Source organism: Streptomyces sp. NBC_00078, from assembly GCF_026343335.1.
In the GTDB taxonomy this organism is placed as follows: Bacteria; Actinomycetota; Actinomycetes; order Streptomycetales; family Streptomycetaceae; genus Streptomyces.
Map to the genome: position 1 here is coordinate 7,130,148 of NZ_JAPELX010000001.1, position 115,343 is coordinate 7,245,490.

General features: G+C 70.4%; 85 protein-coding genes and 4 pseudogenes (2 of these 89 cut by a window edge). 41 read left to right on the forward strand and 48 right to left on the reverse strand.

The genetic code is table 11. The features are described from left to right. The 7 genes from OOK07_RS33360 to OOK07_RS33390 all read left to right on the forward strand — a co-directional run. On the forward strand, window positions 1–809 hold the 3' portion of the coding sequence (locus OOK07_RS33360; protein WP_266800163.1) for an aldehyde dehydrogenase. It extends 679 nt beyond the left edge of the window; only the last 809 of its 1,488 coding nucleotides appear in the window; the start codon falls outside the window, past its left edge; it ends in the stop codon at window positions 807–809. After that, the gene (locus OOK07_RS33365; RefSeq protein WP_266800165.1) at window positions 802–1,737 is read left to right on the forward strand and encodes a 3,4-dihydroxyphenylacetate 2,3-dioxygenase; all 936 of its coding nucleotides are present in this window, start codon (window positions 802–804) and stop codon (window positions 1,735–1,737) included. The genes OOK07_RS33360 and OOK07_RS33365 overlap by 8 nt, the downstream gene beginning before the upstream one ends. Before the next feature lie 12 nt (window positions 1,738–1,749). Then, on the forward strand, window positions 1,750–2,595 hold the full coding sequence (locus tag OOK07_RS33370; protein WP_266800166.1) for a fumarylacetoacetate hydrolase family protein: 846 nt from the start codon (window positions 1,750–1,752) through the stop codon (window positions 2,593–2,595). Window positions 2,596–2,724: 129 nt separating this feature from the next. Continuing rightward, window positions 2,725–3,360 (forward strand): TetR/AcrR family transcriptional regulator, encoded by a 636-nt coding sequence (locus tag OOK07_RS33375; protein WP_266800167.1) that lies wholly within the window; start codon window positions 2,725–2,727, stop codon window positions 3,358–3,360. A 212-nt stretch (window positions 3,361–3,572) separates the two neighbouring features. Then, on the forward strand, window positions 3,573–5,030 hold the full coding sequence (locus tag OOK07_RS33380) for an APC family permease (protein WP_406312756.1): 1,458 nt from the start codon (window positions 3,573–3,575) through the stop codon (window positions 5,028–5,030). 510 nt (window positions 5,031–5,540) lie between these two features. Beyond that, the gene (locus tag OOK07_RS33385; RefSeq protein ID WP_266800169.1) at window positions 5,541–7,031 is read left to right on the forward strand and encodes an aldehyde dehydrogenase; all 1,491 of its coding nucleotides are present in this window, start codon (window positions 5,541–5,543) and stop codon (window positions 7,029–7,031) included. Next, window positions 7,028–7,747, forward strand: coding sequence for a gamma-glutamyl-gamma-aminobutyrate hydrolase family protein (locus OOK07_RS33390; RefSeq protein ID WP_266685525.1), 720 nt, complete (start codon window positions 7,028–7,030; stop codon window positions 7,745–7,747). Before OOK07_RS33385 ends, OOK07_RS33390 begins: the two co-directional genes overlap by 4 nt. A gap of 282 nt (window positions 7,748–8,029) precedes the next feature. Here the strand turns inward: OOK07_RS33390 and OOK07_RS33395 are convergent, their stop codons facing one another. Both OOK07_RS33395 and OOK07_RS33400 read right to left on the reverse strand, forming a co-directional pair. Beyond that, window positions 8,030–8,608, reverse strand: coding sequence for a MarR family winged helix-turn-helix transcriptional regulator (locus tag OOK07_RS33395; RefSeq protein ID WP_266685527.1), 579 nt, complete (start codon window positions 8,606–8,608; stop codon window positions 8,030–8,032). Between the two features lie 429 nt (window positions 8,609–9,037). Further along, window positions 9,038–9,637, reverse strand: a complete 600-nt coding sequence (locus tag OOK07_RS33400) for a TetR/AcrR family transcriptional regulator (RefSeq protein WP_189151489.1) — start codon at window positions 9,635–9,637, stop codon at window positions 9,038–9,040. Between the two features lie 423 nt (window positions 9,638–10,060). Between OOK07_RS33400 and OOK07_RS33405 the strand changes: the two genes are divergently transcribed. Next, on the forward strand, window positions 10,061–11,506 hold the full coding sequence (locus OOK07_RS33405; RefSeq protein ID WP_266800171.1) for a pyridoxal phosphate-dependent decarboxylase family protein: 1,446 nt from the start codon (window positions 10,061–10,063) through the stop codon (window positions 11,504–11,506). A gap of 126 nt (window positions 11,507–11,632) precedes the next feature. Here the strand turns inward: OOK07_RS33405 and OOK07_RS33410 are convergent. Next, window positions 11,633–12,391 (reverse strand): annotated as a pseudogene (locus tag OOK07_RS33410) (IS256 family transposase); the annotation flags it as partial. Between the two features lie 52 nt (window positions 12,392–12,443). Between OOK07_RS33410 and OOK07_RS33415 the strand changes: the two are divergent. After that, window positions 12,444–12,713 (forward strand): annotated as a pseudogene (locus tag OOK07_RS33415) (xylosidase); the annotation flags it as partial. Between the two features lie 267 nt (window positions 12,714–12,980). Here OOK07_RS33415 and OOK07_RS33420 read toward each other — a convergent pair. The 3 genes from OOK07_RS33420 to OOK07_RS33430 all read right to left on the reverse strand — a co-directional run bounded on the left by OOK07_RS33420 (window position 12,981) and on the right by OOK07_RS33430 (window position 20,998). Continuing rightward, entirely contained in the window at window positions 12,981–14,624 is a 1,644-nt protein-coding gene (locus OOK07_RS33420; RefSeq protein WP_266800172.1) for a ricin-type beta-trefoil lectin domain protein, read from the reverse strand. Between the two features lie 456 nt (window positions 14,625–15,080). Then, window positions 15,081–17,033, reverse strand: a complete 1,953-nt coding sequence (locus OOK07_RS33425) for an alpha-L-fucosidase (protein WP_266685531.1) — start codon at window positions 17,031–17,033, stop codon at window positions 15,081–15,083. 794 nt (window positions 17,034–17,827) lie between these two features. Further along, window positions 17,828–20,998 carry a right-handed parallel beta-helix repeat-containing protein gene (locus OOK07_RS33430; RefSeq protein WP_266800174.1) on the reverse strand — a complete coding sequence of 1,057 codons (3,171 nt, stop codon included), beginning with the start codon at window positions 20,996–20,998 and terminating at the stop codon, window positions 17,828–17,830. 717 nt (window positions 20,999–21,715) lie between these two features. On the opposite strand from OOK07_RS33430, the gene OOK07_RS33435 reads away from it, so the two are divergent. After that, window positions 21,716–22,423, forward strand: a complete 708-nt coding sequence (locus OOK07_RS33435; RefSeq protein WP_266685534.1) for a glycoside hydrolase family 97 N-terminal domain-containing protein — start codon at window positions 21,716–21,718, stop codon at window positions 22,421–22,423. Between the two features lie 165 nt (window positions 22,424–22,588). After that, on the forward strand, window positions 22,589–25,306 hold the full coding sequence (acnA, locus tag OOK07_RS33440) for an aconitate hydratase AcnA (protein ID WP_323178139.1): 2,718 nt from the start codon (window positions 22,589–22,591) through the stop codon (window positions 25,304–25,306). A 134-nt stretch (window positions 25,307–25,440) separates the two neighbouring features. Here the strand turns inward: acnA and OOK07_RS33445 are convergent, their stop codons facing one another. Further along, a complete protein-coding gene (locus tag OOK07_RS33445) occupies window positions 25,441–26,532 on the reverse strand; it encodes a lytic polysaccharide monooxygenase auxiliary activity family 9 protein (protein ID WP_266685536.1) in 1,092 nt (363 codons plus the stop codon). Window positions 26,533–27,117: 585 nt separating this feature from the next. Here OOK07_RS33445 and OOK07_RS33450 point away from each other — a divergent pair. After that, complete coding sequence (locus OOK07_RS33450; RefSeq protein ID WP_266685538.1) at window positions 27,118–30,390, forward strand: GH92 family glycosyl hydrolase; 3,273 nt, start codon at window positions 27,118–27,120, stop codon at window positions 30,388–30,390. A 53-nt stretch (window positions 30,391–30,443) separates the two neighbouring features. Here OOK07_RS33450 and OOK07_RS33455 read toward each other — a convergent pair whose 3' ends face one another. Further along, on the reverse strand, window positions 30,444–30,932 hold the full coding sequence (locus OOK07_RS33455) for a carboxymuconolactone decarboxylase family protein (RefSeq protein ID WP_266800176.1): 489 nt from the start codon (window positions 30,930–30,932) through the stop codon (window positions 30,444–30,446). A 138-nt stretch (window positions 30,933–31,070) separates the two neighbouring features. Between OOK07_RS33455 and OOK07_RS33460 the strand changes: the two genes are divergently transcribed. Next, window positions 31,071–32,009: an RNA polymerase sigma-70 factor gene (locus OOK07_RS33460; protein WP_405670545.1), complete on the forward strand. Its 939-nt coding sequence runs from the start codon at window positions 31,071–31,073 to the stop codon at window positions 32,007–32,009. A 52-nt stretch (window positions 32,010–32,061) separates the two neighbouring features. On the opposite strand, the gene OOK07_RS33465 is transcribed toward OOK07_RS33460, so the two are convergent. Next, on the reverse strand, window positions 32,062–35,865 hold the full coding sequence (locus tag OOK07_RS33465; RefSeq protein ID WP_266800177.1) for a GH92 family glycosyl hydrolase: 3,804 nt from the start codon (window positions 35,863–35,865) through the stop codon (window positions 32,062–32,064). Between the two features lie 369 nt (window positions 35,866–36,234). Here OOK07_RS33465 and ngcE point away from each other — a divergent pair, with 369 nt between their 5' ends. From ngcE to OOK07_RS33510, 9 genes are all read left to right on the forward strand, one after another. Continuing rightward, window positions 36,235–37,704 carry an N-acetylglucosamine/diacetylchitobiose ABC transporter substrate-binding protein gene (gene ngcE / locus OOK07_RS33470; RefSeq protein ID WP_266800179.1) on the forward strand — a complete coding sequence of 490 codons (1,470 nt, stop codon included), beginning with the start codon at window positions 36,235–36,237 and terminating at the stop codon, window positions 37,702–37,704. 235 nt (window positions 37,705–37,939) lie between these two features. Next, window positions 37,940–38,866 (forward strand): carbohydrate ABC transporter permease, encoded by a 927-nt coding sequence (locus tag OOK07_RS33475; RefSeq protein ID WP_266800180.1) that lies wholly within the window; start codon window positions 37,940–37,942, stop codon window positions 38,864–38,866. A gap of 4 nt (window positions 38,867–38,870) precedes the next feature. Next, window positions 38,871–39,794: a carbohydrate ABC transporter permease gene (locus OOK07_RS33480; RefSeq protein WP_266685545.1), complete on the forward strand. Its 924-nt coding sequence runs from the start codon at window positions 38,871–38,873 to the stop codon at window positions 39,792–39,794. A gap of 182 nt (window positions 39,795–39,976) precedes the next feature. Beyond that, complete coding sequence (rok7B7, locus tag OOK07_RS33485) at window positions 39,977–41,176, forward strand: ROK family transcriptional regulator (protein WP_266685547.1); 1,200 nt, start codon at window positions 39,977–39,979, stop codon at window positions 41,174–41,176. Between the two features lie 133 nt (window positions 41,177–41,309). Then, window positions 41,310–42,401, forward strand: coding sequence for a sugar ABC transporter substrate-binding protein (locus tag OOK07_RS33490; RefSeq protein ID WP_266802113.1), 1,092 nt, complete (start codon window positions 41,310–41,312; stop codon window positions 42,399–42,401). Between the two features lie 250 nt (window positions 42,402–42,651). Further along, window positions 42,652–43,443: an ATP-binding cassette domain-containing protein gene (locus tag OOK07_RS33495; RefSeq protein WP_266685548.1), complete on the forward strand. Its 792-nt coding sequence runs from the start codon at window positions 42,652–42,654 to the stop codon at window positions 43,441–43,443. Continuing rightward, window positions 43,440–44,756, forward strand: a complete 1,317-nt coding sequence (locus tag OOK07_RS33500) for a sugar ABC transporter permease (protein WP_266685549.1) — start codon at window positions 43,440–43,442, stop codon at window positions 44,754–44,756. The genes OOK07_RS33495 and OOK07_RS33500 overlap by 4 nt, the downstream gene beginning before the upstream one ends. Before the next feature lie 236 nt (window positions 44,757–44,992). Next, a complete protein-coding gene (dxs, locus tag OOK07_RS33505) occupies window positions 44,993–46,921 on the forward strand; it encodes a 1-deoxy-D-xylulose-5-phosphate synthase (RefSeq protein ID WP_266685551.1) in 1,929 nt (642 codons plus the stop codon). Window positions 46,922–47,071: 150 nt separating this feature from the next. Further along, complete coding sequence (locus OOK07_RS33510; protein WP_266685552.1) at window positions 47,072–48,571, forward strand: amino acid permease; 1,500 nt, start codon at window positions 47,072–47,074, stop codon at window positions 48,569–48,571. Between the two features lie 87 nt (window positions 48,572–48,658). Here OOK07_RS33510 and OOK07_RS33515 read toward each other — a convergent pair whose 3' ends face one another. Next, a complete protein-coding gene (locus OOK07_RS33515; RefSeq protein ID WP_266685553.1) occupies window positions 48,659–49,033 on the reverse strand; it encodes a PIN domain-containing protein in 375 nt (124 codons plus the stop codon). Between the two features lie 36 nt (window positions 49,034–49,069). Continuing rightward, entirely contained in the window at window positions 49,070–49,960 is an 891-nt protein-coding gene (locus OOK07_RS33520; RefSeq protein WP_266685554.1) for an NAD(P)-dependent oxidoreductase, read from the reverse strand. Between the two features lie 161 nt (window positions 49,961–50,121). On the opposite strand from OOK07_RS33520, the gene OOK07_RS33525 reads away from it, so the two are divergent. Beyond that, complete coding sequence (locus tag OOK07_RS33525) at window positions 50,122–51,138, forward strand: PLL family lectin (protein ID WP_266800184.1); 1,017 nt, start codon at window positions 50,122–50,124, stop codon at window positions 51,136–51,138. Window positions 51,139–51,325: 187 nt separating this feature from the next. Here the strand turns inward: OOK07_RS33525 and OOK07_RS33530 are convergent, their stop codons facing one another. The 3 genes from OOK07_RS33530 to OOK07_RS33540 form a co-directional block, all read right to left on the reverse strand. Next, on the reverse strand, window positions 51,326–52,378 hold the full coding sequence (locus OOK07_RS33530) for a cellulose binding domain-containing protein (protein ID WP_266800185.1): 1,053 nt from the start codon (window positions 52,376–52,378) through the stop codon (window positions 51,326–51,328). A 272-nt stretch (window positions 52,379–52,650) separates the two neighbouring features. Continuing rightward, complete coding sequence (locus OOK07_RS33535; protein ID WP_266800187.1) at window positions 52,651–54,777, reverse strand: 3-hydroxyacyl-CoA dehydrogenase NAD-binding domain-containing protein; 2,127 nt, start codon at window positions 54,775–54,777, stop codon at window positions 52,651–52,653. Beyond that, on the reverse strand, window positions 54,774–56,000 hold the full coding sequence (locus OOK07_RS33540; RefSeq protein ID WP_266685560.1) for a thiolase family protein: 1,227 nt from the start codon (window positions 55,998–56,000) through the stop codon (window positions 54,774–54,776). The genes OOK07_RS33535 and OOK07_RS33540 overlap by 4 nt, the downstream gene beginning before the upstream one ends. A 287-nt stretch (window positions 56,001–56,287) precedes the next feature. On the opposite strand from OOK07_RS33540, the pseudogene OOK07_RS33545 reads away from it, so the two are divergent. Further along, window positions 56,288–56,491: pseudogene (locus OOK07_RS33545) on the forward strand (carbohydrate ABC transporter permease); the annotation flags it as partial. Window positions 56,492–56,508: 17 nt separating this feature from the next. Here OOK07_RS33545 and OOK07_RS33550 read toward each other — a convergent pair. From OOK07_RS33550 to OOK07_RS33560, 3 genes are all read right to left on the reverse strand, one after another. Further along, a complete protein-coding gene (locus OOK07_RS33550) occupies window positions 56,509–57,813 on the reverse strand; it encodes a ribonuclease D (protein WP_266685561.1) in 1,305 nt (434 codons plus the stop codon). A gap of 194 nt (window positions 57,814–58,007) precedes the next feature. Next, the gene (locus OOK07_RS33555; RefSeq protein WP_030939825.1) at window positions 58,008–58,670 is read right to left on the reverse strand and encodes a response regulator transcription factor; all 663 of its coding nucleotides are present in this window, start codon (window positions 58,668–58,670) and stop codon (window positions 58,008–58,010) included. Between the two features lie 223 nt (window positions 58,671–58,893). After that, a complete protein-coding gene (locus OOK07_RS33560) occupies window positions 58,894–59,562 on the reverse strand; it encodes a DUF3000 domain-containing protein (protein ID WP_266685563.1) in 669 nt (222 codons plus the stop codon). A 126-nt stretch (window positions 59,563–59,688) separates the two neighbouring features. Here OOK07_RS33560 and hemE point away from each other — a divergent pair, with 126 nt between their 5' ends. Then, window positions 59,689–60,777 carry a uroporphyrinogen decarboxylase gene (hemE, locus tag OOK07_RS33565; protein ID WP_266800190.1) on the forward strand — a complete coding sequence of 363 codons (1,089 nt, stop codon included), beginning with the start codon at window positions 59,689–59,691 and terminating at the stop codon, window positions 60,775–60,777. Window positions 60,778–60,793: 16 nt separating this feature from the next. On the opposite strand, the gene OOK07_RS33570 is transcribed toward hemE, so the two are convergent. Then, entirely contained in the window at window positions 60,794–61,621 is an 828-nt protein-coding gene (locus OOK07_RS33570) for a rhomboid family intramembrane serine protease (RefSeq protein ID WP_266685565.1), read from the reverse strand. A 125-nt stretch (window positions 61,622–61,746) separates the two neighbouring features. Here OOK07_RS33570 and OOK07_RS33575 point away from each other — a divergent pair, with 125 nt between their 5' ends. After that, window positions 61,747–62,067, forward strand: a complete 321-nt coding sequence (locus tag OOK07_RS33575) for a hypothetical protein (protein ID WP_266685566.1) — start codon at window positions 61,747–61,749, stop codon at window positions 62,065–62,067. Between the two features lie 85 nt (window positions 62,068–62,152). Here the strand turns inward: OOK07_RS33575 and OOK07_RS33580 are convergent, their stop codons facing one another. Further along, window positions 62,153–63,541, reverse strand: a complete 1,389-nt coding sequence (locus tag OOK07_RS33580) for an FAD-dependent oxidoreductase (RefSeq protein ID WP_266800192.1) — start codon at window positions 63,539–63,541, stop codon at window positions 62,153–62,155. 63 nt (window positions 63,542–63,604) lie between these two features. Then, a complete protein-coding gene (locus tag OOK07_RS33585; protein WP_266800194.1) occupies window positions 63,605–64,576 on the reverse strand; it encodes a DUF4349 domain-containing protein in 972 nt (323 codons plus the stop codon). Between the two features lie 169 nt (window positions 64,577–64,745). On the opposite strand from OOK07_RS33585, the gene hemG reads away from it, so the two are divergent. Further along, on the forward strand, window positions 64,746–66,206 hold the full coding sequence (gene hemG, locus OOK07_RS33590) for a protoporphyrinogen oxidase (RefSeq protein ID WP_266800195.1): 1,461 nt from the start codon (window positions 64,746–64,748) through the stop codon (window positions 66,204–66,206). A 4-nt stretch (window positions 66,207–66,210) separates the two neighbouring features. After that, window positions 66,211–66,942, forward strand: a complete 732-nt coding sequence (hemQ, locus tag OOK07_RS33595) for a hydrogen peroxide-dependent heme synthase (protein WP_266685570.1) — start codon at window positions 66,211–66,213, stop codon at window positions 66,940–66,942. Between the two features lie 49 nt (window positions 66,943–66,991). Here hemQ and OOK07_RS33600 read toward each other — a convergent pair whose 3' ends face one another. The 7 genes and pseudogenes from OOK07_RS33600 to OOK07_RS33625 form a co-directional block, all read right to left on the reverse strand. After that, window positions 66,992–68,632, reverse strand: coding sequence for an alpha/beta hydrolase (locus OOK07_RS33600; RefSeq protein WP_266685572.1), 1,641 nt, complete (start codon window positions 68,630–68,632; stop codon window positions 66,992–66,994). 98 nt (window positions 68,633–68,730) lie between these two features. After that, a complete protein-coding gene (locus tag OOK07_RS33605) occupies window positions 68,731–69,531 on the reverse strand; it encodes a TIGR04222 domain-containing membrane protein (RefSeq protein WP_266800198.1) in 801 nt (266 codons plus the stop codon). Between the two features lie 103 nt (window positions 69,532–69,634). Continuing rightward, entirely contained in the window at window positions 69,635–70,411 is a 777-nt protein-coding gene (locus tag OOK07_RS33610; protein ID WP_266685574.1) for a DUF4142 domain-containing protein, read from the reverse strand. A 79-nt stretch (window positions 70,412–70,490) separates the two neighbouring features. After that, entirely contained in the window at window positions 70,491–71,864 is a 1,374-nt protein-coding gene (locus tag OOK07_RS33615; RefSeq protein WP_266800201.1) for an MbnB/TglH/ChrH family RiPP precursor modification enzyme, read from the reverse strand. Between the two features lie 212 nt (window positions 71,865–72,076). Then, window positions 72,077–72,186, reverse strand: a pseudogene (locus tag OOK07_RS43790) (DUF4142 domain-containing protein); the annotation flags it as partial. Window positions 72,187–72,201: 15 nt separating this feature from the next. Continuing rightward, a complete protein-coding gene (locus tag OOK07_RS33620) occupies window positions 72,202–72,813 on the reverse strand; it encodes a TIGR03086 family metal-binding protein (RefSeq protein WP_266800202.1) in 612 nt (203 codons plus the stop codon). Window positions 72,814–72,893: 80 nt separating this feature from the next. Further along, on the reverse strand, window positions 72,894–73,541 hold the full coding sequence (locus OOK07_RS33625) for a TetR/AcrR family transcriptional regulator (protein WP_266800203.1): 648 nt from the start codon (window positions 73,539–73,541) through the stop codon (window positions 72,894–72,896). A gap of 224 nt (window positions 73,542–73,765) precedes the next feature. Between OOK07_RS33625 and OOK07_RS33630 the strand changes: the two genes are divergently transcribed. Continuing rightward, a complete protein-coding gene (locus OOK07_RS33630; RefSeq protein WP_266800205.1) occupies window positions 73,766–74,026 on the forward strand; it encodes a hypothetical protein in 261 nt (86 codons plus the stop codon). An 86-nt stretch (window positions 74,027–74,112) separates the two neighbouring features. Here OOK07_RS33630 and OOK07_RS33635 read toward each other — a convergent pair whose 3' ends face one another. Together OOK07_RS33635 and OOK07_RS33640 are read right to left on the reverse strand one after the other, a co-directional pair. Further along, window positions 74,113–74,967, reverse strand: a complete 855-nt coding sequence (locus OOK07_RS33635; RefSeq protein ID WP_266800207.1) for an alpha/beta fold hydrolase — start codon at window positions 74,965–74,967, stop codon at window positions 74,113–74,115. 5 nt (window positions 74,968–74,972) lie between these two features. Continuing rightward, on the reverse strand, window positions 74,973–75,713 hold the full coding sequence (locus tag OOK07_RS33640; RefSeq protein ID WP_266800208.1) for an aminoacyl-tRNA hydrolase: 741 nt from the start codon (window positions 75,711–75,713) through the stop codon (window positions 74,973–74,975). A gap of 75 nt (window positions 75,714–75,788) precedes the next feature. On the opposite strand from OOK07_RS33640, the gene OOK07_RS33645 reads away from it, so the two are divergent. Both OOK07_RS33645 and OOK07_RS33650 read left to right on the forward strand, forming a co-directional pair. After that, a complete protein-coding gene (locus OOK07_RS33645) occupies window positions 75,789–76,661 on the forward strand; it encodes an ABC transporter ATP-binding protein (protein WP_266800209.1) in 873 nt (290 codons plus the stop codon). Beyond that, complete coding sequence (locus tag OOK07_RS33650) at window positions 76,658–77,329, forward strand: ABC transporter (protein WP_266800210.1); 672 nt, start codon at window positions 76,658–76,660, stop codon at window positions 77,327–77,329. The genes OOK07_RS33645 and OOK07_RS33650 overlap by 4 nt, the downstream gene beginning before the upstream one ends. Before the next feature lie 46 nt (window positions 77,330–77,375). On the opposite strand, the gene OOK07_RS33655 is transcribed toward OOK07_RS33650, so the two are convergent. From OOK07_RS33655 to zapE, 8 genes are all read right to left on the reverse strand, one after another. Next, on the reverse strand, window positions 77,376–77,564 hold the full coding sequence (locus OOK07_RS33655) for a hypothetical protein (protein WP_266800212.1): 189 nt from the start codon (window positions 77,562–77,564) through the stop codon (window positions 77,376–77,378). Between the two features lie 18 nt (window positions 77,565–77,582). Continuing rightward, window positions 77,583–78,449: a polysaccharide deacetylase family protein gene (locus OOK07_RS33660; protein ID WP_266800215.1), complete on the reverse strand. Its 867-nt coding sequence runs from the start codon at window positions 78,447–78,449 to the stop codon at window positions 77,583–77,585. 70 nt (window positions 78,450–78,519) lie between these two features. After that, window positions 78,520–79,410, reverse strand: a complete 891-nt coding sequence (locus OOK07_RS33665; protein WP_266800217.1) for a PPK2 family polyphosphate kinase — start codon at window positions 79,408–79,410, stop codon at window positions 78,520–78,522. Between the two features lie 162 nt (window positions 79,411–79,572). Next, window positions 79,573–80,463 carry a slipin family protein gene (locus OOK07_RS33670; RefSeq protein WP_266800219.1) on the reverse strand — a complete coding sequence of 297 codons (891 nt, stop codon included), beginning with the start codon at window positions 80,461–80,463 and terminating at the stop codon, window positions 79,573–79,575. 103 nt (window positions 80,464–80,566) lie between these two features. Further along, window positions 80,567–82,024, reverse strand: a complete 1,458-nt coding sequence (locus tag OOK07_RS33675; protein WP_266800221.1) for a SulP family inorganic anion transporter — start codon at window positions 82,022–82,024, stop codon at window positions 80,567–80,569. A gap of 5 nt (window positions 82,025–82,029) precedes the next feature. Then, window positions 82,030–82,608: a carbonic anhydrase gene (locus tag OOK07_RS33680; RefSeq protein ID WP_266800224.1), complete on the reverse strand. Its 579-nt coding sequence runs from the start codon at window positions 82,606–82,608 to the stop codon at window positions 82,030–82,032. An 84-nt stretch (window positions 82,609–82,692) separates the two neighbouring features. Then, complete coding sequence (locus OOK07_RS33685; RefSeq protein ID WP_266800227.1) at window positions 82,693–83,085, reverse strand: hypothetical protein; 393 nt, start codon at window positions 83,083–83,085, stop codon at window positions 82,693–82,695. 154 nt (window positions 83,086–83,239) lie between these two features. Beyond that, window positions 83,240–84,346: a cell division protein ZapE gene (gene zapE / locus OOK07_RS33690; protein WP_266800229.1), complete on the reverse strand. Its 1,107-nt coding sequence runs from the start codon at window positions 84,344–84,346 to the stop codon at window positions 83,240–83,242. 37 nt (window positions 84,347–84,383) lie between these two features. On the opposite strand from zapE, the gene OOK07_RS33695 reads away from it, so the two are divergent. From OOK07_RS33695 to msrB, 4 genes are all read left to right on the forward strand, one after another. Further along, entirely contained in the window at window positions 84,384–85,223 is an 840-nt protein-coding gene (locus tag OOK07_RS33695; protein WP_266800231.1) for a pyrimidine reductase family protein, read from the forward strand. A 132-nt stretch (window positions 85,224–85,355) separates the two neighbouring features. Further along, the gene (locus tag OOK07_RS33700) at window positions 85,356–85,829 is read left to right on the forward strand and encodes an indole-3-glycerol phosphate synthase (RefSeq protein WP_266800232.1); all 474 of its coding nucleotides are present in this window, start codon (window positions 85,356–85,358) and stop codon (window positions 85,827–85,829) included. A gap of 144 nt (window positions 85,830–85,973) precedes the next feature. After that, a complete protein-coding gene (gene murC / locus OOK07_RS33705) occupies window positions 85,974–87,362 on the forward strand; it encodes a UDP-N-acetylmuramate--L-alanine ligase (protein WP_266800233.1) in 1,389 nt (462 codons plus the stop codon). Between the two features lie 16 nt (window positions 87,363–87,378). Next, on the forward strand, window positions 87,379–87,786 hold the full coding sequence (gene msrB / locus OOK07_RS33710; RefSeq protein ID WP_266685589.1) for a peptide-methionine (R)-S-oxide reductase MsrB: 408 nt from the start codon (window positions 87,379–87,381) through the stop codon (window positions 87,784–87,786). Here the strand turns inward: msrB and OOK07_RS33715 are convergent. From OOK07_RS33715 to OOK07_RS33725, 3 genes are all read right to left on the reverse strand, one after another. Continuing rightward, window positions 87,746–88,954: a hypothetical protein gene (locus OOK07_RS33715; protein ID WP_266685590.1), complete on the reverse strand. Its 1,209-nt coding sequence runs from the start codon at window positions 88,952–88,954 to the stop codon at window positions 87,746–87,748. The genes msrB and OOK07_RS33715 overlap by 41 nt on opposite strands. A gap of 52 nt (window positions 88,955–89,006) precedes the next feature. After that, on the reverse strand, window positions 89,007–91,868 hold the full coding sequence (locus OOK07_RS33720) for a type 1 periplasmic-binding domain-containing protein (RefSeq protein ID WP_266800235.1): 2,862 nt from the start codon (window positions 91,866–91,868) through the stop codon (window positions 89,007–89,009). A 169-nt stretch (window positions 91,869–92,037) separates the two neighbouring features. Continuing rightward, complete coding sequence (locus OOK07_RS33725; RefSeq protein WP_266800237.1) at window positions 92,038–93,078, reverse strand: lysylphosphatidylglycerol synthase transmembrane domain-containing protein; 1,041 nt, start codon at window positions 93,076–93,078, stop codon at window positions 92,038–92,040. Window positions 93,079–93,382: 304 nt separating this feature from the next. Between OOK07_RS33725 and nagZ the strand changes: the two genes are divergently transcribed. Continuing rightward, the gene (gene nagZ / locus OOK07_RS33730; protein ID WP_266800238.1) at window positions 93,383–94,870 is read left to right on the forward strand and encodes a beta-N-acetylhexosaminidase; all 1,488 of its coding nucleotides are present in this window, start codon (window positions 93,383–93,385) and stop codon (window positions 94,868–94,870) included. A gap of 6 nt (window positions 94,871–94,876) precedes the next feature. Here the strand turns inward: nagZ and OOK07_RS33735 are convergent, their stop codons facing one another. Next, entirely contained in the window at window positions 94,877–96,175 is a 1,299-nt protein-coding gene (locus tag OOK07_RS33735; protein WP_406312776.1) for a glycoside hydrolase 5 family protein, read from the reverse strand. Window positions 96,176–96,190: 15 nt separating this feature from the next. Here OOK07_RS33735 and OOK07_RS33740 point away from each other — a divergent pair, with 15 nt between their 5' ends. Together OOK07_RS33740 and OOK07_RS33745 are read left to right on the forward strand one after the other, a co-directional pair. After that, window positions 96,191–97,300, forward strand: coding sequence for an N-acetylglucosamine kinase (locus OOK07_RS33740; protein ID WP_266800240.1), 1,110 nt, complete (start codon window positions 96,191–96,193; stop codon window positions 97,298–97,300). A 45-nt stretch (window positions 97,301–97,345) separates the two neighbouring features. Then, window positions 97,346–99,658: a glycoside hydrolase family 3 N-terminal domain-containing protein gene (locus OOK07_RS33745; RefSeq protein WP_266800241.1), complete on the forward strand. Its 2,313-nt coding sequence runs from the start codon at window positions 97,346–97,348 to the stop codon at window positions 99,656–99,658. Here the strand turns inward: OOK07_RS33745 and OOK07_RS33750 are convergent. The 6 genes from OOK07_RS33750 to OOK07_RS33775 all read right to left on the reverse strand — a co-directional run bounded on the left by OOK07_RS33750 (window position 99,648) and on the right by OOK07_RS33775 (window position 108,970). Next, on the reverse strand, window positions 99,648–100,526 hold the full coding sequence (locus tag OOK07_RS33750) for a carbohydrate ABC transporter permease (protein ID WP_266685597.1): 879 nt from the start codon (window positions 100,524–100,526) through the stop codon (window positions 99,648–99,650). The two genes, OOK07_RS33745 and OOK07_RS33750, sit on opposite strands and share 11 nt — an antisense overlap. Then, window positions 100,523–101,401 carry a carbohydrate ABC transporter permease gene (locus OOK07_RS33755; protein ID WP_405673751.1) on the reverse strand — a complete coding sequence of 293 codons (879 nt, stop codon included), beginning with the start codon at window positions 101,399–101,401 and terminating at the stop codon, window positions 100,523–100,525. The genes OOK07_RS33750 and OOK07_RS33755 overlap by 4 nt, the downstream gene beginning before the upstream one ends. A gap of 143 nt (window positions 101,402–101,544) precedes the next feature. After that, the gene (locus tag OOK07_RS33760) at window positions 101,545–102,915 is read right to left on the reverse strand and encodes an extracellular solute-binding protein (RefSeq protein ID WP_266800244.1); all 1,371 of its coding nucleotides are present in this window, start codon (window positions 102,913–102,915) and stop codon (window positions 101,545–101,547) included. 129 nt (window positions 102,916–103,044) lie between these two features. Continuing rightward, complete coding sequence (locus tag OOK07_RS33765; RefSeq protein WP_266800245.1) at window positions 103,045–103,746, reverse strand: peptidyl-prolyl cis-trans isomerase; 702 nt, start codon at window positions 103,744–103,746, stop codon at window positions 103,045–103,047. After that, window positions 103,743–107,966, reverse strand: a complete 4,224-nt coding sequence (locus OOK07_RS33770) for a glycoside hydrolase family 38 N-terminal domain-containing protein (RefSeq protein ID WP_266800247.1) — start codon at window positions 107,964–107,966, stop codon at window positions 103,743–103,745. The genes OOK07_RS33765 and OOK07_RS33770 overlap by 4 nt, the downstream gene beginning before the upstream one ends. A gap of 119 nt (window positions 107,967–108,085) precedes the next feature. Further along, window positions 108,086–108,970 carry a MurR/RpiR family transcriptional regulator gene (locus tag OOK07_RS33775; RefSeq protein WP_266685603.1) on the reverse strand — a complete coding sequence of 295 codons (885 nt, stop codon included), beginning with the start codon at window positions 108,968–108,970 and terminating at the stop codon, window positions 108,086–108,088. Between the two features lie 157 nt (window positions 108,971–109,127). Here OOK07_RS33775 and OOK07_RS33780 point away from each other — a divergent pair, with 157 nt between their 5' ends. Beyond that, window positions 109,128–109,892, forward strand: coding sequence for a sugar isomerase domain-containing protein (locus tag OOK07_RS33780; protein ID WP_266800249.1), 765 nt, complete (start codon window positions 109,128–109,130; stop codon window positions 109,890–109,892). 144 nt (window positions 109,893–110,036) lie between these two features. Continuing rightward, window positions 110,037–112,976 (forward strand): SpoIIE family protein phosphatase, encoded by a 2,940-nt coding sequence (locus tag OOK07_RS33785; protein ID WP_266800250.1) that lies wholly within the window; start codon window positions 110,037–110,039, stop codon window positions 112,974–112,976. Between the two features lie 113 nt (window positions 112,977–113,089). On the opposite strand, the gene OOK07_RS33790 is transcribed toward OOK07_RS33785, so the two are convergent. Then, window positions 113,090–114,442: a hypothetical protein gene (locus OOK07_RS33790; protein ID WP_266685608.1), complete on the reverse strand. Its 1,353-nt coding sequence runs from the start codon at window positions 114,440–114,442 to the stop codon at window positions 113,090–113,092. Window positions 114,443–114,555: 113 nt separating this feature from the next. Between OOK07_RS33790 and OOK07_RS33795 the strand changes: the two genes are divergently transcribed. Further along, window positions 114,556–115,343 carry the 5' portion of a molybdopterin-dependent oxidoreductase gene (locus OOK07_RS33795; protein WP_266685610.1) on the forward strand. It continues 445 nt past the right edge of the window, so the window shows 788 of its 1,233 coding nt (coding positions 1–788); its start codon is at window positions 114,556–114,558; its stop codon lies beyond the right edge, outside the window.

A 115,343-nucleotide genomic window follows, 5' to 3' on the forward strand; every position in this document is an offset into this window, starting at 1 on the left:
ACGCTCTCGTCTCGCACCCGGACGTCCGCCGGATCAGCTTCACCGGTTCCGTGCCCACCGCCCGGCACATCGCCCGGGCGGCCGCCGCCAACCTCACCCCTCTCAGCCTCGAACTCGGCGGAAAGTCACCGCTGTTGGTCTTCGCCGACGCGGACCTCGACCTCGCCGTGGACCTGGCGGTGGAGCAGTACGACAACGCCGGACAGGTATGCCTGGCCGCGACCCGCATCCTTGTCGAGGAGACGGTCTCGGACGAGTTCACCCGCCGGTTCGTGGAAAAGGCGAGCCGGCTCAGGCAGGGTGACTCGCGCGACGAGGGCACCGATCTCGGCCCCAGCATCCACCCGCGCCAGCTGGAGAAGATCGACGGTTTCGTGCGTCGCGCGCTCGACGACGGGGCTCGCGCGGTCATCGGCGGCAAGCGCAAGGACCGGCTGTACTACGAGCCGACCCTCCTCACCGACGTCGCCCAGGACTCGGAGATCGTGCAGGAAGAGGTCTTCGGTCCGGTCCTGACGCTCCAGACCTTCGGCGACGAGGAAGAGGCCGTGCGCCTCGCCAACGACACACGCTTCGGTCTGGCCGCCACCCTCGTCACCGGGGACCACCAGCGTGCCGAGCGGGTCACCGCGCGGCTCGTCGCGGGCACGGTCTGGGTCAACTGCTTCTTCGTACGCGACCTCCAGGCTCCCTTCGGCGGCTCCCGCCACTCGGGCGTCGGCCGGGAGGGCGGCACATGGAGCTTCGACTTCTACTGCGACGTCAAGAACACCGTCACCGCGCCGAACGGATGGCAAGACCATGGGTGAAATCGTCGGGGCGGGTCTGCTCGCCCACGTCCCCACCATCGTGCTGCCGGAGGGGGACCGGCTCGAGCTGAACCAGGGCAAGGAGATCACCCTCGTCACCGGCTTGCGACAGCTCCGCGAGGACGTCTTCGACAGTGACGACTACGACACCGTCGTGGTCCTGGACTCGCACTGGGCCACCACCGTCGAGTTCGTCGTCACCGCCCAGCGGCGCAGGGCCGGACTGTTCACCTCCGAGGAACTGCCGCGCGGCATGTGCCGGATGCCGTACGACTTCCCGGGTGATCCCGAACTGGCCCACAACATCGCCCGGTTCGCCGACAAGCACGGCACCTGGGTCACCGCGATCGACGACGAGTACCTCCCGATCTACTACGCCACCATCAACCTGTGGAAGTTCCTCGGCGAGGGGCTGCCGGACAAGCGATGGGTGACCATCGGCGTCTGCCAGACCGGTGACATGGAGGACCACCTGCGGCTCGGCCGCGCCCTGGCGGACGGTATCGCCGCCACGCCTGGCCGCCGCGTGCTGCTGATCGCCTCCGGAGCGCTGTCGCACACCTTCTGGCCGCTGCGCGAGCTTCGCGACCACGAGTCGAGCGACCCCGGCCACATCTTCACGTCCGAGGCCCGCGATGCCGACTACGAGCGCATCGCCTGGTTCAAGGAGGGCCGCCACGGCAAGGTCCTCGACACCATGGACGAGTTCTGGAAGTACAAGCCCGAGGCCCGCTTCTACCACTACCTGATGATGGCCGGCGCCCTCGGCGAGCAGGCATGCGTCGCCGAGGCACGTCAGTACGGCGAGTACGAGAACTCCATCGGCACCGGCCAGGTCCACCTCTGGTTCGACCGCCCGGCCGAGGGCTGGACCGGCACCGGCGCGCCCGCGTCCGCCTCTCCGCGCACCCCGCACAGCCGCTCCTAGAAAGGCCCCGCCATGCCCGAATACCGCCGTGTCCTCCTCGACGGAGCCGCCGTCGAGACCGTCCGTGACGGTGACGAACTCGTCGCCGGGGACGGCCGCCGGGTCAAGATCGAGGACGCCCAGCACCTGCCGCCGGTCGTGCCGTCCAAGGTCGTCGCCGTTCACCTCAACCACCGCAGCCGGGTCGACGAGTTCCAGATCCAGCTGACCCCGACGCCGACGTACTTCCACAAGCCGACCTCCGCCCTCAACTCCCACAAGGGCGCCATCGTCCGCCCCGAGGGCTGTAAGTGGCTCAACTACGAGGGAGAGGTGGCGATCGTCATCGGCCGGACCGCGCGCAACATCTCCCCTGCCGAGGCGGGCGAGTACATCGCGGGCTACACCGTCGCCAACGACTACGGCCTGCACGACTTCCGCGACACCGACGCCGGTTCGATGCTGCGGGTGAAGGGCTCCGACACCCTGTGTCCGCTCGGCCCGGGCCTGGTCACCGACTGGGACTTCCACGGCAAGTACCTGCGCACGTACGTCAACGGCGAGGTCGTCCAGGACGGTTCGACGGATGAGATGGAGTGGGACATGCACTACCTCGTCGCCGACATCGCGCGCACCATCACTCTCCACCCCGGCGACGTGCTGCTCTCCGGTACCCCGGCCAACTCCCGCCCTGTCCAGCCCGGTGACGTCGTCGAGGTCGAGGTCGAGGGCCTGGGGCGGCTCACCAACCACATCGTCACCGGCCCCACCCCGATCCGTGCGGACGTCGGAGCCCAGCCCACCGAATCGGAAGAGGTCCTGTCCACCGCGCTCGGCGGCGACTGGGAGTTCCGCGGTATCCGGTCCCCCAGGCGCTGATGCCCACCGTGGGCGGAACCGCACCCGGCCTGCCGCGACGGCGCCCGGCGCGGTGCTTCACCTGTCCGTCCCGTGCGGCCGGGCAGGGGAGAGGCCGCCGTGCGTGTACGGGCCGGTAGGGTCGCACCCATGACCGAAGCCACCGGGACCCCTGAGGGCCCCAGGCCGCGCAAGCGGGTGAACTACGGGGAGGGCCGGGAGGCCCTGCTCAACGCGGCCGTGCGAGTGGTGGCCCGGGGCGGTCTGCGCAAGCTCACCTATCGCGCGGTGGCGGAGGAGGCAGGGGTCACCCACGGTCTTGTCGTCCACCACTTCGGCACCCGCGACGCGCTGATCGAGGAGGCGCTCGCCCACACCGTACGCTCCAGCCTGAGCGTCAGCGCGGTCGAGCCGGGGACCGGCAAGGTGTCCGACTTCTCGACCGGAGTGTCCGAGATGGTCACGGCCGATCCGGACACCCAGGTCTTCCAGTACGAGCTGCTGCTCGAATCCCGGCGAAGGCCGGAGCTGCTGCCGCTGATCCGTGGGCTGTACGACGAGTACTTCGATGCCACCGAGCGGGAGCTGTCCCGGATACTCCCCGAGGGTGCGAACCGGGCGATGACGCGACTGGTCTTCGCCGCCCTCGACGGTCTCGTCCTGCACCAGCTCGTTCTGGGCGGCGGACCCGAGGTCACTGACGCGGCCATCGAGGAGCTCCGCTCCCTGCTGCGGTTGCTCGACGCCGACGCAGACGGCGAGAGTGCGGGCGACAGCGGCGCCTGACTCGCCGACCTGCCTGATGTGAGGCGAGGCCCCGGACGCTTGGCGCCCGGGGCCTCGTTCGGCTCGGATGCCACCTCGGCCAGGCCTCGTACAGACGATGTGGTGGCCTAAAAACACCACACAAACCCTTGCCATCTGGATAGTTCCAGCCCACTATGAAGCAACTCGTTTGGCTCGAAACGAAACCTCTCCCTTCCAGGCAGGTGATCCGCGTGGACAGTCAGACGGTCGAACCAACACAGACCGTGCAGAGCCCCTCCGCTGCAGGGCGGCTCAAACCCAACTCCCTCGGTGTTCTGGGAATCCTCTTCTTCGTTCTCTCCGCGCAGGCGCCGCTGACCGGCATAGCCGGTGCCGTGCCCATCGCCGTCGCCATCGGCAACGGCGCGGGTGCGCCCGCCGCGTATGCCGCGGTCGGCGCCGTCATCCTGCTGTTCTCCGTCGGCTTCGTCGCCATGGGGCGACATGTCGTGGACGCCGGCGCCTTCTACACCTACATCGGCAAGGGGCTCGGCCGCCCCATCGGCTCCGGGAGCGCAGGAGTCGCGCTCTTCGCCTACTGTGCGGTCCAGGCCGCCATGTACGGCTTGTACGGCTTCATCGTCAGCGGCCTGGTCGAGCAGTACACGGGGCTGAGCGCACCGTGGTGGGTCTGGGTCCTGGTCACCATGGTGATCGTCCAGATCCTCGGTGCCGCCGGGATCGAGATGGGCGCCAAGATCCTCGCCGTCTTCGTCCTGGCCGAGTTCAGCATCCTGTTCGTCTTCGCCCTGGTGACCCTCTTCAAGGGCGGCGGTCCCGAGGGGCTGGGCTTCGCCCACAGCTTCTCGCCCCATGCGGCCCTGCAGGGGGCACCGGGCGTGGCGCTGATGTTCGCTGTGGCGTCGATGTTCGGCTTCGAGGCCACCGCGATCTACGGCGAGGAGGCACGGGAGCCCCGCAGGACCGTCCCCCGGGCCACGTACCTGTCCGTCATGGTCGTCACCGTCTTCTTCGCCTTCACCTCGTGGATGCTGGTCTCCGCCCATGGCGCCTCGAACGCCACCGCGACCGCCGGGAAGGCACTGGAGAGCGGCGACGCCACGTCCTGGGTCTTCGCGCCGATCACCGCGCAGTTCGGCGGCTGGGCAGGCGACGCGCTGCCCATCCTGCTGACCACCTCCCTCTTCGCCGGCGTCCTCGCCTTCCACAACTCCGCCAACCGCTACCTGTTCTCGCTCGGCCGCGACGGCCTGCTGCCGCGCGGGCTGACCGCGGTCAACCGACGCCACTCGCCCTGGGTGGCCGGCGGCGTGCAGACCGTGATCTCGCTCGTGTTGGTCATGCCCTTCGCGCTGCTGGGCAAGGACCCGGTGCTGAGCCTCTTCTCCTGGTTCAGTGGGGTCGCGGTGCTGGCGGTCATGCTCCTGTACTTCCTGACCTCCGTCTCGGTGGTCGTGTTCTTCCGCCGGGAACGGCTGGACACTCGCGCCTGGAACACGCTGATCGCCCCCGTCCTGGGTGCGCTCGGCATCGCCGGTGCCATCTGGCTGATCCTGGCCAACTTCACCACCCTCATCGGCGGGGACCAGGACACGGCGATGTGGCTGGAGCTCACCGTCCCGGCGGTCCTGGTCCTGGGCGTCATCGCCGCGCGACTGACTCGTGGCAGGGCGATGGCCGACGTCTGAGCCTGCCCCGCGGTGTGGCCGGCCCGGTCCTTGTCCTCCCCCTCGGGCCCGGACCGGCCACACCGACCTCTCCGGGCCGGGGGAGGGCTTGCCCTGAGTCCGTGCGTGAGAAGCCGTCAGCCGGCCGCTACGCCACGTGGCCGACGTGCCGGCCGTACGCACCGCTCCGCGCCGCCGTGGTCGAGGCAGTCGCGCGTCATAGCCCTGGTGATCTCCGGATTCGCATCCCCAGGAAGCGCCCCACCTGGAACGCCGGCCGATCTCCGGGCGCGATGACGCATTGACCGACCGAGCGCGGTGGTCGACCCCCGGCCGCCGAAGCAGACACCAAGCACCTGTACGCCGAGGTGGTGATCCATGCGCAGGGGCGCGAGTTCGCCCGTGCACGTCCATGACCCGTTGACGGTACGACCGAACGACAGGCCGGTCGAGACCCCGGTCTCCCCTGCGGGGACCGCCCGTGGCTTATCGTTTGGATTCAAACGTAATGCCATGACCTGGAGGCTACGCATGCTGGACATCACCCACGAAGACTGGCTGCGCCGGGCCAAGGCACTGGACGTGTCAGGTGCGCACCACATCGACGGCGCCGACGAACCCGGCGGCGGGCAGTCCTACCCGGCCCTCTCGCCCCGCGACGGGCAGGTGCTGGCGCACGTGGCCGACGCCCAGCCCGCCGAGGTGGACGCCGCTGTGGCCGCCGCGCGCCGGGCCTTCGACTCGGGGCCGTGGCCACGCCTCGCACCTGCCGACCGGGGCCGGGTCCTGTTGCGGATCGCTGATCTGCTGGAGGAGCAGCGTCACCGGCTGGCGCTGACGGTCAGCCTGGAGATGGGCAAGCCGATCACGGACGCGTACGACATCGAGCTGCGCGCCGCGATCAACACCTTTCGGTGGTACGGGCAGCTGGCGGACAAGCTCACCGACGAGTCGCCGCACACCGCGCCCGACGCGCTCGCCCTGGTCACCCGCGAACCGGCGGGTGTCGTCGGCGCGGTCGTCCCCTGGAACTTCCCTCTCACACTGGCGGGCTGGAAGGTCGCTCCGGCGCTCGCGGCCGGCTGCACCGTGGTGCTCAAGCCGTCGGAGAACTCGCCGCTGTCCGCGTTGCTGCTCGGTCGGCTGGCGACCGAGGCCGGGCTGCCGCCGGGCGTACTCAACGTCGTCACCGGCGACGGGCCCACCGCAGGACGGGCGATCGGCCTCCACCCGGACGTCGACGTGCTGGCCTTCACCGGATCCACCGCCGTCGGGCGGCACTTCCTGCGGTACGCGGCCGACTCCAACCTCAAGCGCGTCTGGCTGGAGCTGGGCGGCAAGTCACCCAACATCATCCTCCCGGACGCACCCGACCTGGAGAAGGCCGCCGAAACCGCCGCCTGGGGCATCTTCTTCAACCAGGGCGAGATGTGCACGGCCCCTTCGCGGCTGCTCGTCCACTCCTCTGTTGCCGAGCGCGTGACGGACACCATCGTGGCGCGGGCCCGGGAACTACGGATCGGTGACCCGCTCGACCCGGCGACCGAGATGGGGGCGCTGGTCGGTGAGCGCCACCTGCGGCGCGTACTGGGGCACATCGGCACCGGCCTCAACGAGGGCGCTCGGCTGCGGGCCGGGGGCAGCCGCATACTCACCGACACCGGCGGCAGTTACCTGCAGCCCACCGTCTTCGACCACGTGGATCCGGGCATGCGGCTGGCCCGTGAGGAGATCTTCGGCCCCGTCCTGTCCGTGCTCACCTTCGACGACCTCGACGAGGCCGTCGCGCTCGCCAACGACACCGAGTACGGCCTGGCCGCCGGGCTGTGGACCTCCGACCTGTCCACCGCCCACCAGGTCTCGCGCGCGCTGAAGGCCGGCACGGTCTGGGTCAACTGCTACGAGGAGGGCGACCTCACCGTGCCCTTCGGCGGCGTGAAGCAGTCCGGCAACGGACGCGACAAGTCCGCCCACGCCATCGAGAAGTACACCGAACTCAAGACCACCTGGATCCAGCTGTGACGACGCCCGCGCGACCGCTGATCGCGATCCCCGCCCGCTTCGCCGCCTCCACCTCCGCCCTGCGCTACGCCGCCGAGGTCAACGCCCGCGCGCTGGTCGAGGCGGTCTGGCGGGCCGGCGGTGAACCGGCCACCATCCACCCCGCCGAGCCCACCGCCGCCGGCGTGGCCGCCCGCCTCGCCCGCTTCGACGGCGTCCTCCTCCCCGGCGGCGGCGATCTCTCCCCGTACCGCTACGGCGCGACCGACACCCACGACAGCGTGTACGACGTCGACGACCTCCAGGACGCCTTCGACCTGGAAGTCGCCCGCCAGTCCATCGACCTGGGCCTGCCCCTGCTCGCGATCTGCCGCGGCCTCCAGGTCGTCAACACCGCCCTCGGCGGCACCCTCCACCAGGACATGGGCGGTCCGGACCGCGAGCACCGACATGTCGTGCACCCGATGGCGATCCGGCGCGGTTCGCTGCTGGAACAGGCCACCGGCGCCGAGAAGGTGGAGGCATCCTGCTACCACCACCAGCGGGTCGACCGTACGGGCGCCGGCCTCACGATTACCGCCCGGGCCGCCGACGACACGGTGGAAGGGCTCGAACTGCCCGGAGTTCTCGGCTGGTTCGCCGCGGTCCAGTGGCACCCCGAGGACACCGCCCTCGAAGACCCCGCCCAGCAGGGACTGTTCGACGCCCTTGTAGGCGCCGCACGCGACCGCCATTGACAGCACGAGAACTCACCGCCGTCTTCCTCGTCGGACGCCGCACAAGTCCTGCCCCCGCGGCTACCTCGCTCCCGGCATAGCTCTGGCGCATCACCGCCGCCCGAGGGCTGGGACCGCAGGACATCGCCATCGCCCGATGCGATCAGCTGCCGCGGTCCACCGGCGGGGAGGGGGATCGCTGCCACCGCGTCACCGGTAACGCGGGGGCTCCGAGCGCCGCCGGCCGTCATCGCGGCGGAGGCGTTCTCCCGCTGAGTGCTGCCCCACTGCGCGGGCTCCCCCTCACGCCTTCGGCTTCGGACGGCGACCACTGCGACGCAGGGCGGGCTCGGCACCGTTCAGCAGGGCGCGCCGACGCTCCTCGCCGTGCTCCTCGACCTGGAGCACAACTCGCCGCAGTCCGTCCGCGACGCTGCGGCACTCGTCGTCGTCCAGCTGCTCGGCCACGAATGCCTCCTCCTCGTTGAACTGCGGAAACACCCGCCGCATCAGTTCCTCACCATCGTCCGTGAGGCTGAGCAGAACCAGCCTCCCGTCGGTGGGATGTCCGCCCCGCCGCATTAGCCCCCGAGCCTCCAGCGTGCGCGCGACCCCAGTGAGTGTGCCCTTGGAGATCCCCGCTTCCTCAGCCACGTGCCGGGTCTCCGACTCGCCCCAGACCCAGACCACCCAGAGCACGACGAACGCCGTCCAGGTGAGATCGGATCCGCGGAGTACGGAGTTCTCCAGATGCTGCCGTACCGCCGAGGCCGCCCGGTGGATATTGGCCACCACAGCCATCTGCTCATGGCGGATCGGGATGCCGCCGAGCTTCGCAGCGGCCAGCTTCTCGGCTTCGGTGATGGATCGATGGCCGGGCACGGGCACACCCCTTCGACGTCTCTGCGACGCACTGGATCGACATTACCGTTCGGACCCAAATTGTACGAAGCCCGAGTGAGGGAGCGCTCGGCCATCGGCCGCCGATGTGCCCGTGGGCGGCTTCGCTTTCCGTATGGGGTGGTGGACTTGCCGACGGCGAGGTCGCGTAGGTGCTGAGGTGCTGAGGTGCTGAGGTGCTGAGGTGCAGCGGAAGCAGCCCCGGTACTGGACGTCACCAGGAGATGCTGGACAACCGCCGTCAATTCCGGGTGCTGGTGGTCGCCCTGAATTGTGCGACCAGGGTGCGGCCGACGTGCAGACAGAGCTGCACATCTGGCGAGGCGGTTGCCACGGGTTCGATGTCATTGCGGGGGGCGGATCAGATGCAACTGATCCACAGGTGAGTACGTCTGCGCCTGCGTGCTCAAATCATGAGGTGCCGGTCTGCAACCCCGCGATGAGTCCGTCGAGTATCCGCAACTGGCGGGAGGGTGTGGTCAGGCGAGCCGCGAAGATCGCGTTGATCTGGAGTCCCATCAGCGTGGCCATCGCAAGGTCCAAGAACGCATCGAGATCGCAGGATGGGTTGATCTCTCCGGCTTCAGCCGCAGTGTGCAGATACGAGAGCATCTGATCGCGCCAGCGCGATATCGCCTGGTCGTAGACGCCGATCAGTTCCTGATCGGCTACCGCGTAATTCCAGAAGCCGATGACCACGCGGGCCTCATTGAGACGCTCGTCGTCCAGGGGCATGATCTCGACGCAGAACTTGCGGAACGCGTTCAGGCCGTTGGCTCCGGCGATGGTGCGGGCGGCCCGCTGCTCGGTGGCCGCATTGGCGCGCTCCAGCGCGGCCCGCAGAATTGCTGCTTTGGTGGGAAAGTATCGTGCGAGCGCACCGTTCGTGAATCCAGCTTCGGCGGCGAGATCCCGCATGTTCAGCGCCGCGAACCCTCGCCGCGCGACAAGGCGCCATACGGCTTCGATGATCTCTTCACGCCGCGCGTCGTGGTCCACGATCTTGGGCATGGTGACACCTTACCAACGGGTAGACGCCTGAATGCTGAGGGCTGTGGTCGCACTCGCGGGCCTCACGGCGGATGAGTCCGAGGGGTCGCGTGACCCGCAGACCCAACCCTGTGACCTGGTGAACCTCTTACGCCACGTGCTCGCGGCAGGGGCGCACGGAGCGAGGGCGAAGAGCCGTCATTCCCGGTCGCCGTGAGGGGGGTCCCCATGGCGCCCCCTTCCCAGCGACCCCATAAGGGATTACATTGGAGCTATTAATCTACAACTGTAGACGCCAGGCTCTGGTGCGGCACCAGTCGGTACGCGGCATCGAGGCCCTCTGAATCCGGTAGCGGCCAGCTCGCCCCGGGCACCTGATCGTCCCCAGCGCCCAGGTAGGCGCTCAGCCCTCGTCATGACCAACACCACCTCTTAGGACAGAGCATGCCTGATCTTGAGCCAGATGAATTCCGCCGCCAGGGCCACCAGTTGGTCGACTGGGTCGCCCAATACCGCACCTCGCTCCCTTCCCTGCACGTGCGGCCGAAGGTCTCACCGGGCTCCGTGAAGGCGCAGCTTCCTCGTGAACTGCCTGAGCAGCCGTCCCAGGCGCTGGGCGATGATCTCATCGCCTTGCTCAACGACGTGGTCGTCCCCTCGTCGCTCCACTGGCAGCACCCGGGCTTCTTCGGCTACTTCCCAGCGAACGCCTCCCTGCTGTCGCTCCTCGGTGACATCGCATCGGGCGGGATCGGAGCACAGGGAATGCTCTGGTCGACATCGCCGGCCGGGACGGAGATCGAGCAGGTCCTGCTCGACGGCCTGGCGGATGCCCTGGGCCTTGGTCGCGAGTTCACTTTCGCCGGAGGCGGAGGCGGTTCGCTGCAGGATTCGGCTTCGTCGGCATCGTTGGCCGCCCTGCTGGCTGCGCTGCAGCGCAGCAACCCGGACTGGCGCGAACACGGCGTGGACGGCACCGAGACGGTGTACGTCACTGCCGAGACCCACTCGTCACTGGCCAAGGCCGTGCGTGTGGCCGGGCTCGGCGCGCGAGCATTGCGGATCGTCCCCTTTACCCAGGGCACGATGTCCATGTCGGCGGATGCCCTGGCAGACATGCTGGCCAAGGACGCGGCCGCCGGAAAGAGGCCGGTCATGGTCTGTCCGACCGTGGGAACAACCGGCACGGGTGCCATCGACCCAGTGCGAGACGTCGCGCTGGCAGCGCGTGCGTACGAGGCGTGGGTGCACGTCGACGCCGCGTGGGCAGGAGTCGCGGCGTTGTGTCCCGAGTTCCGCTGGCTCCTGGACGGCGTGAACCTTGTCGACTCGTTCTGCACCGACGCACACAAGTGGTTCTACACCGCCTTCGACGCCTCGTTCATGTGGGTGAGGGATGCCCGAGCGCTGCCCACAGCGCTGTCCATCACACCGGAGTACCTGCGTAACGCTGCGACCGAATCGGGCGAAGTCATCGATTACCGCGACTGGCAGGTCCCGTTGGGCCGTCGTATGCGTGCGTTGAAGATCTGGTCGGTGGTGCACGGCGCCGGACTGGAAGGCCTGCGCGAAAGCATCCGCGGCCACGTCGCTATGGCCAACTCCTTGGCCGGCCGGATTGAGAGCGAGTCGGGCTTCGCCCTGGCCACCCCGCCATCACTGGCACTCGTATGTATGTACCTCGTCGACCAGGAAGGGCGCCCCGACGACGCCGCTACCAAGGCAGCAATGGAGGCGGTCAACGCCGAAGGGCATTCCTTCCTCACGCACACATCGGTCAACGGTCACTTCGCGATTCGCGTCGCCATCGGCGCGACGACGACGCTGCCCGACCACATCGACACCCTGTGGGACTCGCTTCGCAAAGCCGCTCGCCAGAGCGGTGGATGACTACCGACCTTGGCGGATTGGCTTCGGGTGCCGGGGTTGAGGGTCAGGCCTGTTTCGGTGAGGCAGCCGTCGATGAGTCCCGGGTGGGGGTCTGTAAAGCGAGCGGTGTAACTGGGCTTGGCGTGGCTAGAGTTGGCCTGCGGTGAGGCGGCCGTCGAAGGCCAGGTCGAAGGCCAGGTCGAAGGCGTTCATGGCGCCCTTCCAGCGCATGGTCCAGCGTTTCCGGCCGGCGCCGGTCGGGGCGAGGCTCATGACGGCCATGTAGACGCGCTTGAGGGCGGCCTGCTCCGTGGGGAAGTGACCGCGGGAGCGGACGGCCTTGCGGATGCGGGCGTTGACGCTCTCGATGCTGTTGGTCGTGCACACAATCCGGCGTATTTCCGCATCAAACTGAAGGAAAGGCGTGAACTCGGCCCAGCTGGACTCCCAGAGGCGGACGATCGCCGGGTACTTCTTGCCCCAGGTCTCGGCGAATTCCAGGAACCGTGTCGTGGCCGCGTCCTCGGTCGGCGCGGTGTAGACGGGCTTGAGTGCCTTCGCGATCTTGTCCCAGTCCTGCCGGGCCGCGTATCGGAACGACGCCCGCAAGAGGTGAACCACACACGTTTGCACCACGGTTCGCGGCCAGACCTCGCCGACCGCGTCGGGCAGCCCCTTCAACCCGTCGCAGACCAGCATGAGGACGTCTTCGACGCCCCTGTTCTTCAGCTCGGAGAGCACTCGAAGCCAGTGTTTCGCGCCTTCGCCGCCGTCGCCGACCCACAGGCCGAGGATGTCGCGGTATCCCTCGGCGGTGACCGCCAGGGCCACATAGATCGGCCTGTTCGCTACTTGGCCATCGCGAATCTTGACGTTGATAGCGTCAATGAAGACGACCGGGTAGACGCGGCGGATTCCACTGGTTCCTGCTCCCCCACCCGGCCCTCCCCGGCCACACATCCCGGGCCCCGCCTCCACCGCGACCGTCGTGCTCGACTGCTCCGGGATGGCGGACGGCGACCGGGCCGGGCCGGCGATGCTGCGGGACTCCTCCGCCTGGATCGACGTCACGCGGCAGGATGGCGTCAGCAGGCTGGTGATGTTCGACGGCCTGACCATGGACGCCCGCTGGAACACCAGCAACACCGGCACCAAGCAGGCCCGCGCCCACCTCCCCGCGTCCGGCAGCCGCGTCTGGCTGCGCGCCGCCGCCGACGGGCCGCCAGGCGACGACGCGTGAAGCTGATTCCGGCACCCTGATCATCCTGTTCGATCGCCGGAACCCCGCCCGGCGGCTGTGGGCAAGGCGGCAGCCCGGCTCGGCCGGTAGGTTCGGGGCCTTCTCATGATGGCCTTGAGGAGCCGGTATGCCTTGGCCGTCATAGTCGGCAGCAGCTGCCCGCAGGCGCACGGATGACGGGCCGTTTCCGTCCGGCGCCCCGTACGCGGAGAGGGGGCGCCGAACGGAACTACGCCGTCCGGGAGTGGGCGCCGCTCAGGAGGTGAGCAGGGAGAGGTTCACCGTGTTGGCGAGGGCCTGCATGCCCGCGCTGTTGGGGTGCAGATGGTCGCCGCTGTCGTAGGCGGGGAGCAGTTGCGCCGGGTTGGCCGGGTCGCGGAGCGCCGCGTCGAAGTCGATCACCGCGTCGAAGGCGCCGCTGGTGCGGATCCAGTCGTTGACCTGGGCGCGGATGGCGGCCTTGGCTGCGGTCTGTGTGGAGTTCGGCAGGATGGTCCCGCCGATTATTCGGACACCGGCCGTGTGTGCCTGGTTGATCATGGTCTGGTAGCCGGCGATGATCTGGTCGGCGGGGGTGGGGGTGGTGTTGTTGATGTCGTTGATGCCCTCCAGCAGGATGACGTTCTTCACGCCCGGCTGGGTCAGGACGTCGTGGGAGAACCGGGTCTTGGCCGCGATGCCCTGCGGCGCGCTCGGGCTGTCGGTGACCACCCGGTTGCCGCCGATACCAGCGTCGACCACGCCGAGGCGCTGGCCGCCGGACTCGGCCTGCAGCCGCCGGGCGAGGTAGTCGGGCCAGCGCCGGTTGGTGTTGTCGGTGGCGCTGGAGCCGTCGGTGATGGAGTCGCCGATGGCCACGACGGTTCCCTTGGCCGTGGGTGACACGACGTCGAGTCCGGCGACGTAGAACCAGTGGTTCGTGGTGGCGGTGAAGTTCGTCGCGGCCTCCTCGGCGGCGTGGTTGCCGGTGCCCGCGGCGGACAGGTAGGAGGTCTGGTGGGCGTCGTTGTGGTAGGTGGAGGCGCCGGTGGTGCCCGGGAGGTAGACGCTCACCAGCAGGTTCTGCTCCGCGACGACCGGCATCGGGATGACGTCGCTGGTCAGTTCCTGCCCGGCGGGGATGGTCGGCGTGGCCGACCGGCCGAAGGTGACGGTGTGTGTGGTGCCCGCGACCGCGGTGGCGCCGCTGGACTGGACGGCCACCGTGACGGCACCGACCGAGAGGGCGGTCGTGCTGCGCAGGTTGGACAGCCGGATGCGCAGCCCCGCGCCGGAGGTGTTGTTGTGGACGACCATCCGGAGGGTCTGCGCGTTGAAACTCTGGCCGCCGCTGGTCATGGCCGGGCCCCAGGTGGCGGAGCGCAGGCGCTCGGTCAGGCTCCACTGCTGGTTGGCGTTGGCCGTGGTCTTGCAGGTCCACTGGATGATCCGGTGGTCCTCCGCGGCGGAGCCGTCGGAGACGTCCAGGCACAGGCCGCTGCGGGCGGAGACGATCTCCGAACCGCTGAAGGTCCAGTTCTGGTTGCTGGCGCCGGTGCAGGGCCACTGGATGATCGCGGCCCCCGCGTTCGTGGAGCCGTTCTGGACGTCCATGCACTTGCCGCTGTTGATGTTGACCAGCGAGAAGGTGCCGTCGCCGTGGTCGACCGCCTCCCACAACTGGCCGGGGCCCCCGGAGGCGGTCTTCTGCACGACCGTCGCGCCGTTGGCCAGGGAGTCCGACAGCACGGCGGCGTTCTTGCCGCTGTTGGCCGCCGTCAGGGAGTAGACGTGGCCGCCCTGCGGCGCGCCCGCCGCCGAGGCGTCTGCCGCCGGGGCGAGGGTGAGTCCGACAGCGGCCAGGCAGGTGGCGGATGCCGTGGCCGTGAGTCTGGCGGAGAGTCTTCGGGAGGTGTGCATGTGCGGCCCTTCTTTGCTGGGTGGGGACGTGCGCGTCTTCGTCGTGGAGACGTGCGGGTCGAGGGGGCTGGGGCGCTCAGGAGGTGAAGCTCCGCAGCGTGAACTGCTGGTCGAGCCGGCTTCCGCAGGTCTACTGGACCAGCGCGGCCCCGTCGGCGGAGGCCGAGTTGGCGGCCCAGGAGCCGGCGAGGTGGACGGTGGCGCCGGTCATGTCGCCGAGTGCGGGCAAGCCGTGTGCGCGGACGGCGTGAGAGCGGCGTTGACGTACGGCAGGAGTGGGGGCCTGGGTGAAACCTGTGAAGTTCAGCCGGACGTTGATGGTGACGTGCTCGGAGGAATGATGGAATCAGGCACGCGTTCTGGGGGGCGCGAGGTGCCCAGGCGCCTCGCGCCCGCAGGGGACCGCCACCGCTGCCCCTCGCAACAGGCCGAGGAGGAGCAGGCCGGAGGGCAGGATCAGGAGGGGATGATCTGCCACTGTTGCTCGGTGCGGCCCGCGTAGGGCTGCTGCTCGACGGCGGCTGCGTTGGCGGTGCTGGCCTCGTCCACGGCGAGCGAGAGCCCGCTGTAGCGGTTGACCAGTAGGTAGTGCCCGTCACCGGTGGGTGTGACGGCCCAGTGCTGCTGGGGGACGCTGGCGTCTCCCCAGATGCCGGCGGTGCCGCCGTCCGCGCGGGAGAGATCCGCGATCTCCAGGAGCTTGCCGCTGCCCACACCCTTGATCTTGTAGTAGCCGTCGCCGGACTTGATGAAGGTCCACTTCTGGTTCGTCTGGCCGAGCCAGGGCCACTGCTGGATTTTGGTGCCGTTGGTGGTGAGCCTGTTCACCACGTCGGCCACCTGGCCGCTGTTTCGGTTGGCCAGCCGGTAGACGGTGCCGTCACCGGGCAGCGTGGTGGACACCAGTGCCGGCTTGAGCGACCGGCCGCCGATCCTGACGCCGCCGATGTTGGCGTAACCGCCGGTGGCCGCGTTGGCCCGGATCCGTACGAAGCCCACGTTTCGGGCGGGCCATTCGGCCACCTTGGTGGCGCGGTCGCCGGCCCAGGCGCCGGTGGCGACCTGGGTGAAGTTCGTGCCGTCGGTGCTGGTGAGGATGGTGCAGGAGGTGATGTCGCCGTCGGTGGAGTTGTTGCGGTTCCACTGCTTGGGCAGGTACTCCAGCGTGGAGACGTTGCTCCACACGCCGCCGAGGTCGATGGTGATCGACTGCGGCAGCGGCGCCGGCAGCCCCCAGGTCGACCAGCAGGTCTCGTAGCGGACGTCGCTGAGTCCGTCGATGGCGTGCAGCGGTCCCTCGCCGGTGTGGAAGGCGGTGGCGTACGCGTTGACCGGTGTGACGGGGTGCTCGGCGCGCAGTGGCTGGGTGGGCAGCGGTGGCCGGGAGGTGTTGGGGCTCCAGGCCGCGCCGACCTCGGCGAGCCGGTTGACGATGTTGGTGTCCAGCAGGCCGTTGCGGTTGGGCGGGCAGTTGAGGATGAACGAGGTGTACTTCGGTTCCAGGTCGGCCAGGTGCGAGAGGATCGCGGCTTTGCTCATGAGGCTCTCGGTCGGGGTGGAGGGGTGCCAGAACCAGCCGTTGCTGATGGTCTGTCCCTGCATTCCGGCGTAGGTGTTGCCCGCCGGCGCCGTGATGCCCAGTGGCTCCTCGAAGAAGATCGCGTCACTGAGGAAGGGCTCCGACAGCCCGCCGATGTCGATCATGACGCAGTCCGGCTGCAGTTGCTTCACCAGCGAGCGGATCCTCTGGTAGGAGACGGCCTGCTGGCCCATCTGCCATGCGTAGCCGTCGGTCATGAACATGTCGATGGTGCCGTAGTTGGTGAGCAACTCGGTGATCTGACCGAGGATGAAGGTCATGTCGCCGGGCTGGATGGCATCGGTGATTTCGAGCCCGGTCACCTTGTGCCTGCTCTCCCACGCCTCGACGCCGAAGGTGCGGTCCCAGATCGAGTAGTAGAACCCGACCTTCAGCCCCTTCGCCCGGAACGCATCGCAGTACGCCCGCACCACGTCCTGCTTGTAGGAGCTGTTCGCGACGTTCTGGGTGCCGTAGGCGCTCGGCCACAGGGCGAAGCCGTCGTGGTGCTTGGTGGTCAGGATGCCGTAACTCATCTTCGCGGCAGCCGCCGCGTCGGCCCACTGCGCGCAGTTGACACTCGGCGGGGCGAAGACGGTGGGACTCTGTTTCGGCGCCGCCCACTCCTCGCTGGTGAAGGTGCCCAGGCTGAAGTGGTTGAACATGCCGAACCGCATGTCGACCATCTTGCTCAGGTTGGTCTGCGTGTCCGCGGCCGACGCCTGCGACAGCAGGCCGGAGAAGCCGGGGACCAGCGGCAGGGCGGTCGCGGCGGTCGCCGCCCCCGCCGCACTGAGAAAGGTACGGCGATTCATTCTGGACGCGGACATGGGGCACTCCTGCGGATCGATGGCGCGGCTTGCGGTGACGATGTCCAGGGACATTCCGGGCCGGCCGGGTGTCGTGGTGTGCCGGGGGGCAGGCGGCGGGGCTGCCCTGCCAGTCGCGGGCGTTGTCGGGCGGAGCGACGTGCGGGCGGGCCCGGGAGGCGGACCGACGGGCTGCGGCTCTTCCTTTCGGGACGGGGCCCTGGACGCAAGGGCGAAGCCTGCCGTCGGTGACCGCCATGCCGACGAGCGACTCTTCGGCGGGTGATCGACTCCCGACAAGGTCTTCTCCCCGGCAGTTCGAAGGACAGGGCACGGTGTCCTGACAGGCTTTGCGCACCGCGTATGTTTCGGCCAAGCATCGGATGTATTAACGGCTACGAATCAGCTATCTGTCTAGGTGCTCGACAGAAATTGCCAGATCAAGTGAAGATCGCTGCTGGTCGACGAGTTCACCCCTCAGGGCTGAAGTCGCGATACATGGGAGGTGTTGACGGAGCGCATCTGTCCGACTTGTCGGACGCTGTTCGAAAGCCGCGCACGCGTCGCACTGCCGAGCCCGGCGTGCCCGTCACGCACCTCCTGCACGAGATCAGGGAACCGGGCTGCACCGGCGGCGCCAACCTGCTGGTCCGCTGCCTCAACCACCGAAGGCGTCAACACCCGCGCCAAGCAGATCACGCGGCAGATGCCGAGACGCTCACGGCGGTACTCGCCGTTCCCCGCCCCCTGCCGCCGGTGACCGTTCGCAGGGGGCGGGGTGTGCTCGTCTCGTCCTGGGATCAGGGGTTGTTCGGTCAGCTGATCGTGAACTGGCTGAGGCTCGCGGTGCCGGGTGTTCCGCTGTGTGCGTTGAAGAACATCCCCGCGTCCTGCGTGCTGTTCGCTCCGCTCAGGGTCGCGGTGCCGACGGTGGTCCATGTGGTGCCGTTGGCGGAGTAGGAGCCGGTGACCGACGTGCCGCTCCTCACCAGGCGGAGCCAGACCGGGGCGACGGTGGCGCTTCCGGTCTTGGTGACGGACTGGTCGACCCAGCCGTTGCCGTCGGAGTCCCAGCGCAGGGCGACACCGGCGCCGGGGGTCGCGGCCAGGATGACGTACCCGGCGGACGAGCCGGAGCCGGCGATGCTGTTGCGCAGCATCAGGCCCGCCTTGCCCGAGCCGTTGGTCTTGTCCTGGCTGTCGACGTGGACGGTGACGGTCGAAGACGTTCCCGCGGCGCCCGGCTTGTAGGCGGCTGAGTAGTCGTCGGCCGTTGTCCAGATGTCGCTGCCCGCGTTGGTCAGGGAGGTGACCCCCTGGTGCTGGTCCACCGCGGCCGGGATCGAGTTGTAGGCCTTGTAGGGAGAGGTGACGATCTGCAGGTTGCTGAAGGCAGCGCTGCCGGCGGTGGCGCTGTGGGCGGTGTGGACGAGGCCGGCGTCCTGGGTGGCCGCCATGGATGGCAGGGTCACCGCCGAGCCGATCTGGGTGAAGGTGGATCCGTCGGTGGAGTAGGAGGCCGACACCTGGGTGGCGGTGCGGGTGAGCCGCACCGACACCGGTGCCTTGACCGTGGAGGCCGAGCTGGCGAAGTGGTCGAGATAGCCGTCGCTGTCGGAGTCCCACTGGAAGGTGACGCCGTGGCTCGGGGTCGCCGCCACGATTGCGTATCCGGGCGAGGCGCCGCTGCCGGTGAGGTCGTTGCGCAGGACGACGCCGGCCTTGGCCCACTCGTTGGTGTTGTCCACGTTGTCCACCCGGGCGGTCACCGAGGTGCCGTTGACCGCGGCCCCGTTCTGGAAGACGGTGCCGTAGGCGTCCTCGTGCTCTCCGCCGGCGCCCCACATGTCCGCGCCCGCATCGGTGATGGTGAAGCGGCCGCCACTCTGGCCGGTGGAGCCGGGGGTGGAGGTGTAGGCGCTGTAGGGGGAGGTGACGGGGTCGGTGGTCAGCGGCCTGTAGGTGGGCTGGACGCCGGCGTTGTCCATGACCGTCCTGGCGCCGGAGGGCCAGTTGCCGTCAGCGACGACGACCGTCCCGCTCAGCGTGTTGCCGCGCCAGTCGCCGCTCTTGATGTTGGTGGAGGAGGTGGACGTCCAGTTGTCCGTCAGGGTCAGGTCACCGACGTTGTTGTCCGTGCTGGGGTTCTCCTGCGCCCAGCGGCCGATGTTGCGGAAGACGTTGTTGGTGTCGCTGAAGTTCCTGGAGCCCTCGTCGTGGTAGATGGCGTAGAAGCCGTGGTTGCTCTCGCAGAAGTTGCGGTCGATGGTGCTGCCCGGCGAGGCCGACAGGGTGTAGATGCAGCCGCCGTCGTGCCCCGTCTGCATGATGTCGTGGATGTAGTTGTCCGTGATGTGGTTGTCGGCGGCGGTGGTCGGGGTCTGGTAGAGGGGCTGGTAGTTGTACAGGCCCCGCTTCTCGTAGCTCGGGTTGCCGCCGGCGTCGTTGGCGCCCCAGCCGAAGCCGATGTTGATGCCGGAGTAGGGCAGGTTGTACATCTCGTTGTGCGAGATGGTGGTGCCGTTGACGTAGGTGACCAGGAGGCCCGACATATCGCGGTAGTCCAGTGCCACGTCGTGGATCAGGTTGTTGTTCAGCGTGATGTTCTGGTTGGTCATCCGGCTGTCACTGGGGTGGTGTGCGTCGGCCTGGACGCCACCGACGACGATGCTGCCGCCCGCGTCCTGAGCGAAGACGTTGCCGGTCACGGTGATGGTGTGGGCCCCGAGTCCGACGCCGGTGGTGTGTGCGTTCGCGTCGTTGCCTATGCCCAGGCCGTTCTGCCCGAGCTGGGTGAAGCGGTTGCCGGTGAAGGTGATGTGGTCAGCGGCTGAGACCTGGACGCCGGCGGGCATCTGGCTCATGTGGGGGCGGGTCGCCTCGAAGAGCGGGCAGCCGCTCTGGCAGGAGGTCAGCGCGTCCGACGGGCGGTCCCAGGTGCCCTTCAGGTAGGTGCCGGTCTGATGGCTGGCGTAGCCGTCGGTGCTCGGGCCCAGCCAGCTCGCGCCCGAGAACTGCAGCCCGGAGAAGGCGATATGGCTGGCGGGGGCGGAGTAGGTGCCTCCGATATTGACGAGCGAGTGCAGTTCCGGTACCTCGACGTCCGCGGTGCTCATGTCCTGCCCCGCGAGCGGCTTGTAGTACAGGGTGCCGGTGCCGGTGTCGAGGTACCACTCGTTGGCCGCGTCGAGGAACTCGTAGGCGTTCTCGATCCAGAGCGGCCCGTTCGCCCAGGGGTGGGCCATGGTGTCATAGCCGAAGGTGTTGTCGTCCCAGGCGGGCTGATCCATGGTGATAATGTTGTTGCTGATGCCGGACACCGGTGAGTAGCGGTCTGTGAACGAACCGAGCCCTTCGATCTCGGTACGGCCCGGATTGGCCAGGTTGTTGAGGTAGCTCAGCGCGCTGTTGGTGAAGGTGAAGCCGGTGGTGGTCGCGGTCAGGTCGGAGCGGCTGAGCGTGGTGCGGGCTCGTGTCGCCTGGACGCCGTCGACGTAGAGCTGCCGGGTGTCGAACCCGGTTCCCACGTTCGCCTTCCAGATGTTCTTCGCCGAGTCCTGCAGAGTCCAACCGGTGGCCCGCTGGGCCCCGGTGAGGACCGGGTGGGCGCCGGGCGCGGCCTTCCAGGTCACCGTGTGGCCGCCGGTGCCGGAGTCCGCGGACGTGAAGGTGAGGGGTGCCGTCAGCCGGTAGGTACCGTTCGCGACCTCGATGGTGATGTCGCTTGTCATGGCGTCGTTGAGCGTCCGCACGGTGGTCTTGGCCTGGGCGAGTGAGCAGGGCTGGCTGCTGGAGCAGGCGGTGCCGGTGCCGTTCGCTGCCACGTGGAGCGTGGTGGTGGCTGCGGACGCGGAGCCGGCCTGGGCGACGACGACCCCGGCCGAGGCGGTGAGGAGCGCGACCGCGGTCAGACATGCTCTGAGCCGGGCACGCGTGAGAGTACGGAAACGGGTTTGACGCATCTGCGGGACCCTTCGTCGGTTCACGTGGAGGAGCGTGGGATGCGCTGGTGCCTGGGCACGTGTGCGGTTCTGCCGCCGCGTTTCCTTGTGTTTAGTTCTGTTCGACGTGCTGCGCTACGCGTCGGCGGACACTCGTCGGTGACGGCAGTGATAGTGGTGAACTTGAGGTCAACACATCGGATGTATATCGGCGAGGGAGGCACCTGAGTGCCCCTCAGGCGGCGGTCCGGTGTCCCGCTGGCCGAGACAGTGCACGAGCATGCCCCGGGCGAGCGGGACGGTCAAGGGGAGCCGCGCAAGTCTACGAGGACACACACATCGGATGTCTCGCCTGCTGCTGCGCTGACGGATCCACGTCTCTGTTCGGTGCGGGAAGGAGGGCTGTCGAGACCCTTGACTGTGTGCTTCTGAAGCAGTTCCCTGTTCTTGCGTTTGATTGTGCGTCATCTTGATCGGATGTAGGTGACGATGGTGACGAGGCGGGTCGGCCGCGGACGGCGGTAGGGGCCGATACCGCTGAGGAAGCCCCTGGATGGCCCATATCTCTTGACGCCCGGGCGCGACGCCTGCGCCGTACCGTCGCCGTTTGATCAGGAAAAGCTGATGGTTTTTGTGCCCTCCGACGGGAACGAGAGAGGCAGGACCGCATGAACCCCTGAACGGAACTCCACAGGACCGAACTCGACCGCGGCTGGTCCCGCCGGTCCGGTTCCGCGGCGCGCGGTTCTGAAAGGCGCAACCGTGATCGCAGGCGCTGCTCTGGGACTCGGTACGGCTCCGACGGCCGCGCGGGCCGACGACCGAGCCGACGACGGGGTCGACGCCGCGGATGCCTCGATCAACGCGGTGTCCCCCGGAGGGATCACCGCCATCGGCCTCGCGCTGGTGGGCGGGGCCTTGCGGTGGTCGGCCAGACGCAGAGGGGCCAAGGTGGTCGATGTCTCCGGGCTGGGGCTGAAGCTGGCCAGCGGCACGGTGCTCGGGGCGGCGGGCACGGTGCTCACCGGGTTCCAGCACTGGACGGTGGACAGCACCTGGGCCACCCCGTACGGACGCAACGCGTGCGGGTCCGACCATTACCACGAGATGCGGTGGAAGCTGCAGGACACCGCCACACGGATCAACTTCAGTGTGCAGATCCGCGCCTACGACGGCGGCGTCGCCCTGCGGTACGTCCTGCTGGACCACGGCACGGCCGAGATCGCCGAGGAACTGATGAACACCGGATCCGGGACACCGACGTGCGCAAACTCCCAGCCCACCGCCGTCTGGTTCGCAGTCAAAGCAGCGCCGTTGCCTGAGCTTCTCGCGGAACAGGCCCGCTCGGTCGCGGCGAACGCTTCCGCGGTCCGCTCGTCGACATCGTCCTCGGCACGGACATCGACCACGAGGAGGCCGGGCATGACCATCCCGGCCCCATGTACTACAGTTATCTCGACATCGAGATAACTGTCGAGGAGCACCACAGCCGCACGCCACCATCGAGCCCGTAAGGGTTACCTAACTTAGCCTTACCTTAGCGGATCGGGCAAGATGCCGTGGCGGCACCACGCGGCGGTAGCCGCATATCGGCAGAGTGTGGTGAGTACGCGCACATCAATGAAGGAGACTGTCGTGTCGGCGAACAGCTTCGACGCCCGCAGCACGCTGCAGGTGGGCGACGAGTCGTACGAGATCTTCCGGCTGGACAAGGTGGAGGGCTCGGCCCGACTGCCGTACAGCCTCAAGGTCCTGCTGGAGAACCTGCTCCGCACGGAGGACGGCGCGAACATCACCGCCGACCACATCCGCGCCCTCGGCGGCTGGGACTCCCAGGCGCAGCCCAGCCAGGAGATCCAGTTCACGCCCGCCCGTGTGATCATGCAGGACTTCACCGGCGTGCCCTGTGTCGTCGACCTCGCCACCATGCGTGAGGCCGTCAAGGAACTCGGCGGCGACCCGGCGAAGATCAACCCGCTGGCCCCGGCCGAGCTGGTCATCGACCACTCCGTCATCGCCGACAAGTTCGGCACCAACGACGCCTTCGCGCAGAACGTCGAGCTGGAGTACGGCCGCAACCGCGAGCGCTACCAGTTCCTGCGCTGGGGCCAGACCGCCTTCGACGAGTTCAAGGTCGTCCCGCCCGGCACCGGCATCGTCCACCAGGTCAACATCGAGCACCTGGCCCGCACGGTCATGGTCCGCAATGGCCAGGCCTACCCCGACACCCTCGTCGGCACCGACTCGCACACCACCATGGTCAACGGCCTCGGTGTGCTCGGCTGGGGCGTCGGCGGCATCGAGGCCGAGGCCGCGATGCTCGGCCAGCCCGTCTCGATGCTCATCCCGCGCGTCGTCGGCTTCAAGCTCACCGGCGAGCTCAAGCCGGGCACCACCGCCACCGACCTCGTGCTCACCATCACCGAGATGCTGCGCAAGCACGGCGTCGTCGGCAAGTTCGTCGAGTTCTACGGTGAGGGCGTCGCCGCCACCTCCCTCGCGAACCGCGCCACCATCGGCAACATGTCGCCGGAGTTCGGCTCCACCGCCGCGATCTTCCCGATCGACGACGAGACCCTGAAGTACCTGCGCCTGACCGGCCGCAGCGACCAGCAGGTCGCGCTCGTCGAGTCGTACGCCAAGGAGCAGGGCCTCTGGCTGGACCCGAAGGCCGAGCCGGACTTCTCCGAGAAGCTGGAGCTGGACCTCTCCACGGTCGTCCCCTCCATCGCCGGCCCCAAGCGCCCGCAGGACCGCATCGTCCTCGCGAACGCGGCCGAGCAGTTCAAGACGGACGTACGCAACTACGTCGACGCCGTGGACGAGGCCGGCCAGGAGTCCTTCCCGGCCTCCGACTCCCCGGCCGTCGCCCCGAACGGCGCCCCGTCCAACCCGGTCACCGTGACCGCCCCCGACGGTTCCACGTACGAGATCGACCACGGTGCGGTGACGGTCGCGGCCATCACCTCCTGCACCAACACCTCGAACCCGTACGTCATGGTCGCCGCCGCGCTCGTCGCGAAGAAGGCCGTCGAGAAGGGCCTGACCCGCAAGCCGTGGGTCAAGACCACCCTCGCCCCGGGCTCCAAGGTCGTCACCGACTACTTCGACAAGGCGGGGCTCACCCCCTACCTCGACAAGGTCGGCTTCAACCTCGTCGGCTACGGCTGCACCACCTGCATCGGCAACTCCGGCCCGCTGCCGGAGGAGGTCTCCCAGGCCGTCAACGACCACGACCTCGCGGTCACCTCGGTCCTCTCCGGCAACCGGAACTTCGAGGGCCGGATCAACCCCGACGTCAAGATGAACTACCTGGCCTCCCCGCCGCTGGTCGTCGCCTATGCCCTCGCCGGCTCCATGAAGGTGGACATCACGCGGGACGCCCTGGGCATCGACCAGGACGGCAACCCGGTCTTCCTGAAGGACATCTGGCCCTCCGAGGCCGAGGTCAACGACGTCGTGGCGAACGCCATCGGCGAGGACATGTTCAACAAGTCCTACCGGGACGTCTTCGCGGGCGACGCCCAGTGGCAGGCGCTGCCGATCCCGACCGGCAACACCTTCGAGTGGGACCCGCAGTCCACCTACGTCCGCAAGCCCCCGTACTTCGAGGGCATGCGGCACGAGCCGTCCCCGGTCTCCGACATCTCCGGCGCCCGCGTCCTGGCCAAGCTGGGCGACTCGGTGACGACGGACCACATCTCGCCCGCCGGTGCGATCAAGGCGGACACCCCGGCCGGCAAGTACCTCACCGAGCACGGCGTCGAGCGCCGCGACTTCAACAGCTACGGCTCCCGCCGTGGCAACCACGAGGTCATGATCCGCGGCACGTTCGCCAACATCCGCCTGCGCAACCAGATCGCGCCGGGGACGGAAGGCGGCTACACCCGCGACTTCACCCAGGCCGACGGCCCGGTGTCGTTCATCTACGACGCCTCGCGCAACTACATCGAGCAGGGCATCCCGCTGGCCATCCTGGCCGGCAAGGAGTACGGCTCCGGTTCGTCCCGCGACTGGGCGGCCAAGGGCACCGCGCTCCTTGGCGTCAAGGCCGTCATCGCCGAGTCGTACGAGCGCATCCACCGCTCGAACCTCATCGGCATGGGCGTCCTCCCGCTGCAGTTCCCGGAGGGCGCCTCGGCCTCCTCCCTCGGCCTGACCGGCGAGGAGACCTTCTCCTTCACGGGTGTCGAGGAGCTCAACAACGGCACCACGCCGCGCACGGTCAAGGTCACCACCGACACGGGCGTCGAGTTCGACGCGGTCGTCCGCATCGACACCCCCGGTGAGGCCGACTACTACCGCAACGGCGGCATCATGCAGTACGTGCTGCGCTCGCTGATCCGCAAGTAAGCGGCAGCGCACGGCGGTTCAAGGCCGCGTCCCCGGTTCGCCGGGGGCGCGGCCTTCGTGAATCCCAGGGCTCCGGCACCTCGCGCGCACCCGGTGGGCGACCCTCGCCCACAGGGTGCGCCTGGCCGGCCGGTTCAGCCGACCCGGCAGGGCAGGCTCGTCGCCGTGTCACCGCCGTCGCCCGAGACGACGTACCCGAAGGTCGCGCTCTGGCCCGGACTGAGCGAACCGTTCCAGTCGGCGTTGTGGACCATCACGTCCTGGCCGTCGTACGTCGCGTTGCCGCTCCACAGGCTCGCGGCCTTCTGACCGCCCGGCAGTGTCCAGTCGACCATCCAGCCGAGCATCGGGACGTCGCCGGTGTTGGTGACGGTCACCTCGGACTGGTAACCCCCGCTCCAGCTGTTGGTGGTCCTGCGGGTGGCCTCGCACTTGCCGGGTACGGGGTCCGTCGGGTTGCCCGGGTCGTGAATGCCCGTCACCTCGCCGTTGCCGCCGTCGAAGACGACGTCGGAGCAGGAGTAGAAGGTCTCCGAGCTGTCCGAGCGCTGCCAGACCATGTAGATGACGTGGCGGCCGGACTTGTCGGCCGGGAGTCGGCCCGTCCAGGAGTAGTTGGCCTCGACCGTGCCCGGGTTGCCGTGCAGCGGCGGGTGGTCGGCCTTCAGGAACGGGGTGTCCTCCAAGGCGTCCCACGTCAGCGGCTTGGCCGGGTCGAAGCCGTCCTTGGTGATGTAGACGTAGAACCAACCCGGGTGCGCGGCCCACGCGTTGTACGAGAAGTCGACTGTCGCGCCCGAGGTGAGATGGGTCAGCGGCCAGTCGCTGCGCGGGAGGTCGAAGCCGGTGAAGTTGGGGTTGCCGCCGCTGCACAGCTTGCCGTCCGGCACGAAGCCGCGGGTGCGGCCGGCGCCGTCGGAGCGCAGTACGGAGAACCAGTTGTAGAACGGCGTGGTGCCGCCGGCTTGTTGGGCCGCCCTGCAGGCCGGGTTGACGGGTTTCATCTCACCGGTGTCCGTGAGGGCGTCCTCCCAGCACAGGAAGGTGCGGCTGCCGGGCTTCATGGGCGTGCCGTGTGCCTCGGCCTTGCCGCCGGCTGTGACGACGAGCGCGACGGCGGGCAGCGTGGTGAGCAGGGAGACGAGGACGAGGAAGAGGGCCCAGGTGGTTAATCGACGGCTCGGCCGCCGGCCGGGTCGGCTTTGCTGCAAAGTTGTCAGGATCATGACAGCTCGCTTCCTTCGGGTACGGGGCCGTGCGGATACGGGTGTGCCCAGTGCGAGGTATGCCTTGTGCGAGGTGTGCCCTTTGCGAGGTGCGGATACGGGCGGGGTGGGGGGCTTTGCCTCTGAGGCGGCGGGTTCCGGTCCACCGTTCATATGGGAGCGCTCCCACCCCGTCCTGTGCGGAAGTTAGCGCGAACCGGGGCATCTGTAAACGGCTGACGCAGAAGCCTGTCGCCGGTGAACGGCTGCCGCGGAAGAGAGGGGCGCTCGGGGCGGACCCGGTGGCGGCGTGCCGGTCCACCGGGTCCGCGAGCCGGGCAGGCCGGGGGAGTACCTGTCCGGGTGGTGCTGGCTTGTGGCGACACCGCGATGCGACAACGTTGTCTAATGGTCTGCACATGACTCTACCGCCTCAACGGACAACGATGTCAACCCAGTTGACCTGGGTCACCCGACCGGGTGGGGGTGCCGTGCGCGCCTCGCGCCCGTACGCACCCTTCCGTGGTAGGGCTGGCGCACGCTACTGTCCCTGCGGCTTGTGCGACCTGTGATGCGCGACCCGTCCGAAGGAGGAGGGGCCGCGTCATGCGTTTCCGTCCTACGTCCCTGCTGCTCGCCGCCGTACTCGCGGCCGGCGGCACCACCCCGGCCCTGGCGGCCACCGCCGCCCCACCGGACCTCGTCCGGGACCCGGCCTCGTACGTCGACCCGCTCATCGGCACCAGGAACGGCGGCAACGTCTTCCCGGGCGCCGTCACCCCGTTCGGCATGCTCTCCTGGAGCCCCGAGAACACCAGAGGCGACGCCACGCGCACGGCCGCGCCCGGCGGTTACCAATACGACGCCACCCGTATCCGCGGCTTCAGCCTCACCCACATGTCGGGCACCGGCTGTGCGGGCGGCAGCGGCGACATCCCGTTCTTCCCGTACGCCGGTGAGGTCACCTCCTCGCCCGCGAGCGACACCAAGGACGCCGTGTACGCGTCCGACTTCCGTCACGCCGACGAGACGGCCGAGCCAGGCCACTACAAGGTGGGACTGGCCTCCGGGGTCACCGCCGACCTCACGGCGACGGCCCGCACGGGCTCCGGCCGCTTCACCTACCCGGCCGGCAAGCCCGCCTCGCTCCTGATCCGCACAGCCAACTCCGAGGTGGGCTCCACCGATTCGTCGGTCCGCATCGACCCCGCGACCCGCACCGTGTCCGGCTCCGTCACCTCCGGCGACTTCTGCGGATACCTCGACCCCGAGGGCCAACGCCCCTACTACACCCTCTACTTCACCGCCCGCTTCGACCGAGCCTTCAAGTCGGCCGGCACATGGCAGGACGACAGGCTGACCCCGGGGTCGACCTCGGCGAGCGGCGGCACGGGGGGCTTCTCCAAGGGCGGGCGGCCCGTCGCCGGCAAGGGCGCAGGCGGCTACGTCGAGTTCGAGCCCGGCGCAGGGCCGGTCAACGTCAGGGTCGGCATCTCGTACGTCAGCCAGGCGGGCGCCACCGCCAATCTCGCGGCCGAGGACCCGTCGTACCGCTCGTTCGACGCGGTACGGGAGGCCGCCCGCCGGGCCTGGCGCGAGCGGCTGGGCGCCATCCGGGTCGGCGGCGGCACCGATGCCGGGCGCACCACCTTCTACACCGCGCTGTACCACGCGCTCCTCCACCCGAACGTCATCAGCGACACCGACCGCAGATACACCGGCAGCGACGGCCAAGTGCACCGGGTCGCCCGTGGGCACCGGGCCCAGTACGGCACCTTCTCCGGCTGGGACGTCTACCGGGACCAGGTGCAGCTGCTGACCCTCCTCAACCCGCGCACGGGCTCGGACATCGCGCAGTCGCTGTACGAACTCGCCGGACAGAACGGCGGCGTCTGGGACCGCTGGCTGCACGGCGCGAGCGGCACGCACGTCATGAACGGCGACCCCTCACCCACCGCCCTCGCCGGTATCCGCGCCTTCGGCGGCACGGACTTCGACCTGCGCGGTGCCCTGAAGTCGCTCGTCAAGGCGGCCACGGTCCCCACCGGACAGGACCTGTCCTCCGCCGGTAAACCGGTGCTGTCCGTCGGCCAACGGCCCTCCCTCGACAAGTACATGAAGCTGCACTACATGCCGTCCGTCTCCAACGCCTGGGGTGGTGCCGCCGAGACCCTGGAGATGTCCGGCGCCGACTTCTCCCTCTCCCAACTCGCCGCGGCAGCAGGGGAGAAGGACACCTCGGCCGCCTTCGCCGCGCGCTCACAGTGGTGGCAGAACAACTTCGACATCGCCGCCGACCCGACCGGTGGCTACATCGCGGACCGCAAGGCGGACGGCAGCTGGGTCACCGGCTTCACCCCGGCCACCGGCAGCGGCTTCGTCGAGGGTACGGCCGCCCAGTACACCTGGATGGTCCAGCACAACCCGGCCGGCCTGTTCGCGGCGATGGGCGGCAAGGACAAGGCGCTCGCCCGCCTCGACTCCTTCTTCCACGACGCCGACGGCGGCTGGGCCTTCACCGGCAGCGGCGGCGACAAGTCCGAGCTGGACAACGAGCCGTCCATCAACGTGCCCTACCTCTACGACTACGCGGGCGCGCCCTACAAGTCACAGGAGACGGTGCGCGCGGCGATGCGGCAGCTGTGGTCCACCGAACCCGCCGGCATCCCCGGCAACGACGACCTCGGAGCGATGTCCTCCTGGTACGTCTTCTCCGCGCTGGGAATGTACCCCCAGGTGCCGTCCCGTGCCGAACTCGCCCTCGCCTCACCGCTGTTCCCGCGCATCGAGATCGACCGGCCCCACGGCAACGACATCTCCATCCGCGCGAACGGCGCCGCCGCAGACGCTCCGTACATCCACTCCCTGAAGGTCAACGGCCGTACCAGCGAACGGCCTTGGCTGGCGGCCTCCCTCGTGCGCGACGGCGGCACGCTCGACTACACGCTCTCCGGTACGCCGGACAAGGAGTGGGGGAGCGACCCGTCCGACGCCCCGCCCTCCTTCCGCGCGGGCGAGCAGCCGTACCAGATCGGCGTCGGCCCGACCACGGCGACCATCGCTCCGGGCGGCAGCACGAACGTCGGCATCCGAGCCCTGTCGCTGAGCGGCGGCACGGGACCCGAGGTGCGGTTCAAGGCCGAGACACCCGACGGGGTCAGCGCGACTCCCGCCGAAGGGACGGTCGTCGACGGATCACAGGAGATCACTCTCGGCTCGTCCAAGGGCATGAAGCAGGGGTTCTACGACGTCAGGATCACGGTGACCTCGGGCGGCACCTCGTACGAGCAGCCCGTGGCCCTGACGGTGGCCGCTCCCGGCACCCTCCTCGCGGCCTACGACAACACCGGCATCTCGGACGACGAAGGGGAGCACGACGAGGCCGACTTCGACGGCGGCGGCTGGAGCTACTCCCGCCAGGCCCTCATGGCGGCCGGCCTCACACCGGGCGGACACGGCACGGTCGACGGGCTGGCCTTCAACTGGCCGAACTCGCCGAGCGCCCGTCCGGACAACGCGGCGGCGGACGGCCAGACCGTCGAACTCGCCGACCCCGCACGCAAGTTGTCCTTCATCGGCAGCGCGGTCAACGGCGACCAGCAGACCAGGGCCACCATCACCTACTCCGACGGCACCACCGACACGATCGGCCTCGCCTTCACCGACTGGACCGTCGGCGGCGGCGCCGGGGCCGTCCAGTACGGCAACGAGGTCGTCGCGAAGACCGCGTACCGGAATGTCTCGGGCGCGGACAAGGATCCGGTGGCGACCTACGTCTTCGCCACCAGGCCGTTCGCGGCGCCGGAGGGGAAGACGATCGCGGGCGTGACACTGCCACAGAACACGGACCTGCACGTGTTCACCCTCGCGACCGCCTGAGGTCTCCTCCGCCACGCCCGGCACCGGACACCGGGCGTGGCGGTCCCGTGCCTTCAGCCGGCCGTCGCGGCGGCGAACATGCCGACCTCGTAGGAACCGCCCTTCTGGTGCACGATCACGGCGAGCCGGTTGGCCGCGTTGATCTGTGCGACCAGGCAGACCAGCGCGGCGAGCTGGTCGTCGTCGAAGTGCTCCCGCACCCGGTCCCAGGTCCCGTCGGACACGCCCTGGCCGGCGTCGGCGAGCCGGGTCCCCTCCTCGGCGAATGCCAGCGCGGCCCGCTCGGCCTCGGTGAACACGGTGGACTCGCGCCAGGCGGCGGCCAGGTTCAGCCGCAGCGAGGTCTCGCCGGCGGCCGCCATCTCCTTGGTGTGGAAGTCGATGCACCAGCCGCAGCCGTTGATCTGGCTGACCCGCAGCGACACCAGTTCCTGGGTGGAGGCGGGCAGCGGCGACTGCTGGATCACCAGGCTGCTGTTGGCGAACCGCTTGGAGAACTTGCTGGAGATCTCGTTGTCGAAGAGATTGAATCGGGCGTCCATGACCTTGTCCTCACGTGTGGCGTTGTACGGGTCGAACAAGAGATGCCGGCGCCCGGCATCCTGTGACGGGACGACCGTGTGACGTACGCCACCGCCGCCGGGTGTCACACGGGTGCGGTGGCCGGCGTCCTATGCGTGATGTCGTCGAGAGCGAGCAGGCAGGAGCAGCCGGTGAACAGCGAGTACGGGGATCACCCGCCGGACACGGCCACCGATTCGTTCGTCGCCCACCGCAATCTGCTGTTCACGGTTGCCTACGAGATGCTCGGCTCGGCCGCCGACGCGGAGGACGTCCTGCAGGAGACCTGGCTGCGCTGGTCGGGCGTCGAACTCGGCACGGTGCGTGATCACCGCGCCTACCTGGTCCGGATCACCACCCGCCAGGCGCTGAGCCGGCTGCGCACACTCGGCCGCCGCAAGGAGTCCTACGTCGGCACCTGGCTGCCCGCGCCGCTGCTGACCACCCCGGACGTCGCCGAGGACGTGGAGCTGGCGGACAGCGTCTCGATGGCGATGCTGCTGGTGCTGGAGACGCTCACGCCGACCGAGCGGGCGGTGTTCGTGCTGCGCGAGGTGTTCGACCTCGGGTACGACGAGATCGCCGAGGCCGTCGACAAGAACCCGGCCGCGGTGCGCCAGATCGCGCACCGGGCACGCGCCCATGTCGCCGCGCGCCGCCCGCGCGGGGGCGTGTCCCCGGCCGAGACCCGGGACGCGCTCGACGCCTTCCAGCGGGCGGTCCAGACGGGTGACCTGCAGGGACTGCTCGACATCCTCGCGCCGGACGTCGTCTTCCTGGGCGACGGCGGCGGCGTCAGGCAGGCCGTCCTCCAGCCCGTCGTGGGGGCCGACAAGGTGGCGCGTCTGCTGGCGGCGGGGGTGGGCAGGATCCCGCCCCGGTCGCTGCGGCCGGCCCAGGTCAACGGCCTCCCGGCACTGGTCGTCCGCTTCGACGACGAGATCGACACCGTGGTGGCGCTGCGCGTCGACAACGGCCTCATCACCGGCTTCTACGCCGTGCGCAACCCCGCGAAGCTGTCGCACATGGGACAGGAGACCGCACTGAGCCTCCAGTAGCCGGGGGACGCGCCGCGCTCGACGCGTCCCCCAGGGGCCCCAACCCGGCTGCTCAGGCGAGCAGTTCGACCTCCGACACCACCGCCTCGCCGTCGAGGACCAGACGGTACTTCCCGTACGTGCCCGGAGACTGGACGGTGAACGCGCGTGTCTGCCGGTCCCATCGGAAGGACTCGCCGGACCGGATGTCCAGGGTCTTCCAGGTGGTCCCGTCGTCCGAGCCCTGGAGCGTCCAGCCGGTCGGCGCCAGGGCGCGGTCGGCGGACGAGGTCACCGTGTACTGGAGGCCCTTGACCGCCCCGGAGACCGGCAGGTCCACGGACGTCACGGTGGCGTCCGTCGCCGACGTGTTGTCGAACAGCGCCCCGTCACCCTTCAGCACGTCCGCACGAGGCGTCGGCACCTTGTCGTCCTGCGTGATCGACACGGGCGCCGCACCCTTGCCCGTGCCCCAGGACGAGGGCTTCGGCCCCAGGTCGAAGTCCAGGACGCCGCCCTTCTCCAGCAGCGAGTGAGGGAGCGAAGTCCTCGTCCACGTACGGCCGTTGACCTTCAGCCCCTGCACGTACACGTTCTTCGCGCAGTTCTTCGGCGCCTTGACGACGAGGTCGTGCCCGTTCTCCAGGTGCACCGTCGCCTTCTTGAACAGCGGGGAGCCGATCGCGTACTCGCCGCTGCCCATCACCAGCGGATAGAAGCCGAGCGAGGAGAACAGGTACCAGGCCGACTGCTCGCCGTTGTCCTCGTCGCCGTGGTAGCCCTGCCCGATCTCGCTGCCGGTGTACAGGCGGGAGAGCACCTCACGGACGTTCTTCTGCGCCTTGTACGGCTCGCCCGCAGCGTCGTACATGTAGTTGACGTGGTGCGCGACCTGGTTGGAGTGCCCGTACTGGCCCATCCGGACGTCCCGCGCCTCGGTCATCTCGTGGATGACACCGCCGTAGGAGCCGACGAAGTCCGGGGACGCCGTCTCCGGGGTGGCGAAGTACTCGTCGAGCTTGTCCGCGAGCCCCTTGCGGCCGCCGTACAGGTTGGCCAGGCCCCGGCTGTCCTGCGGGGCGGTGAAGGCGTAGCCCCAGCCGTCGGTCTCCGTGTAGTCGTAACCCCACACGCGCGGGTCGTACGTGGCGGAGTCCACCCGCCAGTGGCCCCCCGCGTCCTTGCCCTGGAAGAAGCCCGCCCTGGGGTCGAAGAGGTTCACATAGTCCCGGGCGCGGTTGAGGAAGTACTCCGACTCCTCGTTGTAGCGCCTCTCGCCCGTCTTTTTGTAGAGGGCCTGCCCCATCCGCGCGATGCCGTAGTCGTTGACGTAGCCCTCCATCGCCCACGACAGGCCCTCGCCGGTGTCGGTGCTCGTGTAGCCGAGGAAGGGCGAGGTCGCCATGCCCTTGCGGCCCACGCCCGACGCCGGCGGCACGACCGTCGCGTTCTTCACGGCAGCGTCGTAGGCCGCCTTCGCGTCGAAGTGGACGCCCTTGACGTACGCGTCCGCGAAGGCCACGTCCGAGGAGGTGCCGGTCATCAGGTCCGCGTAGCCGGGGGAGGACCAGCGCGAGGTCCAGCCGCCGTCCTTGTACTGCTGCACGAACCCGTCGACCATCTCGCCCGCCTGAGAGGGCGTCAGGAAGGAGTACGCCGGCCAGGTGGTCCGATAGGTGTCCCAGAAGCCGTTGTTGACGTACACCTTGCCGTCCACGATCTCCGCGCCGGTGTGGGTCGGGGTGTCGGGGCCCGGCATCGGCGAGAACGGCGAGGCGTACTGGTCCTTCGAACCGACCTTCTCGAAGCCGGAGTTGGGGTACAGGTACAGCCTGTACATGCTGGAGTAGAGGGTGGTGAGCTGGTCCGGCGTCGCACCCTCGACCTCGACCTTGCCGAGCAGCCTGTCCCAGGTGTGCCGGGCGCGGTTCTTCACCGTGTCGAAGGACGTGCCGTCCGGGATCTCCTGGCGGAGGTTGTCCTTGGCCTGGTCGACGCTGATCAGCGAGGTGGCGAGGCGGAGGGTGACCGTGCGGCCGGAGCCCGCGTCGAACCGCAGGTAGCCCTTGACCCCGCTGGAGGACCCGTCCTTCACCGGCTTGTCGAACGCGCCGTACACGAACAGCCGGGTCGCCCCCGTCGACAGCCCGGACTTCACGTCCGAGTAGCCGGTGACGACCCCGTTCTCCTTGTCGAGGGTGAGCCCCGCCTGCTCCGTCACGTTGTCGAAGACGACGCTCGCGTCGTCGCCCGGGTAGGTGAAGCGCAGGGCGGCCGCGTGGTCGGTCGGGGTCATCTCGGCCTTCAGACCGTTCTCGAACCGCACCCCGTAGTAGTACGGCCGCGCGGTCTCGTTCTCGTGCCGGAAGGCCAGCTCCCGCGCCTGACGGCCGGTGTCCGGGGTGCCGGACGCGGCGGACGGCATCACCTGGAAGGTCTGCCGGTCGCCCATCCAAGGGCTCGGCTCGTGGCTCGCGCTGAAGGCCTGGATCGTCGGCAGGTTGTCGTCGTTGTTGGCCCGCGCGTAGTCGTACAGCCAGCTCAGCGAGGACGCGTTGGTCACCGGCGTCCAGAAGTTGAAGCCGTGCGGCACGGCGGTCGCGGGGAAGTTGTTGCCGCGCGAGAAGCCGCCGCTGGAGTTGGTGCCGCGGGTGGTGAGGGCGTAGTCGGACAGATGGGCCTTCGGCTTCCCGGGTGCCACGCTCAGAATCGAGATGTCGTCCAGCCAGCCGCGGAACTCCGCCGGGCCCTTGGGGGAGTCGTACGCCACCAGGATCCGGTCGACGGTCCTGCCGGCCGCGACGGACCCGATCCGTGAGACGACGTTGTTCCACTGGTTGACGTAGAGGATCTTGGCCGCGCCCTGCGCCTGCGGCGAGAGCCCGAAGCCGTGCTGGTCACTCGCGCCCAGGCCGCTCAGATAGGTGCCGTCCGTGAAGGCCAGGTCGACGGAGACATTCGTGGCGTCGTAGTCCCGGTCGCCGTCCGCCATGGACGGGAAGATCCGGTACGACAGCTCGGTGTCCCGGCCGACGGCCACGTTCACGTCGAAGATCTTGTTGTACGAGTACGCCCGCCCGTCGACGGTGTGCCGACCGGCGTAGCGCAGGGCCCTCTTTCCGGTGAATCCGGCGCCCGCCTTCGCGGTGGGCGACCCGCTCGGGCCGCGGTCGACCAGCGAGAGCATGTCCTGCGGCACCGGGCCGCCGCTGCCGCCCGTGGAGAACTGCACGTCGGCGAGTTGCAGGATGTCGTCGGCGCCGTTGTTTTTCGTGATGTCGAGCCGGAAGTGCTGGTACTCGGCGGGCTCGGCCAGGTCGTAGGACTTCGTCTGGAAGCGCTCGGCGAAGGACTCGCCGGTGCGGCTGTCGAGGGTCTTCCAGTCCTTGCCGTCGGTGGAGCCCTGCAGGGTCCAGTCCTTCGGGTCGCGCTCGGCGGAGTCGTTGGCCGAGGTGAGCGCGTACGTCACGAGCCTGACCGGCTTGTCCAGGTCGAACTCGGCCCAGCCGGTGGGCGCGAACGTCAGCCACTTGGTGCCGGACTCGCCGTCGACGAGGTTCTCCTTCACCTCGCCGCCGCCCGTGTTCTCGGCACTGGCCCGCACGTCCGTCACATGGTCGGTGACGTTGCCCGGGATGCCGCTGCTGTAGCCGCCGTCGACGCCCGAGGCCCGCTTGCCGCCGTCCGGTGCCGTGTCGACCGTGTTCAGCCAGTCCGGCGCCGGGTCACCCGCCTCGAACGAGGACGCGAACCCCTTGTCGGCGGCCTTCGCCTGCGCCGGCAGCGCGGTCGCCGCCCCCTGCGAGCCGATCGCCAAGGCAAAGGCGGCCGCGAACACGACCGCCGGACCCCAGCTGTGCCGAGCTCTGTGCCGCATACGCCAGCACCCTCCCTGCGGTCATTAGGACAACGTTGTCAACTTCGACGCGCAGAGACCAGTAGTGGGCCAAGTGGCCAGTGATGTCAAGGGTGTTGCCTGTGGCATTCGGGGCCTATGTCGCGGATTTTTCCGGCAAGGTGGTCACAGGCGCCTCATATTTCCTGGAGGTCTCAACTCGGATAAGACCATTGGCCAACCTTGCATTCGATCTTGCTCCGTTGGCGGGAAGTGGACTATACCTGTCGGCGATTCATCCGATCCGTTCTTCACGATCCGCACTTCCTGCACGACCCTGCTTGACCTGACCGCGGTGCCGGGGAGGATCCGGTTCACCGCCTGAGTCCTGGAGAAGGCGAGGACTTGAGCATGGGATCCACTTCCGCCGAGAACACCGGCGCGGAAAACACCGGCGCACGGGGTGTCGGCCGCCGCGATCTGATCAAGCGGTCGGCCGCGCTCGGACTGATCTCCGTACCCACGATGAGCTTCCTGTCGGCGTGTGCCAGCAGCGGCGGCGGCGACAGCGGCGACAAGGCCAAGGCGGGCAAGAAGACCGCCAAGAACCCGCTGGGCGTCAACGACACCGCGGGTATGGAGTTCGTCCTCTTCGACGGCGGCTTCGGCAAGGAGTACGCCCAGGACGCCGTGAGGATCTACGAGAAGAACTTCCCGAAGGTGAAGGTGAAGTTCTCCGCGACCCAGAAGATCCAGTCCACCCTGCAGCCCCGCTTCAACCAGGGGACTCCGCCGGACCTGATCGACAACTCCGGCGCCGAGCAGATGGACATGGGCGTCCTCGTCGGCAAGAAGCAGCTCGCCGACCTCACCCCGCTGCTTGACGCCCCGTCCTACGACGACCCGAACAAGAAGGTCCGCGACACGCTGCGCCCCGGCATCGTGGAGATGGGCCAGTTCGACGGCGACCCGGTCTGGATCATGTACTACGCCTACACGGTGTACGGCGTCTGGTATTCGCAGAAGGCCCTGGAGTCGCTCGACGCGGAGTACCCCAAGACCTGGGACGAGATGCTCGCCGTGTGCGAGAAGGCCAAGAAGAAGGGCATGGCGGGCTGGACGTACGCGGGCAAGTACCCGTACTACATCCCCTTCTCGCTCTACCCCATGATCGGCAAGGTCGGCGGCCGCGAGGTCCTCGACGCCATCGACAACCTTGAGCCGAACGCCTGGAAGCACCCGGCCGTCAAGGCGTGTTTCGACGCCTACTACGAGCTCTACAAGAAGGGCTACATCCTCAAGGGCACCCCCGGCCTGGACCACATCCAGTCGCAGACCGCGTGGGCCAAGGGCAAGGCGCTGTTCATCCCGAACGGCTCCTGGGTGGAGAACGAGTCGGCGAACGTCATCCCCAAGGACTTCAACCTCGCCGTCTCCGCGCCCACCGGCATCGACAGCTCCGACAAGCTGCCCTTCGGTACGATCTGGGCGTCCGGCGGTGAGCCCTTCATCGTGCCGGCCAAGGCGAAGAACCCCGAGGGCGGCATGGAGCAGCTGCGCATCATGCTCAGCGAGGCATCCTCGAAGAACTTCACCAGCAAGGTGAAGTCGCTGACGGCGTACAACGGCGGCACCTCCGGGATCTCCCTGACCCCGGGCCTCACCTCCGGTGTCGCGGCGCTCAAGCTCGCCGGCCAGAACGTGCTGAATCCGCGGCTGCAGGACTGGTACGTGCAGTTGCAGAAGGAGCAGATCGGTGTCGCGGGCCTCGGCGAGATGATGGCCGGGCGGGCGACGCCGGCCGAGACGATCAAGAAGATCCAGGGCTTCGCCGACGCGGCCGCGAAGGACACGTCGATCAAGCACTACAAGCACCAGTGAGGGTCCGTCACAGGGCCTGTCCGGCGGATCAGGCCGGCTGCAGGAGACTGCTCGTCTCAGCCGCCCCGAGCGGGGTCTGGTGCGTGCAGCTGCAAGGCGGAGGAGGGAGTCGACGCGGAGCGTCGGCGACCGACGACAACGCTGCAGATGTGCGTGCCAGGGCCCGCGACGCCGGCATGATCCGCCGGCCAGGCCCTGGGCGGCAGCACCCGCCCAGAGATCGGGGTAGGTAGTAATGCAGCACGGCAAGTACCGGTTCATCGTGGGGTTTCTGGCGCTGCCCCTGGGGCTGTACGCGCTTTTCGTCGTCTGGCCTTTCATCCAGTCCATCTACTACTCGTTCACGGACTGGACCGGCCTGAGTCCCGAATTCAAGATGGTCGGCTTCGACAACTACAAAAGGATGCTCGACGACGACATCTTCTGGAAGTCGTTGCAGCACAGCCTGCTGTTCGCGTTGGTGCTGCCGTTGGTGACGATCAGTCTGGCGTTGTTCTTCGCCTTCATGATCAATGTGGGCGGACGGAGAAGGAGGGGCGGCCCGGTGATCTCCGGAGTCCGGGGCTCCTCCTTCTACAAGATCGTCTATTTCTTCCCGCAGGTGCTCTCGATCGCGATCGTCGCCCTGCTGTTCGCCTTCGCCTACAACCCGGACAGCGGCGCGATCAACTCCCTGCTGCGCGGAATCGGGCTCGGCAGCATCCAGCCGCTCTGGCTGGGCGATCCGAGCCTCGCCCTGTGGTGCGTGATGGCCGTGCTCGTCTGGTCCACTGTCGGCTTCTTCGTGGTCCTCTTCTCCGCCGGTATGGCCTCCATCCCGGCGGACCTGTACGAGGCCGCGCTGCTGGACGGTGCGAACCGCGTCAGCACGTTCTTCCGGATCACCCTGCCGCTGCTGTGGGACACCGTGCAGTCCGGCTGGGTCTACATGGGCATCCTCGCGCTGGGCGCCGAGTCCTTCGCGGTCGTACAGATCATGACGACCGGGCCGGGCGGTCCCGACTACTCGACCACCGTCATGGTCCTGTACGTGTACCAGAAGGCGTTCCGTGACGGGCAGGCCGCCTACGCCACCACCATCGGCGTCGCCCTGCTCGTCGTCACGCTGGCCTTCGCGGCGCTCGTGATGCGGCTGGGCCGGCGCGAGCGGCTGGAGTACTGATCACATGAAGACGACACAGACCCCCGCCCCCGTGCCGGCCGAGTCCGGCGCCACCGTCAGCAAGGTCGACGCCCCGGCTGCCCGGCCCGTGAAGGAGAAGAAGGAAGGAAGCGTTCTCAACGTCTTCTCCCACGGGATGCTCATCCTCTGGGCGTTCATGGTCGTCATGCCGCTGCTGTGGGCCGTGATGACGTCCTTCAAGGACGACAACTCCATCTTCAGCTCGCCCTGGGCGCTGCCCGACAAGCTGCACTTCGACAACTGGGCGCGGGCCTGGACCGACGCCAACATGAGCGACTACTTCCTCAACACCGTTCTGGTGGTGGCGGGTTCGCTCATCGGCACCCTGGTGCTGGGCTCGATGGCGGCCTACGTGCTCGCCAGGTTCGACTTCCCGGGCAACCGCTTCATCTACTACCTGTTCATCGGCGGCATGAGCTTCCCGATCATGCTCGCGCTGGTCCCGCTGTTCTACGTCGTGAACAACATGGGCCTCCTGAACACCATCCACGGTCTGATCCTCGTCTACATCGCCTACTCGCTGCCCTTCACGGTCTTCTTCCTGACCGCGTTCTTCCGCACCCTGCCGACCTCGGTGGCGGAGGCGGCCTTCGTCGACGGGGCCTCGCACAGCCGGACGTTCTTCCAGATCATGCTGCCGATGGCCAAGCCCGGCCTGATCAGCGTGGGGATCTTCAACTTCCTCGGCCAGTGGAACCAGTACATGCTGCCGACGGTGCTCAACACCGACCCGGACAAGCGGGTGCTGACGCAGGGGCTGGTGCAGCTCGCGGCCAGCCAGGGCTACAAGGGTGACTGGTCCGGCCTCTTCGCCGGCCTGGTGATGGCGATGCTGCCGGTTCTGGTGGCGTACATCGTCTTCCAGCGGCAGGTGGTGCAGGGGCTGACCGCGGGCGCGCTCAAGTAGCACCGGACGGCTTGTGGACGCGCCGCCCCTGGTTCCCCGGGGGCGGCGCTCACGTATGTGAACAGGGACCCCGATACGGTTCAACCTCTTGACGGGAGGTGACCCGAACGGCTCAGCTTAGAGTTCACTAGTTGGACATAGAGGGGGCCTCATAGAAGCGGTCCCGCGCGCAGGAGGTCGTCGTGGAGACTCCGGGGTCGCAGTCGTCACTGCACCGAGCCAACCTTGAGCGGGTCGTACGGGCCGTACGGCTGGCCGGGTCGCTCACGCAGGCGGAGATCGCCAGGACCACAGGGCTGTCCGCCGCGACCGTCTCCAACATCGTCCGCGAGCTCAAGGACGGCGGAACAGTCGAGGTCACGCCCACTTCGGCAGGTGGCCGCAGGGCCCGCAGCGTCTCCCTGAGCGGGGACGCCGGCATTGTCATCGGCGTGGACTTCGGGCACACGCATCTGCGCGTGGCGGTCGGCAACCTCGCCCACCAGGTGCTGGCCGAGGAGTCCGAGCCGCTCGACGTGGACGCCTCCTCGACACAGGGCTTCGACCGGGCGGAAGAGCTGGTCAATCGCCTGATTGCAGCAACGGGCGTCGACCGGTCCAAGGTCGCCGGTGTGGGCGTCGGCGTGCCCGGCCCGATCGACGTGGAGTCCGGCAGCCTCGGCTCGACCGCCATCCTGCCGGGCTGGACCGGCACCAAGCCCGCCGAGGAGCTGCGCGAGCGGCTCGGCGTGCCCGTGCACGTGGACAACGACGCCAACCTCGGCGCCCTCGGTGAGCTGGTCTGGGGCAGCGGCAGGGGTGTCCGCGACCTCGCCTACATCAAGGTCGCGAGCGGCGTCGGCGCCGGCCTGGTGATCGACGGAAAGATCTACCGCGGCCCGGGTGGCACAGCGGGAGAAATCGGTCATATTACTCTTGACGAATCCGGCCCTGTCTGCCGCTGTGGAAACCGGGGCTGTCTGGAGACCTTCGCGGCCGCGCGCTATGTGCTGCCGCTCCTCCAGTCCAGCCATGGGACCGACCTGACGATGGAAGGCGTCGTGCGGCTGGCCAGGGACGGAGACCCGGGTTGTCGTCGGGTGATCGCCGACGTCGGCCGACATATCGGCAGTGGAGTCGCCAATCTCTGCAATCTGCTGAACCCGAGCAGGGTGGTCCTCGGTGGTGATCTCGCCGAGGCCGGTGAGCTGGTGCTCGGGCCGATAAGGGAGTCTGTCGGCCGCTACGCGATCCCCAGCGCGGCGCGTCAACTCTCCGTTCTCCCGGGGGCACTTGGGGGCCGTGCGGAGGTGCTTGGAGCGCTTGCTCTCGCACTCAGCGAGATGGGCGATTCGACCCTTTTGGACGGCACACTCGCTTCGGCGACCCCTGCCTTCACTTAGAGAACGGATGGCACCGTTGCCATCTCGTTAAGGATTTACTTCTTGACGTCGCACGTGTGGCCGAGTTGACTTCCAGCCACCTCGGCCGCACCGTCGCGGCCTCGTCAGGGAGGTTTCCCAAGTGAACACGCTCATGCGCCGCGCAGCCGTGACCGTCGTGGTCTCGGCGCTCGCTGTCTCGGCCGCAGCCTGTGGCAAGGCCGGCGACAAGAAGGACAGCGGTTCCAGCGCCAGCTCCGGCAGTGGCAGCAAGTCGATCGGCCTGCTCCTGCCCGACAACGTCACCGCGCGGTACGAGAAGTTCGACAAGCCGTACTTCCAGGCAAAGGTCAAGGAGCTGTGCAGCGACTGCACCGTCTCCTACGCCAACGCCGCGGCGGACCCGACCAAGCAGGCTCAGCAGATGAGCAGCATGGTCACCAAGGGCGTCAAGGTCATCGTGATCTCCGCCCAGGACTCCGCCGCCATCAAGTCCTCCATCCAGTCCGCGACCAGCAAGGGCGTCAAGGTCGTCGCGTACGACCGTCTGGCCCAGGGCCCGATCTCCGCGTACGTCTCCTTCGACAACGTCAAGGTCGGCCAGCTCCAGGGCCAGGCGCTGCTCGACGCGCTCGGCTCCAAGGCGACCCCCAAGGCGAAGGTCGTCATGATCAACGGTGACGACGCCGACCCGAACGCCGCCCAGTTCAAGCAGGGTGCGCACAAGGTCCTCGACGGCAAGGTCAACATCGCCTACGAGCAGTCCGGCCTGTGGAAGGACACCGTCGCCGCGCAGAAGATGTCCGCGGCCATCACCCAGCTGGGCGCCAAGAACATCGCCGGCGTCTACGCCGCCAACGACGGCATGGCCGGTGGTATCGCCAACACCCTCAAGGGCGCCGGCATCAGCGGCATCCCGCTGACCGGTCAGGACGCCGAGCTCGCGGCCATCCAGCGGATCGTCTCCAACACCCAGTCGGCGACCGTCTACAAGCCCTACAAGGGCGAGGCCGACAACGCCGCCGAACTCGCGGTCAACCTGCTCCAGGGCAAGGACATCAAGTCCCTCGCCGACACCACGGTGACCAGCGGTTCCGGTGACAAGGTGCAGGCCAAGCTGCTGACCCCGATCTCGGTGACCGTGAAGAACATCAAGGACACGGTCGTCAAGGACGGTCTCTACACCGTCGCCCAGATCTGCACCCCGACCTACGCCACCGCGTGCAAGAAGGCCGGCCTGCAGTAAAAGGCGCCCGAGCCCCGGGACGGGGTCCCTCGCGGACCCGCCCCGGCGGCGGCGGGCACAGAGCCTGTCCGGCGCTCGCCGCGCCTACCAACCCCGCTGCGGGGCGGGCGCCGGACAGAAACACCGCGCACACAGCCGTTGCCAAGAGGCACCGCAGACGCGCAATTTCGACCTATACGACAGTGCTCACAGCACATCCCTCCGCGCCCTACCCCAAGCGCGGTACCCCGCCGGTCAGGCGGCGAAGGAGATGGTTCACGTGTCCGCTACGCCTGTGTTGGCGTTGCGCGGAGTCTCCAAGCGATTCGGTGCGGTGCAGGCACTCACCGAGGTCGAACTGGAGGTCCACGCCGGAGAAGTGGTCGCCCTGGTCGGCGACAACGGCGCCGGAAAGTCCACGCTGGTCAAGACGATCGCCGGTGTGCATCCCATCGATGAGGGCGTCATCGAGTGGGAGGGCAAGCCGGTCAGCATCACCCGGCCGCACGACGCACAGGGACTCGGTGTCGCGACGGTCTACCAGGACCTCGCGCTCTGCGACAACCTCGACGTGGTCGGCAACCTCTACCTCGGACGTGAGCTGCTGCACCGCGGCGTCATCGACGAGGTCACGATGGAGAAGAAGGCGCGCGAACTGCTGAGCACGCTCTCCATCCGCATCCCGAGCGTGCGCATCCCGATCGCCAGCCTCTCCGGCGGTCAGCGCCAGGTCGTCGCCATCGCGCGCGCCCTGATCGGCGACCCCAAGGTCGTCATCCTCGACGAGCCCACCGCCGCACTCGGCGTCGAGCAGACCGCGCAGGTCCTCGACCTCGTCGAGCGGCTGCGCGAGCAGAACCTCGCCGTCATCCTCATCAGCCACAACATGGCCGATGTGAAGGCTGTCGCCGACACCGTCGCCGTACTGCGGCTGGGCAGGAACAACGGTTCCTTCTCGGTGAAGAACACCAGTCAGGAAGAGATCATCTCCGCGATCACGGGTGCCACGGACAACGCCGTCACCCGCCGTGCGGGGCGTCGCAGCACGGAGGCGGCACAGTGAGCGACACATCCAAGGTTTCCAAGGCGGCCGCCGAGACGCAGACGGTGGCCGCGGCCACCGACGACCCCACGGCCGCGTCGATCGCCACGGTCGACCCCCGTCTGCTGGTCCGCGAAGAGGGCTTCAAGGGCTACTGGACGGAGTTCACGCGCAAGGTCAAGGGTGGTGAGCTGGGCTCGCTGCCGGTGGTGGTCGGCCTGATCGTCATCTGGACGATCTTCCAGCTGCAGAACGACCGCTTCCTCAGCGCCGACAACGTCTCGAACATCAGCTACTACATGTCGGCCACCGGCATGCTCGCCATCGGCCTGGTGTTCGTCCTGCTGCTCGGCGAGATCGACCTGTCGGTCGGTTCGGTCAGCGGTCTGGGCTCCACCCTGTTCGCGGTGTTCGTGGTCTCACACGGCATGAACCCCTGGCTGTCGCTGGTCCTCGCGGTCCTCACGGGTATCGGTATCGGCGCGCTGCAGGGCTGGTTCTTCGCGAAGATCGGCGTACCCGCCTTCGTGGTCACCCTGGCCGGCTTCCTCGGCTGGAACGGCCTGATGCTCTGGCTGCTGGGTTCCAGCGGCACCATCAACATCCCGTCCGACTCCGGTCCGGTCCACCTGCTGGGCCAGAGCTCGTTCTTCATGGACCAGGCCATCATCGGCGCCTACCTGCTGGCCGGCCTCGGTGTGGTGCTGATGCTCGTCGGCAACTTCAGCGAGCAGCGCCGCCGCAAGGCCGCGGGCGTGCCGTTCCGGCCGACCACCGAGATCCTGGTGCGCGTCGGCGCGCTGGCGATCGCGTCCTTCGTCGCCGCGGCAGTGCTGAACAACGCGTCCGGTGTCTCCAACGCGCTGGTGATCTTCCTGGCGGCACTGGTGGTCGTGGACTTCGTGCTGCGTCGTACGACGTACGGCCGCAAGGTGTTCGCGGTCGGCGGCGGCATCGAGGCGGCCCGCCGTGCCGGTATCAACGTGCCGCTGATCCGCATCACGGTGTTCGCCATCTCGGGTGGCTTCGCGGCGGTCGGCGGTATGTTCTTCGCCGGCCAGACCGCGAGCGCGACGCTGAGCGCCGGCGGCGGCAACACCCTGATGCTCGCCATCGCCGCGGCGGTCATCGGCGGTACGTCGCTGTTCGGCGGCCGGGGCTCGGTCTGGTCCGCCCTGCTGGGCATGCTGGTCATCCAGTCGATCCAGACCGGCCTGGACCTGCTCAACATGAACACGTCCATCCAGTACATGATCACCGGCGCGGTCCTGCTGGGTGCCGTGGTCATCGACTCCGTGTCCCGCAGGAGCCAGAAGGCGGCCGGCCGCGCCTAGCACGGCTTTCCGAATCTGTGCCCGGCACCCATGGTGGTGCCGGGCACAGTCATGTCGTGGGACTCGTACTCCTCGTGGGACTCGTACTCCTCGTGGGACTCGTAGGACGGCCCGATCGTGGGTACAGCCGATCGCGTGACGTATCACGCACCGCCCGGGCGTCGACCGCAAAGGCGGAACATTAGACTCGACAAGCCCGGCAACAGCTCGATCAGCTCTACTGCAAGGAGGCACGGGTGCCGCTGCTGACCCGCATCAGGGGACCGCGCGATCTGGACCGGCTCAGCCTGGAGCAGCTGGACCAGCTGGCGGAGGAGATCCGGACCTTCCTCGTCGACGCGGTCTCCAAGACCGGCGGCCACCTCGGCCCCAACCTCGGTGTGGTCGAGCTGACCATCGCCCTGCACCGTGTCTTCGAGTCCCCCAAGGACAGGGTGCTGTGGGACACGGGCCACCAGTCCTACGTGCACAAGCTGCTCACCGGCCGTCAGGACTTCTCCAGGCTGAAGATGAAGGGCGGCCTGTCCGGCTACCCCTCGCAGGCCGAGTCCGAGCACGACGTCATCGAGAACAGCCACGCCTCCACGGTGCTCGGCTGGGCCGACGGCCTGGCGAAGGCCAACGAGATCCTCGAACGCGACGACCACGTGGTCGCCGTGATCGGTGACGGTGCGCTGACCGGCGGCATGGCCTGGGAGGCCCTCAACAACATCGCCGCCGCCAAGGACCGGCCCCTCGTCATCGTCGTCAACGACAACGAGCGGTCGTACGCGCCGACCATCGGCGGGCTCGCCAACCACCTCGCGACGCTTCGTACGACCGACGGCTACGAGCGCTTCCTGGCCCGCGGCAAGGACCTCCTGGAGCGCACTCCGGTCGTCGGCAGACCCCTCTACGAGACCCTGCACGGGGCGAAGAAGGGCCTCAAGGACTTCATCGCGCCGCAGGGCATGTTCGAGGACCTGGGCCTGAAGTACGTCGGCCCGATCGACGGCCACGACATCGAGGCCCTGGAGTCGGCGCTGGCGCGGGCCAAGCGGTTCGGCGGCCCGGTCATCGTGCACTGCCTCACCGAGAAGGGCCGCGGCTACCAGCCCGCCCTCCAGGACGAGGCCGACCGCTTCCACGGCATCGGCCCCATCCACCCCGACACCGGCCTGCCGATCAAGGCCTCGGGCGCCGACTGGACCTCGGTCTTCGGCGACGAGATGGTCAAGCTCGGCAAGGAACGCAAGGACATCGTGGCCATCACGGCGGCGATGCTGCAGCCGGTCGGACTGAAGAAGTTCGCCGACACCTTCCCGGAGCGGATCTACGACGTCGGCATCGCGGAGCAGCACGCCGCCGTGTCGGCGGCGGGCCTCGCCACCGGCGGACTGCACCCCGTCTTCGCCGTCTACGCCACCTTCCTCAACCGCGCCTTCGACCAGGTCCTGATGGACGTCGCCCTGCACAGGTGCGGGGTCACCTTCGTCCTGGACCGGGCCGGCGTCACCGGCACCGACGGCGCCTCCCACAACGGCATGTGGGACATGTCGATCCTGCAGGTCGTGCCCGGCCTCAGGCTCGCCGCCCCGCGCGACGCCGACCAGGTCCGCGCCCAGCTGCGCGAGGCCGTCGAGGTCAAGGACGCGCCGACCGTGGTCCGCTTCTCCAAGGGCGCCGTCGGCCCCGCCGTACCCGCCGTGGGACGCGTGGGCGGCATGGACGTCCTGCGCGAGCCGGGGACGGACACGCCCGACGTGCTCCTCGTCTCCGTGGGTGCCCTGGCCCCCATGTGCCTGGAGATCGCCTCCCTGCTCGACAAGCAGGGCATCTCCACCACCGTCGTCGACCCGCGCTGGGTCAAGCCCGTCGACGAGGCCATGGGACCCCTCGCGGAGCGGCACCGCGTGGTCGTCACCGTCGAGGACAACAGCCGTGTCGGCGGCGTGGGTTCGTCGATCGCACAGGCCCTGCGGGACGCGGGCGTCGACATCCCGCTGCGCGACTTCGGCATTCCGCCGCGCTTCCTCGACCACGCAGCCCGCGCCGAGGTCATGGCGGAGATCGGCCTCACGGCCCCCGACATCGCTCGCCAGGTCACCGGCCTGGTCTCCAAGCTGGACGGCAGGTTCGACCGTACGGCGGCCGGGGTCGACTCGGTGGAGCCCGCGCGCGACTGAGAAGTCGGCAAGAATGCGCCTCACGGACCGGTTCCGCCACTCCTACAGGTAGCGGAACCGGCCCGTTTGCGTGAACCTGCCTGTGCCGGGGCATAGGAACTTCCGGCCCTCTCGATCATGTCGAGGACGACAAGCGTGGGAGGTAGGCACGTGAACAGCACGCTGTTCAGGACGAAGAACATCGAGCAGTCCATCAAGGACACCGAGGAGCCGGAGCATTCGCTCAGGAAGTCCCTGTCCGCCCTCGACCTGACGGTCTTCGGCGTGGGTGTCATCATCGGGACCGGCATCTTCGTCCTCACCGGCACGGCCGCCAAGAACACCGCGGGCCCCGCCGTGTCCCTGTCCTTCGTCGTGGCAGGCGTGGTCTGCGCGCTCGCCGCGCTGTGCTACGCCGAGTTCGCCTCCACGGTCCCGGTCGCGGGCTCCGCGTACACGTTCTCGTACGCGTCGCTCGGCGAGCTGCCCGCCTGGATCATCGGCTGGGACCTGGTCCTGGAGCTGGCTCTCGGCACCGCGGTGGTCGCCGTCGGCTGGTCCGGCTACATCCACTCGCTGCTGGACAACGCGGGCTGGGATCTGCCCGCGTCGCTCAGTGGCCGGGACGGCGCCTCCGGTTTCGGCTTCGACATCCTCGCGGCGCTGCTCGTGCTGGTGCTGACCGCCATCCTCGTCGTCGGCATGAAGCTCTCCGCCCGGGTCACCTCGGTCGTCGTCGCCATCAAGGTGGCCGTCGTCCTGGTCGTCATCATTGCGGGCGCCTTCTTCGTCAAGGGCAGCAACTACGACCCGTTCGTGCCCAAGGCGCACGCCGTGGAGGCGGGCGGCGACCTCAAGGCCCCCCTGATCCAGCTGATGTTCGGCTGGGCGCCCTCGAACTTCGGCGTCATGGGCATCTTCACCGCCGCGTCCGTCGTCTTCTTCGCCTTCATCGGCTTCGACGTGGTGGCCACCGCCGCCGAGGAGACCCGCAACCCGCAGCGGGACGTGCCGCGCGGCATCATCGGCTCCCTGATCATCTGCACCGCGCTGTACGTGGCCGTGTCGATCGTCGTGACGGGCATGCAGAAGTACAGCAGGCTGTCCGTGGACGCCCCGCTCGCCGACGCGTTCAAGGCGACCGGCCACCCCTGGTTCGCGGGCCTGATCAGCTTCGGCGCCGCCGTCGGCCTGACCACGGTGTGCATGATCCTGCTGCTCGGCCAGTCCCGGGTGTTCTTCGCGATGAGCCGCGACGGACTGCTGCCCCGGTTCTTCTCGCACACCCACCCGAAATTCCGCACCCCGTACCGGCCCACGATCCTGCTCGGTGTCATCATCGCGATCGTGGCCGGTTTCACCAGCCTCAGCGAACTCGCCGAACTGGTGAACATCGGCACGCTCTTCGCCTTCATCATCGTCGCGATCAGCGTCATCATCCTGCGCCGGAGCCGCCCCGACCTGGAGCGCTCCTTCCGCACCCCATGGGTTCCGGCCCTGCCGATCGTGTCGGTGCTGGCCTCCCTGTGGCTGATGCTGAACCTGCCCGCCGAGACCTGGCTGCGGTTCGGCATCTGGATGGTCATCGGCTTCGTCGTGTACTTCTTCTACGGCCGCACCCACAGCCGCCTCGCACGGTCACAGGAAGCGCCCCGACCGCAGGAGCGATAGCGCCGACGGACACGTACACGGCCCCGCCCGCCCCGCTTCGGCGGAGGCTGCGGGGCCGTACGGCGTTCTTCCCCGGCGGGCGAGTGCCTAGGCCGGCCTGACGGTCCGTGGGCCCGTCACGTCCGCGCCCAGGTCCTGCACGCGCCGTCGCAGTTCCCGGTCCGCCGTCACCACCAGTACGGGTCGCTCGCCCGCGTCCGCCACCAGGCCGACCATGTGGTCGTCCCCGCTGCCCGGCGCCGACTCGACGTGTACGCCGGGGACCGTCTCCACCCCGCGCGCGGCCCCCTCCACCACCAGCACGATCTCCACGGGGCCCGAGTGACCCGGCAGGCCGTCGGCGGCCAGCCGGTCGCGGAGGCGTTCCGCGGCGCCCCGTCGGTCGCGCCACCAGCCGTCGGGGACCGACCCGACGACGTTCGCGGCGTCGACGATCACGAGCAGGGGGGAACTCTCATCCATGCGGCAAGGTTCGCACGGCCGGGGGAGGGCGCCGGGTCAGCCGGCCCGCTTCTCGTCGAAGCTCGCGAAGTACGCCGCGACCATGTCCTCGTCGGCATGGCCCTGTGCGGCGGCCCGCTCCATGCGCTCGGCGCTTGCCGCGGCGACGTCCAGGCGGACCCCGTTGTTCTGTCCCGCCTCGACGATGAGGCGGGCGTCCTTCGCGGCCGTGGTCACCGCGAACTGGGCCGGAGTGAGCCGGTCTTCCAGAACCAGTTCTGCCTTGGCCCTGAGATAGCCCATGTCGAGCGGGCCCTCGGCGATGAGGTCGAAGAAGTCGTGCGGGTCGACGCCGAGTGCCTGCGCCAGGGCCAGGACCTCGCCGGTGGCCGCGGTCGCGGCGATGACCCAGCTGTTGGCCACCAGCTTCAGACGGGTCGCGCTGCCCTGCGCCCCGTCCTCGCCGGTCCACAGCGTCCGGGCGCCGACCGCGTCGAACACCGGCTCGACCGCCCCGCGGCCCTCGACGGGCCCGGCGGCCAGCACGGTCAGCAGGCCGGCCTCCGCGGGCTGGCGGGTGCCGAGCACGGGGGCGTCGTAGAAGACCAGTCCGTGCTCGCGGGCGAAGGCGGCCAGCTCGCCGACCCGCTCGATGCCGGCGGTGGTCGACTGCACCCAGGCGGCGCCGGGCCGCAGGGCGGGCGCCGCCTCGCGCATGACGTCCAGGGCGGCCGGACCGTCGTAGAGGATGGTCAGGACGACGTCGGCGCCCTCGACCGCCTCGGCGGGGGAGGCGGCGACATGGGCGCCGTCGGCGGCGAGCGGCTCGGCCTTGGCCCGGGTGCGGTTCCAGGCCCGGACGGAGTGTCCGGCGCGGGCGAGGTTACGGGCCATCGCGGCGCCCATGATGCCCGTTCCGAGGACGCTCACGGTGAGTTGATCGGTCATGAGGTCGGCTTCCTTACTCGTGCGGTGGAGCACTCGTGCGGCGGTGCTGGGAACAGCCTGCCCGCTGGGAGTGCCCGCCGCGCGCACGGGACCCACGTGGAGACGTGCGTGACCCAGGGGCCGGGACGCGGTCCGTGCACGGCCCCGCTTAGAGTGAACCGGTGAACGGCGACTGGCTCATACGCGGCCGCGACGGCCGGCTCAGTGTCTACCTGCCGACGGACGGCGCCGTCCTGTGCCGCGCGGAACGCGGACCCGGCGGCCACTGGACGCCCCCGCACAAGATCGGCGGCGACCAGAAGCTGCACTCCTCACCCGCCATCGGCCAAGGCAGCGACTCCTACGCCCATCTGGTCTCCTGGCGGCCCACCGTCCCCGGCGAGTCCGGCCTCGTCCACTCCACGCACTACCGCCCCCGGCTCGCCGCCCTCGACTGGAGTCCCCTCGGACACCCCGACGGGAAGGGCCCCGGCACCGGCACTCCCGCCGTTGCCGTCGACGCCGAGGGCCGCGCCCATGTCTTCGTCCGCAACAAGGGCGGCGGGGTGAGCATGCTCGCGCAGAAGGAGAAGGGCGGCTGGGACCCCTGGCGCGACCTCAAGGGGCGTGACGTACAGGACGAGTTGGCGGCCGTGACGGGCGAGTCGGGACGCGTCGAGCTGTACGCGGCGGTACCAGGCGGCATCCTGCACTGGCGGCAGGAGGAGCCGGGAGCGCAGCCCGCCCTGGAGGAGGCGATGGAGGCCCCGGTCCGCGCGGGCACCCTGCGCGCCCTCGCCACCTCTGCCGACGCCACCACCCTCTTCTACACCGATGACTCGGGCGACCTGTGCGCCTGGCGCCCCGGCGGCAAGCCGGTCGCGCTCCTGCCGTCCGCCGGACCGGGACCCGTCTGCGCCGTGCGCTGCGAACTCGACGGCCACGACTGCACCTTGCTCGCGCAGCGCTCGGCGAGCGGCCGTGTCGCCTTCGCCGCCTATCCCACCGAGCAGGAGTCGGCCGGCGCCTGGTGGACCGAGTCGGGGCCCCAACTGCCCCTGGACGCGGAAGTTTCGCTCGCGGTGGACGAGGAAGGCCGCGTGGTGGCGGCAACGTTGTCCCCGTCGACCGGCCAGTTGCTCCTGACCCGCCGCAAGGACGAGCCGGGCCTGGCGCTGGAGGCGTGGCGGCAGGTCTGACCCGCACGCCGCCCCTTCCGCTTTCCGCTCTGGCTGGTTCTTTTCGTCGCCCTGCGCGCGCCTCCTGTCGTTCCGTTTCCCGACCGAACCGGGTCACACAGGGGGAGTCGGTGACAGGAGACACACAAAGTGTGCAAAGGGTTGTACGAATGTGTACGTGACAAGGGGCACTTTGAGCGAGTGTGGGCTACACACGGTCCTCGACGGTGTGCCAGGTCACGTTGTCCAGCTTGGGGCCGAGCCGCCCCCAACCGCCGTTCGGCATGTACTCGTTGTCGAGCTCGCTGTACGTCGAGCCCTTGCCGCCGATCGTGTAGAAGGTCTGGTTGACGTGGTCGCCGGTCCTGCCGGAAGCGGGGTCGTCGCTGAAGTGGATCCGGGCGGCGTAGGTCCCGGAGCGGAACTCCCGGCCGGAGGTGCCCACGCTGGCCTGCGTCGTGCCGGCCTTGGTGCCGTCCGTGCTCGCGCGCAGGTTGAGCACCTGGCCGTCGCCCAGGGCGTCCTTCTGCGCGGGGAAGGTGACACCGTCCGCCGACCACGTGTCCTCGATGCCGGGCCCGCCGTCGCTGGTGCGGACCAGCCAGCCGTGCTTGAAGAGGGCGGGGTCCTTCGCGCCGGTGTAGTGGAAGTTGTCGAAGAGGACACCGGAGGGGACGTCCGGCACGGGATCGGCCCCGGGGGCGTTCCTGGCGTCGTCGTCCGGCGTGCTGCCGTCCGGCTGCTCACCCCAGGCGAGGACGCCGCGCTTGTACGCGGTGACCGTCTTCGACTCCTGGTACGTCTTCTTGCCGGCGTCGAAGGAGCGGTCGTCCGACTGGTCGAGCTTCTTGTGGTCGACGCGGTACAGCTGCAGGTCGATGCCCTTGCTGTTGGCGCCCGGCCGCAGTGTGCCCGCGCCGTCCGTGAACCGGATCTCCAGGTAGTGGTCGGCGGTCTCGGTCGGCCTGTCCAGCTCGACGACGCTCCCGGCGAGGCCGGAGCAGCCGAAGGCGGCCTGGACGCAGTTGAAGGCGTACGAGCCGTCGTCCGCCGTGAAGTAGTACCGCAGCGTCACCTCGCTCAGCGGCAGCGGTTTCTTCGACTCGTTGAAGATCTCCAGCGAGGGCTCGGCCGCCGCGGCGGTAGCGGGGGTCGCCGTCCGGTACCGGAGGGTGAGCTCGGGCGGGTCCAGGTTCGCCCTCTTCCAGATCGGATACAGCGCCGTGGCGCCCGCCGCCACAACGGCAACGAGAAGGAACAACCTGACCTTGGGCCACACCCGACGTCGGGGTTGCCGGCGGCGGCGGGTGGACGCCACGGAGTTCCTCCGCAGGACTTCGAGACGTCTCTGGACCGGAGGGGATCCGGCCTTGATCCGGATCTGATCCAGCTCTGATCCAGTGATAGAGAACGTCTGGTGAATGTGAAGATTTGATCTGTCTGTGTGGAGATCCTATCCGCAGGCGGACAGCAAAAGGGGGCGGGTCGCACGGAATCGATACCGTGCGGCCCGCCCCCTTCAGGGGAGCGCCGTTACGCCGGGACGCTCGCGAGGCCCGGGGCCAGGAACTTCTTGCCGGTCACGCGCTCGGAGACACCCTCGCGGTCCAGGTACGGCGTGATGCCGCCCAGGTGGAAGGGCCAGCCGGCGCCCGTGATCAGGCAGAGGTCGATGTCCTGGGCCTCGGCCACGACGCCCTCGTCGAGCATGAGCCCGATCTCCTGCGCCACCGCGTCGAGCACGCGCTCGCGCACCTGCTCCTCGGCCAGCACCAGGTCGCCCTGCTTCAGCAGCGCGGCGACCTCCGGGTCCAGCTCCGGCTTCCCGCTGTCGTAGACGTAGAAGCCGCGCTTGCCCGCCTTCACGACGGCCGCGAGGTTCGGGGAGACCGTGAAGCGGTCAGGGAAGGCCCGGTTGAGGGTCTCCGAGACGTGCAGGCCGATCGCGGGGCCGACGAGTTCGAGGAGCACCAGCGGCGACATCGGCAGACCGAGCGGCTCGACGGCCTTCTCGGCGACCTCGACCGGGGTGCCCTCGTCGATGACGTTCTGGATCTCGCCCATGAAGCGGGTGAGGATGCGGTTCACGACGAACGCCGGGGCGTCCTTGACCAGCACCGCGGTCTTCTTCAGCTTCTTGGCGACGGCGAAGGCCGTGGCCAGCGACGCGTCGTCCGTCTGCTCGCCGCGCACGATCTCGAGCAGCGGGAGGATCGCGACCGGGTTGAAGAAGTGGAAGCCCACGACCCGCTCCGGGTTCTTCAGCTTCGACGCCATCTCGGAGACCGACAGCGAGGAGGTGTTGGTGGCGAGGACCGCGTGCGCCGGAGCGACCGCCTCGACCTCCGCGAACACCTGCTGCTTGACGCCGATCTCCTCGAAGACGGCCTCGATGATGAAGTCGGCGTCGGAGAAGCCCTCGGCCTTGTCCAGCACACCGGTGACCAGGGCCTTGAGGCGGTTGGCCTTGTCCTGGTTGATACGGCCCTTGCCGAGCAGCTTCTCGATCTCGGCGTGGACGTAGCCCACACCCTTGTCGACGCGCTCCTGGTCGATGTCGGTCAGGACGACCGGCACCTCCAGGCGACGCAGGAAGAGCAGCGCCAGCTGCGAGGCCATCAGGCCCGCGCCGACCACGCCCACCTTGGTGACCGGACGCGCCAGCGACTTGTCCGGCGCACCGGCCGGCCGCTTGCCGCGCTTCTGCACCAGGTTGAACGCGTAGATGCCGGCGCGCAGTTCGCCGCCCATGATCAGGTCCGCGAGGGCCTGGTCCTCGGCGTCGTAGCCCTGCTGCAGGTCGCCGTTCTTGGCGGCGGCGATGATGTCGAGCGCGCGGTAGGCGGCCGGAGCGGCCCCGTGCACCTTGGAGTCCGCGATGAAGCGGCCCTTGGCGACGGCCTGGTCCCAGGCCTCACCGCGGTCGATGACCGGGCGCTCGACCTTGACGTCGCCCTTGAGGACGTTCGCGGTCCAGATCAGCGACTGCTCCAGGAAGTCGGCGCCCTCGAAGATGGCGTCGGCGATCCCGAGGTCGAAGACCTGCTGGCCCTTGAGCTGCTTGTTCTGGTTGAGGCTGTTCTCGATGATCACCGAGACGGCCTTGTCGGCGCCGATCAGGTTCGGCAGCAGCGTGCAGCCGCCCCAGCCGGGGACCAGGCCGAGGAAGACCTCGGGGAGGGAGAACGCCGGCAGGGCCTTGGAGACGGTCCGGTACTCGCAGTGCAGACCGACCTCGACGCCACCGCCCATCGCCGCGCCGTTGTAGTACGCGAAGGTCGGCACCGCGATGCCCGCGAGGCGCTTGAAGACCTCGTGGCCGCCCTTGCCGATGGCGAGCGCGTCCTTGTGCTCCTTGAGCAGCTCGACGCCCTTGAGGTCGGCGCCGACCGCGAAGATGAACGGCTTGCCGGTGATGCCGACACCGACGATCTCGCCGGCCGCGGCCTCCTTCTCGACCTGGTCGATCGCGGTGTTGAGGTTCGCGAGCGAGGCCGGGCCGAAGGTGGTCGGCTTGGTGTGGTCGAAGCCGTTGTCCAGCGTGATGAGCGCGAAGCGCCCAGCGCCGACCGGCAGGTCGAGGTGGCGTACGTGCGCGGATGTCACGACCTCGTCGGGGAACAGCTCGGCCGCGCCCTTCAGGAGTTCGGTGGTGCTCACTTGTTGCCTCCGGCGTCCTTGTGGTGCGGGTTCTCCCAGATGACCGTCGCGCCCATACCGAAGCCGACGCACATGGTGGTCAGGCCGTAGCGGACGTTCGGCTGCTCCTCGAACTGGCGGGCCAGCTGCGTCATCAGACGCACGCCCGAGGAAGCGAGCGGGTGGCCGTAGGCGATGGCGCCGCCGTACTGGTTCACGCGCGCGTCGTCGTCGGCGATGCCGTAGTGCTCAAGGAAGGCGAGCACCTGGACGGCGAAGGCCTCGTTGATCTCGAAGAGGTTGATGTCCTCGATCGACAGACCGGCCTGCGCGAGGGCCTTCTCGGTGGCCGGGATCGGACCGTAGCCCATCACCTCGGGCTCGACGCCCGCGAAGGCGTACGAGACCAGGCGCATCCTGACCGGCAGGTTGTTCTCGCGGGCGAAGTCCTCGCTCGCGATGATCGAGGCGGTGGCGCCGTCGTTCAGACCGGCCGCGTTGCCGGCCGTGACGCGGCCGTGGACGCGGAACGGCGTCTTCAGGCCGGACAGGTTCTCCAGCGTCGTACCCGGGCGCATCGGCTCGTCGGCGGTGACCAGGCCCCAGCCGGTCTCACCGACCTCCGTGTTGGTGTTGCGCACCGAGATCGGCACCAGGTCCTGCTGGATCTTGCCGTTGGCGTACGCCTTGGCGGCCTTCTCCTGCGAGCGCACGGCGTACTCGTCGGCGCGCTGCTTGGTGATCGTGGGGTAGCGGTCGTGCAGGTTCTCGGCGGTCATGCCCATGAAGAGGGCGGACTCGTCGACCAGCTTCTCGCTCACGAAGCGCGGGTTCGGGTCCACGCCCTCGCCCATCGGGTGGCGGCCCATGTGCTCGACACCACCGGCGATGACGGCGTCGTACGCGCCGAAGGCGATGGAGCCCGCGGTGGCGGTGACGGCGGTCAGGGCGCCGGCACACATGCGGTCGATGGAGTAGCCGGGGACCGACTGCGGCAGCCCGGCCAGGATGCCGGCCGTACGGCCCAGCGTCAGACCCTGGTCACCGATCTGCGTGGTCGCGGCGATGGCGACCTCGTCGATCTTCTTCGGGTCGAGACCGGGGTTGCGACGCAGCAGCTCCCGGATCGCCTTCACGACGAGGTCGTCGGCGCGGGTCTCGTGGTAGATGCCCTTCGGGCCCGCCTTGCCGAACGGGGTGCGGACGCCGTCGACGAAGACGACGTCCCTGACGGTACGAGGCACGATGGCTCTCCTCCAGATGCGGGATGGCACTGCTGCAATGCGCAAGCGCTGAGCGCACGCTCAGGACCCATGCTACTTACGGGTAACGTAGCTGCACAGCCCTGGAGGGTGGAGCGGCGAACGTCACACGAAAGTGGGCGGCGGGGGAGCGCCCCTTTTGAGGGGCGCGGGGCTGTGCTGACGTGCGACCACCGCCACGTGGGCGCACTCGTGGGCACCGGATGCGAGCCGGGCCCCCTCCCTCATGATCACCCCGAACAGGGTCCGAGTCATGTCCGCCCCGAACCGACTCCCACATCCCCTTGGTCCACATGCCGTCGCAGGATCTTGGCGTGATCTCGACGTTCGTGTCCCACTTCAAGGGCCCCTTCGGCGCCCACTGGGAAACGATCTCGGCAGGAGCGATTCTCGTCATCCTGCCGACACTGATCGATTTCCTGTGCCTGCAGCGGTACATCTGCAACGGCTTCCCCCGAGGGGCGACCGGGTGAGGTGCCGCCGGGGGCGGCTAGGCGGACAGCGCGGCCACCAGTACGGGTGTCACCTGCTCGACCTGCCACGCCCGGGCCCCGTAACCCGCCAGTGCCGCCCCGACCGTCTCCGCGTCGACGACCTTCGGGGGCTCCCAGCACACGCGCCGCACGGTGTCCGGCGTGATCAGGTTCTCCTGAGGCATGTTCAGCTGCTCGGCCAACGCGGACACGGCCGCCCGCGCCGCCGAGAGACGGGCCGCGGCCGCAGGGTCCTTGTCGGCCCAGGCGCGCGGCGGCGGAGGCCCCGTCACCGGCTGTCCCGGCGCCGGCAACTGCGCCTCCGTCAAGCCCTTCGCGCGATCGACGGCGGCCTGCCACTGCTCCAGCTGCCGCCGCCCCATGCGATGCCCGAACCCGTTCGCGGCGGTCAGCGCCTGCACGTCGGCCGGCAGCGAGAGGGCCGCCTCCACGATGGCGGCGTCACTGAGCACCTTGCCCGGCGACACGTCCCGCCGCTGGGCGATCCGGTCCCGCGTCTGCCACAGCTCCCGCACCACGGCGAGCTGCCGACGCCGCCGCACCTTGTGCATCCCGGACGTGCGCCGCCACGGATCCTTGCGGGGCTCCGGCGGCGGAGCCGAGGCGATTGCGTCGAACTCCTGCCGGGCCCACTCGAGCTTGCCCTGCCGGTCCAGCTCCTTCTCCAGCGCGTCGCGCAGATCGACGAGCAGTTCGACGTCCAGCGCCGCGTACCGCAGCCAGGGATCGGGCAGCGGACGGGTCGACCAGTCGACGGCGGAGTGCCCCTTCTCGAGTACGAAGCCGAGGACGCCCTCGACCATGGCGCCGAGGCCGACCCTGGGGAACCCGGCGAGACGGCCGGCCAGCTCGGTGTCGAACAGCCGCGTCGGCACCATGCCTATCTCGCGCAGGCAGGGCAGATCCTGGGTCGCCGCGTGCAGCACCCATTCGACGCCGGAAAGCGCCTCACCGAGCGCCGACAGGTCGGGGCAGGCCACGGGATCGATCAGCGCGGTCCCCGCACCCTCGCGGCGCAGCTGGACGAGGTAGGCGCGCTGGCCGTAGCGGTAGCCGGAGGCGCGCTCGGCGTCGACGGCGACAGGGCCGGAACCGGCCGCGAAGGCGGCGACCGCCTCGGCGAGCGCGTCCGCGTCGGCGATCACGGGCGGAACGCCCTCGCGCGGTTCGAGCAAAGGGATCGGCTCCTGGCCCGGCTCTGGATCGGGCGCCCCCGTAACAGATGTTCCGCCGTCTTCCGGAGGGGCGCCTCCGGTGGTTCGCAGTGAGCTGTCTGCTGCGGTCTCTTGGGCGTCGGTCACGTGTCAAGGGTATCTGTGTATGGACAGCGCCCGCCGACGTAACGTTCCGTCGGCGGGCGCCTGGGGGTCGTAAACCAGTCAGGTCGGTGAAAGATCCGGTTCACGACAGGTGGGACACGGGCGGGGAATCAGCGGTCGACTCTGTTCATGTCCGTGAATGAACGAGACGTACGGGTCGGTGGATTGCGTACGGGTCAGTGGATGATGCCGGTCCGGAGGGCCACCGCGACCATCCCGGCGCGGTCGCCCGTGCCGAGCTTGCGGGCGATACGGGCGAGGTGGCTCTTGACGGTCAGCGCGGACAGGCCCATGGAGACGCCGATCGCCTTGTTCGACTGGCCCTCCGCGACCAGACGCAGCACCTCGACCTCGCGGCCGGAGAGCTCGCGGTAGCCACCCGGGTGACTCGGGGCACCCGGGGGGCGGCGGTGCATACGGGCGGCGGCGGAGCCGATGGGGGCGGCGCCCGGCCGGGTGGGGAGCCCGACGTTCGTACGGGTGCCGGTGACGACGTAGCCCTTGACGCCGCCCGCGAGGGCGTTGCGTACGGCGCCGATGTCGTCGGCGGCGGACAGGGCCAGGCCGTTGGGCCAGCCCGCCGCGCGGGTCTCGGAGAGGATGGTGAGGCCGGATCCGTCGGGGAGATGGACGTCGGCGACGCAGATGTCGCGGGGGTTGCCGATGCGGGGACGAGCCTCCGCGATGGACGAGGCCTCGATGACGTCGCGCACACCGAGCGCCCACAGATGGCGGGTGACGGTGGAGCGGACGCGCGGGTCGGCCACGACCACCATTGCGGTCGGCTTGTTCGGGCGGTAGGCGACCAGGCTTGCGGGCTGCTCAAGGAGAACGGACACCAGGCCTCCTGGGGGTGCGGGACGGCTTTCAAGGTCACAGACGTCTTCGGCACCAAACCTGGAGCACTTTAGGGAAAGATCACGATTTAGTGAGTAACAATCCGTGCAATTCGGACAAGCGATCGATCGCTCGATGAATGAATCGGTCCGTTCGAGGACCGTTCGTGACTGAAAGTGGCCGAGTCGACAAAGTGACGGTCAAGGAGGCGGCCAAAGAGGGCGGTCAACGCGCCTGCGGATCCCGCCGCTGCGGCAGCGTCACGATCGACGCGTCGCCCGGCCCCGCCGGCGGCAGCCCGGCGACCTGGGCCAGCAGATCGCACCAGGAGGCAAGGTGGGCGGCCGTGTCGGGGACGCCGCCCAGGCCCTCGCGGGGCGTCCAGGAGGCGCGGATCTCGATCTGTGACGCGGCCGGGCGCTCCGACAGCCCGCCGAAGTAGTGCGAACTCGCGCGGGTGACGGTGCCGCTCGCTTCGCCGTACGACAGCCCGCGCGCGGAGAGCGCGCCGGTCAGCCACGACCAGCACACGTCGGGCAGCAGCGGGTCGGCGGCCATCTCCGGCTCCAGCTCCGCGCGCACCAGGGTGACCAGCCGGAAGGTACCCCGCCAGGCGTCGTGTCCGTCCGGATCGTGCAGCAGCACCAGCCGGCCGTCGGCCAGATCCTGGTCGCCGTCGACGACGGTGGCCTCCAGCGCGTACGCGAAGGGGGCGAGCCGCTGCGGTGCGCGGGTCGCCTCGACCTCGATCTGCGACCTCAGCCGCGCGGTCTTCAGCGCGTCGACGGCAGCCCGGAAGGGCAACGGCGGTGTACTGCTCCCATCCCGGTCCCCCTCCTTGGTGTCGTCCATTCCGTCAGCACCGTCCGACAGTCGTCCCTGAGCCGCAGCCATGCGGGGAAGATTAAGGGGAACGGGGGCTTCGTGCAGGGAGGGACACCCGTGCGGGGGCCGCATGTCCGGATAGTGCCCCGTGAACCCCTGCCTTCGCCGCTCCGGCGCCGTGCGAGACTTGCCGTCGTGAGTGCGAACGAGAGCCCCGCGGGCCAGGCCAAGACGCTGCCGACGACCACGCCCGACGCGGTCAGGGAATCCGCCTTCCTGAAGGCGTGCAGGCGCGAGCCCGTGCCGCACACGCCGGTGTGGTTCATGCGCCAGGCCGGGCGCTCGCTGCCCGAGTACCGCAAGGTGCGCGAGGGCATTCCGATGCTCGAATCCTGCACCCGCCCCGAACTCGTCACCGAGATCACCCTCCAGCCGGTGCGCCGGCTCGGCGTGGACGCGGCGGTCTACTTCAGCGACATCGTCGTCCCGCTCAAGGCCATCGGTATCGACCTCGACATCAAGCCCGGCGTCGGCCCGGTCGTCGAGCGCCCGATCCGCAGCCGCGCCGACCTGGCCCAGCTGCGCGACCTCACCCCCGAGGACGTCTCCTACGTCACCGAGGCCATCGGCCTGCTGACCCGCGAGCTCGGCTCGACCCCGCTCATCGGTTTCGCGGGCGCGCCTTTCACCCTCGCGAGCTACCTCGTCGAGGGCGGCCCGTCGCGCACGTACGAGAACGCCAAGGCGATCATGTACGGCGACCCCGAGCTCTGGGCCGACCTGCTCGACCGCCTCGCGGAGATCTCGGCCGCGTTCCTGAAGGTGCAGATCGAGGCGGGCGCCTCGGCCGTCCAGCTCTTCGACTCGTGGGCCGGCGCCCTCTCCCCGGCCGACTACCGCCGCTCCGTGCTGCCCGCCTCCGCCAAGGTCTTCGACGCAGTCGCCTGCTACGACGTCCCGCGCATCCACTTCGGCGTCGGCACCGGCGAGCTGCTCGGCCTCATGGGCGAGGCCGGCGCGGACGTCGTCGGCGTCGACTGGCGTGTCCCGCTCGACGAGGCGGCCCGCCGCGTCGGCCCCGGCAAGGCGCTCCAGGGCAACCTCGACCCGACGGTCCTGTTCGCCTCCAAGGAGGCCATCGAGACCAAGACCCGCGAGGTCCTCGACTCCGCCGCCGGCCTGGAGGGCCACGTCTTCAACCTCGGCCACGGCGTCATGCCGACCACCGACCCGGACGCGCTGACCCGGCTCGTGGAGTACGTGCACACGCAGACCGCCCGCTGATTTTCCGTACGGCACCTCACCAGGTGTGCCGGGGCCGTGCCCGCCTGCCGAACAGCAGGCCGCGCGGTTCCGGCGGCGGGGGTGTGCCCGGCTTGAGCGGCCAGGCGAGGAGCATGCCGACCAGGAAGCCGACGACGTGCGCCGCGTACGCCACCGTCCCGGCGGTGGAGACGCCCCCGCCCGACGAGTAGACCGCCTGGAGCGCGAACCAGAAGCCCAGCACCAGCCAGGCAGGCAGTCTCAGCGGCAGGAAGACCAGGAACGGCACGAGAACCCAGACCCTGGCCTTCGGGTAGAGCACCAGATAGGCGCCCAGGACACCGGCGATCGCCCCGGAGGCGCCGATCAGCGGGTCGCTGGAGTCGGCGTTGAGGAGCGCGAAGCCGTACGACGCCGCGTAGCCGCAGACGACGTAGAACAGCGCGTACCTGATGTGTCCCATGCGGTCCTCGACGTTGTTGCCGAAGATCAGCAGGAAGAGCATGTTGCCGAGCAGGTGCAGCCAGCCGCCGTGCAGGAACATGGCGGTGATGACGGACAGCGCGGGCGACTTGTCGTAGCCCGGTGGGGCCACCACACAGCCCAGTGCGCCGTTCGTCGCCCTGCCGATCTCGCCCGTGGGGACCACACGCGGCATCTGATGGTGGATCAACTCCTGTGGTACCGCCGCGTAGTGGTCCAGGAACGCCTGCAGATGGCACGTCTGCGACAGGCTGCTGTCGCCCGCCACGGAACCGGCGAGGCCGGGCGTGTAGAGGAACACGAGGACGTTCGCGGCGATCAGCGCGTACGTCACCCAGGGGGTGCGGCGCACCGGGTTCACGTCATGGACGGGTATGACCACAAGGAATGTGTGCCCCCAGGGGGCGGGGTGAACCGGTGAACACGGGCACGCGCGCGTGCGTATGACTCCTCAACCGCCCGCGGCACGGGGAAGGCGGGTCGCGGGGACGACGTGAGGAACAGGCGATGAACGACCGAGTTACTCCTGCGATGCAGGCCACGCCCGACGGTGAGGCGGAGCTCTCCCTGGTGGTGAGGCTCCCGTGGGAGGACGTCGCCCGGCTCGGCCAGGAGGCGGGGCGGCTGGCTTCGCAGATGCAGCGGCCGGTGACCCTCGACGAGGCGGTGAGTCACCGGCTGCGATCCGTGCGCAGTGCCGCGCACGCGAAGCCGGCGGGGGAGCAGCCGACGGCGGTGACGTCCACGGCGTCGGTGTCGTCGCTGCCGCCGCGGCCTCCGGCGGAACAGGCACGGCAGGCGATCGAGCGGATCAACGGGTCGGCTTAGGGGCGGTTCAGGGGCCGTTGGCGGGTGCGGGCCATGGGGGGTCGCTCGCGCAGTCCCCTGCGGCCCCAGGAGCCCTGCACCACCGCTAAGAGCCTTGTGCCACCGCCTTTGACGCCTTGCGGGCTGCTACCAGCACCGGGTCCCAGACGGGGCTGAAGGGTGGGGCATAGCCCAGGTCCAGGGCCGTCATCTGTTCCACCGTCATACGGGCGGTGAGGGCCACCGCCGCGATGTCGACGCGCTTGCCCGCGCCCTCCCTGCCGACGATCTGCACGCCGAGCAGGCGGCCCGTCCGCCGCTCGGCGAGCATCTTCACCGTCATGGAGGAGGAGTCCGGGTAGTAGCCCGCCCGGTTCGTCGACTCGACGGTGACCGCCTCGAACTGCAATCCGACCCTGCGTGCGTCCTTCTCGCGCAGGCCCGTGCGGGCGATCTCCAGGTCGCAGACCTTGGACACCGCGGTGCCGACGACGCCGGGGAAGGTGGCGTAACCGCCTCCCGCATTGGTGCCGATGACCTGCCCGTGCTTGTTGGCGTGGGTGCCGAGCGCGATGTGGCGCTCCTGCCCGGAGACCAGGTCGAGGACCTCGACGCAGTCGCCGCCGGCCCAGATGTTGTCGTGCCCGCGCACCCGCATGGCGAGGTCGGTGAGGAGACCGCGGTGGTTGCCGAGCGGCAGCCCGGCGGCCTCGGCGAGGGCGGTCCCGGGGCGTACACCGATGCCCAGCACCACCACGTCCGCGGGGTACTCGGCGTCCTCGGTGGCCACCGCCCGCACCCGGCCGTCCTCGCCGGTGAGCACCTTGGTCACCTCGGCGTCGTTGACCATGGTGATGCCCATGCCCTCCATGGCCACGTGCACCAGGCGGCCCATGTCCGGATCGAGCGTGGACATCGGCTCGCTGCCGCGGTTGATGACCGTCACCTCGTAACCGCGGTTGATGAGCGCCTCGGCCATCTCCACGCCGATGTAGCCCGCGCCCACGACCACCGCGCGACGGCCACGCGTGCGCGTGAGCGAGTCGATGAGCGCCTGCCCGTCGTCGAGTGTCTGCACTCCGTGCACACCGGGTGCGTCGGCGCCGGGCATGTCCGGGCGGATCGGGTGGGCCCCGGTGGCGATCACGAGTTTGTCGTACGACGTCCACGACTCGGCGCCCGAATCGAGGGCACGCGCGCGTACCCGGCCGCCCGCCACGTCGATCTCCGTGACCTCCGTCCGCATGCGCAGATCGATGTCCCGCGCGCGGTGCTCCTCGGGCGTACGGGCGATCAACCGGTCCCGCTCCTCGACATCCCCGCCCACCCAGTACGGGATGCCGCACGCCGAGAAGGAGGTGAAGTGGCCGCGTTCGAACGCCACGATCTCCAGCTCGTCCGGACCCTTCATACGGCGTGCCTGCGATGCCGCGGACATCCCCGCGGCATCGCCGCCGATCACGACCAGTCGTTCCCGCCCAGGGCTCATGTTCATGTGAACACGCTACGTGGGCAGTGCATTTCAGTCCCGCTCTCCGTCCCGCACTCCGTCCCGGGCTCAGTCCTGGTCGTGCTCCCGCGTGCCCGGGGTCCGGGGAACCGGGCGGGCCGCCGGCAGCGGGCCCAGGGAACTCGAAGCGGACGCGGGGGCCGGGCGGCGCGGCAGCCGGGGCCGGACCAGCCGCAGCCACGCCAGCACGATCAGGGCCGCCACCGCGGCGAACGGCAGCACCGCACCGAGCGCCACCGCGAGCCAGCGCAGCATCGTCACGAACGCGTCCCAGCCGCCTGCCAGCGCGTCGACGAACCCGGGGTCGTCGTCCTCGGCCGTCGTCTTCACGGGCGTCTGCGAAAGGGACACGGTGATCGTGGCGAGGCTCGTGCGGTCCTTCAGGGACGCCTGCTGGGCGAGCAGCGCCTCCAGGTCGGCCTCCCGGTTGCTCAACTCGCCCTCCAGCTCCACGACATCGCTGAGCTTGGTGGCCCGGTCCATCAGCTCGCGCACCCGGGCCACGCTGGCCCGCTGCGAGGTGATGCGGCTGTCCACGTCGACGACCTGGTCGGTGACGTCCTCGGCCTTCGCGGTGCGGTCGAGGAGCTTGCCCGCGCCCTGGAGGCCGGCGAGGACCTCGTCGTACTTGTCGACGGGCACGCGCAGGACGACGCGGGTGCGTTCGCCGCCCTTCTCGTCCCGGCTGGTGGTCTCGTCGCCGACGTAGCCACCCGCGTTCTCGGTGGTCGTGCGGGCGTCGTCGAGGGCCTTCGGCACGTCTTTGACCTGCACGGTCAGCGAGGCGGTGCGGATGATGCGGCTCGCGCCGAGCTTGGGCGCCCGGGTCGCCCTGGCGCCGCCCGCGTCCTTCGCACCGCCCGGCGCGGCGCCCTGCGCATCGCTCCGCGCGGCGGCACCGTCGGCGGAGCCGCCCGCGGAGGATTCGTTCGCGCCGCTGCAGCCGGTCAGTGCGAGCGCCGTGGCCAGCAGCAGCCCGGCCAGGGCATGAACAGGTCGTACGGAGCTTTGTGCGCGCATGTGGGCCTACCCCCGGGGGTCGTGACGACTGACGCTCCTTCGACGCCGGCACCGGCCGGAACGTTGGACCCGTGCGGTCCCGATGCGGTCCCGATGCGGTCACGGTCGGGACTCGTGAAGGACACCGGGGCGTGGGCGGGCTGTCAGTGGGGTCTGAGAGGCTGGGGACATGCGCGAATCGGAGACTCGTACGGGTGCGGGGCAGGCCGTCGTCATCGGAGCCGGGATCGCCGGACTGGCCGCGGCCCACCGGCTGTTGCAGGGCGGCGCCCGGGTGACCGTGCTTGAGGCGTCGGAACGGGTCGGCGGCAAGCTGCTGCCCGGCGAGATCGCGGGCGCGCGGGTGGACTTCGGCGCCGAGTCGATGCTGGCCCGCAGACCGGAAGCGGTGGCCCTCGCGCGCGAGGCGGGCCTCGACGAGCGCCTCCAGCCGCCGGCCACCTCGACGGCCTCGATCTGGACCCGCGGCGCGCTGCGCCCCATGCCCAAGGGCCACGTCATGGGTGTCCCCGGCACCGCAGCGGCCCTGACCGGGGTCCTGTCCGACGAGGGCCTCGCCCGCATCGAGCGCGAGGCCGGCCTGCCCCGCACCGAGGTCGGCGACGACGTGGCGGTCGGGGAGTACGTGGCGGCACGGATGGGCCGCGAGGTCGTCGACCGCCTGGTGGAACCCCTGCTCGGCGGGGTCTACGCCGGCGACGCGTACCGCATCTCGATGCGCTCGGCGGTCCCGCAGCTGTACCAGGCCGCGAAGACACACGACTCGCTCACCGAGGCCGTCCGCGAGATCCAGGCCAAGGCGGCCGCGGCCCAGCAGACCGGCCCGGTCTTCATGGGCATCGAGGGCGGCGTGGGCAGCCTGCCGCTCGCGGTGGCGGAGTCGGTGCGGGCGCGCGGCGGCGAGATCGTCACACGCGCGTCCGTGACCGAACTGCGCCGGGCGGACGGCGACGGCTGGCGGGTGGTCGCCGGGGACCGTGTGCTGTACGCCGACGCGGTCGTCGTCGCCGTCCCCGCCCCCGCCGCCGCGGCGCTCCTGCACGCCGAGGCCCCGGCCGCCGCGACCGAACTCGCCACCGTCGAGTACGCGTCCATGGCCCTGGTCACCCTCGCCTACCGCCGCGCCGACGCCACGCTCCCCCAGGGCAGCGGCTTCCTCGTGCCGCCGGTCGACGGACGCACCATCAAGGCCTCCACGTTCGCCTCCCAGAAGTGGGGCTGGATCGCCGAGGAGAACCCGGACGTGGTCGTCCTGCGCACGTCCGTGGGCCGGTACGGCGAGACCGAGATCCTCCAGCGCGACGACGCCGGCCTCGTGGACGTCTCGCGCCAGGACCTCCGGGCGGCGACCGGCCTCGATGCCACCCCCCTCGAAACCCGTGTCACCCGCTGGACCGACGGCCTGCCCCAGTACCCCGTCGGCCACCACGCGCGCGTGGCCCGCATCCGCGAGCATGTCGCCAAACTGCCGGGCCTGGCCGTATGCGGCGCTCCGTACGACGGCGTCGGCATCCCGGCCTGTATCGCGAGCGCGTACGCGGCTGTGGACCAGATCAACGGCGACCTGAGCCGTGTGCAGGAGCTCACCGCCAACCCGGTGCAGAGCCTGCACGGCGGAGCGGGAGAATAGCCGCATGAGTGACGACGCCCCCACCACTGCCCCTGACCGGATCGCGAACAAGGGCAAGCTGGCCAAGGACCTCAACGAGGTCATCCGCTACACCCTGTGGTCCGTCTTCAAGCTGAAGGACGTGCTGCCCGAGGACCGCGCGGGCTACGCCGAAGAGGTCCAGGACCTCTTCGACCAGCTCGCCGCGAAGGACGTGACGATCCGCGGCACGTACGACGTGTCGGGCCTGCGCGCCGACGCCGACCTCATGATCTGGTGGCACGCGGAGACCAGCGACCAGCTGCAGGAGGCGTACAACCTCTTCCGGCGCACCAGGCTGGGCCGTGCACTGGAGCCCGTCTGGTCGAACATGGCGCTGCACCGCCCCGCCGAGTTCAACCGCGCGCACATCCCCGCGTTCCTCGCCGACGAGACGCCGCGCAACTACATCAGCGTCTACCCCTTCGTGCGCAGCTACGACTGGTACCTGCTGCCCGACGAGGACCGCCGCCGCATGCTCGCCGACCACGGCAAGATGGCCCGCGGCTACCCGGACGTGCGCGCCAACACGGTCGCCTCGTTCTCGCTGGGCGACTACGAGTGGCTCCTCGCGTTCGAGGCCGACGAGCTGTACCGCATCGTCGACCTCATGCGTCACCTGCGCGCCTCCGAGGCCCGCATGCACGTCCGCGAGGAGGTCCCCTTCTACACCGGGCGCCGCAAGTCCGTGGCCGAACTGGTCGAAGGCCTGGCCTGACCGGACACGGCGCCCCGTGTCCGGCCGGAGGTCGCAGGCAGCCCCGTGGTCAGCGGCGGGCGGTCTTTCCCTTCAGCGACTCCTTGGCGGGCGTCGGGTGGGAGCGGTCGCCCGGCGTGGCCGGCTTCGGCTCCGGGTGCGGGGCGCAGGACGCGCTCTGCTCCGGCAGCCGGCCCTCCAGCAGATACGCATCCAGGTAGCCGTTGATGCAGCGGTTCGGGCCGCCCGCGACTCCGTGCGTGCCCGAGTCCCGCTCGGTCACCAGGGTCGAGCCGGACAGCCGCCGGTGCATCTCCTCCGCACCGGCGTACGGCGTCGCCGCGTCCCGCTCGGCGGCCAGGATCAGCGTCGGCGGCAGCTCACCCGGCCCGGTCCGCACGTCCAGGGGCTGCTGCTGGGGCGCGGGCCAGTAGGCGCAGGGCAGGTTCATCCACGCGTTGTCCCACGTCTCGAACGGAGCGACGCGCGACAGACGCGTGTTGTCCCGGTCCCAGACCTTCCAGTCCGTCGGCCAGGGCGCGTCGTTGCACTCGACGGCCGTGTAGACCGCGTTGGAGTTCTCCGACTCGGCCGCCGCCTCCGTGGCGGGCCCCGCCTGGTCGATCAGCGGCTTCGGGTCACCGTTCAGATACGCGGACAGTGCCTTGGCGCGCGTCGGCCAGTAGTCGTCGTAGTACCCGGCCTGCAGGAACGAGGCCTGCAGCTCCGCCGGCCCCACCTTGCCGCCCGCAGGCTCGGCGGCCAGCCGCGCGCTCGCCTTGGTGTAGCTGTGCTGGACCGCGGCGGCCGTCTTCCCCAGCCCGTACACGTCGTGGTGCCGGGCGATCCAGTTCCGGAAATCCGCCCAGCGGCTCTCGAACGCGGCCGACTGGATGAGGTTGTTGCGGTACCAGATCTGGTCGGGAGCCGGGTCCACCGCCGAGTCGAACACCATCCGCCGTACGTGCGAGGGGAACATCGTCGCGTACACCGCGCCGAAGTAGGTGCCGTACGACGCGCCCATGAACGTGATCCGCTCCTCGCCGAGCGCCGCCCGCAGGACGTCCAGGTCACGGGCGTTGTTGAGCGAGTTGTAGTACTGGAGCCCGCTGCCCGACCGCTTGGCGCAGCCCTGCGCGTACGCCTTCGCCTGCGCGATGCGTTCCTGCTTGTACGACTCCGAGGGATACGTCGGAGCCTGCGAGGGCGCCTTGAAGAAGCGCTTGGGGTCCTCGCAGGACAGGGGCGCGGACCGGCCGACGCCGCGCGGGGAGTAGCCGATCAGGTCGTAGGCCGCCGCGATGCGCTTCCACTGTGGGATCAGGCCGACGAGGGGGAAGTACTGGCCGTCGCCGCCCGGCCCGCCCGGGTTGTAGACCAGCGCGCCCTGCCGGGGCACATGGCGCTTGCTGTTGTGCGGGTCCTTGTGGGTGGCCTTCACCCGGGTGACGGTCAGCTTGATCTGCCGGCCACCGGGCTGTGCGTAGTCGAGCGGAACGGACACCGTGCCGCACTCCAGGCTGCCGGGCATGTCCTTCGCGTCGGCACACGTGCCGAAGTCGATGCCGGAGGCCTTGGCCCGTGCGGCGGCCACCGCGGTGCCGTGCTGCTCGGTCGCGTCCGGTGCGACGGGCGTACTGCCGGCCGGCGAGGCGGCGAGGGCGGTCAGGAGCAAGGATCCGGCGGCCGAGTAGAGGGCGGCAGCTCTCATGACGTATCCCTTCGGTGCATGGCAGCGACAAAAGGGATGTTTCGTTCGGTGTATGAAGAAGGCAAGCACCGACCCGGCGGTGTCGGCCTCAATGCCCCCTATGCGCCCCCGGTGTGCGGTTCACGCCACGGCTGGTCGCGGTGCGCGAAGGCCGCGCGCAGGTCCGGTTCGCCGATCGCGCGGACGCCTCGTACGGCGACGGTGGTGAGGTACGTACGGTCGTCACCGCTGCCGGGGCGCCGGGTGAGGGCTCCCAGCAGGCGTTGCCCGGCCGGGGACGCCCAGCGTGAATACGGGTGGACCTCGACCCGGGCGATGGCCAGGCAGCTCAGCGTCAGCGCCAGCGGCAGGGCGAACCACAGGGCGACCAAGCCGCGCGGCATGTCCGGCTGGGCGGGCACCAGCAGCGCGACGGCCCCCAGCGAGAGCACGGCCATGGCCGCGAGCTTCACCTGGCGCACTCCGGCCGTGACGGTGGTCCGGGCGGCGGCGGGCACGGCCAGGCCGGCGTCGACGAGCCGGTCGGCGAGGCCGGCGACGGCGTCCGCGGAGGCCGCGGCGGCGCGCACCGGGGCGATCCTGCTCTGCCCCTCGGGTCCGATGGCCCCTATGACCGACCGCTCCATGTCGTCCCGCCCGCGCGGATCGACCACGGTCGCCCAACCGGTGTGGGCGAGCAGCAGCCGCCGTTGCCGGGCCATGGAGACCATGGTCAGATCGGCGACGCGGCCGGGCCCGCCGGACAGGAACGCGGCCTCGTAGAGCGTCAGACCATGCCGCCGGACATCCGCTCCGGCGTCCGCGTCGTCGGCCGCCGTGCGTACGGCGGCCAGGCAGAGTCGTGTGCAGGCGGTGCCCGCGGCGGCCCAGGCCAGCAGCAGGAGAAGGACCCAGAACATGCCGCGTTTCTATGCCAGATGCTCTGCGAAACGCCATGCCCTGTTCACGATCCGGACGGAGCGTTGTCTGCATGTGACGTTCCGTTTGGCGTGCGCACCGGGCTCACGGCTGTTGCGGCGGCGGGCTGGAGGCGGCCGGCGGCAGCGCATAGGTCGGGGACGACGCCGTGAGGGGCGTGGCGGGGCTCGGGTCCGTCGCCGCACCGGGCGGGGCCGGGGGGCCGGTCAGCGGGGGAGTGCTCGCGGAGGCCATGTCCCGGGCGAGGGCGTCCCAGTCGACGTAGCCCGTGGCCTCCAGGACCTTGATGTGGTCCAGGACGGTCGTGTTCGCGTCGTCGGCGAGCGCGCGCACCAGCGAGTTGCGGGTGGTCGCGCGGACCTGGGCGACGACCGAGAACACCTTGCCGTGCGCCAGCCGCGTGATGTTGACGAACTCGCGGTCGTAGTCCGTGCCCTGGGCCGCGTTCAGTGTCGCGAGCCACTGCTTCTGCTGGTCGCTCGGTTCGTCGGGCAGCGGGAGCCCGAGCCTGGCGGCGACGTCGCGCACCCGCTGGTCGAGGAAGGTGTGCCCCTCGACGAGGTGCTGCCCCGCCGTGCGTACGGCCGCGGTGGTGCCCTTCTGCTGGGCCTCCTGCCCGGCGGGCAGCTCCCACAGACCGGCCAGCCGGACCTTCGTGATGAAGTCACGGTCGAGGGCGGACAGCGGCCCGTACTGCGTCGACACGGTCTGCGCGTTCAGCGTGCTGACGCCGGTCCCCGACCGGTCGGCGTACGACCAGATCGGGAAGACGAGTGCCATCAGGGTGGCCATCAGGCCGATGACGATGATCCCGGTGCCGCTGAATATCCCTCGGCCCTTGACGGGTGGTCGCGGTCGCATGGTGCCTCCTGTACGGCACCGCATATTACTCAGGGGTTCGGGGTGAACCGCGCCTCGCGGGCTGTTGCCCGCGGCACACTCAGCGGTGCAGCAGCACCCGCCGGGCCGCCCTGGCCATCATCCGCACCCCCGGCCGCCGCGACCGCGGCACGGGCCCCGACCGCTCCAGCCACCACTCCCCGAGTTCCCGCCGGGCCCGGTCGTCCCCGATGGGCCCGGCGAGCAGCAGATACCCGGCGAAGTCCAGGGCGTCCCTGCGATATCCGCCGGTCATCGGATGACCGTGGGCGTAGGCGAGGAAGGCGGCCCGGTAGGCGTCGCCGAGGATCTCCGGCAACTCGGGTGCGACCTTGGCCACGACGTCCGCCCGCTTCCCGGCGAGCGCCCGTGCCTGCACTCCCAGCCGCACCCGGTCGAACCCTTCCGGAACGGGCGTCCCGGCGACGAGCGCGGACAACAGGGCGGCCTGAGCGAGCCCGAGCCGCTGACGGGCGGCCTCGGTGTCGACGTCGATGGCAGGGGCAGGAGAAGCCGGCGCAGGGGGCGTCGGCGGAGGGGCGGGCAGGGAGGGCGCGGCACCCGTCTCCACGACCGCCGCCGTGGCCGCTGCCTCCTCCTCCCGCATCACCCGTCCCTTCCGGACGGCCCCCCGAACTGCCTCCAGCTCCGCCTCCAGGACGCCCGGTCCGGGAAAGTTCTCGTCCCGCTCCAGCAGCACGCCCGGCGGCGAGACCCGGGACGCGAGGTCGGTCAGGATGTCGAGGACCGGCTCCGGCACCGGGTGGGCGTGGCTGTCGTGCCAGACGCCGTCACGTTCGAAGCCGCCCGCGACATGGACGTACGCGATGGCCTCCAGCGGGAGCTCGGCGAGCGCCTTGGCCGGGTCCTCGGCGCGGTTGACGTGGTTGGTGTGCAGGTTGGCCACGTCGATCAGGAGCCGTACGCCGGTGCGGTCGGCGAGGTCGTAGAGGAACTGCCCCTCGGTCATCTCCTCGCCCGGCCAGGAGATCAGCGCGGCGATGTTCTCGACGGCGAGCGGCACCGGCAGCGCGTCCTGGGCGATCCGCACGTTCTCGCACAGCACGTCGAGGGCGTCCCGGGTGCGCGGCACCGGCAGCAGGTGCCCGGCCTCCAGCAGCGGGGACGCCGTCAGCGGCCCACCCGCCCGTACGAACGCGATGTGCTCGGTGACCAGTGGCGCGCCCAGCGCCTCTGCCCGCTCGGCGAGTGCGGTGAGCCGGCTCTCCTCGGGTCGGTCGGCCCCGCCGAGGCCCAGCGAGACGCCGTGCGGGATCACGGTCACCGCGCGGGCGCGCAGCCGCCGCAGCGACTCGGGGAGGTGCCCGGGGCACACGTTCTCGGCCACGGCCTCGACCCAGTCGATGCCCGGCATGCGCTCCACGGCGTCGGCGATCTCCGGCCGCCACCCGATGCCCGTCCCCAGTCGCTCCATGGTCCGTCCCCCTCCTCGACTCCGTCCGGCTCCGTCCGGCTCCGGCGTCACGTCTCCTCGGACGTGACGGGGGTATGGCCCCGCCGCAGGGAACCGAACCCCGCCCGGCCCACGTTCAGAGCAACATTTGAGGTTGGCCCGCTCACCCGTCAGGCCCGTCAGGCCCGTCAGGCCCGACGGGTGAGCGGGATCCGGCCGGTCCGTGTCGACGGCTTGTCGAGGCCGGTGTGAGCGACGATGAGATGGCCGCCCGCCTCCTTGATCGCCCGGCCGGGGCGCGCTCGACGGCCTGTTGCCCGGCGGGCAGCTCCCACCGCCCGGCAAAGTCGCCCGTCACTCACCGGGCCGTTCCGGACCACTGCTCCGGCGCCCGCCCCAGCAACCGCAGCGCCTCCTCCAGTGCCCCGGCCCCCTTGGGAACCTCCAGCGCGGGCGCGAACGCGAACCCCGGCCCCCGCCGCGCCGGATCGGTCGGAACGAGCCGGGCGACGGCGAGCGCCGCGCCGAGCACGTCGTCCGCCAGGTGCACCTCCACCCCGAGCGCGGCGGCGACGTCCCAGGCGTGCACCACGTAGTCGACGAAGTGGAAGCTGATCGCCGTCCGCCCGGGAACCCCCCCGCCCAGCTCCGGCAGCACGAACTCCCGTTCCTGCGCGCCGGGTTCACCGAAGGCGTCCAGGACTGCCGCCGCGGCCACCCGATGAACCCGCCCCGGCTCGCGCATGTCGTCCGGCTCCCGCCAGTGCGCCGCCTCCCGCCCTGCCCCCCGCGCGGCGGCCGCGAACCCGTGATGCTGGGCCGCCATGTGCGCCACGAGCCGCCTCAGGTCCCACCCCGCACACGGGGTCTCCCGCTCCCAGTCCTCGTCCCGCGCCAGATCCACCACGCGCACCGCCTCGCGCACGGCGATCAGGTCCCACTCGACAACGTCCGCTCCGGTGACAGCCATGCACCGAGCCTAAAACTATGCGAACGATCGTGCTACTTCTTTACAACGGCGGATGCTTCGAACCTCAACGGCCAAGCGCGTCAGGGAACTTGGGGAACTTGAGGAACGCTTCCGGGAGCGACCGCGGCCGACCGCAGCCGCGCCGCCACTCCCACCCGGGCCCGGCGATAGGCGCTCTCCTCGTCGTGCAGGACGGAGACCATGTTGGCCGTCTCCATCAACGCCACCAGTTCGAAGGCAAGTTGAGGCACATCCGTGTCGGCGCGCAGCTCTCCGGCGTCGCACGCCCCGGCGATCGCGCGTTCCACCAGGGCCGTCCAGTCGCGCTGGGCGCGCACCACGGCGTCGTGCACCGACCCCGAGCGGGCGTCGAACTCGGCGATCACCTCGTAGAAGAAGCAGCCGCCCGGGAAGACTCGCCCCCGCGAGTACTCCAGCCACAGCTCACACAGCCGCCACACGCGGCCGATACCCGCGGCTTCCTGCTCGGCGGGACGGATCACCCGCTCGGTGAAGATGCGGCCCGCCTCGCGCACGGTGGCGAGCTGCAGCTCCTCCTTGGAGCCGAAGAGCGCGAACACCCCGCTCTTGCTGAGCTGCAACTCCGTCGCCAGCCGGCCGACGGACAGCGCCTCCAGCCCCTCGACGGAGGCGATGTCGACGGTCCGGCCCAGCACCAGCCGGCGGGTGCGGTTGCCCCGTTCGACCCTGCCGTCGAGGCGGGTCACCGTAGTGCCGCGCGGTCGGCGTGGGCGGTGCCGGAGCCGGGAGTGATCTCGGCCGGGGGCAGGCTGCCGTGCCCCCTGCTTCTCATCTGCGTTCCTTCTCCGGCCGATGCGCCCCGCGGATTGTTCCGGTCGGCGGGCTCCGCCGAGCGCGTTGCCGGGAATCCGGAGGAAACGGTACCTATCCTGTCCAAGCCTTCCAGTCCCTCGCTTTCGGGAGATTTGCCATGCGTGTCAAGCCCCTCGCTCGGGTGGCGATCGCTGCCGTCGTCGCCGGCACCGCCCTCGTCACCGCTGTCGGCCCGGCCGTCGCAGCCGCTTCCCGGCCGTCGGTGCCCTCTGTCATCCGAGAGAGCGCCCCGGGCCCGGGCGGCGCCGGTGCCGCGGGCAGTGGGACGGGCGGCGGCCTCCTGGAATTCGGCGGCGCCACCATCGACTTCGTCGGCCGGCTCATCGGTACGGGCGGCAGCGGCGGCGGCAGCGTCTGAGCGGGCTCCGCCGCACAGGCCGCCGTTCGTGCGGTCGCCCGGCGCAGGTCCGTCGGATACCCCACAGGCCTTCACGGGTGGCCGCCCTAACCCTGTTCATCCGCAGCGGTATGGGCGAGGACCGCCTGGACGATCGTCTCCCAGTCGGCTCGGTCGACCCCGTGGCCCGCGCCTTCCAGGGGCAACAGCCTTGCGGCAGGGATTTCTTCGGCGAGCGCCTCGCCGTGCCCGAACGGGAACAGGGGATCCGCGGTTCCATGGATCACCAGGGTGGGCACGGCGATCGACGACAGCGGTTGTCGCGATGGCCCGCCGTCCGGGAGGGAGTCGTGGTTCTGTACGGCGGCGAAGTCGTGCGCACGCTCGACGTCACGACGGACAAGATCGCGGACGGTCGTCTCGTCGAAGGGGCGCCGCCCTCCCGCGAGCACCCGCGAGTAGGCGACCAGGTGATCGATCACCGAGGCGGACCGCGACCAGTCGACCTGCGCGGATGTCGCGAACCGCATGAACTCCCCGGTCGGTCCGGGCAGTTCACGGTCGCCGGGCACGGCGGGGGAGGTGCTGATCAGAACCAGGGAGAGGACGCGCTCGGCATGGTCGAGGGCGGCCAGCTGCGCGAGCGCCCCTCCGGCCGACACACCCACCATGTGTGCGGCCGGAATGTCATACGCGTCGAGCACGGCGACCGCGTCGCCGACCAGATCCGCGCCGGTGTATCCGGGGCGGCCAGGCTCGTAGGTGGTGGATCGACCGGTGTCGCGGTGGTCGTAGCGGACCACGAACCGACCGCCCTCGGCGAGCTTCCGGCAGAAGCCCTCCTCCCACCAGAGCATCGAAGCTCCCGTGCCCATGACGAGCAGGACCGGCGGATCCGACCGGTCGCCGAACGACTCGGTGCACAGGGCGACGCCACCCGTGCGGATCATGCGCTCGGACATCGTGATCACATCCGTGACGGCCGGGGCAGCGAACCGGCACGGTGGTGTCCCTCGACGGCCACGGTCAGCCCGGGCGCGATCTCCGTGAAGCCCGCGTCTCGCACCAACGGGAGCCCGCTCGACGTCAGTTCGTTCCAGCGTCCCGGGTCCGCGCTCCGCACGGCGAGGGCGAAGTCCGCGTCGCGCCAGGCGTGACGCTCCTCCTCCGACAGTTCCCACCAGGCCAGTTGGGCACCGTGACCTGCCTGGGCCATCGCCTTGCCGGCGGACATGTCGAGGCCGGGGTTGAGCCACAGGACCGGCGCCGCGGGGTTTGCCCGCGGCGGCGGCTCAGGGTCGTCCAGGTCGGTGCCGGAGACCTGCAGCCTGGCCAGGTCCTTGGGCCAGCCGTCGAGCGGCACGGGCGGGAACACCCGTACCTCGGCCGACTTCCCGGTCACCGTGATCCCGGGCAGCGCCTCGGCCCGCCGCCACTCGGCGCCGCGGGCGCGCCGCACCACCTTCCGGATCCGGGCGTCCTGCCAGTCCCGCATCACCTGCGCCCACTCCCCGTCCCCGAGCGACCGCTCGTCGCTCAGGATCGCCAGCACGGCCCGGGCGGCGGTCTCCAGCGCATCGGTGCGGGCGGGCGGCGCCGCCTTCTCGATGTGCACGACGAGAGGCAGCACGAACTGCGCTGCCTGGTCGCGTTCGCCGGGTTCGGAACGGAAGGGGCTTTCGCCGGAGGGCGTCACATCGTGGCTCACACCAGCCAACTTTAAGGGGGAGCGGTCCCGTCTTAAGGGGGCGCGGTCAGGTGCCCCCTTTGCGAAGATGCCACCATGCAACGTGATCTTCGGCTGGACAACGTCGGCCGCCGCTACGGCATCCGCGGCCCCTGGGTCTTACGCGGCGTCCACCTCGCCGTGGCGCCGGGCACGCTGACTCGTGTCGAAGGCCCGAACGGCACGGGCAAATCCACCCTGCTCCGCCTCCTCGCAGGCATCGACGCACCCACCGAGGGCCGCATCACCGGCCGCCCCCGCACGGCCTTCGTGCCCGAACGCTTCCCGTCGGCCCTCCCCTTCACCCCTCACGGCTATCTCACCCACCTCGGCACGATCCACGGACTGTCCCGTCGCACGGCGACCCGCGCCGCAGCCGACTGGCTGGACCGCTTCGGCGCCGCCGCATACGCCCGCACCCCCATGGCCCAGTTGTCCAAGGGCAGCAGCCAGAAGGTCGCCGTGGCGCAGGCCCTGCTCGCCGAGCCGGAGCTGCTCGTCCTCGACGAGGCCTGGACCGGCCTCGACTCCGCCGCCCGCGCCGAGCTGGAGCGGGCCGTCGCCGAGCGCACCGCCGCCGGCGGAGCCGTGGTGTTCGTGGACCACGACCCGCGCCGTCTGGCGGGGGCGCCCGACACGACGTACACCGTGCGCGACGGCGCCCTGGAGACCCGTACCCGGGAGACCACCGCGCCGGCCGACGGCCCGCGGGCCGTGGTCGAGGCGCAGGGTCCGCAGGCCGGGCAGCTGCCCACCGGCGCGCTGGGCACGCTCGTCTCGGCCGAGGAGACCGCGCCGGGTGTGTACCGCCTCACCGTCCCCGCCTCCCACTCGGATGTCGTGCTGCGCACCCTGCTGACGGCCCGTCCGCCGTGGCACGTGGTCAGCGTGCAGCCCCTCGACCAGCTCGACAAGGACAGCCACCGATGAACGCCCTCCTGCGCTACCAGGCCGACCTTCTCCTGCGCTCACAGCGCTGGCTGCCGCCGGTCATCCTGTACACGGTCTTCCTCGGCATCGGTGTACAGAGCGGACAGCCGGTGCTCGACTCGCTCGGCTACGCGGCCGCGGCCCTGCTGCCCGTCGCGGCCTGGCTGGTGCGGATCTGCGTCACGGTCGAACCGCCCGCGGCACGCGCGTGTGCGGCCGCGGCCGCCGGGCCGGGGCGGGCGCATCTGGCCCGGCTGCTGGTGGCGCTGATCGCCGCGGCCGTACTCGGTACGGCAGCGACCCTCGTGGTGACACTGATCAGCGACCCGGTGTCCAGCGACCACCAGACCCGCGTCCCCCTGCTTCCGTCCGCCGTGGCCGGGCTGCTCGCCACGCCGGCCTGCGCGCTGCTCGGTACGGCCGTCGGCGCGCTCACCAACTGGCCGGTGCTGCGCTCGCCCGGCCGTGCGGTCCCGGCGATGCTGCTCGCGGCGCTGCTGTCGGTGGTGGCGACGGGCTCCCCGGCGCAGGCGGCGGTCAGTGGTCTGGTCGCCGGCTCGCAGTCGGGCACGGTCCCCGTGCCCCTGCTCCCACTGGTCGCGGCCGCCGTCCTCGCCGCAGCGGCGGCAGCCGTGGCCTGCGCACTGACCTCCCGCCGATCGCCCTGAACAGGACGATCACCCCGAGCAGGACGATCACCCCGAGCAGGCCGGGTCATCCCGAACAGGCGGTGCGCTGTGCCTCCTGCCATTCGCAGACCGGGCAGAGCGTGATCCCCTTGTACGCCTGCGGATACTCGGTCGGCTTCCGGCACAGCACGCACTCGGCGTACGGCGGCCCCTCGGCCTTGGGCGGCCTGGTGGCGTCGATCAGGCAGTACGCGTCGTCGCTGTCGTCGCTCATGCCTCCAGCGTAGGCCGGTCACCGGCGGCCGCTCGCCGCACCGATCAGCTGGGACACCTTCACGAACCTGAAGCCCTTCCGGCGCAGCTCGGGCACGATCGTGCGGACGGCCCGTTCGGTGGCCGGGGCGGCGCTGCGCGTGCAGTGCATGACGACGACCGAACCCGGCCGCACCCCGTCCAGCACCTGCCGGGCCACCGCGTCGGAGTCCGTCGCGAACGCGTCCCCGCTCACCACATCCCACTGCACGGCGGTGACGCCGGTCGAGGCCAGCGCCTTCAGGGCCTGCCGGTCGTAACACCCGCCCGGGAAGCGGAAGTACGGCATCGCGTCCGGCACTCCCGCCTTGCGGAACGCCGTGTACGCCCGCTCCACGTCCGAGCGCATCCGCTCCTCGGAGACGGTCGGCAGGCCGTAGCAGTCACCGGTGAAGGCGTAGTGGCTGTAGGAGTGGTTGGCCACCTCGAAGAGCGGGTCCCGCCCGATGGAGCGGGCCTGGATCGGGTACTGGTCGGCCCAACGGCCCGTCATGAACAAGGTGGCCGGTACCTTCAACGCCCGCAGCGTCGCGATGAGCTGCGGATTGTCGAACCGCTCGCCTGCCGCCGCCCGCGCCCCCTCGTCGGCGGTCATGTCGGCGTCGAAGGTGAGCGCGACCGTCTTGCCCTCCGTGCGGAGACCGTTCTTGAACACGGGGGTGAGACCGGCCGGGCCCGGCGCGAGGGTCGGCGGCCGGGAGGGAGCGGCGGAGGTGGTGGCGGAGGAGGCGGCGGAAGGGGCCGGGTGCTGGACGGCGTGCGGGGTCCGGGCGGTGCCGCAGGCGGCGAGGGCCGCGCTCAGGGCACAGCCGACGGTGACGTGTCGCAGTCGTACAAGAGTGATCACCGCACGAATTTAAGGCGATGCCTCTCATAGGTATGACTATGTGGCAAAGGCTCGCCGCGGAGTCACCCGCTCAGTGGGCGAGCAGCCTTTTCCTGCACTCCTCCAGGTCGTAGTCCGGCTCCGGGTACCGCGGGTCCAGGGCCTCCAGGTGCTCCAGGAGCAGGCGCGCGACCGCCCAGTTGCGGAACCACTTGCGGTCCGCCGGAATCAGGTACCAGGGGGCGTGCGGAGTCGAACAGCGGTGCAGGGCGATCTCGTACGCCTCCTGGTACGCGGGCCACAGCGCGCGGTCGTCGATGTCGCTGGGACTGAACTTCCAGCGCTTGTCGGGCCGGTCGAGGCGCCTGAGAAGGCGGCGGCGCTGCTGATCGGGGGAGATGTGCAGAAAGCACTTGACCACGGTCACCCGGTCGTCGGCCAGGCGCTGCTCGAAGCGGTTGATCTCGTCGTAGCGGCGCTCGATCTCCTCGCGCGGGACCAGGGCGCGGACGCGCGGGACGAGCACGTCCTCGTAGTGCGAGCGGTCGAAGGCGCCGATCTCGCCCGGCCGTGGGATCTCCTTCTCGATACGCCAGAGGAAGTCGTGTTCGCGTTCCTCGGGCGTGGGCACCTTGAACCCCTTGACCCGGCAGCCGGCCGGGTGGAACAGCCCGACGACATGCTTGACGGTGCCGCCCTTGCCGCTGGTGTCCATGCCCTGGAGCACCAGCAGGACACGGCGGACGTCGCCCGTGGTGCCGGCCGCCCAGAGGCGCTCCTGGAGTTCGGCGAGTGGTTTGCCCATGCGGGCGGTGTCCTTCAGGCCCGCGGACTTGTCCTTGGGCCCGGGACCGGTCCGGGGGTCATACGCGGTCCGGGTGTCGTACGCGCCCAGGTCGATCTGCTCGCCCCGGGGAACGCGCAGCACCTCCCTCAGCCGGAGATCCGCCGCGGCTTGCTGCTTCCTGCCGTCCTTCGCCACCGGTCGCCCCTTACGGTCGTGTGTTCTCGACGGTACGTCCACACGGCTCAGCGGGCGTAGCGGCAGGGAAAGGGTGCGGTCGGCTGCGTAGACCGTGAAGACGTGGTGGTGCGGGGTGCTGCCCCTGGGCGGGCAGGGGCGCCGTAGCCGGTCTGCCGGATGTCACTTCTCGATCTGGCGGTCCTGGGGCGGCTCGGGCTGTTGTTCGTGCCGATGGTCGGGCTGCTGCTGCTGCTGCTGCTGCTGCTGCTGTTGTTGCTGGTGCTGCTGTTCGTGTGAGTGCTGGGGCTGGTGCTCCTGTGCCCTCTCCAGGAACCGCAGCAGCTCCACCGGGAAGGGGAGCACGAGGGTCGAGTTCTTCTCGGCGGCCACCGCCACCACCGTTTGCAGCAGGCGCAGCTGGAGTGCGGCGGGCTGCTCGGACATCTGCGCGGCGGCCTCGGCCAGCTTCTTGGAAGCCTGTAGTTCGGCGTCGGCGTTGATGATGCGGGCGCGGCGCTCGCGGTCGGCCTCGGCCTGGCGGGCCATGGAACGCTTCATCGTGTCCGGCAGCGAGACGTCCTTGATCTCCACGCGGTCGATCTGCACGCCCCAGCCGATGGCCGGACTGTCGATCATCAGTTCCAGGCCCTGGTTGAGCTTCTCGCGGTTGGACAGCAGGTCGTCGAGGTCGCTCTTGCCGATGATCGAGCGCAGGGACGTCTGTGCCATCTGGGAGACGGCGAACTTGTAGTCCTCGACGTTGATGAGCGCGGCCGTCGCGTCGACGACCTTGAAGTAGACGACGGCGTCCACGCGTACGGTCACGTTGTCCCGGGTGATGCCCTCCTGGGCGGGGATCGGAAGCGTGACGATCTGCATGTTGACCTTGCTCAGCCGGTCCACGAAAGGCACGATCGCCGTGAATCCCGGTCCGCGCGGCTCACCGGCCAGCCGCCCGAGGCGGAAGACCACCCCGCGCTCGTACTGCTTGACGACCCGCGCCGCCGCGGCGACGTAGACCGTCCCGGCGGCACCGACCGCGACGGCCGCCGTCACCAGCTCAGCGAGCATGACGACTCCCTCTGTCCAGAGGTCTGGTATGTCTGTTCCTGTAACGATATGCCCGATGGCCGGTCCCGGGCCACGAGGGACCCGGGACCGGCCACCGACGCACCTATGGAGCGGTCACCCGCACCGGTTCGATGCCGACCGCGCTGTGCCGCTCGGCCCAGTTCTCCAGTGCCTTACGGCAGGCGTGGTCCAGGTGCTGCAGGCCGGACAGGTCCAGCTCCACCGGTCGGTCCTGGGGCAGCGCCTCCAGACTGTCGAGGATCTTCGGCAGCCGCAGGAAGGTCGCGTTGCCCGACAGGTGGGCCTGGACGGGACCCGCGCCCTTGTCGATGACGTCCAGCTTGATGTGTGAGGCCTCCCAGGCGGTCTTGACGACCGCGAGGGCCAGACCGATGAGAACGCCCTCGAACATGCTGACCGCGACGATCGACACGGCCGTGACGACCAGGATCAGTGCCTCGCCGCGGTGGCCGTGCCACAGCGACGCGATCTCCCGTACGGGGATCAGCTTGGCGCCGGAGTAGACGAGGATGCCCGCGAGGGCCGGGATCGGGATGTAGGCGAGGACGTCCGGCAGCAGGGCCGCGAACAGCAGCAGCCACACGCCGTGCATCACGCGGGACGCCTTGGTCCGCGCGCCCGCCTGGACGTTCGCCGCGCTGCGCACGATCACCGCGGTCATCGGCAGCGCGCCGAGAAGACCGCACAGGGCATTGCCCGCGCCCTGCGCGACGAGTTCCTTGTCGTACTCGGTGCGCGGACCGTCGTGCAGCCGGTCCACGGCCGCCGCGCTGAACAGTGACTCGGCGGACGCGATCAGGGTGAAGGCGACGATCGTGCCGAGCAGACCGATGTCGGCGAGGTCACCGAAGGCGCCCAGCGGGGGCGGCTGGATGGAGCTCAGCAGGCCCTTCACCTCGACAGTGGCGACCGGCAGCGAGAACACCAGCACGGCGACGGTCGCGAGACCGACGGCGGCAAGCGGACCGGGGACCGTGCGCACCTGCTTCGGCATGCGCTTCCACAGCACCAGGACTGCGATCGTGCCGGCGCCGACGAGGATGGAGGCGAGCGCCGCCCTGTTCCCGACGGCGTCGAAGAGCGCGCCCGGGAGCTGGGCTATCTTCGCCAGGCCGGAGGCGGGCGCCTTGGCGTCCGCCATCGAGTAGAGCTGTCCGGCGATCAGCACAAGACCGATTCCGGCCAGCATGCCCTCGACGACCGAGACCGAGATGGCCCGGAAGTAGCGCCCCAGTTTCAGGGTGCCCATGAGGATCTGGAGGGCGCCGGTGGCAAGGACGATCACGCCCAGGGCCGGCAGCCCGAACTCCCGCACGGCCTCGAAGACCAGCACGGTCAGCCCCGCCGCGGGGCCGGAGACCTGCAGGCTGCTGCCGCGCATGAATCCGGTGACCATGCCGCCCACGATGCCGGTGACCAGGCCCAGTTCGGCCGGGACACCGGAGGCGACGGCCACACCCACGCACAGCGGGAGCGCGACCAGGAAGACGACCAGCGAGGCGGCGAAGTCCTGCCGCAGGTGAGGGTATTTGGTCATCATGGCGATCACAGGGCCGCGAACGTGTCGGTCTGCGGGTCGTGGGCCTGCACGGCGCCGGTGTGGACCTCGTAGAACCAGGCGTGCAGGGACAGTTGACGGCTCTTCAGCTTCTGCTCGATGTACGGGTACGAGCGCAGCCGCAGCAGTTGCGTCAGGACGTGGCTCTGCACACCCTCGGAAACGGTCGGGTCCTCGACCGCGCCTGCCGGGCGCGGGGTGGCGTGCGAGAGCCAGTCGCGCACGGCCGGCACGGCGTTGAGGTCGTCGCCGCGCACCAGGGCGCCGACGGCGCCGCAGTGCGAGTGTCCGCAGACGACGATGTCGGAGACGCCGAGCACCTCCACGGCGTACTCGATGGTGCATGCCTCGCTGGTCGCGTGCTCCAAGGTGTACGGCGGGACGATGTTGCCCGCGGTGCGCAGCTCGAAGAGCTCGCCCGGGCGGGCGCCGGTGATCAGGGCCGGTACGACCCTGGAGTCGGAGCAGGTGATGAACAGCACCTGCGGGGACTGGCCTTCGGCGAGTCTGGCGAACTCCTCAGGGCGTTGTCCGAACGTACGGGCGTTGTCGATGAGGGGCTGCATGATGTGGTGACTCCTCCTGGCGCGCCGAGGGCGCGTCGGTGTGGGCAGGACAGGGTGGGGGAACTGCGCTGTTCTGCTTCGCTCTCAGCAGCGGAAGACCTGAAGTGCCGCCGGAGAGTGGGATGTCGAGGGTCTCGACGGATGATGGCCGCGCAGCGCGACCGGTTCGTGGACGGACGCCGGGTCCTGCGCCAGCACTTGGCGCTCGGGCTCCTCGGACGTGCAACCGGTGTTCACGTGACGGTCGCGGGTGCGCAGGGGGCCGGTCGGGCCCCCGGTGTGGCCGCAGCCACGCAACGTGGCGGACTCGTCACGCAGCGCCTTGCCGGACGGATTGGTTCCGGGCAGGGCTTTGGCCACTGCATGACGGCCCGTGTGTGCGGCCGCGAAGGATGCGGTCGGCGCGAAGAACTGGAGGGCGAGCAGGATGCCGGTGACGAGTGCCAGTGCGGTCCGGGCCGTCGTACCTCGGAACATGCGCCCCCCTCCCTGCCGTTCGTGCTTCTTGGGTCGACCAAAAGAAGGTCAATGACCGGTCAAGAAACACATTAACCCTGCAAAGTTGCTTGCAGGGTTAACTTGGCGTTTCGAGCTGAAGAGAGCCTGAAATGCGCTGGTGGGGTGGCCTGATCTAGTCGCCGGTGACGAGTGTCCCGCCGTCCCGGGCCAGCGCGGTGAGCCGTGATATCGCCCTGAAGTACTTCTTGCGGTAGCCGCCGTTGAGCATCTCCTCGCTGAACAGCCGGTCGAAAGGCAGCCCGGAGGCCAGGACCGGCACCTCGCGGTCGTAGAGGCGGTCCGCGAGCACGACGAGCCTGAGGGCCGTCGACTGGTCGGGGACGGGCCGGACGCCGGTGAGGCAGACCGCTTTCAAGCCGTCCGTCAGGGCGCCGTACCTGCTGGGGTGGACCTTGGCGAGGTGGTCGAGGAGGTGCGGGAAGTCGTCGAGCGAGGCGCCCGCGGTGGCGTACGCGGCCTTCGTCACCTGCTCCTCGGAGAAGGGCGCCGGCGCTTCGGGCAGACCGCGGTGGCGGTAGTCCTCGCCGTCGATGCGCAGGGCGCGGAAGTGGGCGGACAGGCCCTGGATCTCGCGCAGGAAGTCGACCGCCGCGAAACGGCCCTCGCCGAGCTTGCCCGGGAGGGTGTTGGAGGTGGCGGCCAGGGCCACGCCGGCGTCGACGAGCCTGCCGAGCAGGGTCGACACGAGAACGGTGTCGCCGGGGTCGTCGAGCTCGAACTCGTCGATGCACAGCAGTCGGTGGCCGGAGAGGGTCTGGACGGTCTGCTGGAAGCCCAGGGCGCCGACGAGGTTCGTCAGCTCGACGAAGGTGCCGAACGCCTTGAGCGCGGGCTCCGCCGGGGTGGCGTGCCAGAGGGAGGCGAGCAGGTGGGTCTTGCCGACGCCGTAGCCGCCGTCGAGGTAGACACCGCGGGGGCCCGCCGGGGTCTTCGGCGCCCTGGCCTTGCCGAACCCGAAGAATCCGCGCTTCCCGCCGCCTACGGCGTGCGCCCCGCCGAGCCCGCCCGCGAAGCTGTCCAGCACCTGGACGGCCTCGGTCTGGCTGGGCTGGTTCGGGTCCGGAACGTATGTGCTGAAGCGGACCGAGTCGAAGCGCGGCGGCGGCACCATCTCGGCGACCAGCCGGTCCGCGGGGACGTGCGGCGCGCGGGCGCACAGGGACGACGGAGCCGCGTCGGCTATCGGGCTGAGGCCGGGTGCGGAAGGGGAGGACGACACGGTTCACCATGCTAAGCCGCGTGCCAGACTGCTCGACATGCGACGCCTGTTCCCTGTGACCGACGAGACAGTGCTGACAACTCCCGGTGAGGAGGGCGGGGCCGGTGGTACCAGTGGTATCGGTGTTCTCGACGCCCTGACCGAGCGCGAGTGGAGCCTGGCCGAGCTCGCCGCCGCCTACGCCTATCCCGAGCCGACCGCCGCCGGGCAGGCCGTTCCCTGGCTACGGGCGAACATGGTGTCCACGCTCGACGGGGCCGCCCAGCACGACGGGCGGTCGCAGCCGATCTCCAGCGCGACCGACATGCGGATCTTCGGCACCCTGCGGGCCCTGGCGGACGTGGTGGTCGTCGGTGCGGAAACGGTACGACAGGAGGGGTACCGGCCCGCACGCGCGCGGGCGGATTTCGCGCAGATGCGGGAGGCGGCCGGACAGGGGCCGGCGCCCGCGATCGCGGTGGTCACCGCGAGCCTCGACCTCGACTTCTCCCTTCCGCTGTTCACCTCACCGCTGGTGCCCACCCTGGTGCTCACCGGCGCCGCGGCGCCCCCCGACCGCATCGCCGCGGCCGAAAAGGCGGGTGCCCGGGTGGTGATCGCCGGTGACGGCATGGGGGTGGAGCCCGCCCGCGCCGTACAGGCCCTGGGCGCCCTCGGACACAACCGGCTGCTGACCGAGGGCGGCCCTCGGCTGCTCGGCCAGCTGGTGGCCGCCGGGGTGCTCGACGAGCTCTGTCTCGCCGTGTCCCCGATGCTCACCGCCGGTCATGCGCAGCGCATCGCGGGCGGACCGTCGGTCGCGGTTCCGCAACGCTTCGTGCTCGCGTCGGTACTGGAGGAGGAGGGGTTTCTCTTCACCCGCTACCAGCGGTCCTGAGAATCGATCAGCGGTACCGCCGGTCCCGAAATCGGCGGAGTCAACCGTTCCGCTTACTTGCGGGCGGGCACACTGAACTCGCAGTCCCCGTGACATCACGGGGCAGGATGGCTTCCGCAGAAGGGGCGCCCGGTGTTCACAAGCGTATTGATGATCGAGAAGGCATTGACGTCCGCGGACGTGGAGTTCGTCACCGGCCTGCACGGAGAGGAGGAGGTCTCCTTCCACGTGCTGCTGCAGCCCCGCGGCGACCAGGCGGACCGCCTGCTGCGGGCCATCGACGACGTCGCGCTCGGCGAACTGGACGAGGCGGCGCGCGAGCGCGAGGTCCCCGAGGGGGAGGCCGCCAAGGACTTCGGGGAGCGGGCGCTCGAGGTGTCCCTGCAGGCGCTGCACGCCTCCGGCAGCGAGGCCGGGGGGAGACTGATCGAGGATCATCCGCTGGACGCGTTGAAGGTTCTCGTGGACGAGGTCGGGGCGGACGAGGTGATCGTGCTGACCGATCCCCACTACGTGGAGGAGTTCTTCCACCGGGACTGGGCGTCGCGGGCCCGGCACAAGGTGGGGGTGCCGGTGCTGAAGCTGTTCTCGCACAGCAAGGCGTAGGCGGCGCCTGTGCGCCGTAGGAGGGGCGCGGCCGTGGGGGCGGCGGGCGGGAATCGGCCCCGGCGCCTCCTGGTCGGTGTCAGGTGCGGCACCCAATAGGCTGGCCGCTGAACGTCCGCCGTAACACGCACAGGGAGACAACGCATGGCACCCGGCCTTCCCACCGCCATGGACCGACCGCACTTCATCGGGATCGGCGGCGCCGGAATGTCGGGGATCGCGAAGATCCTCGCGCAGCGCGGGGCCAAGGTCGCGGGCAGTGACGCGAAGGAGTCCGCGACCGCCGAGGCCCTGCGTGCGCTGGGTGCGACGGTGCACATCGGGCACGCGGCCGAGCACCTCGCCGACGACGCCACCTGTGTCGTCGTGTCCTCGGCGATCCGGAAGGACAACCCGGAGCTGGCGCGCGCGGCCGAACTGGGCATCGCCGTGGTGCACCGCTCCGACGCCCTCGCCGCGCTCATGGACGGTCTGCGGCCCATCGCGGTCGCGGGCACCCACGGCAAGACCACCACGACGTCAATGCTGGCCGTGTCGCTGAGCGAGCTGGCGCTGAACCCGTCGTACGCGATCGGCGGCGATCTCGACGCCCCCGGCTCCAACGCCCTGCACGGCGAGGGCGACATCTTCGTGGCCGAGGCGGACGAATCGGACCGCAGTTTCCACAAGTACGCGCCCGAGGTCGCGATCGTCCTCAACGTGGAGCTCGACCACCACGCCAACTACGCGTCCATCGACGAGATCTACGAGTCCTTCGAGACGTTCGCCGGACGGATCGTGCCCGGTGGCACGCTGGTGATCAACGCGGACCACGAGGGTGCGCGGGAGCTGACCCGGCGGCTGGCCGGCGCGGTGCGGACGGTCACGTACGGCGACGCGGCGGACGCCGACGTCCGTGTGCTGTCCGTCGTCCCGCAGGGGCTGAAGAGCGAGGTCACCGTCCTGCTGGGCGGCGAGGAACTCACCTTCGCGGTCTCCGTCCCCGGGCGGCACTACGCGCACAACGCCGTGGCCGCGCTCGCGGCGGGCGTCGCGCTGGGTGTCCCGGCCGCCCAGCTGGCGCCGGCCCTGGCCGCGTACACCGGCGTGAAGCGCCGCCTGCAGCTGAAGGGCGAGGCGGCCGGCGTCCAGGTCATCGACTCCTACGCCCACCACCCGACCGAGATGACGGCCGACCTGGAGGCGATGCGCGCGGCCGCGGGCGACGCCCGGATCCTGGTCGTCTTCCAGCCGCACCTGTTCTCCCGTACGCAGGAGCTGGGCACGGAGATGGGCCGGTCCCTGGCCCTGGCGGACGCCTCCGTCGTCCTCGACATCTACCCGGCCCGCGAGGACCCGATCCCCGGCGTGACCAGCGAGCTGATCATCGAGGCGGCGCGGGCCGCGGGCGCGGACGTGACGCCCGTCCACGACAAGGCGGACGTGCCGTCGGTCGTCGCGGGAATGGCGAAGGCCGGCGATCTCGTTCTCACCATGGGCGCGGGTGACGTGACGGACCTCGGCCCGCAGATTCTGGACCGTCTCGCACAGTAGTAAGGGGCTGAGCTTCATGTCGTACGACGTCGAAAAGCCGGACGAGCAGTGGCGTGCGGAGCTGACCCCCTCCGAGTACGCGGTGCTGCGGCAGGCCGCCACCGAGCCCGCCTTCACCGGTGAGTACACCAACACCAAGACGACGGGTGTCTACTCCTGCCGGGCCTGCGGCGCCGAACTGTTCACCTCGGGCACGAAGTTCGACTCCCACTGCGGCTGGCCGTCGTTCTTCGACCCGAAGGACACCGATGCCGTGGAGATCGTCGAGGACCGCTCGCACGGGATGGTGCGGACCGAGGTGCGCTGCGCGCGGTGCGGGTCGCACCTCGGACACGTGTTCGAAGGCGAGGGGTATGCGACACCTACGGACCAGCGGTACTGCATCAACAGCATTTCGCTGAGTCTGACGCCGGAAGAGGCCTGAGCGCCCGTCGGCCGTGACGCTCGCTGCGTGGGGGGCGTCGCGGCCACAGGAGGACGTAGGCGGCGGACCCGGCCGCGAAGGCCAGGCGGATGAGGCCCTGGGCGGACGCGGAGGGGACGAGGACGGCGCTGCCGTAGAGGGAGATCAGGGCGAGCCAGCTGACCCATGGGACCAGGCGGCGCTGGCCGATCGAGTCCCAGAGCAGGGTGCCGAGGAGGACCGAGGCGTTGTAGTACGTGTACACGCTCGGGTCCAGGACGATACGGGCGTCGGCGGCCAGCAGCACGACGGCCGGCCACCGGCGCCGGTGGACGGCCAGAGCGCCCAGGGCGATGCCGAGGGCCATCTGGGCGGGGCGGTCCCACCAGGGGGTGGCCGGGTCCTGTACGCCGAACCAGCGCAGGGACGACGCGGGCTGGTTGGGGATCGTGAAGTGGGCCGCGGCCAGGGTCTCCAGGTGCGTGAGGCAGAAGGGGAGCCACGCCACGGCCACAAGACCGACGGCCCAGGCGGCGGAGCGCAGGCGTACGGGGCGCGGCAGCGCCAGCAGGAGCGGCAGGAAGCCGACCGCCCAGGGTTTCGAGTCCACCGCCAGGGCCAGGAGAACACCCACAGCGGCGGCCTTGCCGCGGACCAGCGCGCGGACGGCGAGGGTGGTGAAGAACAACGCCAGGACGTCGTCGAGGTGCGCGAAACGCACCGCGACCTCCACCCACATGGGGATGAAGGCCGCCCCGGCGATCAACACGCGCTGCTGGAGGCGTCTGTGGTTCAGGCCCGTTCCCCGGTAGTGGTCGGCGGCGGCGCGGCCGACCAGCACCAGCATGTAAAGGCCCAGGCCGGACATGAAGGCGTCGGCGAGCTTCTCGCCCAGCGTGGCGGGGAACGGGGCGAACAGCCCGGCGACCAGGAAGCTGACCGGGCCGATCTGCAGCCCGGGGTGGTTGGCGTAGAGGGCGAGACCGCCGCCCGGTATCTGATTGAAGAGCAGCTGCTGACCGGTCCTCAGATAGTGCCAGGACACGGCTGCGTGGCGTTCGGCCACCACGAACCAGACGACCGTCCACAGGGTCAGCAGCGCGTGGTGCCACCGCAGCGGGTAGCGGCCGATCCGGCCGATCCACACCCCGTCCCTCGGCCCGGCCGCCGCTGTCTCCCGGTTTTGCACGTTCCGTCCTTCCCCTCTGCCCTATAGAGGGGGGCTCGGCGCTGAGGGTTGCTCACTTCGGCCGGCGAATCGCGCACTCCTTCAGGGTGAGGGGACGGGTGTCGCCCGCGATGCGGCTGCAGACGACGTGGGTCTCGGAGGTGCCGTTCGCGGTGCGGTGCACCTCCTTGAGGACGATGCTCTGGCCGGTGCGGTCGCCGTACAGCGGAGCGCCGGTGAAGTCGATGGTGCCGGTGGCCATGCCCTCAAGCCTGACCGTGCGCAGGTTCACCCAGGTCGCGGCCCGGCTCTGCGGCGTGTCGTGCGGGGTGGCCGCGTAGTACAGGGCCCGGGTCGCGTCGTGTGCGAGCGCGGTCTGGCCGCTGGCCAGCACGGGGCTGTCGTAGCTCAGGGCGCGGCCTGCCAGGCCCGGCAGGTTGTCGGCGGCGTCCACGTAGAAGCTCGTCCGGGCGGCGGCCTTCTTCAGCTCGGCGAGGGCCGCGTGGTACAGCGTGACGTCGGGCGCGGGTGCCACGGCGTTCCTCCCGCCGGTGAAGGCGACCTTGGAGAGGTCGTCACCGGTGAGGATGGCCAGGGGCTTCTCGGAGCAGCCCGTCTCGGCGGACAGCTGGGTCATCAGTGGCTCCACGTCCTCCGCCCGCCCGGCGAAGTAGACCACGGACGGGATCCGGTCGCCACGGCAGATCTCCTCGGCGTGCTCGCGGAGTTCGGGCTTGCCGCCCTTCAGCGTGTAGCGACGCTGCCCGAGCAGGGTGAAGCCCCGGTCGGCGAGCATCCGCTGTCCGTAGCGCGCCTGTTCCTCGGTGTACCGGTCGTCGGTCCTGGCCGTGTCCCGGGCGAGCACCAGCGCGTACTGCCGCTTGCCCGGTGTGCGCAACTGGGCGGCGATCAGGCCCATCTGCCGGGTCTGCCATTCGTCGGTGGCGGCCAGGCTGAACCAGTTCGCGTACTGGCGGGGCAGATAGGTGGCCGAGTTCGTGCCGGAGACGACCGGCAGCCCCGCCTTCATGAGGATGTCGGTGGTCTTCCCGCTCGACTCGAGGTCGCGGCCGGTGCCGACGACCCCCACCACACTCGGGTCGTGCGCGGCGTACGCGGCGATCGCCTCGGCCATGTCGGTCTGGTGGCCCAGGTCCACGCCGCCGTTCGCGAGCAGGACGCGCAGTTTCACGGTGTAGTTCTTGTTGATGACGGCCTGGGCCAGGTAGACGCCCGCCAGTTCCTCGGCGCCCTTCACGAGTGAGGTTCCCTGGGAGAGGTCGTTGCTGAGCGGGCCGGCGTAGACCACCGTGACGTAGTCGTCGGCGTAGTGGGTGAGGACGTCCTCGTTCCGCGCGGCGATGCCCTGCTCCAACTCGGCCACGGTCCAGGGCGGTTCGTCACCGGCGGAGAGCGGCTTGCCGTCGGCACCCGCAGCGGGCTTGGGCAGCCAGTCGGAGAAGCGCACGCCCTTCGTCGCGATGCCGATGCACTCCGTGCCGCCGCCGGGAGCGGACTCGCGCCGGGTGTCGCGGTTGGCGGTCAGCAGCGACGCCGAACAGTACCGGTCGTCGAGGGCCTCGGCCCGCATGATCGTGGCCGCGGCCACCAGCGCGACCACCAGCACCAGCGAATGCAGGGCCCACACCATACGGGCCAGCGTCGGCCGGGCGGACGCCCGCAGATGCACCCGCCGTTCCTCTATCGGGTCCAGCTGGTCGTGCGGCAGCGGGATCTTCATCACCCAGGGCAGTACGGACCGGTCGCGGCTGGGCGACTGCTCGGCGCGCAGCCGCTGCCCCCATTCCCGGTGCCAGGTGCGCAGGCGGTCGCTGAGCCTGCGGTGCTGGGGGCCCGGGGCCGGTACCGGAGTCCCCCCGTGATCCAGTCGCGGCACGTCCTGCTCGCGCACCGCGGCGAAGACCAGCAGCGGATCGAGCTCGCTGCGTCGGCTGCGTACGTCGCTGACGGCGCGGATGAGTTCGATGCCGCCGTTCGCCGCGTCGGCATGCGGCAGGAACAGCACCGGCGGGCGCGGGCGTTTGAAGCCGCGCAGATCCCAGCTCAGACGGCGATGGTTGTCCCGCAGATCCTCCCGCAGGGCCAGCACGCACAGCTGGAGGTGGAAGTCGCCGCCCGTCGTGAGCGCGTCGGCCACGTCGTACGCCCGGGCTGCGATCGCCCGCCAGGAACGCACCGGACGCAGCAGCGAGACCTCGGTCGGGTTCTCCTGGTCCGCGGCCCTGAGGAAGGTCGTGGTCATGAACCAGCGGCTCTCCCGGCGCAGCCACAGGAAGATCGGCGCCCGGCCCGGCAGCGCGTAGTTGAGGACCGTCAGCAGGGCGAGGAAGCCGAGGCCCGAGGCCGCCGCCATGTACCAGGCACTGCGGGCGAGGAGCGCGGCGAGCACGGTCACCAGACTCGCCGGCAGGATGTGCGCCATGTCGAACAGGGGCAGGCCCGAGCGCCAGCGCGCGGTGCCCTCCGGCCGCCAGCGCTGGGCGGCCAGCTGGTCGAGCAGCAGCTGCCGCCGGCCCTGTTCGGCCGCCGGACGGCCCGGAGCGGGCCAGTTGTCGCCCAGCGTCCTGACCGCGTCGTCGATGGCGTGGACCAGGCGCAGCCGGGGAAACGCGTACCGCCGGTAGACGGACGTCCGGCCGCCCCACTTCTTGGGGTCGCTCAGTGCCCGCACCATCGCCGCGGCCCTGCGGACCTCCGAGTCGCCCTCGTACGCGTCCTGTGCCACCGCGCAGCGCGTACCGTGCGCCCCCTGCCCCTCGTACAGCTGCTGGACCAGTCCGGACACCGCCTCGTCGTCCGAGCCGTCCTGCGCGTGCACGACGAACACCGGCATCGGCGGCTCGCTCGTGCGGAACTCCTGGATGAGGATCTCGAGCTGGTCCTGCAGATCGACGCCGGCGCCGGTCTCCGGCATGCCGTCATGGCCTCCGGGACAGTTCGACGGGCCCCTGCGGTCACCCCTCACCATGGCCAACCCCCGTTCACCTTGGGTGACTTATGAGGCTACCGGGTGTGACTGGGGCGCAAGGGCCGTGTGCGCGACTTTCATGAACGTTTCTGCACCGGTCTGCGCGGTGCCGTGATCAGAGCACCTTCCGCTGTACCAGTGCGGAGAGCACCAGGGCGCCCGGCAGCAGGGGGAGCCAGACCGTCAGGACGCGGTAGCCGATGACGGCGGTCGCCGAGATGTCCACGGGTGCGCCGAGGGCGACCATGGCGAACACGACGGCCGCGTCCACAGGGCCGATGCCGCCCGGTGCGGGCACGGCTCCGACGGCCGTGCTCGCGGCCAGGAACGCGAAGGCGACCTGGGCCCAGGTCAGGGACAGACCGAGCGCCGACCCGACCGCGAAGATCACGCTCGCCTGCAGCAGCGGGGCGGCGGCCGCCCCTCCCCACAGGGCGAGGATCCGCGCGGGCCGGGTGTGCAGGACCCGTACGTCGGTGAGGGCGCATCGCAGGGCGTCGAGGAGGGGGCGGCGCAGTGGTCGTACGGTCGCCACGAGCAGGACGCCGACGGTGAGGCCGAGCGTGACGCCGGCGGCGACCAGGAGCAACGTGCGCTTGTCCGGCACCAGTTCGCCGGTCTGCAGCAGGTCGGGGAAGGCCACCAGGAAGACGAGGAGCACCAGCGTCTTCGCGACCGGCCGGACCGCCGAGTAGAGGGCGAGCGAGGCGGTGGCACGGGCCAGGGGGATGCCGCGGCCACGCAGAAAGCGCAGGGTGACGGCGTGGGCGCCGATGCTGGCCGGCAGCACGTGGTTGGCGGCGCCGGCGGCGAACTGAGAGGCGATCAGCAGACCCGTCGGAAGCCGCTCCGGCAGGGCGCCCTGCCGGACGCAGGCGGAGGACAGCCAGCCCAGGCAGGTGAAGAAGAACGCGACCAGCAGCCACCAGGGGTCGGCCGAGGCGAGCCGCGCGGTGCCCTCGTAGACGGTGCGCCAGTCGACCACGGCCCAGACGCCGATCAGCAGCACGGGAAGGATCACCAGTGTCTGGCGCAGAAGGCGGGCGGGGGGCGCGAGGCGAAGGGGGGAGGGAGCGGGAGCGGGGAGCGGGGAGGGAGTGCAGGGGACCGTGGCGGGGAGCGGTCCTGGGATGTTTTCGAGCGGGAGCAGGGACACGGCGCACGTCGTCCTTTCGCGTCGGCCGGGCGACGGGGTGCGGTGCGGGAAGGGAGGGGACGGCGGAACCGTTCCCGTTCGGTGTGACGGTGTGGTGTCCGGAAACCCAATGGGCGCGGGCGGGTGGACGACGCGGCAGAATCACGCCGCTCACGGGGCGGGTGGCAGGACGCCCGCAGGGGCCCCGGGAGGCTGTGGTGTGCCGCTGCGGAGCCCTCCTGTGCATCCCTTCACAACCTCGCAGATGAATCGTTCAGCCAATGAAGTGTTGACTTTTGGCTCAATAAGCCACCACCATCCTTGAGTGACCTCCGAGCAGGTGTATGTGGGCCCGGCCCCGTCCTCCGTCTCCTCCGACCTGGACGAGGCGGTGCACCGCTGTCTCGTCGCAGGGTTCGAGGGAACGACGACCTTCCCCGACACCCTCAAGCGGCTCATCGACCGGGGCCTGGGCGGCGTCATCCTGTTCACGCGCAACGTACGCGACGCCGAGCAGGTCCGACAGCTCACCGACGCCCTGCGCGCGATCCGGCCCGATCTGATGGTGGCCATCGACAACGAGGGCGGCGGCATCGGCCACCTGGTCGGCGCGGGCGCCCCCGAGGTCCCCGGCTCCTACGCCCTCGGCGTCGCCGACGACCCGGCGCTGACCGCCCGCTGCGCCGACGCGCTCGCCGGTCACCTGGCCGCGCTCGGCATCACGGCCTCGTACGCCCCCGTCGCCGATCTCCAGCACCAGCCCCGCAACCCGATCGTGCGCACCCGTTCCTTCGGCGCCGACCCCGGGCTCGCCGCCCGTCACCTGCACGCCTGGATCACCGCCACCGAAGCCCGCGGCATGGCCTCCTGCGCCAAGCACTTCCCCGGCCACGGCGGCACCGAGACCGACAGCCACTACGACCTCGCGGTCGACCCGCGGCCGCGGGACGAACTCCTCGCCGACCTCGAACCCTTCCGTGCGGCCGTCGCCGCCGGGGTGCCGATGCTGATGAGCGCGCACGTCGTCTACCCGGCCCTGGACGCCAACCGGCCCGCCACCCTCAGCCGCCGCATCCTGGGCGATCTCCTCCGTCACGAGATCGGCTTCGACGGCGTGCTGGTCAGCGACGCCCTGGAGATGAAGGCGATCTCCGACGGTTACGGCGAGGCGGCCGGTGCGCGTATCGCTCTCGCGGCGGGCGCGGACCAGGTGATCGTCGCCGTACCGGACCTGGAGGTCACGCTGGGCTGCCGGGACGGGCTGCTCGACGGCGTGGAATCAGGTCTGCTGTCCGAGGAGCGGGTGTGGGAGGCGGCGGGGCGGGTGCGACGGCTCACCGAGCGGTACGCCACCCCGGCCGGGCCGGTGGCCGGCTGGGACGCCGGGGCCGGGCTGGAGGCGGCACGGCGCGCCGTGCGCAGCCGGGCCCTGCCGCCGCCCGTGCGCGGCGCCCATGTCGTCGACCTCTTCCCGCCCCCGCACCCCGCCCTCAACTGGGGCGGCGAGGACCTGCTGACCGAGCTGCGCTCCCTCGACCCCGCCGCGGGCGGCGCGGCGGTGAGCGGGGAGCCGGCCGACCCGGGCGCCCTGATCGACTGCACCCTGCGCATGTCCGCCGCCAAGCCCCTGGTCGTGGCCACCTGCGACGCCGGACTGCATCCCTGGCAGGCGCGCTTCCGGGACGCCCTGCTGGCCCGGCGTCCGGACGCGACACGTGTGGACACCGGGCTCCCGGAGAGCGGCGACCTGTTCTCCTACGGGCGGGGGCGGGTCAACCTGCGGGCCGTGGCCGAGGTACTCGCCGGCGTCTGACGGCCGTCATGGCAGTCGTACGGTCTTCTCGATTCCGCGCGCCGCCATGTACTCGGCGTCGTCCGCCCGTTCGGCGAGCGCCACCGCCGGGCGCCCGCCCTGTCTGCGCAGCCGCATCCACTCCTCGAAGTACGCACCGCCCGGAGCGGACACGGAGCGGGTGGCGGGCGTGCAGTCCAGCACCAGGGCGGTGTCGCGGGGTTGGGGTGAGGCAGGCTTCGCGCGCAGCTCGGCGACCGTCTGCGACAGGGCCTCGGCGATCGGCTTGGCACGGCCCGCGGAGTCGAACAGGCCCAGCGTGTACTCCAGTTCCGGGTAGTCGGCCAGCGCACGGTCCACGTCGTGGGAGCACCACCACGTCACGCCCCAGAGCCCTTGGCAGTCGGCCGCGTTGAGGACCGTGGCGCGGGCGAACCGCGGGGCGTCGGCCGCCGGGATGTGCGGCTCGGGCGCGCCGGTCTCCTGGACCCACACGGGGCGGGAGGGATCGTCGGCATACGCCTTAGCCAGTTCCGTGCCGTACTCGGCGAGGTGCAGCACCTCGAAGGAGCCGGGACCGTACCGGCCGGCGCAGTTCGCGGAGAACACCCAGGGGTGGACGGTCGTCACGTCGCCCTTGCGGGCCGAGGCCTCGGGGGTGAACGGATGGTCGTCGCCGTACCAGGCGGCGTCGTAGGCGGAGTGCGTGGCCAGCTGCCCCGGGCGCAGTCCCTCCCGGGCGGCCGCCAGCAGGGTGTCGAGGTAGTGGTCGACCTCGTCCACCGTCACCGGGTTGTGGTCGACCAGGTTGTTGAGTTCGTTGCCCAGCTGCAGGCCGATGAGGTTGGGGCGGCCGGCGAGGGCGCGGCCGAGCGTGCGCAGCAGCTCCGCCTGCGCGTCGACCGCCTCCGGGTCGGTGAACACGTTGCGGTGGTGCCAGCTGCGGGTCCACTCCGGATAGAAGTCGAAGCTGGAGAGGTGGCCCTGCACGCCGTCCACCATGACGTCGAGGCCGGCCTCGGCCGCCAGGTCGACCAGCCGCACCAGCTGGTCGACGGCCGCGGTGCGGATGAGGGTGCGGTTGGGCTGGAGCAGCGGCCAGAGGTGGAAGACCCGCACGTGGTCGAGGCCGAGGCCGGCGATCTGGGCCAGGTCCTCGCGGGCGCGGAGCGGGTCGAAGTCGTGCCACGAGTGGAACCAGCCGCGGCGGGGCGTGTAGTTGACGCCGAAGCGGAGTGGAGGGATGGGATCCTCCTCGGGTCGGGGCCGGGCCCCGAAGGCGGGACCTGTCCGTGGGACGGGGCTTGTCTCGGCTGAATGTATCAACCACCATGGTCGGTAATGAATAGCGATTTGAACCAAGGTTCCGGTGGATCGGAACCGGCTGCCGGGCCGGCTGCGGGGTCGGCGCTGGTGGTCGGCCTCGACGCCGGCGGTACCCGCACCCGGGCCGTCCTCGCCACGGCGGCGGACGGCCGTGTCCTCGGCGAGGGCGCGGCCGGTCCGGGCAACGCCCTCACCGTCCCGCTGCCCCGGCTCACCGAGCACCTCGCCGAGGCCGTGGCCCGCGCGGTGCCGGCGTCCGCGCGGGGCCGCGTCGTGGCGGTGGCCGGCGGCTTCGCGGGCGCCACCGGGGCGTCAGAGGACGAGCCCGGCCGTCTCAACGCACTGTCCGCCCTGACCGCCGCCCTGGGGCCACTCGGCATCACGGCCGGCCGGATCGGCATCAGCAGCGACATCGAGGCCGCCTTCGCCTCCGCACCGGGTACCCCGGCCGACGGCCTCGCGCTGGTCGCCGGTACGGGCGCCGTCGCGATGCGCATCACCGACCGCCGCTGCACGGCCACCGTCGACGGTGACGGCTGGCTCCTCGGCGACGACGGCAGCGGCTTCTGGATCGGCCGCGAGGCGGTCCGGGCCGCGCTGCGGATGGCGGACGGGAGGGGCGGGGCGACCGTCCTGGCGGCAGCGGTGGGCAGGGCGCTGGGACTGCCGGCGGAGGTCCTGCCGGGCGCAGGCTCCGCCGGCCCCGAGACCGAGGGGTCGCTCGCCGGTTCCGGGGCGGGCGACCCCTCCTACGACAGCCCCGTGCCCCCCGGCTGGTGGCCCCGCCCCCGCCGCGAGGCCTACCGCATGCGGCTGCTCCCCGTCGTCATGGCCGGGCCCCCGACCGGGCTGGCCCGCCTCGCCCCGCTCGTGGCCGAGGCGGCCCGGGAGAAGGACCGTGCGGCGGCGGCGATCCTCGACGAGGCGGTGGACCGACTGACCGACAGCGTCCGGGCGCTGGAGCCACGAGCAGGCGAACGCGTCGTCGCCACCGGCGGCCTGCTCGGCCCCGAAGGCCCCCTGAGCGCCCCCCTCACCGCCCGCCTCGAAACCCTCGGCCTCACCCTCGACTGGGTGGCCGACGGCTGCCCCGGAGCCGTCGCCTTCGCCCGCCTCCTGGTCTGACCGGCACACACACGAACCACCGGCACACACGAAAGGACCGGCCGCATGCCGACTCCACAACCCGCGGCCGACCGCGCCGGACGCACCCCCCGGGGCGGCGTCGTCCACGCAGACTCGACGGTCCTGAACGACCGCGTCCGCGACGGCGGTCCCGCATACCTGGACCCCTCCGCCCCCCTCGAAGCCCGCGTCCGCGACCTTCTCTCCCGGATGACCCTGCGGGAGAAGGCCGGGCAGGTCAATCAGCGGATGTACGGCTGGGACGCCTACCGGCGGGCCCCCGGCGGGGGCTACGAACTCACCGACGCCCTGTACGCCGAGACCGAGCGCTTCGAGGGGCTCGGCGCGCTCTACGGGCTGATGCGTGCCGATGCCTGGTCGGGTGTCGGGCACGGCGACGGGCCGGGGACGCACGACAGTGCGGACCTTGCCGAGCTGGTGCAGCGGCATGTCGTCGGGCGCAGCCGGCTCGGCATTCCCGCGCTGTTCGTCGAGGAGGTCCCGCACGGCCACATGGCCCTGGACGGCACGGTGCTGCCCGTCAACCTGGCCGTCGGCGCCACCTGGGACCCCGAGCTGTACGAGCGTGCCGCCGCCCACGCCGCCGCCGAACTGCGCGCCCGCGGCGGCCACCTGGCCCTCACCTCGGCCCTCGACATAGCCCGCGACCCCCGCTGGGGCCGTACCGAGGAGTGCTTCGGCGAGGACCCCTACCTGGCCGCCCGTCTGACAGAGGCACTCGTGCGCGGCATGCAGGGAGAGCCCGCCGAGTACTTCGCCGCCGACAGGGCACCCGTCGTCCTCAAGCACTTCGCCGGCCAGGGCGCCACCGTCGGCGGCCGCAACTCCGCCGAGTCCGAGCTGAGCCGGAGGGAACTGCACGAGATCCATCTCCCGGCCGCCCGCGCGGGCATCCGCGCCGAAGCGGCCGGCGTCATGGCCGCGTACAACGAGGTCGACGGGACGCCCTGTTCGGGCAACCGCGCCCTGCTCACCGGACTCCTGCGCGAGAGCTGGGGGTTCGAGGGCCTGGTGATGGCGGACGGGCTGGCCGTGGACCGGCTGGCGCGCATCACCGGGGACAAGGTCTCCGCGGGCGCCCTCGCCCTCGACGCGGGCGTGGACCTGAGCCTGTGGGACGAGGGCTTCACGCACCTTGCGGAGGCGGTCGAGCGGGGGCTCGTCGAGGAGTCCGTCCTCGACGCCGCCGTCGCCCGTGTCCTGCGCCTGAAGTTCCGCCTCGGACTCTTCGAACGGCCTTACAGCAGCGGCGAGTTGCCCTCTCGCGAGCAGGGGCGGGCGTTGAGCACCGCCCTGGCCCGTGCCTCGGTCACCCTCCTCCACAACAACGGCGGCGCCCTCCCGATCCCGGCGACCGTCTCCCGTATCGCCGTCCTGGGCCCGCAATCCGCCACGCCCGCACACCAGTCGGGCGACTACACGGCTCCTCAGCGCAGCGGCAGCAGCGTCCTCGACGGGCTGCGTACGCTCGCCCCGCCCGGTACCGACATCCGGCACGCCCGCGGCTGCGCCCTCACCGGCGGCGATCTCTCCGGCATTCCCGAGGCGGTCGCCGCGGCCGCCGCCTCCGACGTCGCCGTGCTGGTGCTGGGCGGCAGCAGCGCCCGCAGTCCCGAGACGGACTTCGCCGCCAACGGGGCCGCGCTCACGGCCGTTTCCGAGGTGACCTGCGGGGAAGGCGTCGACCTCGCCGGGCTGCGGCTGGGCAGGGCCCAGTACGTCCTCCTGGACGCCGTCGTCGCGACGGGCACGCCGACGGTTGTCGTGCTGGTCCAGGGCCGCCCGCACGTCGTGCCCGAGACCGCGGCCGCCCTGCTCAGCGCCTGGTATCCGGGCCCGTGGGGCGGCGACGCGATCGCCGAGGTGCTGCTCGGGCACGCGGAGCCGCGCGGCCGGCTGCCGCTGTCCGTGCCCCGCTCCGTGGCCCAGCTCCCCGTCCACTACAACCACAAGGACACCGAGTACGGCGGTTACGCGGACGAGGACGCCGAGCCGCAGTACTCCTTCGGGCACGGGCTGTCGTACACGAGCTTCGCCTACGGCCCGCCCGGCACGGACGGGCGCACCGTGACGGTCGACGTCACCAACACCGGTGAGCGGCACGGGCGTTCGGTCGTGCAGGTCTATCTGCGGCGTCTGATCACGTCCACCTGGCCGCGCACCCTCGAACTGTGCGCGTTCGAGGGTGTCGACCTGGCACCCGGCGAGTGCCGCACGGTCACCCTGCCGCTCGACGGGGACCTGCTCGCCAAAACCAGGACCGCGGAGATCCGGGTGGCGCAGTCCTCGCGGGCGGCGCTCACCGCCGTACCCGCCGTGCTGCACGTCAGAGCTTGACGGCTCCCGAGGAGACACCCTTGTAGAACCACCGCTGGGTGATCACGAACAGCACCAGGACCGGGATGACGGAGATCACCGAGCCGGCCATGACCATCCGCTGGTCGTAGCCGAACGAGGAGCTCTGCAGCCGGGACAGACCCAGCGTGAGCGTCATGTGGTCCTCGGAGCGCAGCACGATCAGCGGCCAGAGGAAGTCGTCCCAGGCGCTGATGAAGGTGTTGATCGTGACGACCAGGATCGCGCCCCAGGCCGACGGCAGGTAGAGGTAGCGGAATCGCTGCCATTCGCCCGCCCCGTCGAGCATCGCCGAGTCCTCGATCTCGCGCGGCACCGCGAGGAACGCGCCGCGCATCAGCAGGACGTTGATGGCGCCCACGAACCCGGGCAGCCACACGCCCACCAGGTTGTCGACAAGCCCCAGGTCGCGGATGCTCAGGAACAGCGACACCATGATCGACTCGAAGGGGAACATCATCGAGGCGACCAGCACGACCCAGACCGCCTTGCGGCCCTTCCAGCCGGGCTTGGAGAGCATGTAGCCGGCCGTGGTGGAGAACACCAGCTGGCTGGCGATCGACAGCACGACCACGAGCGCGCTGTTCCTGATGTACGTGGCCACCGGCACCTGGGCGAAGACCTGCCGGTAGGCCCGCAGCGTCGGATGGTGAGGAAGGAGCGAGGCGTCCGCGCCGAAGACGTCCTCGCTCGTGCTCTTCAGCGAGGCCAGCAGCTGCCAGACCAGCGGGCCGACCGTGATGCCGAGCACGAGGAGCAACAGCAGGTAGCGGACGACGAGTTCGCGGGGCCGGCCGTAGTCCCGCCAGCGCGGCACCAGGCGCCGGGGCTTGTCCACTGCGGTCGTCATGCCTCGTCCTCCTTGGTCAGGCGCTGCGCCAGCAGGGTCAGTCCGAGGGTCAGCACGAACAGCGCCACGCTGACGGCCGAGCCGTAACCGGCGTTGCCGGTCAGCGGGTCCAGGCCGACGTCCCGGATGTAGAAGGGCAGGGTGCGGTCGGCGCCGCCGGGGCCGCCGGTGGAGCTGCCCAGCATGTAGATTTCCGTGAACACCCTGAGGGAGCCGATGCCGGTGAGCGTGCCGACGAGCATCATGGCCTGCCGTACGCCTGGCATCGTGATGTGCCAGAAGCGGCGGACACTGCCGGCGCCGTCCATGGAGGCCGCCTCGTGCAGTTCCCTGGGCACGTTCCCCAGCGCGGCCAGATAGAAGATCATGTACCAGCCGAGCCCCTTCCACAGCGTCAGGCCCATCGCGGAGAAGAGGATGAGCCAGGAGTCGGAGAGGAACGGGACGGCTGACTTGATCAGGTGGGCTTTCTGCAGCCAGGTGTTGACGAGTCCGTCGTCGGCGAGCAGCCACTGCCAGCTCAGGCCGACGACCACGCTGGAGGCGAGGACAGGGGTGTAGAAGGCCGAGCGGAAGAAGCCGATGCCGGGCAGGTTCTTCTCCACCAGGACGGCCAGCATCAGCGGCAGCAGCACCATCAGCGGTACGACGATCACCGCGTACAGGATGCTGTTGCGGGTCGCCAGCCAGAAGTCGGAGTCGCCCAGCATCCGGCTGTAGTTGTCCAGCCCGACGAAGCTGGCGGCGCCGCCGAGCGGCCTGGCGTTCGTGAACGACAGCAGGACGGTGTTGAGGAACGGGAAGACACCGAAGACCACCGCGCAGACGATCGCGGGCGCGCACCACAGCCACGGCAGCCACCAACGGCGGTACATCGCCGCGCCGTTGGCGCCCGGTGCGGGACCCGGCAACAGGGCCCGGACCACTCGGCGGGCGCGGGACGGGGCCGTGCCCGGCACGGCGGCAGTGCGCTCCGCTCCGGGCACGGACACCGGCTTCGCGGTCTGGGTCGCCACGGTCAGCCCGCCTGCTTCAGCAGCTCGTTCGCCTTGGACTGGGCGTCCTTGACGGCCTGTTCGGGGCTCTTCTTGCCCTGCATGGCCAGCTGAACCTGGGACACGATGGCGTTCTGCACGGCCGGGGAGAGGTTGGTCTGGTAGGCGGTGGTGGTCTTCAGCTGCTCGGCGACGAGCTTGCGGGCCTGGGAGAACGGGTCGCTGCCGGTGGTCTTCTGGAAGAACGGGTCGTTCAGCGAGGACGAGGTGGTCGGGAAGATCACCACGTTCGGGTCCTTGCACCAGGCCGTCTGGTTCTCCGCGTTGGTGAGGAACTCGGCGAACGACAGTGCCACCGGGGCGTGCTTGCTGGTCGCGGCGACCGAAATGTACTGCGGGGCGGCCGTGGTGTGACCGAGCGCGTCGAAGGGCTGCTGGCCGACGCCCGTCCTGGCGTACACCGACGGGCTGTTCTGCTTCACGAAGCGCACGAAGCTCGGGTTCGTCGAGCCGTAGGCGACCTTGCCCTGGCTGTACAGCGTGGAGGGGTCGTTGCTGGAGGACAGCGAGTCCTTCGGCATGGCGCCTTCCTTGTACAGCTTCGCCATCCACGCCACCCACTGCGTGGTGCGCGGATCGCCGGCGAAGACCGCGGATCTGCCGTCGGCGGACAGCGTCCTGATGTTCATCTGGTCGAAGTCGGCCGGGATCCGCCACACCGGGTTGGCCATCGTCGCGTAGTACTTGCCCTTGCCCGCCTTGGCGATCTTCTCGTAGTCGGCGAACAGCCCGAACATGGTCGTCGGAGGCTTCGCGGGGTCGACCCCGGCCTTCTTCAGCAGGTCCGTGTTGTACGTCAGCAGAATGCCGCCGGTGTACCAGGGAAGCGTGGTGTGGATCGCCGAGCCCGAGGCGTCCTTGAAGGTGCTGGACTTCCAGAACGCCGGGACGAACGGCTTGGCCACGTCGGGGTCCTTGGCGCCCAGGTCGAGCAGGTAGCCCGCCTTGGTGAGGGCGGTGGCCGTCTCGGCATTCACGTTGAGGACGTCCGGCAACGTACAGGCCTGGGCGTCGGCGACGGTGCGCTGGGTGAACGTGTTGTCGCCGGGATCGTCGATCCACTTGACCTTGGCGCCGGGGTGCGCCTTCTCGAAGTCGTCGATCACTCCGTTGAAGAAGTCACCGAAGTCTTTCTTCAGGTTGGTGGTCTGGAACGTGATCTGGCCCTTGACGTCACCCGTCAGTTTGCCGGAGCCGATGTTGCCCTTGTCGACCTTGCAGCCCCCGGCGGTCGAGTCCCCGCCGCCGGATGCGCCGGACAGGCCGCAGCCCGCCGCCGTCAGCGTCAGTGTGATGATTCCCGCCAAGGATGCGGTCAGTCTTCCAGCGCGCATGTCCACCCTCCTGGGACCAGCCGAGAGGCTGGTTCAATCAACCAACTTCGACTCCGATTGATGAAAATGTGGACCAGAATTCATCGGAGGTCAATGGGTTGCCGTGTTGCGTTTAGGTTCCGCCCGTGATCAGTGGCGGTGTTCGTGGTCCGGGTGCGAGGGGTCGCCGGGGTGCTCGTGTCCGGCGGCGTACACCACATCGGACCGTGCCTGGTCGAACCAGTCGAAGAACGCCCGATGGCCGGCCGCCCGCCGCAGCTCCCGCTCGATGTCCTCACGGACCTGCTCGTACGGCAGGAAGTCCCCGGGCGCCGCCCGGCCGAACGGGTCGACCCCGCGACGTAGCGCGTCGGGAGTGAGGCAGCGGTCCCGGTTGCGCTCGTAGTAGTCCCGTACGGCCTCTTCGGGCATGTACTGCTCCGCCTCCAGGGTGGTGAGCAGCAGGCGGGCGGCGGGGGAGTGGGCGAGCGTGGCGGCCACGATGCTGCCGAGGCCGGCGACGTCTGCTGATGCCACGGAGAGCAGATGGGCCGGCGACACCTCCGCCGGCTGCTCCAGCCCGCGTTCCTCGCAGGCCCGTCGGGCGAGTTCGTCGGCGACGACCACCTGCGTGGCCCAGCGGCGGCGTTGTCGTTCGGCGGAGGCCGAGGGTGCCCCGGCAGGCCGTCCGCCGGCTGCCGCGCCGTCGTGGCTCGTCGCGCCCCGCGGCGGAGCCGCATCTCGATACGGCCCCGCGCCGCTTGGGGGCGACGGTGTGACCCGCTGCAGGAAGGCGTCCACGTCTTCCTTCGTGACCGGCTTGCCCCGTACCACGGCCGCGTCGTCCGTCATGGGGTCACCTCCAGTGCGACCGCCTTCGTGTAGGCGACCCTGCCGTGGCAGGCGACCTTTGCCAGCAGCCAGTACGAGCCCGGCGGCATCGCGCCTCCGTCCACGTCGATCCAGCGGTCCAGCTGTTCCCCGGCAGCCACCGTGAACCCCTGGCAGCCGGGGCCCACACCTGCCCAGGTGCCCCAGGAGGACACGGCCCACAGGGTGCCGCTGACCGGGCCGCGGGTGCGGTTGTGCAGGGTCACCGGGACCTGGACCCGCTCGCCCCTGCGCACGGTGATCTCGTCAACTCCCAGATCGACGACCAGAGTTGGACCGGGAACGGCGCCCGGCACCTCCAGGGCCACCACGTCCTCGTACGTCTGTCCCTCGTAGGACAGCCGCGCCGCCAGCCAGTGCCGGCCGGGCGGGGCGTCGGGCGGAGGCGTCACCGTGACCTCGGTGAGGGTGAACCCGTTCGGGCCGAGCGCGTACGGCAGTTCGGCGGGCTCGGCGGACCAGCCGGGCGGGACGTCGACGCTCACGGTGCCGGAGACGGGGGCGTCGGTCAGCTCCGAGGCGATCCGGACCGTCGCGGTGACCGGTCCTCCGGAAGCGGTCAGCGTGGTCGGCGAGACATACACCGCGACCGGCATGTTGCCGCGAGGCGCCGGACCGGAGTTGTGCAGCCAGTAGCGGGTGTGGACCGGCTGGGCGGGCTCGTGGGCGGCGACTTGGGGGCCGTACGGGAGCCCGGCGCCGGCGGGTGGCGTGGCCAGCACGGTCGCCACCTCGAAGCCGGTCAGTCCCACACCGAGCGCTCCCTGTCCGTCGGGTGCCAGCGCTTCCCCGGGTGTCTCCAGGACGTCCGCCCGGGCGCCCCGCACCCACTCCTTCGGGCCGCGCACCCGCGCCCGCACCGGACGCCCGTTCACCTCGTGCATCCGTACGACGACCCCGCGCCCGGGATCGGCGGGCGCCACGCTGCCCCGTGCGAGCGGTGAACCGGCCGGCTTGAGGGCGTCGAGCAGGACGTCACCCGCGGGTTCGACGCTCAGCAGGGCCAGCTCCCTCGGCAGCTCGCCCGAGTGTGCGGCACCCCGTATCCGCGCGGTCAGCGGATGGTTGAACTCATGGCCCACGCGCGGCAGTTGCTGCTGCCGCCAGTCGCCCTCGCCGCCGACCACCGCGTACTCGAAGGTGTGGGACCAGCGTTGGAGCTGGAACGCCGAACCGTCGGGGGCCGTGCGGCGGGGCGGGTCGACCCAGATGCCGGACGGCCAGCCCGTGCAGGAGCGCATCAGCGACATGTAGAGGTCGCCCGAGGAGGTGACGACACAGCCGGGCGTGCCACGGTTGAGGACGGCGAAGCCGCGCCCGTCCCAGGCGTCGCCCGGCGGGAGCGCCTCGCCGCCGCCCGCCGCCGTGGCCGTGACGGTCGCGTCGTCCAGGTCGGCGATCAGCGCGTCGACCGCCTTCGCGTCGCCCTCGGCGCCGGTGCCCGCCACCACCAGCAGCGGCAGCCGTTCCAGGTCGCGCAGGTCGGCCCCGGGCACCCACTCCTCGCGCAGCCCGGCACGCGGCGCGACCCAGACGGCCGCCACGCCCTCCTCGGCGAGCCGGCGCCGCAGTTCGCGTCCGGCTGCCGGGTCCCAGCCGAGTGCCTCGGCGACCACGGAGTTGCGGTCCGGGCCGCCGACGGCGATCCGGATGTCGGGCAGGTTGGAGTCGACCTCCAGATCGCCGTAGCGCGGGCCGTCGGCGATCGTCGAGGTCGCGGTGACGCCGGCGCGTACGAGGGCCGCCGCGAGGGGTGTGCCCAGCTCACCGGCCTCGTCCCAGGAGGCGTACACCAGCTCGGCGACCCCGATCGACCGATGGCCAAGCAGCGCGCCTGTGTCGTCCCGCAGTTCGACCCGTGCCGTCGACCCGAGCCCGAACCAGGTGTTGGCCGGGTTGTCCAGCGTCCAGGGGAACTGCTCGCTGTCCACGTCGACGAACCCGAACCCGCGGCCGATCACCGCGTCCGCAACCTCGTGCACCGGCAGCCCGCCCTGCACGTCGGAGGGCCAGCGGACCCGGATCAGCCGGTCCGCGCCGTCGTATCCGTCGATGGTGGTGGTCACGTCGAGGCGCGGCACACCGGTCCACAGGGTCAGACGCTGGGTGTAACGGAACAGCCCGAGGTCGGCCCGGACGGTGATCCGCGAGCCGGCGGGGGAGTGCTCGGTCTCCACGTCCGCCCGCACATCCCGGCTCCGGGCGGCGGTGGTGCCGGTCGGGGTGAGGTGCCAGGGGCCCTCGCCGAACCGCGGGTGCCGCGCGTACTCCTCCTGAACGACCAGTTCGTTGCCGATGTCCCCGGCGCGCAGCAGCTCCCGGCCGCCCTCCGCGAGCGCGCGCAGGCTGCTGACGCCGCCGCCGCGCGCGGGGTCGACCGTCACCTCGTAGAACTCGTTGCGGACGGTCACGCCCCCGCCGGGTGCCCACTCGGGTGCGGAGCCCTCGGACAGGGGGAGCGTCGTGAATCCCATGCCGGGCAACTCCGGTACGACGACGTGGAGTCGACCGTCCTCACGAACGGCGGGGAGACCGAGGGGTACGAGCCCCGGGTCGTCGACCGTCAGCACGTCCCGCCGCTGCCAGGTCGCGGAGTTGAAGACCACCAGGTCGGGGCCGGTACCGGGCGTGACACGGTCGGCGAGGGCCTGCGTCGCGTCGGCGTGCACGGTCTCGGCGAGGTCGTGCAGCTCGCGCCATCCGGTCATCAGGTCGATGTAGACCTGGTCGGACTCGGAGCCCGTGATGGCGTCGTGGTGGGCGCCGTAGATCAGCTGCCGCCAGGCCTTGTCGAGCGCCGCGTCCGGATAGGCGTGCCCGGTGACGAGGGAGGCGAGCGTCGCCCAGGCCTCCGCGTCGGCGAGCAGCGTCTCGCCGTACCGCTGGGCCTGCTTGGTGTCGATGTAGGAGACGTCCTTGCCGGTGTAGACCGGGTTCATGTCCCGCGTCTGCGGGGAGGCCTTGCGGCCCTCGGCGTCGAGCTGGGCGCGGACGGCTGCGAAGAAGTCGCGCGGGATGCCGCTGACGAACCGCGGCCAGACGTACCGCTCGTTCCAGTCGCGGTGGATGGCCATCACCCAGCGGCACGGCGGTGCGTAGTCCCCGCCGACGGGCAGCAGCACGTTGCGCGTGAGCGCGACCCTCTTCAGCCCCTTGAAGAGCTTGAGTGCGGCAGCCTCCGCCTCGGGGAGGGTGGGCGCGTTGTCGATGGCCCAGCCGGCGCCGTAGTGGTTGACCATGTAGGCGGTCAGCAGTCCGCGCCCGGAGGGGGCGATCCAGCTGAACTCCGCCGGGAACTGCATCCGCCCGGGGTCGCGAGGCTCCTCGCCGAAGACCGACAGCGTGGGCCCCCACTGGTGGAACGGGCCGCGCGCCCACGAGCTGGAGGTGACCCCCGCGTCCGCCATCAGCCCCGGGAACTGCGGATCGTGCCCGAACGCGTCCAGCTGCCAGGCCGTCTCCGGCGACGAGCCCATGATCCCGCGCTGGAAACCGTCGCCGTACAGCGCGTTGCGTACGGTCGCCTCGGCGCCGGTGAGGTTGGTGTTGGGCTCGTTGTAGGTGCCGCCCATGATCTCGATGCGGCCGGTGCGGATCAGCTCGCGCAGGAAGGCGCGTTCCTCAGGGAAGGAGTCCCAGTACGGCTTGAGGTAGTCGACCTCGGCCAGTACGAAGGTGTACGCCGGGTCGCGCCGGGCCAGGTCGCAGTGGGCGCGCACCAGGCTCATCCCGGACTGGCCGCGCGAGTCGAAGGCGCGGGCCGGCAGACCGGTGGTGGCCGGGTCGTCGGCGACGTCCCAGGTCTCGGTGTAGGCGGCCTGGGTGTTCCACCAGACCGGGTCGTAGTGGAAGTGGCTGACCATGAACATGGTCCAGCCGGGCTCCGCAGCCGTGAAGGGGACCGTGAGCCGCGCGGTGTGCGCGGGGTCGTCGGTGTCCTCGGCGGTGATCGTGACCTGGGTGCCCTCACCGGGGGCGAGGTCGCCGGTCACGGGTATCTCGGCGTGGAGCGTGCCGTCGTCGCCCGTGGTCGCGACGGCCGTGCCGAAGACACCCGGGCCGTAGACGGTGAGGCGGACCGAGCGGCCCGGGGTGTGGCTCAGTCCGACGGCCATCACCTGGTGCGGATGCTCGGTCGTCCCGACGAAGAGCTCGGTCGACTCGGCAGAGGTGACGCGCATGGGTCTCCTACGAGGATGCTCGGCGGAGCCCCATCCTGGCATCGCCGGGATGGTTCAAACAACCATCTTTGCGTTTTCTCGGTGGTTCATCCATGCAGCGCGTCTTGTTCGGAGCCGAGTCACCTGGGCCGGCGCGACTTCACCGCATGCTGCGGGGTGATGTGGTCGGTCAGTGCCAGGGAGGCGCTTGCGCGCTGGTAGGAGAGCTGGGCGACCCGGACGTAGAGGCAGTCGACGAGCATCAGGACCGAGTGCCGGCCGCCGATGCTGCCGGTGCGGAAGCTGGTCTCCGAAGTGGCCGAGATCAGCCGGATGTCGGCTGCCCTGGCCAGCGGCGAGCGCGGGTCCGTGGTGAGGGCGATCGTCGTGGCGCCCCGCTCCTTGGCCATTTCGAACGGTTCGAGCGTCTCGCGGGTCGCGCCGGAGTGCGAGATGCCTATGGCCACGTCCGCCGGGGTGAGCAGGGCCGCGGAGGTGGCCGCGCCGTGCACCTCGGTCCAGCCGCGGACCGAGCAGCCGATGCGGAACAGCCGGGTCTCGGTCTCCTGGGCCACCGCGCCGCTGCCCCCGACGCCGTACACGTCGATGCGCCGCGCGCGGGCCAGGGCCTGGGCCGCGCGCTCGACCGCGTCCAGGTCGATGCGGTCGATGGTCTGCTGGATCGCCCGCAGGTCGGCGACGCCGACCACCTGCACGACCCGCTCCAGGCTGTCGTCGGGCGAGATGTCGGTGTCGATCTCGGTGGAGCCCCACTCGGAGACCTCGCCGCGGCCGCGCTCCTGCGCCAGTTCGATCAGCAGATGCTGGTAGGAGTCGAGCCCGACGGCGCGGCAGAAACGGGTCACCGTCGCCTGCGAGGTGCCGGTGCGGCGGCCCAGCTCGGCGGCCGAGCAATGGGTGACGGCGGCAGGATCCTCCAGGATCAGCTCGCCGACCTTCCGGAGGGATCCGGCCAGCCGGGGAAGCTCGGTGCGGATCAGTGTGGTGACGTCCGTCGAGGGCATGAAGAGAAGGTATCAGCCACCCTTAGGGGTGCGGATTGAATACCAGGACCATAAAAGCGGCCACGTTCGTGCATTGCTCGCTGCATGAACCATGTGATTTATTGATTCAGCTGTGGAGTCAGACAGGGTGGTTCAATCCACCAGTGGGGAGAGTCGCGTGTCCGTCGAGTCTGTGAGCGCCGAGGGCTTCGCGCGGGAGAGCCTGGCCGTCCTCCAGTACGTCACCGAGTCCGCGCGCGCGGAGGTGGCGGGCGCCGCCGGGCTGATCGCCGACTGCATCCGCTCGGACGGCGTGATCCAGTCCTTCGGCACCGGCCACTCCCAGGCCATAGTCCTCGAACTCGCAGGCCGGGCGGGCGGGTTGGTCCCCACCAACCGCCTCAGCATGGCCGACCTCGTCCTCTACGGCGGCGACGACCCGAGCGTCCTCGACGACCCGCTCCTGGAGCGCAGCGAAGGCGTGGCCGAGCGGCTCTACCACCTCGCGGGCCCGAGCCCGCAGGACCTCTTCGTGATCATCTCCAACTCCGGCGTGAACAACGTGATCGTCGAGATGGCCCTGCACGCCAAGGAGCACGGCCACCGCGTCCTCGCCGTCACCTCCCTCTCCCACACCCGGGCCGTCCCCGCCGGGCACCCGAGCGGCAAGAAGCTCGCCGACCTCGCCGACGTCGTCCTCGACAACCGGGCGCCGCGCGGGGACGCGCTGCTGGAGCTTCCCGGCGGCGGCTCCGTGTGCGCCCTGTCCACGCTCACCGGGGTGATGCTGGTCCAGATGGCGGTCGCCGAGGCGTCGAGGCTGCTCCTCGACTCCGGTGACCGCCCGCCCGTCTATGTCTCGGCGAACGTCCCCGGCGGGTTCGAGGGCAACCTGGAGCTGGAGAAGCGGTACGCCGGAAGGATTCGTCGCACCGCCAGTTGAGTGTCGTGGCGGCCGCGACGCCGTCCGATATGTGTTCGATGTTGTGGTGTGGGTCACAGCGGGTCTAGGGTGAAAACGCTTGGGGAACCACGCCCGGGCGGGCCGAACGGCGGCCCGCGACCGGGCCTGCTCCAGGTGAGGGAAGTGATCTCGTTGTCCGTCGCCTGGGACGACATCGGCGGACTCGTCGATGCCCACGAACGGTTTCTGGCCGGTGCGCGAGTCGAGGCGGACGTCCGCGGCCCGGTGCTCGAGTCCTGGAAGCGCTGCCGTTCCGTCGGGCTCCAGCCGCACCATCTGCTGCTCCCCTACGAAGCGGGCCTGACCCTGGACGAAAGGTTCCAGCGAGCCGCCGACCCGGTGCTGGACAAACTCGCCGCCTCCCTGGCCGACATGGGCACGACCATCGCGCTGTGCGACGCGCGGGGCCGCATGATCCAGCGGCTCGGCGGCGGCCCGGCGCTGCAGCACCGACTCGACCAGGTCAACTTCGCCCCGGGATTCGACGCATCCGAACCGGTGGCCGGCACCAACGGCGTGGGCACCGCGCTCGCGGCACGCGTCCCCGTCTACGTCGTCGGCCGTGAGCACTTCGCCGACTGCCTGCAACCCTTCGCCTGCGCGGGCTCCCCCGTGCGGGACCCGCTGAGCGGATGCATCGAGGCCGTCCTCGACCTCACCTGCCTGCGCGATCACGGCGACCCCGCCATGCTGCGACTGGTCCGCACGGCCGCCCGGGACATCGAGGGCAGGCTCCTCGACCAGGCCACGGAACGGGAACGGGCACTCCTCGCCGCCTACCGCCGGGCCGGCCTCGACGGGGGCGGGACGCCACGGCCGCCGGGCCGGCCGGCGCAGGGCCACGGCAACGGGCACGACGGCGACGGCCTCGGCCGGATCGACCTGGCCGTGCTGCGGGAACGGGCCGAGGAACTCGTCGCCTCGCCGGACCGCACCCTCGTCGAGGTGCCGCTGTCCGGTGGCCGGGTCGCCACGCTGCTGCGGCGCAAGGTCATGGGCGCGGCGGGGGAGGCCGGGGTCGCGGTGGAGGCGCGCGTCCTGGGCGGGCCGCGGCTGAGCGGCCTCGGACTGCCGTCGTCGCCGCAGGGAACCGGGCCGGCGCCGGTGACGGTCGCCGCAGCGGGGGCGCCCGCATCGGTGATCTCCGGTACCGGGACCGGACCGAGGGCCGCCGCACCCATGCCGACCGGACCGGCCCCGGCCGCGCCGACGGCGCCCGCCCCGCCGGCTCCGCCCCCCGCCGTCGTACGAACGCCGGCCCCTCTCTCTCCCCCTCCCATTCTCCCTCCACCGGCATCGCACGCCGAAACCGTCGGGGACGTCCTGGACGGGGCCGAGAGCCGGCTGCTGCTAGTCGGTGAGCCCGGTGTCGGCCGGCTGGTCGTACTCGCGCGCAGGCGGCTGGAGTTGCTGCACGAGGCGGGTATCCGGATCGGCACGACACTCGACGTGGCACGCACCGCGGAGGAGCTGGCCGAGGTGACCGTTCCGCGGTTCGCGGACTTCGCCGCCCTCGACCTGCCCGACGCGGTGCTGCGCGGCGAGGAGCCGGAGGCGCTCGGCGGGCGGAGCGCGCTGCGCCGGGTGGCCATCCACGCCGTACGCAAGCGGCCCCACCATCTGTACGACGTCGGCGACACCGTCGAGTACGTCCCGTGCACGCCGCAGGCCCGCTGCCTGGAGACCGGGCAGTCCATCATGGAACCCGCCCTGAGCGAGGCGGACGGCTGGCTCGCACAGGACCCGCAGCGACTGACACGGGTGCTCGCGGCGGGCGTGCACTCCCTGATCACCGTGCCGCTGCGGGCCCGCGGCACCACGCTCGGCGTGGTCAGCTTCTACCGTTCCGAGAATCCCGCGCCCTTCGAGGACGACGACCTCTCCCTCGCCCAGGAACTCGTCCTGCGCGCGGCGACCTGCATCGACAACGCCCGCCGCTACACCCGCGAGCACAACACCGCACTCGCCCTGCAGCGCAGCCTGCTGCCGAAGGGACGCCCCGAGCAGAGCGCCGTCGAGGTCGCCTACCGCTATCTGCCCGCGCGGGCCGGCGTCGGCGGCGACTGGTTCGACGTCATCCCGCTGTCCGGAGCCCGGGTGGCGCTGGTCGTCGGCGACGTCGTCGGGCACGGCCTGCACGCCGCCGCCACCATGGGCCGGCTGCGCACCGCCGTACACAACTTCTGTGCCCTCGACCTGTCCCCGGACGACCTGCTCGCCCACCTCGACGACCTGGTCGGACGCCTCGACCGGGGCGAGGGCTGGGAGGTGGAGAGCACCCAGGCCGACTCCGGCATAGTCGGAGCGACCTGCCTCTACGCCGTCTACGATCCGGTGTCCCGGCGCTGCTCCCTCACCCGCGCCGGGCACCCCCTGCCCGCGGTCGTCGCGCCGGACGGCACGGTCGAGTTCGTCGACCTGCCCGCCGGCCAGCCTCTGGGCCTGGGCGGCATGCCCTTCGAGACCGTCGAGCTGGAACTCGCCGAAGGCAGCCAACTGGTCCTCTACACCGACGGGCTGGTCGAGGACCGGCTGCACGACATCGACTCCGGCCTGGACCGGCTCCGCACCGTCCTGGCCGTCGCCGGCCGGCCCCCGGAGGACACCTGCGAGGCCGTGCTCGACGCGATGCTGCCGTCCCGGCCGAGTGACGACGTGGCCCTGCTCGTCGCCCGCACCCATGCCCTCGGCCCGGACCGGGTCGCCCAGTGGGACCTGCCCAGCGATCCGGCGGTCGTCTCCCGCGCCCGCACCGCGGTCACCCGGCAGCTGCACGCCTGGAACCTCGACGACCTCGCCTTCACCACCGAACTGGTCGCCAGCGAACTCGTCACCAACGCCATCCGCCACGCCACCGGCCCCGTGCAACTGCGCCTGATGCGGGACCGCGCCCTCATCTGCGAGGTCTCCGACGGCAGCAGCACCTCGCCCCGCCTGCGCCGCGCCCGCACGGAGGACGAGGGCGGCCGTGGCCTGTTCCTGGTCGCCCAGCTCACGGAGCGCTGGGGCACGCGGTACACGCCCTACGGCAAGGTCATCTGGGCGGAACAGCCGCTGCCGTGACACTCCGCCGGAAAGCACGGCGATGAATCCGGGGATCGGTGGGGGCTGATCGCACCCGCGCGGCGGTGCCGCCTGTCGATACGGCCCCGCGCCCCTTCGGGGGCGCCGCTCGGTCACCAGCCTGTCAGCAACAGGTGGTTGACGAGGAGGGCAAGGGCTGCCTGCGCTGCCAGCCAGCCGCGCGCCCCCGTCAGAAAGGCGCAGCTCGGCAGCAGCCACATCGCGAACGGCAGCCAGATGCGCTCCGTCTCCGCCTTGCTCATGCCGGACACGTCGGCGACGAGAAGGGCCAGCAGAGCGGCGGCCACCAGGGCGGCGAGGCGGACGGCGGTCGCCGGGGCGCGCCGGGTGAGGGCCGTCCCCGTGCGGCGCAGTCCCGCGGCCGTCGCCGGGCCGACGATGAACACCGTGCAGGCCAGGTTCGCCCACACCCAGTAGCCGTACGGCCGGACACCGCCCGCACCCTGGCGGTAGCGGGTGACGAGCAGCCGGTACGCCTCCCACCAGTCGAAGCCCAGCGCGGTGAAAACGACCGGCACGACGGCGAGCCCGGCGAGCAGGAAGGGGAGCGGGCGGGCGCGCCGGGAGCCCAGGAGGAGGACCGCGGCGGCGATCACGGCGAAGAGTGTGAGGCCGTAGGAGAGATATGCGGTCAGGCCGAAGAGGAGACCCGAGGCGAATGCCGTCCGACGGGGACGGCGGCCCGTCACCGCCAGGGCCAGGAACGCGACCGACCAGGCGGCCACGGCCGCGAAGTACCCGTCGGCGGAGGTCCCCACCCACACCGCCGCCGGGGCCAGGACGAGGAAGGGGGCCGCGCGCCGGGCGAGCGTCTCGTCGGCGAGTGCCCGTACGGCGATCAGGACCGCGACCGTCGCGGTCGTGCCGACCGTGATGACGAAGGCGCCCGCCCAGCCACCGCCGCCCAGCCCGGCGCGGTCGAGGAGGACGAAGGTGAGGGTGGCTCCCGGGGGATGGCCGGCGACGTGCGCGGGCCAGTGGCTCGGAGTGTCGATCAGGATGTGGTGGGTGAAGTCCCGCAGGACGGCGGGGATGTCGTGGAAGCGGTCGACGACCGTGAGGTACTCGCTCCTGGTCGTCAGCTGCTCGGCGATGCCCCGGTACCAGCCGTCGACCAGGGCGAGGGACCACGTCCAGGCCGCAGCCGCCCCCCACGTGGTGAGAAGCAGGGGGCGCCAGGGCAGACGGGCCGCGACGGCGGGGCCGTACGCGACCACTGCGGCCGCGACGGCGAGCGCGGCCGGGGTGCCGGGACCGGTGTGCGGCTCCCAGGTCGCCAGCAGCGGGGGCCAGGCGACCCGCAGGGTGCCGTCACGGTGCTCGATGCCGGTGCCGACGACCACGGCCGTCGCGACGAGCAGCGCGGCGGCGACGGCCGCGTACAGGTCACGAAGGGTCTCGCGGAGGGGCTCGCGGTGGGGCTCTTGGAGGGGCTCACTGGTCACGCCGAAACGCTAGGCGGGCCGGACTGGCCCGGACGGCTGACATGCGCGGACGTCAGGGTTTCGTCATGGTTCGCAGACCCGTTCCCGGGGCGGTCCGGACCTACCGTCGGAACATGAGACGGCCCCTCTCCTCGTCCCCCTTCTCGCCTTCCTTCTGGCGCAGCCCGCTGCGCGGCCCCTGGCTGACGTCGGTGCTCGGCATCGTCCTGCTCGGCGGGATCACCGTGCTGTTCGTGACGGGCCTGCTCTCGTACGCCGCCTACAACCCGGACCTGTCGCCGGTGAACGACACGACCCCGGACAAGGGGATCCTGGGCTTCTACCTGTTTTCCTGGCCCACCGACCCGCACTGGCTGTACCGGCTCACCCAGGGCATCCATGTCACCCTCGGGATCACGCTGATCCCCGTCCTGCTGGCCAAGCTGTGGTCGGTCGTGCCCAAGCTGTTCACGCTGCCGCCCGCCCGCTCCCTCGCCCACGCCCTGGAGCGGATCTCGCTGCTGCTGCTGGTCGGCGGCGGACTGTTCGAGTTCGTCACCGGCGTGCTGAACGTCCAGCTGGACTACGTCTTCCCCGGCTCCTTCTACCCGCTGCACTTCTACGGAGCCTGGGTCTTCTTCGCCGCGTTCGTCGCGCACGCCGTGCTGAAGATGCCGATGGCCTGGCGCAATCTGCGTCAACTGCGCGAGGAGCGCAACGAGTTGGTGTCCCCCGACCCCGACCCGCCCACCGTGTCCCGGCGGGGCGCCCTCGGGCTGGTCGGGGGCGGCTCGCTGCTGCTGCTGGGCACGACGGCCGGGCAAAACTTCGACGGGCTGCGCTGGACCGCGGTGCTGGCCCCGCACGGCGGCGCCGATCCCGGCAGCGGCCCCGGCGGCTTTCAGATCAACAAGACCGCCGC

Excerpts from the sequence above, each read along its gene's own strand:
- OOK07_RS33365 (WP_266800165.1), top strand. The coding sequence starts at position 802 with ATGGGTGAAATCGTCGGGGCGGGTCTGCTCGCCCACGTCCCCACCATC.
- OOK07_RS33370 (WP_266800166.1), top strand. The coding sequence starts at position 1,750 with ATGCCCGAATACCGCCGTGTCCTCCTCGACGGAGCCGCCGTCGAGACC.
- OOK07_RS33375 (WP_266800167.1), top strand. The coding sequence starts at position 2,725 with ATGACCGAAGCCACCGGGACCCCTGAGGGCCCCAGGCCGCGCAAGCGG.
- OOK07_RS33385 (WP_266800169.1), top strand. The coding sequence starts at position 5,541 with ATGCTGGACATCACCCACGAAGACTGGCTGCGCCGGGCCAAGGCACTG.
- OOK07_RS33400 (WP_189151489.1), bottom strand. The coding sequence starts at position 9,637 with ATGCCCAAGATCGTGGACCACGACGCGCGGCGTGAAGAGATCATCGAA.
- OOK07_RS33405 (WP_266800171.1), top strand. The coding sequence starts at position 10,061 with ATGCCTGATCTTGAGCCAGATGAATTCCGCCGCCAGGGCCACCAGTTG.
- OOK07_RS33420 (WP_266800172.1), bottom strand. The coding sequence starts at position 14,624 with ATGCACACCTCCCGAAGACTCTCCGCCAGACTCACGGCCACGGCATCC.
- OOK07_RS33425 (WP_266685531.1), bottom strand. The coding sequence starts at position 17,033 with ATGTCCGCGTCCAGAATGAATCGCCGTACCTTTCTCAGTGCGGCGGGG.
- OOK07_RS33445 (WP_266685536.1), bottom strand. The coding sequence starts at position 26,532 with ATGATCCTGACAACTTTGCAGCAAAGCCGACCCGGCCGGCGGCCGAGC.
- OOK07_RS33450 (WP_266685538.1), top strand. The coding sequence starts at position 27,118 with ATGCGTTTCCGTCCTACGTCCCTGCTGCTCGCCGCCGTACTCGCGGCC.
- OOK07_RS33455 (WP_266800176.1), bottom strand. The coding sequence starts at position 30,932 with ATGGACGCCCGATTCAATCTCTTCGACAACGAGATCTCCAGCAAGTTC.
- OOK07_RS33460 (WP_405670545.1), top strand. The coding sequence starts at position 31,071 with ATGTCGTCGAGAGCGAGCAGGCAGGAGCAGCCGGTGAACAGCGAGTAC.
- OOK07_RS33465 (WP_266800177.1), bottom strand. The coding sequence starts at position 35,865 with ATGCGGCACAGAGCTCGGCACAGCTGGGGTCCGGCGGTCGTGTTCGCG.
- ngcE (WP_266800179.1), top strand. The coding sequence starts at position 36,235 with ATGGGATCCACTTCCGCCGAGAACACCGGCGCGGAAAACACCGGCGCA.
- OOK07_RS33475 (WP_266800180.1), top strand. The coding sequence starts at position 37,940 with ATGCAGCACGGCAAGTACCGGTTCATCGTGGGGTTTCTGGCGCTGCCC.
- OOK07_RS33480 (WP_266685545.1), top strand. The coding sequence starts at position 38,871 with ATGAAGACGACACAGACCCCCGCCCCCGTGCCGGCCGAGTCCGGCGCC.
- OOK07_RS33490 (WP_266802113.1), top strand. The coding sequence starts at position 41,310 with ATGCGCCGCGCAGCCGTGACCGTCGTGGTCTCGGCGCTCGCTGTCTCG.
- OOK07_RS33495 (WP_266685548.1), top strand. The coding sequence starts at position 42,652 with ATGGTTCACGTGTCCGCTACGCCTGTGTTGGCGTTGCGCGGAGTCTCC.
- OOK07_RS33515 (WP_266685553.1), bottom strand. The coding sequence starts at position 49,033 with ATGGATGAGAGTTCCCCCCTGCTCGTGATCGTCGACGCCGCGAACGTC.
- OOK07_RS33520 (WP_266685554.1), bottom strand. The coding sequence starts at position 49,960 with ATGACCGATCAACTCACCGTGAGCGTCCTCGGAACGGGCATCATGGGC.
- OOK07_RS33560 (WP_266685563.1), bottom strand. The coding sequence starts at position 59,562 with ATGGCTGCGGCTCAGGGACGACTGTCGGACGGTGCTGACGGAATGGAC.
- OOK07_RS33575 (WP_266685566.1), top strand. The coding sequence starts at position 61,747 with ATGAACGACCGAGTTACTCCTGCGATGCAGGCCACGCCCGACGGTGAG.
- OOK07_RS33580 (WP_266800192.1), bottom strand. The coding sequence starts at position 63,541 with ATGAACATGAGCCCTGGGCGGGAACGACTGGTCGTGATCGGCGGCGAT.
- OOK07_RS33585 (WP_266800194.1), bottom strand. The coding sequence starts at position 64,576 with ATGCGCGCACAAAGCTCCGTACGACCTGTTCATGCCCTGGCCGGGCTG.
- hemG (WP_266800195.1), top strand. The coding sequence starts at position 64,746 with ATGCGCGAATCGGAGACTCGTACGGGTGCGGGGCAGGCCGTCGTCATC.
- hemQ (WP_266685570.1), top strand. The coding sequence starts at position 66,211 with ATGAGTGACGACGCCCCCACCACTGCCCCTGACCGGATCGCGAACAAG.
- OOK07_RS33600 (WP_266685572.1), bottom strand. The coding sequence starts at position 68,632 with ATGAGAGCTGCCGCCCTCTACTCGGCCGCCGGATCCTTGCTCCTGACC.
- OOK07_RS33605 (WP_266800198.1), bottom strand. The coding sequence starts at position 69,531 with ATGTTCTGGGTCCTTCTCCTGCTGCTGGCCTGGGCCGCCGCGGGCACC.
- OOK07_RS33610 (WP_266685574.1), bottom strand. The coding sequence starts at position 70,411 with ATGCGACCGCGACCACCCGTCAAGGGCCGAGGGATATTCAGCGGCACC.
- OOK07_RS33615 (WP_266800201.1), bottom strand. The coding sequence starts at position 71,864 with ATGGAGCGACTGGGGACGGGCATCGGGTGGCGGCCGGAGATCGCCGAC.
- OOK07_RS33620 (WP_266800202.1), bottom strand. The coding sequence starts at position 72,813 with ATGGCTGTCACCGGAGCGGACGTTGTCGAGTGGGACCTGATCGCCGTG.
- OOK07_RS33630 (WP_266800205.1), top strand. The coding sequence starts at position 73,766 with ATGCGTGTCAAGCCCCTCGCTCGGGTGGCGATCGCTGCCGTCGTCGCC.
- OOK07_RS33635 (WP_266800207.1), bottom strand. The coding sequence starts at position 74,967 with ATGTCCGAGCGCATGATCCGCACGGGTGGCGTCGCCCTGTGCACCGAG.
- OOK07_RS33645 (WP_266800209.1), top strand. The coding sequence starts at position 75,789 with ATGCAACGTGATCTTCGGCTGGACAACGTCGGCCGCCGCTACGGCATC.
- OOK07_RS33650 (WP_266800210.1), top strand. The coding sequence starts at position 76,658 with ATGAACGCCCTCCTGCGCTACCAGGCCGACCTTCTCCTGCGCTCACAG.
- OOK07_RS33655 (WP_266800212.1), bottom strand. The coding sequence starts at position 77,564 with ATGAGCGACGACAGCGACGACGCGTACTGCCTGATCGACGCCACCAGG.
- OOK07_RS33670 (WP_266800219.1), bottom strand. The coding sequence starts at position 80,463 with ATGCTCGCTGAGCTGGTGACGGCGGCCGTCGCGGTCGGTGCCGCCGGG.
- OOK07_RS33675 (WP_266800221.1), bottom strand. The coding sequence starts at position 82,024 with ATGATGACCAAATACCCTCACCTGCGGCAGGACTTCGCCGCCTCGCTG.
- OOK07_RS33680 (WP_266800224.1), bottom strand. The coding sequence starts at position 82,608 with ATGCAGCCCCTCATCGACAACGCCCGTACGTTCGGACAACGCCCTGAG.
- OOK07_RS33685 (WP_266800227.1), bottom strand. The coding sequence starts at position 83,085 with ATGTTCCGAGGTACGACGGCCCGGACCGCACTGGCACTCGTCACCGGC.
- OOK07_RS33695 (WP_266800231.1), top strand. The coding sequence starts at position 84,384 with ATGCGACGCCTGTTCCCTGTGACCGACGAGACAGTGCTGACAACTCCC.
- murC (WP_266800233.1), top strand. The coding sequence starts at position 85,974 with ATGGCACCCGGCCTTCCCACCGCCATGGACCGACCGCACTTCATCGGG.
- msrB (WP_266685589.1), top strand. The coding sequence starts at position 87,379 with ATGTCGTACGACGTCGAAAAGCCGGACGAGCAGTGGCGTGCGGAGCTG.
- OOK07_RS33720 (WP_266800235.1), bottom strand. The coding sequence starts at position 91,868 with ATGCCGGAGACCGGCGCCGGCGTCGATCTGCAGGACCAGCTCGAGATC.
- OOK07_RS33740 (WP_266800240.1), top strand. The coding sequence starts at position 96,191 with ATGAATAGCGATTTGAACCAAGGTTCCGGTGGATCGGAACCGGCTGCC.
- OOK07_RS33745 (WP_266800241.1), top strand. The coding sequence starts at position 97,346 with ATGCCGACTCCACAACCCGCGGCCGACCGCGCCGGACGCACCCCCCGG.
- OOK07_RS33750 (WP_266685597.1), bottom strand. The coding sequence starts at position 100,526 with ATGACGACCGCAGTGGACAAGCCCCGGCGCCTGGTGCCGCGCTGGCGG.
- OOK07_RS33755 (WP_405673751.1), bottom strand. The coding sequence starts at position 101,401 with ATGTACCGCCGTTGGTGGCTGCCGTGGCTGTGGTGCGCGCCCGCGATC.
- OOK07_RS33760 (WP_266800244.1), bottom strand. The coding sequence starts at position 102,915 with ATGCGCGCTGGAAGACTGACCGCATCCTTGGCGGGAATCATCACACTG.
- OOK07_RS33765 (WP_266800245.1), bottom strand. The coding sequence starts at position 103,746 with ATGACGGACGACGCGGCCGTGGTACGGGGCAAGCCGGTCACGAAGGAA.
- OOK07_RS33770 (WP_266800247.1), bottom strand. The coding sequence starts at position 107,966 with ATGCGCGTCACCTCTGCCGAGTCGACCGAGCTCTTCGTCGGGACGACC.
- OOK07_RS33775 (WP_266685603.1), bottom strand. The coding sequence starts at position 108,970 with ATGCCCTCGACGGACGTCACCACACTGATCCGCACCGAGCTTCCCCGG.